The organism is Microbacterium sp. NPDC064942, from assembly GCF_049545525.1.
Classification (GTDB): domain Bacteria; phylum Actinomycetota; class Actinomycetes; order Actinomycetales; family Microbacteriaceae; genus Microbacterium; species Microbacterium gawkjiense.
Genome location: NZ_JBMWDR010000002.1, coordinates 56,413 through 169,820 on the forward strand (window position 1 = coordinate 56,413; position 113,408 = coordinate 169,820).

105 protein-coding genes, 1 tRNA gene and 1 pseudogene (2 of these 107 only partly in view) are annotated in these 113,408 nt (G+C 70.4%); 64 read left to right on the forward strand and 43 right to left on the reverse strand.

Features of this window, described 5'->3' with window-relative positions; translation table 11 throughout:
- A protein-coding gene (locus tag ACPEH2_RS04650; RefSeq protein WP_359920639.1) for an ATP-dependent Clp protease ATP-binding subunit crosses the window boundary here: on the forward strand, positions 1–2,165 show its 3' portion. Its footprint begins 361 nt before the window's first position; only the last 2,165 of its 2,526 coding nucleotides appear in the window; its start codon lies off the left edge, out of view; it ends in the stop codon at positions 2,163–2,165.
- Positions 2,166–2,217: 52 nt separating this feature from the next.
- On the opposite strand, the gene ACPEH2_RS04655 is transcribed toward ACPEH2_RS04650, so the two are convergent.
- Entirely contained in the window at positions 2,218–2,646 is a 429-nt protein-coding gene (locus ACPEH2_RS04655; RefSeq protein WP_359920636.1) for a GNAT family N-acetyltransferase, read from the reverse strand.
- A 128-nt stretch (positions 2,647–2,774) separates the two neighbouring features.
- Between ACPEH2_RS04655 and ACPEH2_RS04660 the strand changes: the two genes are divergently transcribed.
- Entirely contained in the window at positions 2,775–3,266 is a 492-nt protein-coding gene (locus ACPEH2_RS04660; RefSeq protein ID WP_359920634.1) for a GNAT family N-acetyltransferase, read from the forward strand.
- A 102-nt stretch (positions 3,267–3,368) separates the two neighbouring features.
- Here ACPEH2_RS04660 and ACPEH2_RS04665 read toward each other — a convergent pair whose 3' ends face one another.
- The 5 genes from ACPEH2_RS04665 to ACPEH2_RS04685 all read right to left on the reverse strand — a co-directional run bounded on the left by ACPEH2_RS04665 (position 3,369) and on the right by ACPEH2_RS04685 (position 8,377).
- Positions 3,369–3,911: a hypothetical protein gene (locus ACPEH2_RS04665; protein WP_359920631.1), complete on the reverse strand. Its 543-nt coding sequence runs from the start codon at positions 3,909–3,911 to the stop codon at positions 3,369–3,371.
- Positions 3,895–4,713, reverse strand: a complete 819-nt coding sequence (locus ACPEH2_RS04670; protein WP_359920629.1) for a prolipoprotein diacylglyceryl transferase — start codon at positions 4,711–4,713, stop codon at positions 3,895–3,897. Before ACPEH2_RS04670 ends, ACPEH2_RS04665 begins: the two co-directional genes overlap by 17 nt.
- A 3-nt stretch (positions 4,714–4,716) precedes the next feature.
- Positions 4,717–5,034, reverse strand: a complete 318-nt coding sequence (locus ACPEH2_RS04675) for a hypothetical protein (protein ID WP_253034510.1) — start codon at positions 5,032–5,034, stop codon at positions 4,717–4,719.
- The gene (locus ACPEH2_RS04680; protein WP_359920626.1) at positions 5,031–6,620 is read right to left on the reverse strand and encodes a radical SAM protein; all 1,590 of its coding nucleotides are present in this window, start codon (positions 6,618–6,620) and stop codon (positions 5,031–5,033) included. The genes ACPEH2_RS04675 and ACPEH2_RS04680 overlap by 4 nt, the downstream gene beginning before the upstream one ends.
- A gap of 212 nt (positions 6,621–6,832) precedes the next feature.
- The gene (locus tag ACPEH2_RS04685) at positions 6,833–8,377 is read right to left on the reverse strand and encodes an amino acid permease (RefSeq protein WP_359920623.1); all 1,545 of its coding nucleotides are present in this window, start codon (positions 8,375–8,377) and stop codon (positions 6,833–6,835) included.
- Between the two features lie 159 nt (positions 8,378–8,536).
- On the opposite strand from ACPEH2_RS04685, the gene ACPEH2_RS04690 reads away from it, so the two are divergent.
- From ACPEH2_RS04690 to ACPEH2_RS04710, 5 genes are read left to right on the forward strand one after another with little or no spacing between them, the layout of a single operon-like run.
- A complete protein-coding gene (locus ACPEH2_RS04690) occupies positions 8,537–9,892 on the forward strand; it encodes a glutamine synthetase family protein (RefSeq protein ID WP_359920621.1) in 1,356 nt (451 codons plus the stop codon).
- Complete coding sequence (locus ACPEH2_RS04695; protein WP_359920619.1) at positions 9,873–10,643, forward strand: gamma-glutamyl-gamma-aminobutyrate hydrolase family protein; 771 nt, start codon at positions 9,873–9,875, stop codon at positions 10,641–10,643. The genes ACPEH2_RS04690 and ACPEH2_RS04695 overlap by 20 nt, the downstream gene beginning before the upstream one ends.
- Positions 10,640–11,995: an aldehyde dehydrogenase family protein gene (locus tag ACPEH2_RS04700; RefSeq protein WP_359920616.1), complete on the forward strand. Its 1,356-nt coding sequence runs from the start codon at positions 10,640–10,642 to the stop codon at positions 11,993–11,995. Before ACPEH2_RS04695 ends, ACPEH2_RS04700 begins: the two co-directional genes overlap by 4 nt.
- A gap of 18 nt (positions 11,996–12,013) precedes the next feature.
- Complete coding sequence (locus ACPEH2_RS04705) at positions 12,014–12,787, forward strand: 3-oxoacyl-ACP reductase (protein WP_217529774.1); 774 nt, start codon at positions 12,014–12,016, stop codon at positions 12,785–12,787.
- Positions 12,784–13,497 (forward strand): FadR/GntR family transcriptional regulator, encoded by a 714-nt coding sequence (locus ACPEH2_RS04710; protein WP_359920614.1) that lies wholly within the window; start codon positions 12,784–12,786, stop codon positions 13,495–13,497. Before ACPEH2_RS04705 ends, ACPEH2_RS04710 begins: the two co-directional genes overlap by 4 nt.
- A 125-nt stretch (positions 13,498–13,622) precedes the next feature.
- Here ACPEH2_RS04710 and ACPEH2_RS04715 read toward each other — a convergent pair whose 3' ends face one another.
- On the reverse strand, positions 13,623–14,504 hold the full coding sequence (locus ACPEH2_RS04715) for a transglutaminase family protein (protein WP_359920612.1): 882 nt from the start codon (positions 14,502–14,504) through the stop codon (positions 13,623–13,625).
- Positions 14,501–17,011, reverse strand: a complete 2,511-nt coding sequence (locus tag ACPEH2_RS04720; protein ID WP_359920609.1) for a circularly permuted type 2 ATP-grasp protein — start codon at positions 17,009–17,011, stop codon at positions 14,501–14,503. Before ACPEH2_RS04720 ends, ACPEH2_RS04715 begins: the two co-directional genes overlap by 4 nt.
- A gap of 88 nt (positions 17,012–17,099) precedes the next feature.
- Between ACPEH2_RS04720 and ACPEH2_RS04725 the strand changes: the two genes are divergently transcribed.
- The 3 genes from ACPEH2_RS04725 to ACPEH2_RS04735 all read left to right on the forward strand — a co-directional run bounded on the left by ACPEH2_RS04725 (position 17,100) and on the right by ACPEH2_RS04735 (position 19,072).
- On the forward strand, positions 17,100–17,612 hold the full coding sequence (locus tag ACPEH2_RS04725; protein WP_311285146.1) for an amino-acid N-acetyltransferase: 513 nt from the start codon (positions 17,100–17,102) through the stop codon (positions 17,610–17,612).
- A 45-nt stretch (positions 17,613–17,657) separates the two neighbouring features.
- A complete protein-coding gene (locus ACPEH2_RS04730; protein ID WP_359920606.1) occupies positions 17,658–18,377 on the forward strand; it encodes a hypothetical protein in 720 nt (239 codons plus the stop codon).
- A gap of 293 nt (positions 18,378–18,670) precedes the next feature.
- Complete coding sequence (locus ACPEH2_RS04735; protein WP_217529765.1) at positions 18,671–19,072, forward strand: dehydrogenase; 402 nt, start codon at positions 18,671–18,673, stop codon at positions 19,070–19,072.
- A 26-nt stretch (positions 19,073–19,098) separates the two neighbouring features.
- Here the strand turns inward: ACPEH2_RS04735 and radA are convergent, their stop codons facing one another.
- From radA to ACPEH2_RS04755, 4 genes are read right to left on the reverse strand one after another with little or no spacing between them, the layout of a single operon-like run.
- Complete coding sequence (gene radA, locus ACPEH2_RS04740) at positions 19,099–20,457, reverse strand: DNA repair protein RadA (RefSeq protein ID WP_217529762.1); 1,359 nt, start codon at positions 20,455–20,457, stop codon at positions 19,099–19,101.
- A 53-nt stretch (positions 20,458–20,510) separates the two neighbouring features.
- The gene (locus ACPEH2_RS04745) at positions 20,511–21,464 is read right to left on the reverse strand and encodes an L-lactate dehydrogenase (RefSeq protein WP_359920602.1); all 954 of its coding nucleotides are present in this window, start codon (positions 21,462–21,464) and stop codon (positions 20,511–20,513) included.
- Between the two features lie 53 nt (positions 21,465–21,517).
- On the reverse strand, positions 21,518–22,897 hold the full coding sequence (locus ACPEH2_RS04750) for an MFS transporter (protein WP_359920600.1): 1,380 nt from the start codon (positions 22,895–22,897) through the stop codon (positions 21,518–21,520).
- Positions 22,898–22,947: 50 nt separating this feature from the next.
- Positions 22,948–23,319, reverse strand: a complete 372-nt coding sequence (locus ACPEH2_RS04755; protein ID WP_359920598.1) for a DUF429 domain-containing protein — start codon at positions 23,317–23,319, stop codon at positions 22,948–22,950.
- Positions 23,320–23,464: 145 nt separating this feature from the next.
- Here ACPEH2_RS04755 and ACPEH2_RS04760 point away from each other — a divergent pair.
- Positions 23,465–23,555, forward strand: a tRNA-Ser gene (locus tag ACPEH2_RS04760).
- A 46-nt stretch (positions 23,556–23,601) separates the two neighbouring features.
- On the opposite strand, the gene ACPEH2_RS04765 is transcribed toward ACPEH2_RS04760, so the two are convergent.
- The 6 genes from ACPEH2_RS04765 to ACPEH2_RS04790 are packed head-to-tail and all read right to left on the reverse strand — an operon-like array spanning position 23,602 to position 30,066.
- The gene (locus ACPEH2_RS04765; protein WP_359920596.1) at positions 23,602–24,402 is read right to left on the reverse strand and encodes an HpcH/HpaI aldolase family protein; all 801 of its coding nucleotides are present in this window, start codon (positions 24,400–24,402) and stop codon (positions 23,602–23,604) included.
- Positions 24,387–25,172 carry a 2-keto-4-pentenoate hydratase gene (locus ACPEH2_RS04770; protein WP_359920594.1) on the reverse strand — a complete coding sequence of 262 codons (786 nt, stop codon included), beginning with the start codon at positions 25,170–25,172 and terminating at the stop codon, positions 24,387–24,389. Before ACPEH2_RS04770 ends, ACPEH2_RS04765 begins: the two co-directional genes overlap by 16 nt.
- 12 nt (positions 25,173–25,184) lie before the next feature.
- The gene (gene hpaD / locus ACPEH2_RS04775) at positions 25,185–26,333 is read right to left on the reverse strand and encodes a 3,4-dihydroxyphenylacetate 2,3-dioxygenase (protein WP_359920591.1); all 1,149 of its coding nucleotides are present in this window, start codon (positions 26,331–26,333) and stop codon (positions 25,185–25,187) included.
- A gap of 28 nt (positions 26,334–26,361) precedes the next feature.
- The gene (hpaE, locus tag ACPEH2_RS04780) at positions 26,362–27,873 is read right to left on the reverse strand and encodes a 5-carboxymethyl-2-hydroxymuconate semialdehyde dehydrogenase (protein ID WP_359920589.1); all 1,512 of its coding nucleotides are present in this window, start codon (positions 27,871–27,873) and stop codon (positions 26,362–26,364) included.
- A gap of 22 nt (positions 27,874–27,895) precedes the next feature.
- Complete coding sequence (locus ACPEH2_RS04785) at positions 27,896–28,594, reverse strand: GntR family transcriptional regulator (protein ID WP_359920586.1); 699 nt, start codon at positions 28,592–28,594, stop codon at positions 27,896–27,898.
- A complete protein-coding gene (locus ACPEH2_RS04790; protein WP_359920583.1) occupies positions 28,576–30,066 on the reverse strand; it encodes a fumarylacetoacetate hydrolase family protein in 1,491 nt (496 codons plus the stop codon). Before ACPEH2_RS04790 ends, ACPEH2_RS04785 begins: the two co-directional genes overlap by 19 nt.
- Positions 30,067–30,180: 114 nt before the next feature.
- Between ACPEH2_RS04790 and ACPEH2_RS04795 the strand changes: the two are divergent.
- The 4 genes and pseudogenes from ACPEH2_RS04795 to ACPEH2_RS04810 all read left to right on the forward strand — a co-directional run bounded on the left by ACPEH2_RS04795 (position 30,181) and on the right by ACPEH2_RS04810 (position 36,522).
- Positions 30,181–31,565: pseudogene (locus ACPEH2_RS04795) on the forward strand (MFS transporter).
- 43 nt (positions 31,566–31,608) lie between these two features.
- Positions 31,609–33,483 (forward strand): FAD-dependent monooxygenase, encoded by a 1,875-nt coding sequence (locus ACPEH2_RS04800; protein ID WP_359920580.1) that lies wholly within the window; start codon positions 31,609–31,611, stop codon positions 33,481–33,483.
- 391 nt (positions 33,484–33,874) lie between these two features.
- Entirely contained in the window at positions 33,875–36,160 is a 2,286-nt protein-coding gene (treS, locus tag ACPEH2_RS04805) for a maltose alpha-D-glucosyltransferase (protein ID WP_359920577.1), read from the forward strand.
- A 62-nt stretch (positions 36,161–36,222) separates the two neighbouring features.
- The gene (locus tag ACPEH2_RS04810; RefSeq protein ID WP_359920574.1) at positions 36,223–36,522 is read left to right on the forward strand and encodes a DUF3072 domain-containing protein; all 300 of its coding nucleotides are present in this window, start codon (positions 36,223–36,225) and stop codon (positions 36,520–36,522) included.
- Between the two features lie 24 nt (positions 36,523–36,546).
- Here ACPEH2_RS04810 and ACPEH2_RS04815 read toward each other — a convergent pair whose 3' ends face one another.
- The 8 genes from ACPEH2_RS04815 to ACPEH2_RS04850 all read right to left on the reverse strand — a co-directional run bounded on the left by ACPEH2_RS04815 (position 36,547) and on the right by ACPEH2_RS04850 (position 45,413).
- Entirely contained in the window at positions 36,547–37,788 is a 1,242-nt protein-coding gene (locus tag ACPEH2_RS04815; RefSeq protein WP_359920571.1) for a maltokinase N-terminal cap-like domain-containing protein, read from the reverse strand.
- A gap of 75 nt (positions 37,789–37,863) precedes the next feature.
- Entirely contained in the window at positions 37,864–39,330 is a 1,467-nt protein-coding gene (locus tag ACPEH2_RS04820; protein WP_311285162.1) for a sensor histidine kinase, read from the reverse strand.
- A complete protein-coding gene (locus ACPEH2_RS04825; RefSeq protein WP_359920568.1) occupies positions 39,327–40,055 on the reverse strand; it encodes a response regulator transcription factor in 729 nt (242 codons plus the stop codon). Before ACPEH2_RS04825 ends, ACPEH2_RS04820 begins: the two co-directional genes overlap by 4 nt.
- A gap of 75 nt (positions 40,056–40,130) precedes the next feature.
- Positions 40,131–41,918 carry a carbohydrate-binding domain-containing protein gene (locus ACPEH2_RS04830; RefSeq protein WP_363492337.1) on the reverse strand — a complete coding sequence of 596 codons (1,788 nt, stop codon included), beginning with the start codon at positions 41,916–41,918 and terminating at the stop codon, positions 40,131–40,133.
- Positions 41,903–42,706 carry a polyphosphate polymerase domain-containing protein gene (locus tag ACPEH2_RS04835; protein ID WP_359920992.1) on the reverse strand — a complete coding sequence of 268 codons (804 nt, stop codon included), beginning with the start codon at positions 42,704–42,706 and terminating at the stop codon, positions 41,903–41,905. The genes ACPEH2_RS04830 and ACPEH2_RS04835 overlap by 16 nt, the downstream gene beginning before the upstream one ends.
- Positions 42,703–43,323 (reverse strand): DUF4956 domain-containing protein, encoded by a 621-nt coding sequence (locus ACPEH2_RS04840; protein WP_359920990.1) that lies wholly within the window; start codon positions 43,321–43,323, stop codon positions 42,703–42,705. Before ACPEH2_RS04840 ends, ACPEH2_RS04835 begins: the two co-directional genes overlap by 4 nt.
- The gene (locus ACPEH2_RS04845; RefSeq protein WP_359920987.1) at positions 43,320–44,459 is read right to left on the reverse strand and encodes a GtrA family protein; all 1,140 of its coding nucleotides are present in this window, start codon (positions 44,457–44,459) and stop codon (positions 43,320–43,322) included. Before ACPEH2_RS04845 ends, ACPEH2_RS04840 begins: the two co-directional genes overlap by 4 nt.
- A gap of 3 nt (positions 44,460–44,462) precedes the next feature.
- Positions 44,463–45,413 (reverse strand): phosphodiester glycosidase family protein, encoded by a 951-nt coding sequence (locus ACPEH2_RS04850; RefSeq protein WP_359920985.1) that lies wholly within the window; start codon positions 45,411–45,413, stop codon positions 44,463–44,465.
- A 227-nt stretch (positions 45,414–45,640) separates the two neighbouring features.
- Here ACPEH2_RS04850 and ACPEH2_RS04855 point away from each other — a divergent pair, with 227 nt between their 5' ends.
- Positions 45,641–47,023 (forward strand): cytochrome P450, encoded by a 1,383-nt coding sequence (locus tag ACPEH2_RS04855; protein ID WP_359920983.1) that lies wholly within the window; start codon positions 45,641–45,643, stop codon positions 47,021–47,023.
- An 89-nt stretch (positions 47,024–47,112) separates the two neighbouring features.
- Positions 47,113–48,177, forward strand: a complete 1,065-nt coding sequence (locus tag ACPEH2_RS04860; RefSeq protein WP_359920980.1) for a YihY/virulence factor BrkB family protein — start codon at positions 47,113–47,115, stop codon at positions 48,175–48,177.
- Between the two features lie 59 nt (positions 48,178–48,236).
- Here ACPEH2_RS04860 and ACPEH2_RS04865 read toward each other — a convergent pair whose 3' ends face one another.
- Positions 48,237–48,365: a hypothetical protein gene (locus ACPEH2_RS04865; protein WP_290440310.1), complete on the reverse strand. Its 129-nt coding sequence runs from the start codon at positions 48,363–48,365 to the stop codon at positions 48,237–48,239.
- A gap of 157 nt (positions 48,366–48,522) precedes the next feature.
- Here ACPEH2_RS04865 and ACPEH2_RS04870 point away from each other — a divergent pair, with 157 nt between their 5' ends.
- From ACPEH2_RS04870 to ACPEH2_RS04880, 3 genes are read left to right on the forward strand one after another with little or no spacing between them, the layout of a single operon-like run.
- Positions 48,523–48,858 (forward strand): hypothetical protein, encoded by a 336-nt coding sequence (locus ACPEH2_RS04870; protein WP_253034544.1) that lies wholly within the window; start codon positions 48,523–48,525, stop codon positions 48,856–48,858.
- A 47-nt stretch (positions 48,859–48,905) separates the two neighbouring features.
- Positions 48,906–49,739: an ATP-grasp fold amidoligase family protein gene (locus tag ACPEH2_RS04875; protein WP_423718325.1), complete on the forward strand. Its 834-nt coding sequence runs from the start codon at positions 48,906–48,908 to the stop codon at positions 49,737–49,739.
- Positions 49,736–50,935, forward strand: coding sequence for a glycosyltransferase family 4 protein (locus ACPEH2_RS04880; RefSeq protein ID WP_423718326.1), 1,200 nt, complete (start codon positions 49,736–49,738; stop codon positions 50,933–50,935). The genes ACPEH2_RS04875 and ACPEH2_RS04880 overlap by 4 nt, the downstream gene beginning before the upstream one ends.
- 66 nt (positions 50,936–51,001) lie before the next feature.
- Here ACPEH2_RS04880 and ACPEH2_RS04885 read toward each other — a convergent pair whose 3' ends face one another.
- Genes ACPEH2_RS04885 through ACPEH2_RS04900 form a run of 4 tightly spaced genes read right to left on the reverse strand, consistent with a single transcriptional unit; the run spans position 51,002 to position 55,006 of the window.
- On the reverse strand, positions 51,002–51,799 hold the full coding sequence (locus ACPEH2_RS04885) for a glycosyltransferase family 2 protein (protein WP_423718327.1): 798 nt from the start codon (positions 51,797–51,799) through the stop codon (positions 51,002–51,004).
- Positions 51,796–52,785: a hypothetical protein gene (locus ACPEH2_RS04890; RefSeq protein ID WP_363380664.1), complete on the reverse strand. Its 990-nt coding sequence runs from the start codon at positions 52,783–52,785 to the stop codon at positions 51,796–51,798. Before ACPEH2_RS04890 ends, ACPEH2_RS04885 begins: the two co-directional genes overlap by 4 nt.
- On the reverse strand, positions 52,782–53,888 hold the full coding sequence (locus ACPEH2_RS04895; protein ID WP_423718329.1) for a glycosyltransferase: 1,107 nt from the start codon (positions 53,886–53,888) through the stop codon (positions 52,782–52,784). The genes ACPEH2_RS04890 and ACPEH2_RS04895 overlap by 4 nt, the downstream gene beginning before the upstream one ends.
- On the reverse strand, positions 53,885–55,006 hold the full coding sequence (locus tag ACPEH2_RS04900; protein WP_423718330.1) for a hypothetical protein: 1,122 nt from the start codon (positions 55,004–55,006) through the stop codon (positions 53,885–53,887). Before ACPEH2_RS04900 ends, ACPEH2_RS04895 begins: the two co-directional genes overlap by 4 nt.
- Before the next feature lie 126 nt (positions 55,007–55,132).
- Here ACPEH2_RS04900 and ACPEH2_RS04905 point away from each other — a divergent pair, with 126 nt between their 5' ends.
- The 4 genes from ACPEH2_RS04905 (at position 55,133) to ACPEH2_RS04920 (ending at position 60,228) form a co-directional block, all read left to right on the forward strand.
- Positions 55,133–56,167, forward strand: coding sequence for a hypothetical protein (locus ACPEH2_RS04905; protein ID WP_423718331.1), 1,035 nt, complete (start codon positions 55,133–55,135; stop codon positions 56,165–56,167).
- Entirely contained in the window at positions 56,167–57,414 is a 1,248-nt protein-coding gene (locus tag ACPEH2_RS04910; protein WP_423718332.1) for a glycosyltransferase family 2 protein, read from the forward strand. Before ACPEH2_RS04905 ends, ACPEH2_RS04910 begins: the two co-directional genes overlap by 1 nt.
- A 534-nt stretch (positions 57,415–57,948) precedes the next feature.
- Positions 57,949–59,016: a Gfo/Idh/MocA family protein gene (locus tag ACPEH2_RS04915; protein WP_423718333.1), complete on the forward strand. Its 1,068-nt coding sequence runs from the start codon at positions 57,949–57,951 to the stop codon at positions 59,014–59,016.
- Between the two features lie 30 nt (positions 59,017–59,046).
- Positions 59,047–60,228: a DegT/DnrJ/EryC1/StrS family aminotransferase gene (locus ACPEH2_RS04920; protein ID WP_423718334.1), complete on the forward strand. Its 1,182-nt coding sequence runs from the start codon at positions 59,047–59,049 to the stop codon at positions 60,226–60,228.
- Positions 60,229–60,435: 207 nt separating this feature from the next.
- On the opposite strand, the gene ACPEH2_RS04925 is transcribed toward ACPEH2_RS04920, so the two are convergent.
- Positions 60,436–61,050: a WecB/TagA/CpsF family glycosyltransferase gene (locus tag ACPEH2_RS04925; protein WP_311285180.1), complete on the reverse strand. Its 615-nt coding sequence runs from the start codon at positions 61,048–61,050 to the stop codon at positions 60,436–60,438.
- A 715-nt stretch (positions 61,051–61,765) separates the two neighbouring features.
- Between ACPEH2_RS04925 and ACPEH2_RS04930 the strand changes: the two genes are divergently transcribed.
- Together ACPEH2_RS04930 and ACPEH2_RS04935 are read left to right on the forward strand one after the other, a co-directional pair.
- Complete coding sequence (locus tag ACPEH2_RS04930) at positions 61,766–62,419, forward strand: LPXTG cell wall anchor domain-containing protein (RefSeq protein WP_311285181.1); 654 nt, start codon at positions 61,766–61,768, stop codon at positions 62,417–62,419.
- Positions 62,416–64,164, forward strand: a complete 1,749-nt coding sequence (locus ACPEH2_RS04935; RefSeq protein ID WP_423718335.1) for a DUF4012 domain-containing protein — start codon at positions 62,416–62,418, stop codon at positions 64,162–64,164. The genes ACPEH2_RS04930 and ACPEH2_RS04935 overlap by 4 nt, the downstream gene beginning before the upstream one ends.
- Before the next feature lie 232 nt (positions 64,165–64,396).
- On the opposite strand, the gene ACPEH2_RS04940 is transcribed toward ACPEH2_RS04935, so the two are convergent.
- Positions 64,397–66,856 (reverse strand): helix-turn-helix transcriptional regulator, encoded by a 2,460-nt coding sequence (locus tag ACPEH2_RS04940; RefSeq protein WP_423718337.1) that lies wholly within the window; start codon positions 66,854–66,856, stop codon positions 64,397–64,399.
- A gap of 341 nt (positions 66,857–67,197) precedes the next feature.
- Between ACPEH2_RS04940 and ACPEH2_RS04945 the strand changes: the two genes are divergently transcribed.
- Complete coding sequence (locus tag ACPEH2_RS04945) at positions 67,198–67,500, forward strand: DUF1540 domain-containing protein (protein ID WP_423718338.1); 303 nt, start codon at positions 67,198–67,200, stop codon at positions 67,498–67,500.
- 22 nt (positions 67,501–67,522) lie between these two features.
- On the opposite strand, the gene ACPEH2_RS04950 is transcribed toward ACPEH2_RS04945, so the two are convergent.
- Together ACPEH2_RS04950 and ACPEH2_RS04955 are read right to left on the reverse strand one after the other, a co-directional pair.
- On the reverse strand, positions 67,523–68,332 hold the full coding sequence (locus ACPEH2_RS04950) for a hypothetical protein (protein WP_423718339.1): 810 nt from the start codon (positions 68,330–68,332) through the stop codon (positions 67,523–67,525).
- The gene (locus ACPEH2_RS04955; RefSeq protein WP_253034560.1) at positions 68,332–68,703 is read right to left on the reverse strand and encodes a hypothetical protein; all 372 of its coding nucleotides are present in this window, start codon (positions 68,701–68,703) and stop codon (positions 68,332–68,334) included. Before ACPEH2_RS04955 ends, ACPEH2_RS04950 begins: the two co-directional genes overlap by 1 nt.
- Before the next feature lie 92 nt (positions 68,704–68,795).
- On the opposite strand from ACPEH2_RS04955, the gene ACPEH2_RS04960 reads away from it, so the two are divergent.
- The 4 genes from ACPEH2_RS04960 (at position 68,796) to ACPEH2_RS04975 (ending at position 72,147) form a co-directional block, all read left to right on the forward strand.
- Positions 68,796–69,335: a YaeQ family protein gene (locus tag ACPEH2_RS04960; protein ID WP_253034561.1), complete on the forward strand. Its 540-nt coding sequence runs from the start codon at positions 68,796–68,798 to the stop codon at positions 69,333–69,335.
- 90 nt (positions 69,336–69,425) lie between these two features.
- A complete protein-coding gene (locus ACPEH2_RS04965) occupies positions 69,426–69,905 on the forward strand; it encodes a transporter substrate-binding domain-containing protein (protein ID WP_423718340.1) in 480 nt (159 codons plus the stop codon).
- Entirely contained in the window at positions 69,902–70,882 is a 981-nt protein-coding gene (locus ACPEH2_RS04970) for a cation transporter (protein WP_423718341.1), read from the forward strand. The genes ACPEH2_RS04965 and ACPEH2_RS04970 overlap by 4 nt, the downstream gene beginning before the upstream one ends.
- 158 nt (positions 70,883–71,040) lie before the next feature.
- Positions 71,041–72,147 carry a fatty acid desaturase family protein gene (locus ACPEH2_RS04975; RefSeq protein WP_366213959.1) on the forward strand — a complete coding sequence of 369 codons (1,107 nt, stop codon included), beginning with the start codon at positions 71,041–71,043 and terminating at the stop codon, positions 72,145–72,147.
- Between the two features lie 9 nt (positions 72,148–72,156).
- On the opposite strand, the gene ACPEH2_RS04980 is transcribed toward ACPEH2_RS04975, so the two are convergent.
- A complete protein-coding gene (locus ACPEH2_RS04980) occupies positions 72,157–72,732 on the reverse strand; it encodes a nitroreductase family protein (RefSeq protein WP_359920933.1) in 576 nt (191 codons plus the stop codon).
- Positions 72,733–72,876: 144 nt separating this feature from the next.
- Between ACPEH2_RS04980 and ACPEH2_RS04985 the strand changes: the two genes are divergently transcribed.
- The 7 genes from ACPEH2_RS04985 (at position 72,877) to ACPEH2_RS05015 (ending at position 79,385) form a co-directional block, all read left to right on the forward strand.
- A complete protein-coding gene (locus ACPEH2_RS04985) occupies positions 72,877–74,436 on the forward strand; it encodes a carboxyl transferase domain-containing protein (protein ID WP_423718342.1) in 1,560 nt (519 codons plus the stop codon).
- Complete coding sequence (locus tag ACPEH2_RS04990; protein WP_423718343.1) at positions 74,436–76,400, forward strand: acetyl-CoA carboxylase biotin carboxylase subunit; 1,965 nt, start codon at positions 74,436–74,438, stop codon at positions 76,398–76,400. Before ACPEH2_RS04985 ends, ACPEH2_RS04990 begins: the two co-directional genes overlap by 1 nt.
- Positions 76,397–76,888 carry a MaoC family dehydratase gene (locus ACPEH2_RS04995; protein ID WP_217529648.1) on the forward strand — a complete coding sequence of 164 codons (492 nt, stop codon included), beginning with the start codon at positions 76,397–76,399 and terminating at the stop codon, positions 76,886–76,888. The genes ACPEH2_RS04990 and ACPEH2_RS04995 overlap by 4 nt, the downstream gene beginning before the upstream one ends.
- Positions 76,885–77,676 (forward strand): HpcH/HpaI aldolase/citrate lyase family protein, encoded by a 792-nt coding sequence (locus ACPEH2_RS05000; RefSeq protein ID WP_423718344.1) that lies wholly within the window; start codon positions 76,885–76,887, stop codon positions 77,674–77,676. Before ACPEH2_RS04995 ends, ACPEH2_RS05000 begins: the two co-directional genes overlap by 4 nt.
- Positions 77,673–78,248 (forward strand): TetR/AcrR family transcriptional regulator, encoded by a 576-nt coding sequence (locus ACPEH2_RS05005; RefSeq protein ID WP_311860458.1) that lies wholly within the window; start codon positions 77,673–77,675, stop codon positions 78,246–78,248. Before ACPEH2_RS05000 ends, ACPEH2_RS05005 begins: the two co-directional genes overlap by 4 nt.
- A 130-nt stretch (positions 78,249–78,378) precedes the next feature.
- Complete coding sequence (locus ACPEH2_RS05010) at positions 78,379–79,074, forward strand: SDR family oxidoreductase (RefSeq protein ID WP_423718346.1); 696 nt, start codon at positions 78,379–78,381, stop codon at positions 79,072–79,074.
- A gap of 2 nt (positions 79,075–79,076) precedes the next feature.
- On the forward strand, positions 79,077–79,385 hold the full coding sequence (locus tag ACPEH2_RS05015; RefSeq protein WP_423718347.1) for a hypothetical protein: 309 nt from the start codon (positions 79,077–79,079) through the stop codon (positions 79,383–79,385).
- A gap of 203 nt (positions 79,386–79,588) precedes the next feature.
- On the opposite strand, the gene ACPEH2_RS05020 is transcribed toward ACPEH2_RS05015, so the two are convergent.
- Complete coding sequence (locus ACPEH2_RS05020) at positions 79,589–80,758, reverse strand: ROK family transcriptional regulator (RefSeq protein WP_359920917.1); 1,170 nt, start codon at positions 80,756–80,758, stop codon at positions 79,589–79,591.
- A gap of 93 nt (positions 80,759–80,851) precedes the next feature.
- Between ACPEH2_RS05020 and xylA the strand changes: the two genes are divergently transcribed.
- The 25 genes from xylA (at position 80,852) to ACPEH2_RS05145 (ending at position 107,191) form a co-directional block, all read left to right on the forward strand.
- A complete protein-coding gene (gene xylA, locus ACPEH2_RS05025) occupies positions 80,852–82,039 on the forward strand; it encodes a xylose isomerase (protein ID WP_217529638.1) in 1,188 nt (395 codons plus the stop codon).
- Between the two features lies 1 nt (position 82,040).
- Positions 82,041–83,441 (forward strand): xylulokinase, encoded by a 1,401-nt coding sequence (gene xylB, locus ACPEH2_RS05030; RefSeq protein WP_366213671.1) that lies wholly within the window; start codon positions 82,041–82,043, stop codon positions 83,439–83,441.
- Positions 83,438–84,139 carry a ThuA domain-containing protein gene (locus tag ACPEH2_RS05035; protein WP_423718349.1) on the forward strand — a complete coding sequence of 234 codons (702 nt, stop codon included), beginning with the start codon at positions 83,438–83,440 and terminating at the stop codon, positions 84,137–84,139. Before xylB ends, ACPEH2_RS05035 begins: the two co-directional genes overlap by 4 nt.
- Entirely contained in the window at positions 84,118–85,212 is a 1,095-nt protein-coding gene (locus ACPEH2_RS05040; protein WP_423718351.1) for a Gfo/Idh/MocA family protein, read from the forward strand. The genes ACPEH2_RS05035 and ACPEH2_RS05040 overlap by 22 nt, the downstream gene beginning before the upstream one ends.
- A gap of 225 nt (positions 85,213–85,437) precedes the next feature.
- Positions 85,438–86,421 (forward strand): ABC transporter permease, encoded by a 984-nt coding sequence (locus ACPEH2_RS05045; RefSeq protein ID WP_217529632.1) that lies wholly within the window; start codon positions 85,438–85,440, stop codon positions 86,419–86,421.
- A gap of 17 nt (positions 86,422–86,438) precedes the next feature.
- A complete protein-coding gene (locus tag ACPEH2_RS05050) occupies positions 86,439–87,371 on the forward strand; it encodes a carbohydrate ABC transporter permease (RefSeq protein ID WP_311860450.1) in 933 nt (310 codons plus the stop codon).
- A gap of 37 nt (positions 87,372–87,408) precedes the next feature.
- Complete coding sequence (locus ACPEH2_RS05055) at positions 87,409–89,160, forward strand: ABC transporter substrate-binding protein (protein WP_311860448.1); 1,752 nt, start codon at positions 87,409–87,411, stop codon at positions 89,158–89,160.
- A gap of 237 nt (positions 89,161–89,397) precedes the next feature.
- Positions 89,398–89,679: a metal-sensitive transcriptional regulator gene (locus tag ACPEH2_RS05060; protein ID WP_217529620.1), complete on the forward strand. Its 282-nt coding sequence runs from the start codon at positions 89,398–89,400 to the stop codon at positions 89,677–89,679.
- Between the two features lie 29 nt (positions 89,680–89,708).
- Positions 89,709–90,038: a heavy-metal-associated domain-containing protein gene (locus tag ACPEH2_RS05065; RefSeq protein WP_366213675.1), complete on the forward strand. Its 330-nt coding sequence runs from the start codon at positions 89,709–89,711 to the stop codon at positions 90,036–90,038.
- Entirely contained in the window at positions 90,035–92,308 is a 2,274-nt protein-coding gene (locus tag ACPEH2_RS05070; RefSeq protein ID WP_366213676.1) for a heavy metal translocating P-type ATPase, read from the forward strand. The genes ACPEH2_RS05065 and ACPEH2_RS05070 overlap by 4 nt, the downstream gene beginning before the upstream one ends.
- Positions 92,309–92,348: 40 nt before the next feature.
- On the forward strand, positions 92,349–94,538 hold the full coding sequence (locus ACPEH2_RS05075) for a heavy metal translocating P-type ATPase (RefSeq protein WP_423718458.1): 2,190 nt from the start codon (positions 92,349–92,351) through the stop codon (positions 94,536–94,538).
- Positions 94,539–94,590: 52 nt separating this feature from the next.
- Entirely contained in the window at positions 94,591–95,025 is a 435-nt protein-coding gene (locus ACPEH2_RS05080) for a DUF6153 family protein (RefSeq protein ID WP_423718354.1), read from the forward strand.
- Between the two features lie 92 nt (positions 95,026–95,117).
- Entirely contained in the window at positions 95,118–95,723 is a 606-nt protein-coding gene (locus ACPEH2_RS05085) for a DUF305 domain-containing protein (RefSeq protein WP_423718355.1), read from the forward strand.
- A 464-nt stretch (positions 95,724–96,187) separates the two neighbouring features.
- Positions 96,188–96,685: a hypothetical protein gene (locus ACPEH2_RS05090; RefSeq protein ID WP_423718356.1), complete on the forward strand. Its 498-nt coding sequence runs from the start codon at positions 96,188–96,190 to the stop codon at positions 96,683–96,685.
- Complete coding sequence (locus ACPEH2_RS05095) at positions 96,682–98,106, forward strand: M23 family metallopeptidase (RefSeq protein WP_423718357.1); 1,425 nt, start codon at positions 96,682–96,684, stop codon at positions 98,104–98,106. The genes ACPEH2_RS05090 and ACPEH2_RS05095 overlap by 4 nt, the downstream gene beginning before the upstream one ends.
- A gap of 478 nt (positions 98,107–98,584) precedes the next feature.
- A complete protein-coding gene (gene cmtR / locus ACPEH2_RS05100; protein ID WP_217529602.1) occupies positions 98,585–98,947 on the forward strand; it encodes a Cd(II)/Pb(II)-sensing metalloregulatory transcriptional regulator CmtR in 363 nt (120 codons plus the stop codon).
- Between the two features lie 77 nt (positions 98,948–99,024).
- Complete coding sequence (locus ACPEH2_RS05105) at positions 99,025–101,040, forward strand: heavy metal translocating P-type ATPase (protein WP_423718459.1); 2,016 nt, start codon at positions 99,025–99,027, stop codon at positions 101,038–101,040.
- Positions 101,041–101,050: 10 nt separating this feature from the next.
- A complete protein-coding gene (locus tag ACPEH2_RS05110; RefSeq protein WP_217529600.1) occupies positions 101,051–101,470 on the forward strand; it encodes a hypothetical protein in 420 nt (139 codons plus the stop codon).
- 206 nt (positions 101,471–101,676) lie between these two features.
- The gene (locus ACPEH2_RS05115) at positions 101,677–102,588 is read left to right on the forward strand and encodes a cation diffusion facilitator family transporter (RefSeq protein WP_217529597.1); all 912 of its coding nucleotides are present in this window, start codon (positions 101,677–101,679) and stop codon (positions 102,586–102,588) included.
- On the forward strand, positions 102,581–102,937 hold the full coding sequence (locus ACPEH2_RS05120; protein WP_359920151.1) for a hypothetical protein: 357 nt from the start codon (positions 102,581–102,583) through the stop codon (positions 102,935–102,937). The genes ACPEH2_RS05115 and ACPEH2_RS05120 overlap by 8 nt, the downstream gene beginning before the upstream one ends.
- On the forward strand, positions 102,927–103,463 hold the full coding sequence (locus tag ACPEH2_RS05125; RefSeq protein WP_359920154.1) for a signal peptidase II: 537 nt from the start codon (positions 102,927–102,929) through the stop codon (positions 103,461–103,463). The genes ACPEH2_RS05120 and ACPEH2_RS05125 overlap by 11 nt, the downstream gene beginning before the upstream one ends.
- Positions 103,460–103,795, forward strand: a complete 336-nt coding sequence (locus ACPEH2_RS05130; protein ID WP_359920157.1) for a DUF6804 family protein — start codon at positions 103,460–103,462, stop codon at positions 103,793–103,795. Before ACPEH2_RS05125 ends, ACPEH2_RS05130 begins: the two co-directional genes overlap by 4 nt.
- A 94-nt stretch (positions 103,796–103,889) precedes the next feature.
- The gene (locus ACPEH2_RS05135; protein ID WP_359920160.1) at positions 103,890–104,831 is read left to right on the forward strand and encodes a cytochrome c oxidase assembly protein; all 942 of its coding nucleotides are present in this window, start codon (positions 103,890–103,892) and stop codon (positions 104,829–104,831) included.
- A complete protein-coding gene (locus ACPEH2_RS05140) occupies positions 104,828–106,258 on the forward strand; it encodes a peptidoglycan DD-metalloendopeptidase family protein (RefSeq protein ID WP_423718358.1) in 1,431 nt (476 codons plus the stop codon). The genes ACPEH2_RS05135 and ACPEH2_RS05140 overlap by 4 nt, the downstream gene beginning before the upstream one ends.
- A gap of 288 nt (positions 106,259–106,546) precedes the next feature.
- Positions 106,547–107,191 (forward strand): DsbA family protein, encoded by a 645-nt coding sequence (locus ACPEH2_RS05145; protein ID WP_359920166.1) that lies wholly within the window; start codon positions 106,547–106,549, stop codon positions 107,189–107,191.
- Between the two features lie 709 nt (positions 107,192–107,900).
- Here the strand turns inward: ACPEH2_RS05145 and ACPEH2_RS05150 are convergent.
- From ACPEH2_RS05150 to ACPEH2_RS05175, 6 genes are all read right to left on the reverse strand, one after another.
- Entirely contained in the window at positions 107,901–108,497 is a 597-nt protein-coding gene (locus ACPEH2_RS05150; protein ID WP_423718360.1) for a hypothetical protein, read from the reverse strand.
- Entirely contained in the window at positions 108,494–109,786 is a 1,293-nt protein-coding gene (locus ACPEH2_RS05155) for a DUF7224 domain-containing protein (RefSeq protein ID WP_423718361.1), read from the reverse strand. Before ACPEH2_RS05155 ends, ACPEH2_RS05150 begins: the two co-directional genes overlap by 4 nt.
- The gene (locus ACPEH2_RS05160) at positions 109,786–110,532 is read right to left on the reverse strand and encodes an ATP-binding cassette domain-containing protein (RefSeq protein WP_423718362.1); all 747 of its coding nucleotides are present in this window, start codon (positions 110,530–110,532) and stop codon (positions 109,786–109,788) included. The genes ACPEH2_RS05155 and ACPEH2_RS05160 overlap by 1 nt, the downstream gene beginning before the upstream one ends.
- A 25-nt stretch (positions 110,533–110,557) precedes the next feature.
- On the reverse strand, positions 110,558–110,998 hold the full coding sequence (locus tag ACPEH2_RS05165; RefSeq protein WP_423718363.1) for a hypothetical protein: 441 nt from the start codon (positions 110,996–110,998) through the stop codon (positions 110,558–110,560).
- Between the two features lie 277 nt (positions 110,999–111,275).
- Positions 111,276–111,890: a YesL family protein gene (locus tag ACPEH2_RS05170; protein WP_217529584.1), complete on the reverse strand. Its 615-nt coding sequence runs from the start codon at positions 111,888–111,890 to the stop codon at positions 111,276–111,278.
- Between the two features lie 3 nt (positions 111,891–111,893).
- Positions 111,894–112,871, reverse strand: coding sequence for a LacI family DNA-binding transcriptional regulator (locus ACPEH2_RS05175; RefSeq protein WP_217529578.1), 978 nt, complete (start codon positions 112,869–112,871; stop codon positions 111,894–111,896).
- A gap of 178 nt (positions 112,872–113,049) precedes the next feature.
- Between ACPEH2_RS05175 and ACPEH2_RS05180 the strand changes: the two genes are divergently transcribed.
- On the forward strand, positions 113,050–113,408 hold the beginning of the coding sequence (locus ACPEH2_RS05180) for a beta-galactosidase (protein WP_423718364.1). It continues 1,651 nt past the right edge of the window; 359 of the gene's 2,010 nt are visible here — the first part of the coding sequence; its start codon is at positions 113,050–113,052; its stop codon lies off the right edge, out of view.

Consider the following 113,408-nt stretch of genomic DNA (forward strand, 5'->3'; position numbering starts at 1 on the left):
CTCAGGTTCTCGTAAAGCTCGGCGCCGACCTGAACAAGGTGCGCCAGCAGGTCATCCAGCTGCTCAGCGGCTACCAGGGCAAGGAGCCCGCGGGCGTCGCAACCGGCGCCGGCGAGCAGGCCCAGGCCACCGCTCAGGGCGGCTCGGCGGTCCTCGACCAGTTCGGCCGCAACCTGACCCAGGCCGCGCGCGACAACAAGCTAGACCCCGTCATCGGGCGCGAGAAGGAGATCGAGCGCGTGATGCAGATCCTGTCGCGCCGCTCCAAGAACAACCCGGTCCTCATCGGCGAGCCCGGCGTCGGCAAGACCGCCGTCGTCGAGGGCCTCGCCCAGGCGATCGTCAAGGGCGAGGTGCCCGAGACGCTCAAGGACAAGCAGGTCTACTCGCTCGACCTCGGCTCGCTCATCGCCGGCTCCCGCTACCGCGGTGACTTCGAGGAGCGCCTGAAGAAGGTCACCAAGGAGATCCGCACGCGCGGCGACATCATCGTCTTCATCGACGAGATCCACACCCTCGTGGGTGCGGGTGCCGCAGAGGGCGCGATCGACGCCGCCAGCATCCTGAAGCCGCTGCTCGCCCGCGGTGAGCTGCAGACGATCGGTGCGACGACCCTCGACGAGTACCGCAAGCACTTCGAGAAGGATGCCGCGCTGGAGCGTCGCTTCCAGCCGATCCAGGTCGCCGAGCCGAGCCTGCCCCACGCGATCAACATCCTGAAGGGTCTGCGCGACCGCTACGAGGCGCACCACAAGGTGCAGATCACCGACGGCGCCATCGTCGCCGCGGCGAACCTCTCCGACCGGTACGTCTCCGACCGCTTCCTGCCCGACAAGGCCATCGACCTGATCGACGAGGCCGGCGCCCGCCTGCGCCTGTCGATCCTGTCCAGCCCGCCGGAGCTGCGCGAGTTCGACGAGAAGATCGCGAAGGTCCGCGAGGACAAGGAAGCCGCCAGCGAGGAGCAGGACTTCGAGAAGGCCGCCGCCCTGCGCGACGAGGAGAAGTCCCTCCTGGCCGAGCGTCTGCGCCTCGAGAAGCAGTGGCGCTCGGGTGACGTCGCGTCGCACGCGATCGTCGACGAGGGTCTGATCGCCGAGGTCCTGGCTCAGGCCACCGGCATCCCGGTCTTCAAGCTCACCGAGGAGGAGACCAGCCGTCTCGTCTTCATGGAGAAGGCCCTGCACCAGCGCGTCATCGGTCAGGAGGAGGCCATCGCGGCCCTCTCCCGCACGATCCGCCGTCAGCGTGCCGGTCTGAAGGACCCGAACCGTCCGTCTGGCTCGTTCATCTTCGCCGGGCCCACGGGTGTCGGAAAGACCGAGCTCGCCAAGGCGCTCGCCGAGTTCCTCTTCGACGACGAGGGCGCGCTGATCTCCCTCGACATGTCGGAGTTCGGCGAGAAGCACACGGTCTCGCGACTGTTCGGTGCCCCTCCCGGATTCGTCGGCTTCGAAGAGGGCGGCCAGCTCACCGAGAAGGTGCGCCGCAAGCCGTTCTCCGTGGTCCTCTTCGACGAGATCGAGAAGGCCCACCCGGACATCTTCAACTCGCTGCTGCAGATCCTCGAAGAGGGTCGCCTGACCGACGGTCAGGGCCGCGTGGTCGACTTCAAGAACACCGTGATCATCATGACGACGAACCTCGGTTCGTCGGCGATCGCCGGTGGTCCGGTCGGCTTCCAGGTCGAGGGCAACTCGCAGACGACCTACGAGCGGATGAAGGGCAAGGTCGACGAGGAGCTGAAGCGCCACTTCAAGCCGGAGTTCCTCAACCGTGTCGACGACGTCATCGTCTTCCCGCAGCTCAACAAGGACGAGCTGCGCCAGATCGTGACGCTCTTCACGAAGCGCCTCAGCGAGCGTCTGCTCGACCGTGACATGACGGTGGAGCTGACCGACGACGCGAAGGACCGCCTCATCGAGATCGGTTTCGACCCGACGCTGGGTGCCCGGCCGCTGCGCCGCGCGATGCAGCGCGAGGTCGAGGACCAGCTCTCCGAGCGGATCCTGCGCGGCGAGCTCAACGCCGGCGACCACGTGAAGGTCGACACTGAGAACGGCCGCTTCGTCTTCGCGACGACCCGCCAGGAAGGCCGCGAAGCGGTCGGCGTGGGTGCCGCGGGCGAGATCACCGCGAGCCCGGACATCATCGCCGGGTCGTAAGCGACGGAACGACAGGGGTCGGATGCCGAGAGGCATCCGGCCCCTTCGTCGTTCAGTCTTGGCGCACCAGGAAGACGTCGACCTCGTCCTCGGTGTCGAGCACGAAGCCGTGCCGCTCGTACAGCCGGCGGGCGGGGCTGCCCTGCAGGACGTTGAGGCGCCAGGGGAGCGGGCGGTTCCCGGCAAGCGTCGCCTGCAAGATCTCCGTGCCGATTCCGGCGCCCTGGAGGTGTTGGGCGAGGTAGAAGTGCTCGAGCCAGGTCCCGTCCGGTGCGGGCCGGACGGCGACCGACCCGGCATCCGCTCCGTCCACGACGATGACGCGGGTGAGAGCCGGATCGAAGGCGTCGAGGAACCGCCGGCGCACGCGGGTCTCGTCGTATCGGCCGAGGCGATCCAGGTCCGGGCGCAGGACCACGGCGCGCAGCTCGGCGATCCAGGTCGCGTCGTCGGGCGTCGAAGGGCGGAGGGTCCAGCGCATCCGTCCATTCAACCGCGGGCGTGCGTCAGCGGATGCAACGGATGCCGGGCGACACCCGGCATCCGCGTCACCGTCGTCGGGGTGTCGCGTCGGATCCGTTGCAGCCGCGAGCGGGAGAAGATGGGAGGGTGCGCGCATCCGTCACCGTCCGCCCTGCAGGTCTCGACGCGCCCGACCTCGCCGCGGTCGCCTCGATGCTGGCCGATTATCATGCACAGACCGAGCGGGAGAAGGTCGAGCACGGGCTCGCCGAGCCCGGACCTCTGCCCGAGCGTTACGCGGTCGAGGTGCGCGATCCCGCGGCCTCCTTCGCCGGCGGCGAGGTGCTCGTCGCCGAGCGCGACGGAGCGGCCATCGGGATGGCAGTGATGCACCGCTCGGGGAGCGACGTCGAACTCAAGCGTCTGTGGGTCGCCCCCGCGGGGCGTCGGTCCGGTGCGGGGTCGGCCTTGCTAGCGGATGCCGCGGATCGCGCACGCGCCCTCGGTGCGATGGGGCTGCGCCTCTCGGTGTGGGACTGGCGAGCGAACGCCCTCGCGCTCTACGCGCGGCAGGGCTTCGTCGCCGCGCCCTCCTGGGAGTCGCGCGCACAGCTCGTGTGCCTGCGCCTTCCCCTCTGAGCCGCCGTCAGCGGATGCAATGGATGCCGGGCGACACCCGGCATCCGCGTGACGGTCATCGGGGTGTCGCGTCGGATCTGTTGCATCCGTGATCGGGCGGGCTCAGGTGAAGCCGCCGGGTGCCAGCAGTGCGACGCACGGGCCGAGGACGAGGATCCAGGCGGCGGCCGTGACGATCAGGATGCCGGTGCCGAAGGGTCGCGTCCGTGCGGAGAACATCAGCGCGATGCCGACGACGGCGATGATCACGAACGGGATGAGGAACCCGACCAGTCCCGTCGAGATCAGCGCGATCGCGAGCAGGCCGCCGAGGACGTAGGCGCCGCATCCGATGCCCGTGCCGATGCCGACGCCCGCACCGAAGCTCCGGGGTCGTGGTCCCGCGGCCTGCGCATAGCCCGGTGGTTCCGGCGAGATCCCTGGGTGCGGCGGGGTCGGGTACGGCGGGCCGGCCTGCGGCGGGATCGGGTAGGGCGACCCGGCCTGCGGCGGGGTCGGGTGCGGCGGACCGGCGGGAAGCTGTCCGGCGGTTCCGCCGGGCGGCGCGGCCGGCGGACCCTGCGGCGGGCCCGCGGGCGGACCCGCTGGCGGGTCGGTAGGCGGCGTCGGGTCGGCGTCGTCGGGACGATCAGGTTCGGGGGACATCGGCGGCCATCCTTCCGATCGGTGGGGTGTCGTGCAGGGTGAGTCGTCCGCGCGCGACCATCCAGGCGAGGCGGGCGAACAGCAGGGGGATCGTCACGGCGAGGAACAGCTGCGGCCTCGTGAGCCCGAGCCACGCGACCTCATTGCCGCGGACGAACTCGACGGCGAAACGGAACAGGGCGTACGCCGCGATGTACAGCGTCAGGGTCTCGCCCGGCGCGATGGGGCGGTGCCGCAGCCAGAACCAGAGCACCGCGAAGGCGGCCGCATGGAAGACGATCTCGTACACGAAGCTCGGGTGCAGCGGCACGCCCGCGGGCGCCCCGACGCGCGCGGCCGCGGCCGGGTCGAGGACGATGCCCCACCCGGCGCCGGTCGGGGTCCCGGGTTGCTCGGTGAGGAGGCATCCGATGCGTCCGATCGCCATGGCCAGCGCCACGGCGGGGGCGAAGAGGTCGCCGGACCGGTCGGCGTAGCGCGCGATCCGCTTGGCGACGTGCACACCGAGCCACGCGCCGACGAGCGCCGACAGCATCGACGCGTTGCCGTAGGCGAGCTGATCGATGAGGGACAGGTTCTTCGATGGATCGAGGTGCTGCGCCCATGTTCCGAGCCGCGAGAGCACGGCGGCGCCGACGAGCGCGCCGAGCACGAGATAGGCGATCCGCGGGTCGCTGACGCCGCGTCGGCGCTTCTCGATGAGGAAGACGACCCCCGCGGCGAGCAGCCCGAGGCCCACGAACACGGCGTGCGTGTCGATCGGCGGCAGCCAGGGTGCGAGGTCGCTCAGCAGTGGGAACACGGGTCAGCCCAGCAGCCGCATCCAGAGCATGACCCACAGCGGGATCGCCGCCAGGGCGAGCACCTCGAGCACGCACAGGTAGGCCAGGACGAGCCGGGTGTCGCCGAGCTTGCAGCGCGAGCGGAGCAGCCCTGCGCGCCGGGCGCGCATGTACCCGGCAATCGCGACACCGGCGAAGAAAGCGACCGCGAGAGGCCCCGTGACGGCAGCGATCACGGCGATCGTCGCGAAGACGCACAGCCTCAGGGGGTCGAACGGCGCGACCGGATCGGCGACGCTCTCGTCGCGCTGGTTGAGGTGCCCGAACCCCGCCGCGCTCACGAGACGCTCACCGGGATCTGCTGTCGACCGCCCATCGCGGTCGACAGGCGAGTGCGGCCCAGGGGCGCCCACGCCTGCACAGCGCAGAACGGAGCGCACTGGTGCGCATCGGTCGACTCGTTGACGGTCGCCACGTGCACGCAGCACTGCGTGAGACGTTCCTCGATCATCGTGTTGATGTCCATGAACGGCTTCACGGTGATCCGCAGCACCCGCTCGCCCATCATCTTTCGCAGACGCGCGTGCTGCCCCGGCAGCTTCGATGCGGCGAGGGTGGCGAGGGTGCCGATCCCGAGGTCGCAGTTCTGGCAGATGTCGCGCCAGATCGAGCTCATGGACGGATGCGACAGCGACGACTGCTCGCTCAGCAGGTCGAGAAGCGACCCCTTCACCACCTCGCGGATCGCCTTGTTGACGTTGCTGTCGGCGATGCGGTTGGCGATCATGTCGGGCTGCAGGTCGAGGAAGTCCTTCAACTGCTCGTGCCCGATGAGCCCGACGAGCGACTTCCAGTCGCCAGCATCGTCCTTGAGGAGGTAGCCGACCGAGCAGCAGTGCGGGTGGCTGCACGGCAGCGCCGTGAGGTCGCGCCACGTGACCTCGCCGTCCGTCTGCGGGCCGAGCCGGTTCAGCACACCCGTGTGCGTGAGACGGTCGTTCGGGTCGATGCCCGACGAGCGCCCCGAGCCGAACACCGGCTGGATCGTCACGCCGCCGACGAACGGCGTCGCCATCGCGCGGCGGATCACCGCGCCGATCTCGCCGTCGTTGACCCCGAGGGTCGCCGTCATCGTGAGGGTGGTGAACACCCCGGCATCCGACAGCCGTTCGATCGCGCGTTCCTTGAACCGGCGGATGTCGGCGCCGCGGTGGAAGGCGGATGCCGCGGCCGACTCGCCGTCGTACTGCAGGTAGACCTCGACCCGCTCACGGTGCTTCTTGAGCACCTCGACGAAAGCGTCGTCCTGCGCGATGCGGAGACCGTTCGAGTTCAGCAGGATGCGGACGATCGGCCGGGCGACGAGATGCTCGAGGAGCTGTTCGAGCCACGGATAGAGGGTCGGCTCACCGCCCGACAGCATCAGCACGTCGATGCGATTGTTCTCCTTCGCGAGCCGCGCGTCGACCGACGCGAGCACCTCGGCCAGCGGCGCAACGGCAGAGGCCGCGGGGCTCGATTCCGCGAAGCAGGTGGGGCACTTGAGGTTGCAGTGGTCGAGTAGATCCTCGAGGAGGATGCAGGTGTGCTGGGTCTGCATCTGCGGCAGACCGTCCTCGTAGGCCGAGGGCACCGGCTTGAAGTTGCCGGTCGTGTCGGGACCGTGCACCTTCGTCGGCGCGGTCCACTGCTCGAGATAGGTGAGGATCTCGGCCGACTCGTCGTAGAGCGTACGCACGAGGCCGTGGTCGGGGCATCCGCGTTCCAGCCAGACCGTGCCGTCTCGGTCGGCGAGCCACCCCGACAGCCGGCGCACCTCGCTCAGCGGACGGTCCGGGTCCTCCTCGTGGCACGTCGGGCAGAACGCGTTGACGTAGCGGTGGACCCGATAGTCGCGCAGGGGCATCCCCGCTCCGGCGTGGCTCATGCCCACACCCTAGCCCCGGGGTCGACCGGGTCCAGCGGTGGCCCGCGTACAACGGCGACCCGCGTCAGCGGATGCAACGGATGCCGGGCGACACCCGGCATCCGCGTCGCCGCCACCGGCGTGTCGCGTCGGATCTGTTGCATCCGTGAACGCGGCCGGACGTGCGAACGGACCGGGTGCGCCCTCAGCAGCACCCGGCCCGTCCGGGTCTTTCAGGAGCGGCGGTCTCCGAAGACGTCCTTCTCCATGGCGTCGTAGCCCTCGCGCTGCGGGTCGCCGTGCAGGCCGCCCGAGAGCGCGTACTCCTCCTCGGGAGAGAGGATGAGGCGCTTGCGGCCATAGACGGCGAAGCCGATGAAGATCACGACGTAGACGACGATGATCGCGACGATCGCGAGGAGGAACGTCGGGTTGAACAACAGACCGACGAACACGATCGCCGCGATGATCGCGGCCGAGTAGGCCCCGAACAATCCCCACGGGCTCTTGTACGGACGTTCGGCGTTCGGGAACTTCTTACGCAGGATGATGAACGACACCATCTGCAGGAAGTACGCGAGCACCGCGCCCCACACGGCGATGTTGAGCACGATCGCGCCGGCAGGGCTCGTGTCGCCGCCCGCGGCCTGGAGGATGACGAGCGCGATGAAGCCCAGCACGGCACCGAAGGTGAGCGCCACCCACGGCGTCTGGCGCTTGCCCGTGAGCGACAGCCACCGCGGGTAGTAGCCCGCCCGCGACAGCGAGTACATGTTGCGCCCGTAGGCGAACATGATGCCCATGAGCGAGGCGAGCAGACCGATGAGTGCGAGCAGCGACAGGATCGCGGCGGCCTGCGGCGGCAGGAACGCCTTGAAGCCGTCGAGGAGCGGCTCGACCGACGTGCCGGTCGCCTCCGCCCCCAGCACGCCGGTGTTGAGGAACAGGACGATCAGGCCGGTGCCGATGAGGGTTCCGCGAGCCCACAGTCCCGCGCGCGGGATGTCGCGGGCCGGATTGTGCGACTCCTCCGCGGCTAGGGGCAGCTCCTCGATGCCGAGGAAGAACCACATGGCGAACGGCAGCGCGAACAGGATCGCCCCGAGGCCCTCGGGCAGGAACGTCGATGCGCCGAACGCGTCGGGGTTCGGGGCCATGTCCCACAGCGACGCCCAGGAGAAGGCGCCCGAGACGAGGGCCATCACCCCGAAGACGACGATGATGCCGATCGAGATGACCGACACGATGATCGCGAACCGGAACGAGACCGCCGCGCCCGCGGCGTTCAGGCCGATGAACAGGACGTAGAGGACGACCCACCACAGCCACGCGGGCAGGCTGATCCCGGTCAGCAGCTCGAGCGCCTGATTCGCGTACGACCCCGAGAAGTAGACGACCACCGCGGTCGTCGCGACGTACTCGATGGTCTCGGCGAGGCCTGTCGCGAGCCCTCCCCACGGTCCCATCGCCGAGCGCGAGAACGAGTAGGCGCCGCCGGTGTGCGGCATCGCGGCCGCCATCTCGCCGATCGAGAAGGTCAGGCCGTAGTACATGAGCACGAGCACGGCGAAGGCGATGAGCATGCCGCCGAAGCCGGCGAAGTCGATACCGAAGTTCCAGCCCGAGAAGTCGCCCGAGATGACGGCGGCGACCGCGAGACCCCAAAGTCCCCAGACTCCCGCGGAGCGCTTCAGCGTGCGTTTCTCGAAGTAGCCGTCCTCGGCTCGGGCGTAACGGACGCCGCCCGTCGTGGTCGGAGTGGTGCTCGGATTCGTCATGAGACCTCCTGGCTGCGGTCGGCGCGCAGCGCGCCGTCGGGTCGGCGCGCTGGCTCACGCCTTGCGGAAGAGTGTGGCGTCTATTGGTACGCCGTGTCTACCTTTGGCATGTAGCGTTCTCGTTACAGACCCGACCAGCGCACGACGGAAGGATGACGGATGCCCGGAAATCTGACGGTGGACGAGCTCGCCGACGCGATCGCGAAGGACGAGATCGACACGGTGATCGTCGCCTTCCCCGACGCCCAGGGGCGCCTCGTCGGCAAGCGCGTCGCGGGCCGGTTCTGGCTCGACGAGGTCGCGGGGCACGGCGCCGAAGTGTGCGACTACCTGCTCTCGGTCGACGTCGATGTGAACACGATCGACGGCTACGCGATGTCGGGCTGGGACAAGGGCTACGGCGACCTCGTGCTGCGCCCCGACATGTCCACCCTCCGCCGCATCCCGTGGCAGGCCGCCACGGCGCTCGTCATGGCGGACCTCGAGTACGTGCGCGGCGGCGCGGTGATCCAGTCGCCCCGCGGCATCCTCAACGCGCAACGTCAGCGTCTCGCCGACCGGGGCCTCGTCGCCTACTCGGGCACGGAACTGGAGTTCATCGTCTTCGACGACTCGTTCCGGGATGCCTGGGCGAAGCGGTACGTCGGACTGCAGGCATCCACCGACTACAACGTCGACTACAACCTGCTCGCCACGACCCGCCTCGAGCCGTTGCTGCGCGACATCCGCCGCGGCATGGAGGGCGCGGGTCTCTACTGCGAGGGCGTCAAGGGCGAGTGCCACGACGGCCAGCAGGAGATCGCGTTCCGGTTCGCGGAGGTGCTCGAGACCGCCGACCAGCACACGATCTACAAGAACGGCGCGAAGGAGATCGCCGACGCGCACGGCAAGTCGCTGACCTTCATGGCGAAGTTCGACCAGCGCGAGGGCAACAGCTGCCACATCCATCTGTCGGTCCGGGGTGAGGACGGCGAGGCCGTCATGGCGGGCGACGGCGAGCACGGGTTCAGCCCGCTCATGGAGCACTGGATCGCCGGCATCCTCGCGACCCTCCGCGAGTTCACGCTGCTCTACGCACCCACGATCAACTCGTACAAGCGGTTCGCGAAAGGGTCGTTCGCGCCGACGGGCATCGCGTGGGGCGTCGACAACCGCACCTGTGCGCTGCGCGTCGTGGGAAAGGGCTCGTCCCTGCGCGTCGAGAACCGCGTGCCCGGCGGCGACGTGAACCCGTACCTCGCCATCTCGGCGATCATCGCCGGCGGCCTCCACGGCATCGAGAACGAGCTTCCGCTGCCGGCGCCGCTCACCGGCAACGCCTACGACTCCGACGTCGAGCACCTGCCGACGACGCTCCGCGAAGCGGCGGACCTCTTCGAGAAGTCCGAGATCGCGCGCGCGGCGTTCGGCGAGGACGTCGTCGCCCACTACCTGCACCAGGCGCGTGTCGAGGTCCTCGCCTACGACGCCGCCGTGACCGACTGGGAGCGCATCCGTGGCTTCGAACGTCTCTGATCCCGCGGGCGGCCGCCGCCCCGTCATCGGACTCACCACCTACCTCGAGCGGGCGGTGCAGGGCGTCTGGGACGTCCGCGCCAGTTTCCTGCCGCAGCAGTACTTCGACGCCGTGACCGCGTCGGGCGGGGTCGCGGTCCTGCTGCCGCCGCAGCCGTCCGCGAAGGCGGCGGCCGAGGTCGTGCTCGACGGCCTCGACGGGCTGATCCTCACCGGCGGGCTCGACGTGCAACCCGAGCTGTACGGTGCGGAGCGGCATCCGCTCACCGACCCTGCCCGCGCGGACCGCGACGAGTGGGAGCTCGCCCTGCTCGCGGGCGCGCGCGAGCGCGGCATGCCCGTGTTCGGCATCTGCCGCGGTCTGCAGCTGATCAACGTGGCCTACGGCGGCACGCTGCACCAGCACCTGCCCGAAGCCCTCGGCACCGACCGCTACAAGATCGGCGGCGGCGTCTTCGCCGAGAACACCGTCGACGTGGATGCCGAGACGACACTCGCCGGACTCATCGGCGCCGGCCCCTACACGGTGCACAGCTACCACCACCAGGGCGTCGACCGCCTCGGCGAGGGACTCGTCGTCACGGCGCGCACCGACGACGGGCTCGTGCAGGCGTTCGAGGCGCCCGGAGACGACTACCTCGTCGCGGTGCAGTGGCATCCCGAGGAGAACTCCGCCGACCGGCGCCTGTTCCTCGGGCTGGTCGCCGCGGCCGACGCGTACGCCGCCGCGCACCGGGGGGTCGCCGCGTGAGCGTCTTCACCGTCCTGAACCCCGCCACCGGCGCCGCCGTCCGCGACGTCGACCTCGCCTCGGTGGAGCAGACGGATGCCGCGATCGCCCGCGCCGTCCGCGCTCAGCGCGCGTGGGCCGAGCTCGCCCCCGTCGCGCGCGCCGACGCCCTGCGCCGGTTCGCCGGTGTAGTGGAGGCCCACGTCGAGGAGCTCGCGCAGCTCGAGGTGCTCGAGGCGGGGCATCCGATCTCGTCCGCGCGGTGGGAGGCATCCCACGTCGCGCAGGTCCTGAACTACTACGCCGGCGCGCCGGAACGCCTGATCGGCAGGCAGATCCCCGTCGCCGGCGGGCTCGACGTGACCTACCACGAGCCGTACGGCGTGGTCGGGATCATCGTGCCGTGGAACTTCCCGATGACGATCGCGTCGTGGGGCTTCGCGCCCGCGCTCGCCGCCGGCAACGCGGTCGTCCTCAAGCCCGCCGAGCTCACGCCGCTGACCGCGATGCGCCTCGGCGACCTGGCCGTCGAGGCGGGGCTGCCCGAGGGGGTCTTCACCGTCATCCCCGGTGCCGGGCCCGTCGTCGGCGAGCGGTTCGTGACGCATCCCGATGTCCACAAGGTCGTCTTCACCGGTTCGACGCGGGTGGGCACCCAGGTCGCTGCGGGCTGCGCGCGCGAGCTGAAGCCCGTGACGCTCGAGCTCGGCGGCAAGAGCGCGAACATCGTCTTCGCCGACGCCGACCTCGAGGCCGCCGCCGCAGCCGTCCCCGGCTCGGTGTTCGACAACGCGGGGCAGGACTGCTGCGCCCGCAGCCGGCTGCTCGTCGAGCGGTCGGTGTACGACCGGTTCCTCGAGCTCGTCGAACCCGCCGTCGCCGCCTGGCGCGTGGGCGATCCGAACGACGAGTCGACCGAGATGGGGCCGCTCATCTCCGCCGCGCAGCGCGACCGGGTCGCGTCCTATGTCGACGGTGCCGACGTCGCCTTCCGCGGGATCGCACCGGAGGGTGACGGGTTCTGGTTCGCGCCGACCGTCGTGCTCGCCGGGCGGGGCGACCGCATCGCGAAGGAAGAGGTCTTCGGACCCGTCGTCGCCGTGCTGCCCTTCGACGACGAAGCCGACGCGATCGCCCTCGCGAACGACACCGTCTACGGGCTCGCGGGCTCGATCTGGACGCGCGACCTGGGGCGCGGCATCCGAGTCTCCCGGGGCGTGCGCAGCGGCGTGCTGTCGGTCAACTCGCACTCCTCGGTCCGCTACGCGACCCCGTTCGGCGGCATGAAGGCCTCGGGCCTCGGCCGCGAACTCGGGCCGGATGCCGCCGAGCACTTCACCCAGACCAAGAACGTCTTCTACGCCACCTCCTGACCCGGAAGGACCTCCCGAATGGACCTCACCCAGCGCCTGCACGACCGCGTCGCCATCATCACCGGCGGTGCCAGCGGCATCGGCCTCGCGACCGCTCGCCGGTTCGCCGCCGAGGGCGCCCGCGTCGTCATCGCCGACCTCGACCCCGAGACCGGGCAGAAGGCCGCCGACGAGGTGGGCGGTGTCTTCCGCCAGGTCAACGTCGCCGACCAGGCCTCCGTCGACGCGCTCTTCGACGGGGTCGCCGCCGACCTCGGCTCGGTCGACATCGCCTTCAACAACGCCGGCATCTCGCCCGCCGACGACGACTCGATCGAGACGACCGAACTGCCCGCGTGGGACAAGGTGCAGGACGTCAACCTCAAGAGCGTCTACCTCTGCTCGCGCGCGGCGCTGCGGCACATGGTGCCGGCCGGCAGAGGCTCGATCATCAACACGGCGTCGTTCGTCGCGCTGCTCGGCTCGGCCACGTCGCAGATCTCGTACACCGCCTCGAAGGGCGGCGTGCTCGCGATGACCCGCGAGCTGGGGGTGCAGTTCGCGCGGCAGGGCATCCGCGTCAACGCGCTCTGCCCGGGGCCGGTGAACACGCCGCTGCTGCGCGAACTGTTCGCGAAGGACCCCGAGCGCGCGCAGCGCCGCCTCGTGCACGTGCCGATGGGCCGCTTCGCCGAGCCCGAGGAGATGGCGGCCGCCGTCGCGTTCCTCGCCTCGGACGACGCCTCGTTCATCACCGCCAACGCCTTCGTCGTCGACGGCGGCATCACCAACGCCTACGTGACGCCGCTGTGACCCGCGCCGCGTCGTCGCCGGATCTCGGCCGCACCGTCTACCGACCGGTGCGCGGCGGCAACGCGCTCGAAGACACCGTCGCCCGGCTCGTGCAGACCGTGCGGCTCGGCGTGGTCGCGCCGGGGGAGTCGCTGCCCTCCGAGCGCGACCTCGCCGACCGGTACGGCGTCAGCCGCGACACCGTGCGTCAGGCGATCGGCGAGCTCGCCGACGCCGGGTACGTCGTGCGCCGGCGCGGCCGGTACGGCGGCACGTTCGTCGCCGACCCGCTCCCCGTGCCGACCGGGCCCGTCGACACCGCTGAGCTCGACGACGTCCTGGGGCTCCGGCGTGTGCTCGAAGCGGGGGCCGCGCGGGCGGCGGCCTCGCAGGAGCTGACGGATGCCGCTCGCACCGCGCTCGCGCAGCGGCATCACGCGACCGTGGGAGCCGACGAGGGGGAGTACCGCCGGCTCGACTCGCTGCTGCACCTCGCGATCGCGGAGGCCAGCGGCATCCCGTCACTGCTCCCTCTGATCGTCGAGAACCGGGCGCGCGTGAACGCGTGGCTCGACACGTTCCCCCTGCTGCCGCGCAACATCGAGCACTCCGACGCGCAGCACGAGAGGATCGTGGCCTCGATCCTCGCCGGCAAGCCCGATGCCGCCGAGGCGGCCGTGCTCGATCACCTCGCCGGATCCGAGGCGCTGCTGCGGGGGTTCTTGGGCTGAGGTGCGCGTGCCGGGGCTCGGTTAGCGTTCACTGATGCAATGGATGCCGGCCGACACGCGGCATCCGCCGGTCCTGAGACGGCGTGTCGGGTCGGATCTGTCGCATCCGTGAACGGAAACGACCCTCAGTCGAGCGGGGCGACGTCGACCTGCACGCGCAGGGTCGAGGTCTTGGCCTCGGTGAAGATGATGCCGGTCACGGGCGAGACGTCGCCGTAGTCCCGTCCCCAGGCGACGGTGACGTAGCGGTCGTTCGCCCACTGGTTGTTCGTCGGGTCGATCGCGAGCCACTGGTCGGTGCCGGGCAGCCACACGGCGAGCCAGGCGTGCGAGGCGTCCGCGCCGAACACGCGCTCCTTGCCGGGCGGCGGCTGCGTCGCGAGGTATCCCGACACGTACCGCGCGGCCACGCCGTGACTGCGGAGGCACGCGAGCGCGACGTGCGCGAAGTCCTGGCAGACGCCCGCCCGCTTCGTCATCGCGTCGGCGACCGTGCTCGTCACGGTGGTCGCGGTCTTGTCGTAGTCGAAGTCGCGGAAGATCCGCTGCATCAGGTCCGTCGCCGCCTCGCCGATCGGACGTCCCGGTATCAGCGACTCTGCCCCGTACGCGCGCGCTGCGGAATCGTGCGCGGCGCGGGCGGACTCGAGCGCGTACTCGGTCGCCTCGACCGCACCGGGGAGGTCCGGATGCCGCAGCGGCCGCGCGAGCTCCCACGGCTGCGCGAGCGCCTCGGCGTCGTACTCGGGCACGGCGACGGTCACCTCGCTCGCCGCCTCGATCGTCAGCGCCTCGTGCGGATCGGTCACGTGGAAGTAGGTCGACGAGTTGCCGAACCAGTCCGTGCGCGGCGAGATGTCGCCGGGCACCGGGTCGACGGTGACCTCGGCCTGCGCCACGGTCTGCCAGGGCAGCTCGCGCGGACGCAGATGGAACTGGCCGATGCTGTCCTGCACGGCATCGCTGTAGGTGTACGCCGTGCGGTGCCACACGCGGTAGCGGGTCATGCGCGCGCGCCCATCAGCTCGACGAGCGACAGCTCCGTCATCGACACCGGCGGGGGCCCCGCCTCGAAGTGCAGGTCGGCGATCGCGTCCGACAGCTGCTCGAGCTGCGCGCGGATGCTCTCGAGTCCCTCGACGAGGCGCTGCCGGCGCCCGCCGACGACGGCGGTCATCTCGAGCACCTCCACCTCGGCGAGACCCGTCTCGAGCTGATCGAGCAGGCGCTCGGCGCGCGACGACCCGGTCGACGCCGGCAGGGCGGCGAGGTGCTCCCGCAGCGTCTGCAGCGAGAACGCGAGCGAGCGCGGATTGCCGCGGTCGAGCAGCAGTAGCTCGGCGACGTCGGCCGCCCGCATCGCCCCGCGGTACCGGCGGCGGTGCGTCACGACGCTCTCGGCCGACAGCAGCAGCGACTCGAGCACCTCGCGGTCGGTGCGCGGACCGCGGCTGGCCGACAGCGCCGACGACAGCAGAGTCGTCAGCTGCAGCCCGCGCTCGAGGTAGCGACCGGCCTCCATCATGTGCCAGCCGGGGTCGCGGATCATGTTCGCCGTCACGCCGTACAGCGACAGCATCGACGCGAGCATGCGTCCGGCGGACTCCGCGGTGCGGTGCGGATGCGGGGCGCTCCGCAGCGCGCGCACGGCGCGGTCGATGTTCGAGAAGACCCGCCACGTGTCGCCCGAGAGCTGATCGCGGACCCCCTCCATCGCGTCGCGCAGCCGCGCGATCGAGTGCGCCGCCGAGCCGGGGCGGGAGGCGTCGAGCAGCAGCGACCGGAACTCCGCCTCGGGGTCGGTCCAGCGCGTCCCGGCGAGGCGGTCGAGCGCGGCGAGCAGCACGCGGACGCTCTCGGCCGCCCGCGCGGCCGTGTGCGCGCCGGGCTGGTCGAGCGCCGCCTGCGTCGCGATGATGAGGCGCAGCAGATCCTCGGCGCGCTCGGCGTACCGCCCGGTCCAGAACAGGTCCGACAGTGCGCGCGGCGCAAGAGTCGGGTCGCTCCGCGTCGTCGGGAGGGATGCCACCTCCGCGATCCCCTGGTCGGGATCGGCCTCGTCCGACTTCAGGACCCACACGTCCTTCGTGCGCGGCGCCGCCTCGGGTGCGGTGCGCACCGTCGCCAGCCCGCCGACGAGCGGCCGGTAGGTCGAGCCGAAGCGGATCGCGAAACCCCGCAGGGTGACGGGTCGAGCGGATGCCGCGCCCCCGGCATCCCACACCGGAACCTGCGACAGGTGCAGCCGCTCGACGGCCGCGAAGCGGTGCGGCTCGCGGTCGATCCGGCCGCGGACGGCGGGGTCGGTCGCGGCGAGGGGCCGGCGGGGGTCGTCGATGTCGAACACCTCGAGCGCCGGGTCTGCGGCATCCAGCCGCGGCAGCGCCTCGGCGCGCGCGTCGTCGTCGCCGAGCCACCACGCCGGCACCGACGGGAGCCGCAGCTGCTCGCCGAGCAGCCGCTCGCACACTGCCGGCAGATAGGGGAGGAGTGCCGGGTTCTCGAGCACGCCGGCGCCCAGCCCGTTGACGACGCGCACCCGTCCGCGGCGCACCGCTTCGGCGAGGCCCGCGACACCGAGCCGCGACCCGGCGCGGAGTTCGAGCGGATCGCACCACTCCGCATCGACGCGTCGCAGGATGACGTCGACGCGTTCGCGCGGCGTCCGCGACGGCCACTGGGCGGGCTTCATCCAGACCGCGCCGTCCCGCACCACGAGGTCGCTGCCCTGCACGAGCGGAAAACCGAGCGCGTTCGCGAGGAACGCCTGGTCGAACGCCGTCTCGGACAGCGGGCCGGGGGAGAGGACGACGATCCGCGGCGCGCTGACGCCCTCGGGCGCAGCGGCGATGAGAGCCGCGCGCAGGGCCGCGAAGTACGGATCCATCCGGTGCAGCGCGCCCTCGTCGAGCAGGTCGGGCAGCACCTGCGAGATCACGCGCCGGTTCTCGGCCGCGTAGCCGAGCCCCGACGGAGCCTGCACGCGGTCGGCGAGCACATGCCAGTCGCCCGCCGCATCCCGCCCGAGGTCGGTCGCCGACAGCAGCAGATCCGGCGGCGGGCCGTCATCGCCGGCGCGGGCCATGGCCCGTACGAAACCGGCGTGGCCGAGGACGACCGCGGCCGGCACGATCCGCTCGCGCAGCACGACCCGCGGCCCGTACAGGTCCGCGAGCAGCGCGTTCAACAGCTCGGCCCGCTGCGCGAGTCCGACGTCCAGGCGCGCCCAGCCGGCGGCATCCATCACGAACGGCATCGGGTCGAGCTGCCACGGCTGCAGCTCGGCGCCGGCACGCGCGTACGAGACGCCGTCGTCGGCGAGGAAGCGGGCGATCTCGCCGTCGACGCGGTCGAGCTCTTCGCGGGTCAGACCGAGGGCGAGGGTGGCGAGACCCTGCCAGGCGGGGCGCAGCGTGCCGTCGGCGTCGACGACCTCGTCGAACCGCGGCGCTGCCGAGGCGAACGGCAGCGTCGGCTGCGACACGGCCGCGGCGTAATCACGGAGCACACTCACGCAGGTCCCCTTCCGGGTCCAGCGTAGGGGCACGCGGCGCGGTCGATCCGCGCGTTCCCGCCGGTGCCGGGCGAATACAGTGGAAGGTATGACGGGATCGGACGCCACCTTCACCGTGCGACCCGCGCGGACGTCGGACGTCCCCCGCATCCAGGAACTGCTCGAGCCGTGGGTGCAGCGCCGGATCCTGCTGGGCAAAGAGCGGGTCACGCTGTACGAGACCGTGCAGGAGTTCGTCGTCGCCGAGGCCGGCGACCGGCTCGTTGGATGCGGCGCCCTGCACGTCATGTGGGAGGACCTCGGCGAGATCCGCACGCTGATCGTCGCCGACGACTGGCTGCATCGGGGCGTCGGCGGTGCGGTCGTCGACCTGCTCGAAGACAACGCCCGCGCGCTGGGGCTCAGCCGGCTGTTCTGCCTCACCTTCGAGGTGCCGTTCTTCTCGCGGCGCGGCTTCGCCGAGATCGGTGAACAGGTGGTCGACCCCGACGTCTATTCGCAGCTGCTGCGCAGCCCCGACGAGGGTGTCGCCGAGTTCCTCGACCTCGCGCACGTCAAGCCCAACACCCTGGGCAACACCCGCATGCTCAAGCAGTTGTAGGCGCGCCGGGCGGGCGGGCCGGGGACCCGTGCGTACCCTGGATCCGTGACCAGCCCGACCCGCCGCCGCAAGCCGACACCCGCCGTGTACCGGCGTCGCCGGCTCGCCGTCGTGCTGCTGGCACTCCTGATCGTGGGCGGCATCGTCGCGGTGGTCGCATGGCAGCCCTGGCGGGCGTGGGCGGATGCCGCGCCGCAGCCGACGGCCGGGGCCCCGGCATCCGCTTCCCCGACCTCCACTTCTCCGGTCGCCGGCTCCCCGCCGACGCCGAGCGGTTCCGCCGCCGCGTCAGGGACGCCGACGCCGCGCGTCACCTCGTCGGCGGACGGTGACACCGGGGCGAAGCCCGACGGCGAACCCGCGGCCGCCCCGTGCACGACCGGCGACGTCACGGTCAGCGCCGTCGTCGACAAGAGTTCCTACGGGACGGGGGAGCTGCCGCAGCTGTCGATCCGCCTCGTCAACGACACCGCCCTGCCGTGCCTGATCAACGTGGGGACCGCGGCGCAGACGTTCGAGATCACGAGCGGCAGCGACACCTGGTGGCGGTCGACGGACTGCCAGACCGAGCCGAGCGACCAGGTCGTCACCTTGGATGCCGGTCAGACCGTCACGAGCGCGGCGCCGATCGTGTGGGACCGCACCCGTTCGTCCGTCGACACCTGCGACGGCGACCGGCAGAAGGCGCTGCCCGGGTGGTACAACCTCGCGGTCTCGATCGGCGGGATCGGCTCGGTCGAACCCGCCTCGTTCACGATCCGCTGACCCGCTCCGGCCCCGCGCGCGGAGGAGATTCTGAGAGGATTCTCATGATCTCGCGGGGTGGGGCCCTGTCGCCGCCTCGCGCTCGCCGCGTACCCTGGGGGCAGCTCCCGGCGGCTTTCCCCGTTGTCCCCAGCAACGGAGCCACACCGACCCCCCAGAGGTGTGGCGATCGGATCCCCCCCCCGCCGCCGGTGAGTGCTGGGCCCTCTCGACTTCTCCAGTCCCCAATGGGGAGTTCGAGGGGGCCCTTTGACGTCTCGCCGGGCCGGCCCGCGCCGCCGTAGGCTGGGGGGATGGCCGGGAAGAAGCGCGAGAAGAAGCCGCTCGAGTTCCGCAACACGCAGCTCGCCGATGCGCTCCAGACGCAGGACATGGCGGCGCTGGCGTTCGCACTGCGGCACGGACCGACGGTCGTGCCGCTCCTGCGCCCCGGTGCGCGCGACGATCCCCGCGACGCGGGGGAGGTCTGGACCTACCGCGACCCCGCCACGGGCGACGTCGCGCTGCTGCTGTTCAGTGACGCGGCGAACAAGCCGGCATCCCTGCCGCCGGGGGTCGGGCTGCAGTCCCCGGCGTGGCTGCGCGCGTTCCTCGGCACCCACGGCGAGCAGATCACGACGGTGTTCTTCGACATCGCCGGGCCGCACCCCATGCAGGCCGCTCCCGCGGACGTGATCGCCGCGCTCGAGGCCTGACCGCCGCGCTCGAGGCCTGACCGACGTCAGAAGTCGGGGCGGTCGTCCGATCGTGGGCGGTGGTGGCGCGCCCGCTGAGCCAGGGCGTCGCGCAGCGTGCCCGCGCCGGCGTCGATGACCGCCCGGTACCCGAGGCGGGTGGCCTCGGACCGGCGCTGGTCGTGCTGCGTGACGCGGCGGATCTCGCCCGACAGGCTGAGCTCGCCGATCGCCGCGAACTTCTCGGGGTTCGGGCGCTCGGTGGCGGCGCTCGCGATCGCGAGCGCGATGGCGAGATCGGCGGCGGGCTCGGTCAACCGCACCCCGCCCACGGTCGAGACGTAGACGTCCTGGTCGGACAGCTTGATGCCGGCCCGCTTCTCGAGGACGGCGAGCACCATCGCGACCCGCGCGCCGTCGACGCCGCTCACGATGCGGCGCGGGTTGGGTGCCGACGTGTGGAGCGTGAGCGCCTGCACCTCGACCGGCAGCGCGCGGCGCCCCTCGAGGGCGACGGTCACGCATGTGCCGGGTTCGCTGGGGCGGTTGCTGAGGAAGAGTGCGCTGGGATCGGGCACCTCGGCGATGCCGTCGCCCGCCATGTCGAAGCAGCCCACCTCGTCGGTGGCGCCGAAGCGGTTCTTGAGCGCGCGCACGAACCGCAGCGACGTCTGCCGGTCACCCTCGAAGTGGCAGACGACGTCGACGAGGTGCTCGAGGATGCGGGGTCCCGCGACCTGACCGTCCTTGGTCACGTGGCCGACGAGCACGACGGGCAGGTCGCGCTCCTTCGCGACGCGGATGAGGGTGGATGCCACTTCGCGCACCTGGCTCGGCTGCCCGGCGGCGCCGTCGATGAGGCCCGACGACACCGTCTGCACCGAGTCCACGATGAGCAGATCGGGCCGCACGTCGTCGACGTGCCCGAGCGTCGTGGCGAGGTCGGTTTCGCTCGCGAGGTACAGCTCGTCGTGCAGCGCCCCGGTGCGCTCGGCGCGCAGGCGCACCTGGCTGAGGGACTCCTCGGCGCTGACGTAGAGGACGCGACGGCCGGCGCGGGCGCTCTGGGCGGCGACCTCGAGGAGCAGGGTCGACTTGCCGACACCCGGCTCGCCCGAGAGCAGGATCGCGGCGCCGGGGACGATGCCGCCGCCGAGCACCCGGTCGAACTCGCCGACGCCGCTGGTGCGGCGGGGGGTCTCACGCGTGTCGATCTGCGTGATCGGTCGCGCGCTGCGCGTGGGCGTCACGGGGGTGACGGACGCCGTGATCCCGGTCTGCGTGGCGGCCTCGACGACCGTTCCCCACTGCTGGCACTCGCCGCACCGGCCGACCCACTTCGCGGTGGTCCATCCGCACTCCGTGCACCGGAAGGCGGCGGTCGGGGCGGGACGTCGTGAAGCCATGACGACAGGCTAGCCGCGGCATCCGACATCACCGTCGGCAGGCGTGACTGCGCTCAGCGCAGCGACGTCGCGACGGTCCGCAGCGCCTCCGCCGAGCGGTGGAACAGCGCCAGCTCATCGGCCGAGAACGAGGTCTCGAGGATGGGTCGGGCGCCCGCGCTGCTGACGACGGACGGCACCGAGAGCGCGACGCCGTCGACCCCCTGGAAGTCGCTCAGCACCGTCGAGACCGGCATGACCACGTGCTGGTCGCCGAGGATGGCCTCCACGATCCGCGCGCTCGACAGACCGATCGCGTAGTTGGTCGCTCCCTTGCCCTGGATGACCTTGTAGGCGGCATCGCGCACGTCGACTGCGATGGCGTCCAGCTCCTCGGTCGTGAACGCGGGCTGCCCGTCGGGCGGCTGCCAGTCGAGGATCGGGACGGTGCCGATCGTCGCCCGCGACCAGTGCGGGAACTCGGTGTCGCCGTGCTCGCCGACGATGTAGGCGTGCACGCTGGAGGTCGACACCCCCGCGCGCTGCGCGAGCTTCCACCGCAGGCGCGACGTGTCGAGGACGGTGCCCGAGGCGAAGATCCGCTCGGGCGGAAGGCCCGTGACCTCCTGACCGATGACGGTGAGCACGTCGCACGGGTTGGTGACGATGACGTAGACGGCGTTCGGCGCGACCTCGAGCAGCTGCGGCAGCATCCGTCGCAGGATGCCGGCGTTGACACCGGCGAGCTCGGTGCGGGTCTGGCCCGGGTTCTGCTTGGCGCCGGCCGTGATGACGACGACGTGGGAACCGGCGGCCACCGAGATGTCGGCCCCGCCGGAGATGTCGCTCGAGCCGGTGAACTGCGCGCCGTGGGCGAGGTCGAGCACCTCGGCCTCGACCTTCTCGGCGGCGATGTCGTAGAGGGCGACGTGGCGGGCCGACCCGCGGATCAGGGCCGCGTAGGCGACGCTCGACCCCACGGCCCCCGCGCCGACGACGGTGAGTTTCGAGTTCTCGATGAGGCTCATAGCGCCAGTGTGGCATCCGCTGCTCGAGTGTGGCTCGGATCGGGCCGTGGAAATCAGGCGGGCTGCGCCTCGGTCGCCGCAGGCCGGCGGATGCCGAGGAACGAGACCGCCGCGCCCGCGGCCATGAGGACCGCGGTGACCCACGCCGCCCGGTGGAAGCCGTCGAGGTCGAGCGATCCGCCGACGATCACGGCGAGGATCGCGATGACGACGAGGCCCGCGATGCGGGAGACGGCGTTGTTCGTCGCCGAGGCGATGCCGGAGCGCTCGCCCCCGATCGCGCCGAGGATCGTCGAGGTCAGCGGCGACACCGTGACGCCGAGGCCCAGGCCGAACACGACGAGCCCGGGGAGCACCTGCGTCCCGTAGTCGAAGTCCTCGCGGACGGCGAGCAGCATCAGCGAGCCGACCGCCATCACGAGCGGGCCGACGGTCATGAACAGGCGTGGCCCGAAACGGTTGGTCCAGCCACCGATGACCGAGCTCAACGCGATGAGCGCGACGGTCACGGGAAGGCTGGCGAGCCCGGCGAGGGTGGCGCTCAGCCCCGCGCCCTGCTGCAGGTAGACGCCGACGACGAACCCGTTGAGCGTGAGCGCGGCGTAGATGAAGAGAGTGGCCAGGTTGCCGGTCCAGAAGTTCCGCATGCGGAAGATGTCGAGCGGGAGGATCGGCGAGCGCACCGTCCGCTGCCGCAGCAGGAACGCGGCGAACATGACGATGCCGGCGACCAGCGGCATCCAGATCGCCGGATGACCCCACCCCAGGTTCGGTTGCTCGATGAGGGCGAAGACCACCCCGCCGAGTCCCAGGGTGCAGAGGGTCGCGCTCACGAGGTCGAGGTGCGCGTCGTCGCGGCGGTGGTCGATGTGGCCGAGGCGGGCGAGCAGGACGAAGGTGATCGCGATCGGGATGATCTGCACGAGGAACGCGAACCGCCACGACAGCAGGTCGACGAAGAGTCCGCCCAGAAGGGGGCCCGCGAGGTTCGCGGCAGTCGTCCACGCCGTCCACTGGCCGATCGCCCGCGCCTGCGCGGGACCGGTCAAGAGCGAGGTGATGAGTGCAAGCGAACTCGGCACGAGGAACGCCCCCGCGGCGCCCTGCAGGGCACGCGCGATGATCAGGACGATCGGGTCGGGGGCGAGCCCGACGCCGATGGAGGCGATGCCGAACCCGATGAGTCCGATGCGCAGGACGAGCACGCGGCCGAACGCATCGCTCACCGAACCGGCGAACAGGATGAGCGAGCTCAGGGTGAGGAGGTAGGCATCCACCGTCCACTGCTGCGTCGACAGGCCGCCGCCGAGCTCCTCGCCGATCGCGGGCAGGGCGACGTTCACGATCGTGCCGTCGAGGAAGGCGACCGCCGAGGCGAGGGCGGCGATCGCGACGATCAGGCCGAACCGCGGGGTCGTCGTCGATGCGCTCACAGCCTCACCGTAGACCCGCGGCGCCGACGCCGAGCCGACGCGAACGGTCGTCACCCGGGGGTCGAAGCGACGGTTCGCGTCGGGTCGAGGTCGGTGAGGGGGGTCGCGGGTAGGGCGATCCAGCCTTCGCGGCGGGCCCGCGCGGTGCGGGCGGGTGGGAGGGGGTGCGTCGCGCGGACCGCGTGTGCGCGGGCGATGAGCGCGGCGACCACGGCGTCGAACGCGTCGTCGGAGGCCTCCATCAGCGCGCGCTGCGCGGGGGAGAGGGTGAGCCACGGCGCCGCCGCGGTCAGGAGGTTCGCCGTCGCGGTGAGGCGGGCCGCGGCATCCGTCTTGTACCCGGTCACGTCGACGCGCCAGGTGACGACCGCGACGGCGGTGCGCGCGGGCTGCGCCGCGAGATCGACTCCCGAGGTGACCACACGCCGACGCTACCCGTCCGCCGGTGCGCCGAGACGTCGCAGATGGTCGCCATCGCGGGCGGGAAGCGACCATCTGCGACGCCTCGGCGAAGCGCGAGGGGGCGCTGGTTCGCGGCATCCGCTGTCGTGTCGTAAACTGGACGACGGTGACGTGTCCGAGCGGCCGAAGGTGCAACTCTCGAAAAGTTGTGTAGGGTAACCCCCTACCGTGGGTTCAAATCCCACCGTCACCGCCAGAAAAACCCCCGCGAGTCGGGGGTTTTTCCCTTTCCGGAGACGGTCTCAGTAGCCCGCGCGCTCCTCGTCGCCGGCCTGCGACCAGCGCGCCGCCAGCGCCTCGGACCCGCGGGCGAGCATGGCGACGTCGGCCCCCACGAGCACGAAGTCGGCGCCGGCGTCGACGTAGGACTGTGCGACCTCGGGGTCGAAGGCGTTGACGCCGACCGGGATGCCGGCATCCGTCACCGCGGCGAACGCGCGCAGAACGGCGGCGGTGACGTCGGGATGCGTCTGCTGACCGAGCAGACCGAGGGATGCCGCGAGGTCGCTCGGTCCCACGAAGACACCGTCGACGCCGTCCACCGCGGCGATCGCCCCGGCGGCCTCGACGCCCTCGGCCGTCTCGACCTGGACGAACAGCGATACGTGCTCGTCGGCGTCGGCGAGGTATCCCTCGATCCGGTTCCACCGGGCCGACCGCCCGAGCGCCGACCCGACGCCGCGCCGACCGTGCGGGGGATATCGCACCGCCTGGACGACCGCCTCGGCCTGCGAGGCGGACGACACCATCGGCACGAGCAGGTTCTGCGCGCCGAGGTCGAGGACCTGCTTGATCACGACCGCATCGTCGGACGGCACCCGCACGACCGGGGTCACCGGGTAGGCGGCGACGGCCTGCAACTGGGCGAGGACGGATTCGAGCCCGTTCGGGGCGTGCTCCATGTCGATGAGCACCCAGTCCAGGCCCGCGCCCGCGCAGATCTCGGCCACGAGAGGCGAACCCGAGCACACCCACATGCCGGCCAGCGGACGGTCGGACTGCGCCAGCGCGGCGCGAAAGGTCGGGGTCAGACGAAGCGACATGTGATCTCCCCCATCGGGCCGTACTCGCACCGTACCTCGTCGCCCGCCGACACCCACATCGGCCGGGTGAACGACCCGGCGAGGATGATCTCGCCCGCCTCGAGCCGGGCGCCGTGCTGCGAGAACTTGTTCGCGAGCCAGGCGACGCCGGTGGCGGGGTGGCCGAGCACGCCCGCGGCGACGCCGGTCTCCTCGATCTCGCCGTTGCGCGAGAGCACACCGGGCACCCAGCGCAGGTCGATCTCGTCGGGACGCTTGTGCACGTCGCCGAGCACCATCGCGCCGTACGCCGCGTTGTCGGAGATCGTGTCGACGATCGTGCGGCCCTCGAGCTCGATGTGCGAGTTCAGCACCTCGAGCGCCGGGACGGCGTAGTCGATCGCCGCGAGCGCGTCCTCGAGCGTGCAGTCGGGCCCCTCGAGCGGCTCGCGCAGCACGAACGCGAGTTCCACCTCGATACGCACGTTCGAGAACCGCGCCGCCTCGATCTCGTCGCCCGAGCGGTAGACGGTGTCGTCGAACATCACGCCGTAGTCGGGCTCGGTGATGCCCGTCGCCTGCTGCATCGCCTTGCTCGTGAGGCCGATCTTGCGCCCCACGAGCCGGCGCCCGGCGGCGACGTTGCGGTCGCGCCAGACGCCCTGGATCGCGTACGAGTCCTCGACGGTCGCGTCGGGGTACCGGGCCGTGATGCGGGGGATCACCCCGCGTGTGCGCTCGGCCTCGGCCAGCTCGGCGGCGATGGCGGCGATGGTCTCGGGGGGCAGCATCCGATCTCCTCCTCAGAGCTGGTTGCCGAGCTTGAACTCGCCATCGCCCGCCGCCTCGGGCGCGCGCGTGTACGAGAAGCCGTCGGCGCCGATCGTCACCGCCATCTCGGACGAGTCCGTGCGGGCGACGACGGGCTGCGGGTTGCCGTCGAGGTCGAGCACGAGCGAGGCATCCGTGTACCAGCTCGGCACGACGGGGTTGCCCCACCAGTCGCGGCGCTGGTTGTCGTGCACGTCCCACGTGACGACCGGGTTGTCGGGGTCGCCCGTGTAGTAGTCCTGCGTGTAGACCTCGACGCGGTGCCCGTCGGGGTCGCGCAGGTACAGGTAGAACGCGTTCGAGACGCCGTGACGGCCGGGGCCGCGCTCGATCGCGTCCGACCGCCGCAGCGCGCCGAGCTTGTCGCAGATCGCGAGGATGTTGTGCTTCTCGTGCGTCGCGAAGCAGACGTGGTGCATGCGGGGACCGTCGCCGCCGGTCATCGCCGTGTCGTGCACGGTGGGCTTGCGCCGCATCCACGCCGCGTACACCGTGCCCTCCTCGTCCTGGATGTCCTCCGTCACGCGGAAGCCGAGGGACTGCATGAAGTTGACGGCGCGCGGCACGTCGGGCGTCACCTGGTTGAAGTGATCCAGCCGGACGAGCTCGCCGGGGCTGTAGAGGTCGTACCGCCACGACAGCCGCTCGACGTGCTCGGTCGCGAAGAAGAACTCGTACGGGAAGCCGAGCGGGTCGACCACGCGAACCGAGTCGCCGATGCCCTTCGTGAACCCGTTCGGCTCGCGCCGCACGTCGCACCCCAGCTCGGAGTAGAACGCGACCGCCCTGTCGAGGTCCTCGGCGGAGCGCACCCGGTACGAGAACGCCGCGACGGCCGCGATCGGACCCTGCCGCAGGACGAGGTTGTGGTGGATGAACTCCTCGGTCGAGCGCAGGTAGATCGCCTCGTCGTCCTCCTCGGTGACGTGGAGCCCCAGGATGTCGACGTAGAAGACGCGGGATGCCGCGAGGTCGGTGACGACCAGTTCCATGTACGCGCAGCGCAGCACGTCGGGGGCGGGTGAGGAGGGGGTCGGGAGCGGGTTGTCGGAGCGGATGGGGGACTCCTGGCTCACCCAGAAGCCGGAGGAGGTGAGGGTCATGTCGTCGCGGTGGCTCATGTCAGCGTCCTTGCGTGAGTGAGGGAGGTCAGTTCTTGCCGAAGGTCGGGTTGTGCACCTTGCCGAGGGTGATGTGCACGGCCTGCTGGTCGGTGTAGAAGTCGATCGAGCGGTACCCGCCCTCGTGCCCGAGGCCCGAGGCCTTGACGCCGCCGAACGGGGTGCGGAGGTCGCGCACGTTGTTGGAATTCAGCCAGACCATGCCGGCCTCGACGGCCTGCGAGAAGTTGTGCGCGCGCTTCAGGTCGTTGGTCCAGATGTAGGCGGCGAGGCCGTACTTCGTGTCGTTCGCGAGTGCGAGGGCCTCGTCGTCGGTGTCGAACGGCGTGATCGCCACGACGGGGCCGAAGATCTCCTCCTGGAAGATCCGCGCCGTCGGCGGCACGTCGGCGAACACGGTCGGCGCGACGAAGTTGCCGTCGTCGAAGCCGTCGGGCCGGCCGCCGCCGGCGACGAGCCGACCCTCGGTCTTGCCGAGCTCGACGTACGACATCACCTTGGCGTAGTGCTCGGGGTGCACGAGCGCGCCGACCTCGGTGGCCGGATCGTGCGGGAATCCGACCTTCACCCGCGCGGCCTGCGCCGCGTACCGCTCGACGAACTCGTCGTACACCTCGCGCTGCACCAGGATGCGGCTGCCCGCCGTGCAGCGCTCGCCGTTGAGCGAGAACACCCCGAAGATCGTCGCGTCGATCGCGGCATCCAGGTCCGCGTCGGCGAAGACGACCGCCGGGCTCTTGCCGCCCAGCTCCATCGACAGGCCCTTGAGCCAGGGCGCGGCGTTCGCGAAGATCAGCTGCCCCGTCGAGCTCTCGCCCGTGAACGAGATGAGCGGCACGTCGGGGTGCTTCACGAGCGCGTCGCCGGCCTCTTCGCCGAGACCGTTGACGAGGTTGAAGACGCCCTGCGGCAGTCCCGCCTCTTCGAAGATGCCCGCCCAGAGGGATGCCGAGAGGGGCGTGAACTCCGCGGGCTTCAGCACCACGGTGTTGCCCGTGGCGAGGGCGGGGCCGAGCTTCCACGACTCGAGCATGAACGGCGTGTTCCAGGGGGTGATGAGCCCCGCGACGCCGATCGGCTTGCGGTTGACGTAGTTGATCTGCCGGCCCGGCACCTTGAACGTGTCGTCGGACTGGGCGACGATCAGGTCGGCGAAGAAGCGGAAGTTCTCGGCCGCTCGGCGGGCCTGCCCGAGCGCCTGCGTGATCGGCAGGCCCGAGTCGAAGGACTCCAGCTCCGCGAGGCGCTCGTCGCGCGCCTCGACGAGGTCGGCGATCCGGTGCAGCACACGCGAGCGCTCGCGCGGCAGCATCCGCGGCCACGGGCCGTCGGTGAACGCGCGACGCGCGGCGGCGACGGCGGCATCCACATCGGCCTTCTTGCCCGCCGCGGCCTGCAGGTAGACCCGGTTCGTGACGGGGTCGAGCACGTCGAAGGTGTCGCCGTCCTGCGAGTCGACGAAGGCGCCGTCGATGTAGTGCTGGATGCGGGTGGGGAGGTCCGCGGGCGTGTGCGGGGCCGCGAGGGTGGGATCCGTCATGTCGTGCGTCCTTGCTCGAGGGTCAGAAGTTGGGGAGGCCGAGCGCTTCGCCCGGGTGTTCGTGGATCATGTAGGCGTCGAGCGTCGCGGAGCGGTGTCGCCGGGCCGCCTGCTCGATCTCGCCGAGCGGCGCGCCGCGCTCGATGAGCGCAACGATCTGCTCGTGCTCGCGCACCGACTCCTGCGCGCGGCCCGGCACGAAGCTGAACGTCGAGTCGCGAAGGTGCCCGAGACGCGCCCACTCGGACTCGACGAGCTCCAGCATCCGCGGGTTCGCGCACTTGGCGTAGAGCGTCGCGTGGAACACCTGGTTGAGCCGCGTGAACGAGTGCGGGTCGAAGTCGCTCAGCGACTGGATCATCCGCTCGTTGGTCTCGCGGGCGAGCCGGAGGTCGTCGGCGGTGAGGCGGCGCGCGGCGAGGGCGGTCGCGGTGCCCTCGAGGATCGACAGTGCCTGCATGCTGAAGCGGTACTGCGTGTCGTCGACCATCGAGACGCGGGCGCCGACGTTGCGTTCGAACGTGACGAGCCCCTCGGCCTCGAGTTGGCGGATCGCCTCGCGGACGGGTACGACGCTCATGCCGAGCTCGCCCGCGATCGCGCCGAGCACGAGGCGGTAGCCCGGCGTGAACTCCTGCGAGGCGATGCGCTCCTTCACCCAGTGATAGGCGCGCTGCGACTTGCTGAGGTCCGCCGGCGCCGTCAATTCGTCGCCCGCCATGCGCGGTACCGGTCCTTCCACTCGCCCGCGAGGGGGAACAGTCCGTCGACCGCGTGGCCCTCGGCGACGCGGTCGGCGATCCAGCCGTCCTCGATCTCCTGCTCCAGCGCGGCGTCGACGACCTCGGCGGCGAGCGCCGGGGGGATCACGATGACACCGTCCGCGTCGCCGACGAGGATGTCGCCGGGCTGCACCGTCGTGCCGCCGCACGCGATCGTCACGTCGGCATCCCACGGCACGTGACGGCGACCGAGGACCGCCGGGTGCGCACCGGCGGTGTACACCGGGATGCCGACGGCCGACACGGCGTCGACGTCGCGGACGCCGCCGTCGGTGACGATGCCCGCCGCCCCGCGCGCGTGCGCGCGGATCGCGAGGATGTCGCCGAGCGTGCCCGAGCCGGACTCGCCGCGGGCCTCGATCACGATGACCTCGCCCTCGCCGACGGCGTCGAACGCGCGCTTCTGCGCGTTGTAGCCGCCGCCGTGGGAGTCGAAGAGGTCCTCGCGGTTCGGGACGAAACGCAGGGTGCGGGCGAGTCCGACGAGCTTCGCGCCCGGGTGGAGCGGGCGGACGCCGTCGATCGTGACGTTGTTCAGACCGCGCTTGCGCAGCTGCTGCGACAGCCCGGCGACGGGTGCCCGCTCGAGCTTCGCGCGGAGCTCCGGGTCGAGCCCCGGCGCGGGCAGACCCGCGGCCTCGCGCGAGCCCCACGCCTCGGCGCGCTGCAGGTCGTCGGCGGCGGGGAGGGAACCCAGGGCGGGGTCGAACGGGCGCTCGCCCTGCACCACCGTCGTGCGCAAGCGGCCGGACGAGGGGGCACCGGCGGCATCCGGGGCATCCACCTCCACCTCGACGACGTCGCCGGGGACGACCACCGACGAGCCGGCGGGGGTGCCGGTGAGGATGACGTCGCCGCGCTCGAGGGTCATGTGCTGCGAGAGGTCGGCGACGATCTGCGCGAAGGGGAAGATCAGGTCGGCGGTCGTGTCGTCCTGCGCGAGCTCGCCGTTCACCCAGGCGCGCACACGCAGCGCCCCGGGGTCGACCTGGCGGGCGTCGATGAGGTGCGGCCCGATCGGCGTGTACCCGTCGCGGCCCTTGGAGCGGACGTTCGAGCCGCGGTCGTTCGCGCGCAGGTCGTAGAGACCGAAGTCGTCGGATGCCGTGACCCACCCGACGTGCGCCCACGCCTCCGCCGCGCCCACGTGGCGCGCATCGGTGCCGATGATGAGCGCGACCTCGGCCTCGAAGGCGAGCAATTCGGTGCCGGCGGGTCGCTCGATCTCGACTCCCGACGCGGCGAGCGAGCTCGACGGCTTCAGGAAGTAGGAGGGCGTGGCGGGGCGGCGTCCGCGCTGGTCGGCGCGCGAGGCGTAGCTGAGGTGGACGGCGACGATCTTGCCCGGGCGCTGAGGAAGGGCGGCGAAACGCGGATCGACGGGGGTCGTCGGTTCGATGTCGTGGGTCATGAGCTCCCTCGCTCTTGCGGCATATCCCAAATCGTATATTATCTAACCGACCGCAGGCAACACCCCACCGGGAGCCGCGGCCCCCGACAACGTCGTCACCAGGAGTCAATGAAGATGAGCGAATCCTCGCGCACGGGGTTCACCCCCACCGGAACGATCAGCAGCCCCACCGACCGTCGCCGCGTCGTGTTCGCAACCGTCGTCGGCACCACCGTCGAGTGGTACGACTTCTTCATCTACGCCCAGGCGGCGGGGCTCGTCTTCGCGCAGCTGTTCTTCGCGCCGCTCGGCGAGAGCACGGCGACGATCCTGTCGTTCCTCACCGTCGGCATCAGCTTCCTGTTCCGCCCGCTCGGAGCGTTCCTGGCCGGACACTTCGGCGACAAGTACGGCCGCCGCGTGGTGCTGGTGGTGACGCTCATCCTGATGGGTGTCGCGACGACGCTCGTCGGCCTGCTGCCGACCTGGACCGTCATCGGCCTCGCCGCCCCGATCCTGCTGATCTTCCTGCGCATCCTGCAGGGCATCTCGGCCGGCGGCGAGTGGGGCGGCGCGGTGCTCATGGCCGTGGAGCACGCCCCCAAGCAGAAGCGCGGACTCTTCGGCGCCTCGCCGCAGATCGGTGTGCCGATCGGTCTGCTGCTGGCCTCGGGGATGATGGCGCTCATGTCGGTGCTCGCCCCGGGCGACGCGTTCCTCGAGTGGGGCTGGCGTGTGCCGTTCCTCTTCTCGATCGTGCTGATCCTCGTCGGGTACTACATCCGCCGCCGTGTCGAGGAGAGCCCCGTCTTCCTCGAGCTCGCCGAGCGCAAGGAGCGCACGCGCACCCCGATCGTGCAGCTGTTCCGCAAGCATGCGCTCCTCGTCGTCATCGCGGCGCTCGTGTTCGCCGGCAACAACGCCGCCGGATACATGACCACCGGCGGCTACATCCAGAACTACGCCACCAACCCCGAGGGGCCGCTCGCGATGGACCGCAGCGGTGTGCTCCTGGCCGTCACGGGCTCGGCCCTGTTCTGGCTCGCCTCGACCTGGACCGCCGGGTGGATCAGCGACCGCATCGGCCGGCGCTCGACCTACATCGGCGGCTGGATCCTGCAGTTGATCGGCGTGTTCACCCTCTTCCCGCTCGTTTGAACACCGGAGACCTCGGCCTCCTGTTCACGGCCCTCGCGATCCTCGCGATCGGCCTCGGCTTCACCTACGGGCAGCAGTCCGCGTACTACGCCGAGCTCTTCCCCGCCTCGATCCGGTTCTCGGGCGTCTCGATCTCGTACGCGATCGGCGCGATCCTCGGCGGCGCGTTCGCCCCCACCATCGCGACCGCGCTCGTGCAGGCGACGGGGTCGACCTGGTCGGTCGCGCTCTACCTGGCGGGGATGACGGTGCTCGGCCTGCTGGCGACGCTGCTGCTGCGTGATCGCACCGGCATCCCCCTCGGACCCGATCACGAGGAGGAGCAGGCGAAGAGCCCGATCTACGGGGTGTCCCGGGCCTGAGATCCGGATGCCGCATCCGACCGTCCTCCCGAAAGCGAGCACCATGCAGTTCCACCACCACGGCTACGTCTCCGGGGACCCTCGCGTCGAGAACGCCGCCGGCACGGGGATCGGCCGACCCGAGGAGCTTCCCGACGAGACCGACGTCCTGATCGTCGGGTCGGGACCGGCCGGGATGCTGCTGGCCGCCCAGATGTCGCAGTTCCCGGCGGCCTCGACGCGCATCATCGAGCGGCGCGGCGGGCGGCTGCCCCTCGGCCAGGCCGACGGCATCCAGCCGCGCAGCGTCGAGACGTTCCAGGCGTTCGGGTTCGCCGAGCGGATCACCGCCGAGGCCTACAACATCGGGTACATGAACTTCTGGGGCCCGGACCCGGAGGACCCGTCGCGCATCCGCCGCACCAGCCGCACGGAGGACTACGGGCTGAAGATCAGCGAGTTCCCGCACCTGATCGTCAACCAGGCGCGCGTGCTCGACTACTTCGCCGAGGCGGCGGCGCTCGGCCCCGGCCGCATCCGCCCCGACTACGGCGTCGAGTTCGTCGGACTCACCCGGGACGACGCGGACGAGTACCCGCTCGCGGTGCGGGTGCGCCACGTCGAAGGTGCGCGGGCCGGCGAGGAGCGCACGATCCGCGCGAAGTTCGTCGTCGGATGCGACGGGGCGCGCAGCGGCGTGCGCGACGCGATCGGCCGACGGCACGTCGGGCGGTTCGCGGCGCACGCGTGGGGCGTCATGGACGTGCTCGTGAACACGGACTTCCCCGACTGGCGGATCAAGTGCGCGATCACCTCCGAGGCGGGCAACATCCTGCACATCCCGCGCGAGGGCGGGTACCTCTCGCGCATGTACATCGACCTCGGCGAGGTGCCCGACACCGACAACCGCGCGGTGCGCAGCACCCCCATCGAGGAGATCATCCGCCGCGCGAACGAGATCCTGCATCCGTACTCCATCGACGTGAAGCAGGTCGCCTGGCACAGCGTGTACGAGGTCGGGCACCGCGTCACCGATCGCTTCGACGACGTCGAGGACGGCGACGGCCGCACGCCCCGCGTGTTCCTCACCGGCGACGCCTGCCACACGCACAGCGCGAAGGCGGGGCAGGGCATGAACGTGTCGATGCAGGACGGGTTCAACCTCGGCTGGAAGCTCGGGCACGTGCTCACCGGGCTGGCCCCGGCATCCCTCCTGTCGACGTACTCGGGGGAGCGCCAGCCCGTCGCGCAGCAGCTCATCGACTTCGACCGCGAGTGGTCGTCGCTCATGGCGCGCAAGCCCCACGAGATCTCGGACCCCGACGACCTCGCGAACTACTACCTCGCGACCGCCGAGTTCCCCTCGGGCTTCATGACCCGCTACGAGCCGTCGGCGATCGTCGCGGACGACCGGCACCAGGCGCTCGCCGAGGGCTACCCCGTCGGCAAGCGTTTCGCGTCGGTCCCGGTGACCCGAGTGAGCGACGGCAACGTCGTGCACCTCGGTCACCATGCCCGCGCCGACGGTCGCTGGCGGGTGTACGCCTTCGCAGACCCGGATGCCGCGGCTCTGGGCACGTGGGCGGAGTGGGCGGCATCCGCCAATTCACCGCTGTTGCGGTTCACGCCCGCCGGCGCCGACGTCGACGCGGTGTTCGACGTGAAGGCCGTGTACCCGCAGCCGTACGACGAGGTGGAGCTGCTCGCGGTGCCGGAGGTCTTCCGGCCGCGGACCGGCCCGCTCGGCCTCATGGACTGGGAGAAGGTCTACGCGGCCGGGCCCGGCGCCTGGAACTCCGTCGACATCTTCGCCGAGCGCGGCATCGACCGCCGGGGCGCCGTCGTCGTCGTGCGCCCCGACCAGTACGTCGCCGCCGTCCTGCCGCTCGACGCGCCCGCCGAGCTCGACGCCTTCCTGTCGCGCGCGTTCGCGGGCTGACGCGCGCGGACGGGCGGGTGGGCGTCGACCCGACCCGATCGGCGCCCATCCCGCGTGCGAGACCGCACTTCGCGTCGGGTCGCGGCCGCGAGGGGTCGCAGATGGTCGCGCGAGCGGCCGGGAAGCGACCATGTGCGACGCCTCGTCGCGCTCGCGCCACGCCCCGGGCTTCCGCGTCGACCCGACGCGACCTGCGCCCATTCCAGCCCCGAAGCCGCACTTCGCGTCGGGTCGCGGCGTCGAGACGTCGCAGATGGTCGGGCAGGATGCCGGGAAGCGACCAGCTGCGACGCCTCGGCGTTCGGGCGGGCCGAGCGCGGCATCCATATCGCGGGGAGAAACTCGGCACCACCCCTTCCGGGCGACGGGGCGGAGTTCGTAGCGTGGAGCCATGGCGCGTGACGACGACCGACCCGAGGACCTCTACACCGGACCCATCGACCTGTCGGCGCTCGCCGCGGAGGACGGCGATCTCGAGATGCCCGAGATCAGCTACGACGAGCAGCGGTACCCCGCGCGTCCGCGCCGGCTCCGCCCGCGCGACAACCTGCGCGGCAGCAGCGTGCGCCGCATCCGCACCGACCCGCGTACGGCGAACGGGACGAACCCGTCGTACGTCGAGTGGCTGGTGCGTCAGTCGATGCTGAAGGATGCCGACGTCCTGGCGCGCCAGCTGTCGGGGCAACCCACGATGTGGCGCAACGCCTACGCGCGCCCCGACGCGCGTCGAGCGATCGCGACGAGCGACGTGTGGTTCACCGCGTACCCGATCTCGCTCATCACGCGCCCGGGCCAGTCGTTCCTGTCGGCCCTCGGTGACGACGAGCTCTGGTCGGTGTTCGAGCGGATCGGCATCACCGCCATCCACACGGGGCCCGTCAAGCGCGCCGGCGGCATCGAGGGGTGGGGTGAGACCCCCAGCGTCGACGGCCACTTCGACCGCATCAGCACGGCGATCGATCCCGCGTTCGGGACGGAGGACGAGTTCCGCGCGCTGTGCGACGTGGCCGACTCGCACGGCGGCAGCGTCATCGACGACATCGTCCCCGGCCACACCGGCAAGGGGGCGGACTTCCGCCTCGCCGAGATGGGGTTCAAGGACTACCCGGGGATCTACCACATGGTCGCGATCCCGCCGGAGGACTGGCACCTGCTGCCCGATGTCCCCGAGGGCTACGACAGCGTCAACCTCGACCCGGCGACCGAGCACACCCTCGCCGAGCACGGCTACATCATCGGCGCCCTGCAGCGCGTCATCTTCTACACGCCCGGGGTGAAGGAGACGAACTGGAGCGCGACCGCTCCCGCGATCGGCCCCGACGGGGTCACGCGCCGCTGGGTGTACCTGCACTACTTCAAGCAGGGGCAGCCCTCGATCAACTGGCTCGACCCGACCTTCGCCGGCATGCGCCTCGTGATCGGCGACGCCCTGCACTCCCTGGGCGAGCTCGGCACGAGCGCGCTGCGCCTCGACGCGAACGGATTCCTCGGGGTGGAGAAGAGCGCCGAGGGTCTGCCCGCGTGGTCGGAGGGGCATCCGCTCTCGCACGCGGCGAACCACATCATCGCGGGCATGGTGCGAAAGGTCGGCGGCTTCACGTTCCAGGAGCTGAACCTCACGATGGAGGACATCCGCGACACGGGTGCCGTCGGCGCCGACCTGTCGTACGACTTCATCGGACGTCCGGGCTACCACCACGCCCTCGCCACCGGGCAGACCGAGTTCCTGCGGCTGGCGCTCACCTCGTCGCTCGCGCTCGGCGTCGCGCCGGTGCAGCTCGTGCACGGGCTGCAGAACCACGACGAGCTCACCTACGAGCTCGTCCACTGGGCGACCCGCCACGCCGACGAGGAGTACGGCTTCCGCGGCGAGACGATCACCGGCGGCGAGCTCGCCGAGGTGGTGCGTGCCGAGCTGACCGAGAAGCTGGTGGATGCCGGTGACTACAACCGCGTGTTCACGCAGAACGGCATCGCCTGCACGTCGACGTCGCTCATCGCGGCGACCCGCGGCATCCCGTCCCTCGACGACATCACCGACGACGACGTCCCCGCGATCCGCGACGCGCACCTCCTACTGTGCGCGTACAACGCGTGGCAGCCGGGCGTGTTCGGGCTCTCGGGCTGGGACCTCGTCGGCATGCTGACGCTGCCCGCCGACGAGGTGGCCGACCTGATCGGCGCCGGCGACACCCGGTGGATCGAGCGCGGTGCGCACGACCTGCTCGACGTCGACCCGGGCGCGACCCGTTCGACCTCGGGCATGCCGCGCGGCCGGGCGCTCTACGGTCCGCTGCCCGCGCAGCTCGAGGACCCCGACTCGTTCGCGTCGCGCCTGTCGGCGATCATCGACCTGCGCCGCGCGCACGGGGTGGCGACGGCGACCCAGGTCGACATCCCCGAGGTCGCGCACGCCGGCATGCTCGTCCTGGTCCACCGCCTCGACGAGGGGATGCCGGAGGCCGACGCTCCTATACAGGTGACGGTCCTGAACTTCTCGGCCGAGCCGATCGAGGGCACCGTGCGGTCGGAGCACCTGACGCCGCAGAGCGATGTCCGTGACGCGGCCGCGGACGAGGTCATCGGCCGCGTCGACGACCTGCAGAGCTTCTCGGTGTCGCTGTCCGCCTACGGCGCCCGGTTCCTGCTGCTCGAGCCGCAGGCCGAGGAGGACTGACGGAGCGGATGCCGGGGCGCAAGCCCCCCGGCGATGTCCGGCGCCCTGCGTAGCGTCGTCTCATGAGCGACCAGAGCACCCCTTCCGAGAACGACACCACCGACCCCGCCGAGGGTCACGCGCTTCCGCCCGAGACCGGGCAGTCGGGCGAAATGCTCGGCGGCCCGAGCGGCGACACCGCCGTCAAGGACCCCGAGGAATGGGTCAGCGGTGACGAGCCGATGACCGGCGCGCAGCGCAGCTACCTCGACACCCTGGCGCGGGAGGCGGGCGAGCAGATCCCCGCCGACCTCACGAAGGCGCAGGCCTCCGAGCACATCGACCGTCTGCAGCAGGCGACCGGGCGCGGCGCTTCGGACTGACCGTGACGGCGTCGCGCCCGCCTCTCAGGCGAGCGCGACGTCGATGCCGGCGAGCGGCACGGCCAGCCAGTCGGGCCGGTTGCGCGCCTCGTAGATCGACTCGTACACCGCCTTGTCGAGCACGAGCGCACGCAGCAGCACCGGGTCGAGGGCGATCGCTCCCGGCGCGTCGGCGTAGGCGGTGAGGAACGCCTCCCGGCATGCGGCCGCCCAGGCCGCGGCATCCGGTCCCGCGCCGACGGCGCCGGCGTAGTCGAAAGAACGCAGCATTCCGGCCACGTCGCGCGGCGAGAGATCGGGGACCGCCCGCTCGGCCATCGGTCGCAGGGGTTCGCCCTCGAAGTCGACGATCCGCCAGCCGCCGTGCGGCACGGCGAGCACCTGTCCGAGGTGCAGGTCGCCGTGGATGCGCTGCAGTCGCGGCCAGGGGCGGTCGAGCGCGGCGGCGTACACGGCGTCGATCGCCGCGAGCCGGTCGGCGACGGCGGGGACTTCGGCGGAGGCGATCGCCAGGCGTCGGCGCCAGGCGCGGCCCACCGCGGCGAGCTGGTCGGGCGAGGCATCCATCGATTCGAGGGCGTCCCTGAGCGCGCCGTGCACCCCGGCGACGGCGACCCCGAGGTCGTGGGCGGCGTCGGTGAAGTCGCGGCCCTCGCGGGCGGCGTCGAGTGCGATCGCCCACCCGTCGCGCACGCCGGGCAGGAACTCCTGCGCGAACCCGAGGGTCCCGCGTGCCGCGCCGGAGTCGCGGCCGACGTCGGGCCACTCGGCATCCGCGCTGCCGTAGAAGCGCGGCACGTACGGCGAGCCGGCCTCGCTCAGCACGCGCTGCACCGTGACGTCGGGGTTCTCGCCGTGGTGCAGCGTCCGGAAGAGTTTGAGGATGATGGCGGGTGCGCCGTCGACGTCGTAGACGATCGAGGTGTTCGACTGCTCGCCGGTGAGCACACGCGAGCCCGTCACGCGGCTCGTGTCGACACCCATGTCCGCGAGGAGGCCGACGGTGAAGGCGGGATGCCGGGTGGCATCCACCACCGCATGCCCTTCCGCGGTCCTGGTGACGACCTCCAGGTCGCCGGGGTCGCTCACCTCGGCGAGCGGCACGTTGTAGAGCGTGGGCACCGCGCCGGCGTCGTCCATGAGGAGGTACCGGGTCGCCCCCGCCACGGTCTGCGTGTCGAGCACGCGGAACTGCGGATCGTGGCTCTTGCCCGCATACCAGCGCTGCCGCGCCACCCAGGCACCGAGGTCGTCGTCGAATCCCACACGTCTAGCCTGGCCCGAGCAGCCGCCCCGGGGAAGGGGTGGACGAGGAATCGTCGAGACGTTAGGGGACGGCGGTCACGCCAGCGGCAGGCGGAGGGTGAACGCGGTGTGTCCAGGGGTACTCTCGACCCCGATCGAGCCGTCGTGGGCGGCCACGATCGCTTCGGCGATCGACAGGCCGAGCCCGGTACTCCCGGCATCCCGGTTGCGCGAAACGTCGCCCCGCGCGAACCGTTCGAACAACCTGTCGCGGATGTCGGGCGCGATCCCGGGTCCGTCGTCGGTCACCTCGAGCACCGCATCCTCGCCGTCCAGCCGGAGGGCGAGGACCACGCGGGTACCGGGTGGGGTGTGGGTGCGCGCGTTGCGCAGGAGGTTCGCCACCACCTGCCGGAGCCGATTCTCGTCGCCGGTCACCTCGATCGTGTCGTCGTCGCCGAGGTCGAGCAGCCACGTCCGCGACGGGTCGGCGGCATGGGCGTCGCTGACCGCGTCGATCGCGAGCATCGTGAGGTCCACGCTCTCGCGGCGCAGCCGCTGACCGGCGTCGAGCCGCGCGAGCAGCAGCAGGTCCTCGACGAGGTCGGCCATGCGGGTGGACTCCGAGGCGATCCGGTCGAAGGCGCGTTGCTGGGTGGGTGTCATCGGCGCGTTCTCGCCGAGGGAGAGTTGCGCGTACCCGCGGATCGACGCGAGAGGCGTACGCAGCTCGTGACTGGCATCGGCGATGAAGCGCCGGAGCTGATCCTCGCTGTGCTGGCGCGAGGTCAGCGCCGACTCGATGTGGGCCAGCAGGACGTTCAGGGAATGACCCACCCGACCGACCTCGGTCGCGGGATCGGTGTCGCGGTCGGGCACGCGCTCGGGGATCTCGACCTCGCCGATGGCGAGCGGGCGCGCCGCGACGCGGTCGGCCACCGCGGCGACACGGTCGAGAGGGCGCAGCGTCCGGCGCACGACGAGCGACAGCCCGATGAGCACGAGCAGCAGTGCCGTGCCGGCCACGGCGACCTGGATGACGGTGAGGGCGGATGTGGTCGCGGTCACCTCGTCGAGCGAGATGCCGGCGACCACCCGCATCCCGTTCTCCTCCTGAGCCGCGAGGCGGAACTCGCCGAGGCTCCCGCCGAGGTCGACCGTCTCGGGTGTGCGCGAGGGGAGCTCCGCGCGCGTGATCGCCTCGAGCTGACTCTCGGCGAGCGTCGTCTCCTGGCCGTCGTCGCCCGTGTAGCTCGACGACACCACCGAACCGTCCGAGGCGAACACGGCGTGCAGCGACCCGATGCGCGGTGCGGGACCTTCGCGGTCACCGGAGGCGCCGCCGGACGGGAACGAGCCCCCCGGCATCCCCCCGCCGACGCGGACGATCTGCAGGGTTTCCAGCACCTGCCCGTCGAGCCGGTCGTAGACGAAGGTCCGGAGAGCGAGCGAGGTCGCCAGGCCCGTGACGAGCAGGGCGATCGCGACGAGCGCACCGGTGCCGACGACGAGGGTGCGCCGCAGCGTCCAGCGTCTCCGTCCGCTCCGACCCGTTGCCCTCATGAGGCGGACTTGATCGTGTACCCGACGCCGCGCACCGTGTGGATCAGGGGTTCGCCGAGGGTGTCGATCTTCTTCCGGAGGTAGGAGATGTAGATCTCGACGACGCTCGACGTGCCGCCGAAGTCGTAGCTCCACACCTGGTCGAGGATCTGCGCACGGGAGAGGACCCGCCGCGGGTTCTGCATGAGGTAGCGGAGCAGCTCGAACTCCTTCGCCGTCAGCTTGATCGGGATGCCGCCGCGCTCCACCTCGTACGTCTCCTCGTCGAGCGTCAGGTCTCCGACCCGGAGACGGGTCTCGGCCGCGGCGGCCGCGGCCACGTGACGACGCGCCATCGCGCGCAGTCGGACGACGACCTCCTCGAGGTTGAAGGGCTTCGTGAGGTAATCGTCGCCGCCGGCGCTGATGCCGGCGATGCGATCCTCGACCGCATCCTTCGCCGTCAGGAAGAGGACGGGAACATCGTTGCCGGCGGAGCGCAGGCGGCGCAGCACCTCCATGCCATCGATGCCCGGCATCATGATGTCGAGCACGAGGATGTCGGGGCCGAATTCGCGCACCAGGGTGAGGGCCTCCTGGCCGTTCGCGGCGGTGCGGGCGTCCCACCCCTCGTTCTGCAGCGCCATGCGGAGCAGATCGCTGAGGTTCGCCTCGTCGTCGACGACCAGCACGCGGATCGGGGAGCCGTCGATGCGGGTCATCGGGGTCGGGCGGGTGGCGTTCATGGCATCAGCTTTCCGTGTTCGCGGGGGGAATGCGACCGTGCGAAGGCCCGGAAAGGCCGCCGCACGGTCGCGGGATCAGGAGCGCGCGCCGGCGCCGGGGGCACCGTCGGGCGCGGTGCCCCCTCCGGGGCCGCCGCCCCTTCCGCCCCCCATCCCGCCGGTGACGGCCTCACCGGCCGTCACCGCGACCGACGTGCCGCCCGCGGACACCGTGTAGATGCCGTCGGCGTCGATGTCGGCCGAGGAGAACACCACGGTCTGGAACTCCTTCTCCGCCGTGGTGGAGAAGACGACCGTGCCGTCGGCATCCGTGATCCGGATCTCGTCGCCGGCAGAGCCGCTGACCGTCGCGGCGATCCACGCCTGCGCGCTACCGCTGTCGGGCGACTCGGCCATGCCCGAGCTGCCCACGGCGAGGAGCGTGCCGCCGGAGACATCGAAGCCCCCGTTGCTGTCGAGCGCACCGTTGCCCGCCGAGGTCGGACCCCAGACGACGATGTCGCCGCCGGTCACGGTCACGGAGCCGTTCGAGTCGATCCCGTCCCCGCCGGCATCCACCGTCAGGGTGCCTCCCGAGATCGTGATGGTCTCACCGGTGTCGGCCATGCCGCCGCCCATGCCGCCCTGGGCGGAGTCTCCGGAGGCGGTCTCCGAGCCGGCGTCGCCGCTGCCGTTCAGCCCGTCGTCGGAGGAGGTGACCGCGACGTCACCACCGCTGATGGTGATGTCGGTCGCCTCGAGTCCCTCGTTCGACCGTCCGACGGTCACCGTGCCGCCACCGATCTCCAGCGCCGCCTCGGCGTGCGCACCGTCGTCTCCCGCGCTGATCGTGACCGCTCCGCCGAGGATCCCGATCGAGCCGTCCGAATGCAGACCGTCGTCCGTGGCGGACACGTCGACCGAGCCGTCGCCGATCGCGACGACGACCCCCGCGCTGATGCCCTTCGAGCCGGCGTCCGCCGCGCCCTCGGCGCTGATCGACACCGTCCCGCCCGTGATCACGGCATCGGTGGTTGCGGCGATGCCGTCGTCGCCACTGGTGGCGGTGATGTCACCGCCGGAGATCCAGACGTACCCACGGGTGGCGTCTTCGTCCTCGTCGCTCCCCAGCGCATCGCCGCCGGCAGTGACGTCGAGCGTTCCGCCCGAGATGACGAGGGCGTCCTTGCCGCGGAGGGCGTCGTCGGCGGCATCCACCGTGATCGTCCCGCCGATGATCGCGAGGTCGTCCGTGCTGGCGATGCCGTCGTTGCCGTTCCCCGAGATGACGAGCGAACCGGTTCCACCGATGGTCAGGTCGGCATCGGCGTAGATCGCCGCGTTCGCTGCGGCGCTGTCGTCGTAGCTCGCGGCGTCCGAGACCGAGTTCTCGCTGCCGTCGGCGAGCGAGATGGCGACGTCGTCGGCCGTCGTGACCGAGATGGCGGCGCCGTCGTCGTTCGTGATGTCGACGCCGTCGAGGATGAGGACGACCTGCGCGTCGTCGGGTGCGGCGACGACGACAGATCCGGCGAGGTCGCCGCTGAGCCGATAGACGCCGGCGGCCGAGATGGTGACCGTGCCGCCGTCGACGCTCACGCCGTCGCCGGACGCCGTCGCGGTCGATCCCTCGAGAGTGACGTCGATCGCGTCGCCCGCCGACCACTCGTCGTCGTCCACGACCGTCGCGTCCTCGTTGGCGGCGAGGACGGCCGTCGGGTCGAGGTCGGAGTCGATGTCGGCGACCGCGACGGTGGCGGAGTCGTCCGTCGTGGATGTGGTCCCGCTCGTGCCGGTCGAGGCGACGCCGGTGACGGCGCACCCCGCGAGGACGAGCCCCGCGAGGGCGACGGGGACGGCAGGAAGGATCAGGCGGCGGCGCATGGCAGCTCCTCGGTGTGGATGGTGGTGGATGCGGGGGAGAAGGGGCCGCGCAGGAGGCGTCCCCAGCGGTTGCGGGGGAGTTCGGGGCTCATCGCGGCGAGTCCGGTCGCGTATTTGCTGACCGAGACGGGACGGTGCCCGGCACGCCACAACAGTCGGTCGAGGGCGGGTGCCGACGACGGCGACTTCGTCTCGACGATCGCCAGATCGGGGAGGGAGAAGCCGGTGCCGTCCGGGCGGTCCCAGCGCAGGTCGGTGTCGATGGTCGCCCGCGACGACTGGTCGGGGGCGAGGAGCGTCGCCCGTGCGTACCGGGTGACGAGCGTGGCATCCAGCTCGTCGACGCGACCGCTGTCGACGCCGATCGTGGCGAAGGCGGCGGCGACCTCTTCTTGGGCTTCGGGGGTGAGGACGGCGCGCTGGGCGACGTCGTACTCCGACCGTTCCTTGACCGTCGTCCCACGAGCGCCGCGCGTCTTGATCTCGAGGTAGGCGGCGTGGGTGTCGACGTAGGTGCGGGTACGGAGCTTGAACCGACGCCGGCGGGGCTGCGCGGCCATGTGGAAGCTCAGCAGGTCGGGGGTGTCGAAGTAGACGGACTCGTAGGCGAATCGGCGGGCGCCGCCGATGTCGAGGACGCGGGTGCGCTCGTCGACCCGCGAGAGCAGGCCGCCCAGTGCGGACTTGGGCACGACGTACTTGCGGTCGACGCGGGCCAGGAGTGCCGCCTCGGCCACCATGTCCTCGAGGCTCACCCCGTCGAAGCGGGCGAGGGCGTCGGGGCTCATCGGACCGCTCCGGCTGCGAGGCGGCCGTCCACCTGCGACCCCGCCGAGTCGGGCGCGGGACGATCGTTGTCCGCGATGCGGTAGCGCACGTCGACGGTGGTCGTGTCGTTCACGAGGTCGAGCTCCTGCACGGTCAGCGAGGTGACCTCTCCGCCGAGCCGCTGCCCGACGAGGGCGCGGAGCGCGGTCTCGTCGGCCTCGGCACGGTCGAGGCGCACCACTTGGTGGCGGCTGCGGGAAAGCAGACGCGGGTGGTCGGCCGCCCACATCACGACGAGGATCAGCGCGATGAGTCCGGTGACGGGCAGGATGTCGGTGGTCGGGAGGCCGGCCATGAGGCCTGTGGCCAGTGCGGCGAAGTAGTAGGCCACCTCGCGCTGCGAGATCTCCGACGACCGGAGCCGGATGATCGAGAGCACACCGAACAGCCCGAGGCCGAGTCCGAGCGCGACCTCGGCGGTGCCGAGGACGGTCGCGACGGCCATCACCCCGACGTTGACCCCGAGGAAGGCGACGACCAGGTCGCGGCGGCGGTGGCGTCGGTAGTAGAGCCCCAGGCTGAGGATGAGGGCGGCGGCGAGGTCGATCGCGATGAGCGAGATCGAGACGATGGTCATGGGTTCCTCCGTGGGGATGTGGTGACGATCTCCATTCGAGTGGCGGCACCTTCACCGTTCCTAAGAGGCGCATTGACCGCCGATTCGAGGCGGGAAACGCGCGGCTTCCGGCCGAACACCACGCTCCGCTGGATGAGGTAGCCGAGCGCGAACAGCGCCGCCTCGGTGACGAGCTTGGCGGCGAGCAGCGGCATCCCGGCCGCGGTGAGCATCGTCATCCAGGCGACGTTCGAGGCCAGCAGTGCGCCGGCGAGGAGCGCGTACCGTGTCGCCTGGCGGCGCAGCGCACCGGTACCGTCGCGACGGAAGACGACGTGCCGATTGACGACGAAGTTCACGGTCGCGCTGACGACCCGGGCGACGACGATGGACGGGATCAAGGCTCCCGTCACCGCGGTCAGGACGAGGAGCAGCAGGGTGTCGACGGCGAACGCGAACAGCGACGAGGCCGCGAACAGCAGCAGCGGCACCCCTACGCGCAGGGTGTCGACCAGGGGGCGGAAGTGGCTCGACGCGTTCCCCGCCACGTAGACGGTCTCGATCGGGACCTCGCACGTCTCCCACCCGTCGCGGTGACAGCGCAGGAGCACGTTCTGCTCGTACTCGAAGCGGTCGCCGCGCTGCGCGAGCAGCCAGGGCAGCATGACGGGCGGGATGCCGCGCAGCCCGGTCTGGGTGTCGGAGAGGGTCCATCCCGCCGCGAGACGGAACGTCGCCCGCGCCGCCGCGTTGCCGAGCCTGCTGCGCATCGGATTGCCGCGTCGGCCGGTGTCGCGGCATCCGAGCACCATCACCGGCGCGCCGGAGTCGACCGCGGCGACGGTGGCGGCGCCGACGTTCAGGATGTCGGCGACCGTGTGCTGGCCGTCGGCATCGGCCGTGACCACGGAATGTCCGGGGAAGGCGCTCATCGCGTGCCGGAACCCTGTGCGTAGCGCTGCGCCCTTCCCTTGGTTCCGCACGTGTCCGAGGACCGTCGCCCCGAGTGCCGCGACGTCGTCGAAGACGGCGGCATGGCGGGGTCCGCTGCCGTCGTCGACGACGACGATCGGGATGCCGGGAGCGGAGATCGTGAGCGCGCCGACCAGGTCGGTCAGGGCGACGTCGGGTTCGTAGGCCGGGATGAGGATGATCACGGCTCACTCCGCGATGTAGAGGATGTCGCTCGTGCCGCGCTCGCCACCGTTCGAGGGCTGGTTCACGACCTCGCCGTCGAAGAACATCGTCGACGACCCGCCGCCGTCGAGGTTGTACGCGGTCTCGGCGCCGAGGTCGATCATGATCTGGGCGAGCTCGGTGAGGGTCGCTCCGCGGCTGTAGCCCTCGCTGCGGCCGTCGACGACGACGAAGACGAGATGGTTGTCGTCGATCACGCCGACGGCGGTGCGGGGCTGCTCACCCTGGATCGAATGGTTGCCGACGTTGGTGTCGACCTCGACGTCCTCGATCCCGGCCACGACAGCGCCGTCCTCGACGAGTGCGGGGCCGAAGCTGAGGGTGTTCCAGACCCCGTCGGCGAGCAGCTGGTCGGCGCTCGCGGCCGTCTCGTCGTAGACCTGCACCGTTCCGTCGGTGTAGAAGGCCAATCCGGTGCGGGCGGGGGAGTCCCGGTAGACGACGCCGTTGCGGATCACGATGCCGGTGTCGCGGAATCCGTAGTAGTCGCCGTTGATCGCGAACACGGCGCCGTTGTCCTCGGCGATCCCGCTCGTGGTCTCGGTGATGTTCTCGCCGAACTGATCCTTCGCGAACGCGGAGCGCAACCGGGTCGCATCCGAGAGGACCACATCGGCGACGTAGTACGTGAGGGTGTCGTCGCCTGACCCGGTGACGACCTGCGACACGGTGACGGTGGTCTCGCCGTCCGAATAGGTGTCGCCCTCGACGACACCCGCCGGATTCGTCGCCGACGTCGTCGGCTCGATGGCCGAATTCTCGGCCTCGTACGCCGAGACGTCGGCGATCTCGACGTGCTCGATGAGGAACCGGTCTGCGGCCCACGCCGTGGCCCCTCCGACGGCGAGGGCGACGGTGAGGCCGCCGGCGATGAGGGCGGTCCGAAGGTGGCGCGGTTTCGTGGTGTGAGGCATGCCTCCAGGAGTACGGACGCGAGGTCGGGCGGATGTTGACCGATCCTGAGAACGGGATTAACGACGCCCTCCCGAGAGGGCACGGTCAGGCGGTCGCCTCCCCCGAGGATTTCGGCGTCTGGTACGACGACGGCCCTCGCAGCGACTGCGAGGGACGCGGGGTATCACATGGGTCCCGCGGGCGCACGCCCCTGGCCGGCACCGCTCCGCGCTGCGAGCGTCGGAGCATGTCGACCACTCCTGAGTCCACGACCGCCGTCCCGCAGATCCGCGCCGGGCAGGCAGCGGATCCCACGCTCGGGGTCGTGTCGCGGCCCGCGTGGCGCGACGACTCCGCCTCGCTCCTGACCCGCGGCTACCGCTTCGGCGATCGCATCTGGCAGCGCGTGCCGCGCGGCGCGCGCTCGGCGCCCATGCGACTGCTGTTCTGCGACGCCTTACTGGTGCGCGGAGCGGAGGGGGTCGCAGCGTTCTACGACGACGCCCGGGTCTCACGGCACGGCGCCATGCCGCCGTTCATCCAGGAGACCCTCTTCGGGCACGACTCGGTGCACAGCCTCGACGGCGACGAGCACCGGCACCGTAAGGCGACGTTCGTCTCGGCGCTCTACGAGGACGAGCAGGTCGCCCGGCTGCGACCGCATCTCGAGCGGGAGTGGCGGCACGAGGCGGACGATTGGATCGCCGGCGGAACGCGGTCGGCGTACGACGCCGCCGTCGGAGCCCTAGGCCGCGCGATCATGCGGTGGGCGGGGCTCCCCGGCACCGGCGAGGCGAAGACGCGATGGGCGCGCCGGCAGGCGCAGATCGTCGACGGATTCGGTGTGCCGTACTCCCCGGAGTACCTGCTCGCCGCTCTGAACCGGCGGTGGTCCGACCGCCACGCCGAGCGTCTCATCCGCGCCGTGCGCGCAGGCCGCCTCGACGCTCACCCGGCAACCGCGCTGGCCGCCTGGGCAGGGCACCGCGACAGCGCCGGTGAGCTGCTGCCCGCTCGCCTCGCGGGGGTGGAACTGCAGAACAGCTTCCGCCCGATGATCGCCGTCGCCCGGTTCACCGCCTTCGCCGCCAAGCGGCTGCAGGAGCACCCGGAATGGCGCGAGCGCATCGCCGCGGAGGTCGCCGAACGGGGGTCGCTCGTCGACGGCCCGCTCGCGACCGCGTTCGCACAGGAGATCCGCCGCACGTCGCCCTTCGTCCCGATGCTGCCGGCCTTCGCGACGCAGGACATCGAGGTCGACGGTCGCACGGTCCGCGCCGGCGGGCGCATCGTGCTCGACATCCTCGGCACCGACACCGACGAGGGGTCGTGGGAGCGCGCCGACGTCTTCGATCCCGAGCGGTTCGTCGGCGTCGACGACTACGAGGCGATCACCGCGTTCGTGCCGCACGGGGGCGCGGACGTCGCGACAGGGCATCGCTGCCCGGGCGAGAAGCTCGCGATCGCGGGGCTCGCGGCATCCATCAGCGCTCTGAGCGACCCCCGCCTGACAATCCTGCCCGCGGGACTCGAGGTGAACGAGCGACGGATGCCGACGAAACCCCGCTCGGGCGGCCGCGTCCGGCCCGCGGGGTCGACGGGCGGCGCGCGCTGCCCGTTCCACCGCTGAGGCGCGATGCCACGAAACGGGGCCGCGTGCAACCCCCTCTGAACCGGACAGTGTCGACCGCAGGGTGACCTTCGACCGGGAGGACCACCATGGCCGAGCAGAACACCACGCAGACGACACGCACCGACGCGCCCGGCCCCGAGGCGTCGCGCAAGCCCGACTCCGTCGGCGACGTGAAGAAGCGGTCGTGGAAGTACGTCCTGGGCAAGACGATCCGCGAGTTCAGCGCGGACCAGTGCACGGATGCCGCGGCGGGCCTCACCTACTACGGGGTGCTCGCGCTCTTCCCGGCCCTCATCGCGATCTTCTCGCTGCTCGGCGTCGTGGGACAGGGGCAGGCGGCCGCCGACGCGGTGCTCGGCATCGTGCGCGATGTCGCGCCCTCCGACACGGCGAGCGCGCTGGAGGGCCCGATCCAGCAGATCGCGTCGTCGCCCGGTGCGGGACTCGCGCTCGTGCTCGGCATCGTCGTGGCGCTGTGGTCGGCTTCGGGGTACGTCGGGGCCTTCTCCCGGGCGATGAACCGGATCTACGAGATCCAGGAGGGGCGCCCGTTCTGGAAGCTGCGCCCGATGCAGCTGCTCGTGACGCTCGTCGCGGTGGTCTCGCTCGCCCTCGTCGCGCTCGGCCTCGTCCTCTCGGGCGACGTCGCCCGAGCGATCGGGGAGACGTTGGGCCTCGGCGACGGCGTGCTGCTCGCGTGGAACATCGCGAAGTGGCCCGTCATGCTCTTCGTCGTCGTGTTCCTCGTCGCGGTCCTGTACTACGCGACCCCCAACGCGAAGCAGCCGAAGTTCCGCTGGATCAGCATCGGCGCGCTCATCGCGATCGTCGTGATGATCATCGCCACCGCCGGGTTCGCCTTCTACGTCGCGAACTTCTCGAACTACGACCGGACCTACGGCTCACTCGCCGGCGTCATCGTGTTCCTGCTCTGGTTGTGGATCGCGAACAACGTGCTGCTGTTCGGCGCGGAGTTCGACGCCGAGCTCGAACGGGGCCGTCAGCTGCAGGGCGGCATCGCCGCCGAGGAGGACATCCAGCTGCCGGCCCGCGACACGCGGAAGTCCGACAAGCAGGCCGCGAAGGAGCAGAAGGACATCGAAGAAGGCCGACGCATCCGCCTCGCCCATGGCGAGGACGAGAACCGATGACGGATGTCGACACTCCCACCCGTCTGAAACGGGGGATCACCGGACCGCTGAGGCCGGCGTCAACGGCCGGTGGGCGGCAGCTTCGCCACGCCGTGCCGATTCGGCTCGTCCGGTTCGGCGGCCGTCGCGGGCGACGCAGCGGAACCACCGTGGGGGGAGTCCGTTCCCATGTCGTCGGACTCGCTCACGCCCACACGCTCCGCCGCGAAGGACGGCCGCGGCCGGGGGTTGCGAGCGGCCGGCGACTGTGATGGACGAATCACCTCGCAGCGCCGCAGTGTAAGAGACGGATGCCGGAGGCGCGACCCCCCTCGAACCTCGACCGATGGCGGGCACCATCGAGCAATGCTCGAGCTGCACTACTCCGACGGATACGTCGTCACGACGGGCGCGATCGCCGACGCGGTGCTGCGTTACGCCAAGACCCTCGCCGAGCAGAAGGCCTCCGACCTCATCACGGTGCCCATCGCGACTCCGGAGGGCCCGGCTGTCTCGTCGATGCTCATCGGTCCCGCGAGCCAGCTCTATACGACGCCGCACTCCGGTGCCGCTGCGGACCTCGACGACGAAGCCGCCGTCATGGACCTCCTCAGTCGCAACGACCGTCTCGTGCACCCGCCCGAGACGGTCGGCGAGTACCCGTACGAAGAAGACGACCCCTGGTACGAGGAGTCGTTCTGAGACGCGCACGCCTGCGGGAGCGCAGCCGCCTCGTCCGCGGCTGGCGATTGTGGCGGACGCGGCATCCGGTCACCTTCCGCGACAAGGTCCGCTACAAGATGCTCCGCGACCATCGGCCCCTCGTCGTCACCTTCGCCGACAAGGCGGCGGTGCGCGACTACGTCGCCGATCGTGTCGGCGCGCAGTACCTGCCCGATGCCGCCGTGTTCGATTCGCCGACCGAGCTGCTGACGGCGGAGCTGCCCGACGCGTTCGTCCTGAAACCGACGCACGGGAGTGGGGCGGCGATCATCGTCTCGCCGTCGGCGCCGGTGGACGCGCGCCTGCCCGAGGACGGCAGTTGGGTCTACCGCCACGTCCGGCCCGAGCACGCCCCGCGGGAGCATCTCGTGCGCCTCGCGACGGACTGGCTCTCGCAGCTCTACGGGCAGGGTCCGAACCGGGAGTGGGTCTACGGCCGGGTGCCGCGGCGGATCATCGTCGAGGAGATGCTCGGCGGCCCGACGGACCGCATCCCCGACGACCTCAAGCTCTTCGTGTTCCACGGTCGGGTGCAGTACGTGCAAGTGGATGCGGGGCGCTTCGCCGGTCGCACGCAGGACTTCTTCGACCGCGACTGGACCCATCTGCCGCTGAGCGGCGGTCCGCCGTGGGCCGATCCGACACCGCCGCGGCCGGCGGGCCTCGACGAGATGATCCGCGTCGCCGAGGCGCTCGGTGCGGACACCGACTTCGTGCGCGTCGACCTGTACGACGTCGACGGCCGCATCGTCTTCGGCGAACTGACGAGCTTCCCCGCCGGCGGCGACAGCCCGTTCCACCCGGAGTCCTTCAACACGGAGTTCGGTCGACACTGGACGGTGCCGAGGCGATACCGGTGATCGAGCGCTGGCTCGTCGCCACGACCGAATACGCCGGCGTGACGTCGTACACCGGCGGGATCGGCAGGCACTACGCCGCCCTGCTGCCCGCCCTCGCCGCGCAGGGCGCCGAGATCGACTTCGTGGTGTTCACGGACGGTCCCGAAGAAGCAGCGGGTGCCCCCGGCATCCGTCGCCTGGTCGTCCACCGGACCGGGGGGATGCCGCGGCTCGCGGCGCTCCTGCATCGCCCCCGTGCGCTGCGGCGCGCGTACCTTGCGGACATCTACGACCGCGTCTTCGTGCCGGAGTGGATGGGGCTCGGTGCGCTGATGCCGCGCGACGCCCCGCTCGTGACGAACCTCGCAACAGGCGTGGACCTCGCGCACGAGATTTCGGGCCTGCGGCTCGCCGACCTCCCGGCATCGAGTCGCCCGGCTGTCGTGCTGCAGAGCCGCCTCGAGGCGCGGCAGGTGCGCCGCTCGGCCGGGATCGTCGCTATCTCGCACGCGATGGCCGACCGGGCGGAGCGCATCTGGGGACGGATGCCGCGGGTCGAGGTCGTCCGCAACTGCATCGACGTCGCGGCGGTGCGGCACGCGGCGGCGACGCGCAGGCCGCCGGCGGGCTGGCCGGGTCCGGACGGCCCGATCGTCCTCTTCCTCGGGCGAGCCGAGCGGCGGAAAGGCGTGGTCGACGGCGTCGACGCCTTCGCGCGCGTCGGGCGGAGGCATCCCACCGCCCGCCTCGTGCTGGCCGGTGCCGGGGGAGACGACCGCTTCGAACCGTCGCGGGCGACCCTCCTCGACCGGGTGCCGTCCGCGGCGCGCGACCGGGTGACGTTCCTCGGGCATGTGTCGGGCGACGAGCTGTACGGCGCGATCGCGGCCGCCGACGTGGTGATGTGTCCGTCTCGGTGGGAGGGCTTCGGAAACGTGGCCGTCGAGGTGATGGCCGCCGGGGCGCCGCTGGTCGTCACCTCCGGCAGCGGATTCGACGACTTCTGCACCGATGGCGCCGACTGCCTCATGGTGCCGCCCGCCGACCCGGAGGCCCTCGCGGCCGCGCTCGCCACCGTTCTCGACGACCCGGGCGCCGCCCGCCGACGGGCGACGCGCGCCGCCGCAGGAGTCGACCGCTTCGCCCCCGCGCCGGTGGCGGCCGACCTCCGGGCGGCCGTCGATCGGATGCTGTCGCGCGCGGCCATCCCGGCGTAGGGTCGCGCTGTGCGCCCCCTCCGGTACTCCATCAACGTCACCCTCGACGGCTGCGGTCGAGGGCTTCTAGGGCACGCGGCGCCAGCCCGCGGCATCCCGCGTCACCGCGCCGCCCCGCTCGAACGCGTCGAGCCAGCCGGTCATGGGCCACTCGCCCCAGCGCGCGGCGAACAGCGCCCCGTTGCGGAGGATGTCGTCGAGGTGCTGCCAGGGCGGCGAGGTCGTCGGGTGGTACTGGTGGTACGCGTGGGCGCCACCCGTCCACACGAGGGGCACCTCGCGCTCGCGCATCCGGAACGCGAAGTCGGTGTCCTCGCCACCGTACCCCTCGTACGCCTCGTCGAAGCCCCCGATCCGTCGCCACGTCGCGGGGGAGAGCGCGAACGACAGCGACCAGAACAGCGGGTACTCGCCGGCTGTCGCGGTCCGTTCCGCCTCGTCCGGCGGCATCGGCCGCGCCGGGTGGGGGGAGGTGAGCGCGGCGAGCTCCGCCGGGTCGGATGCCGACACCCCCTCGGCGAGGTACGTCACCGGCCCGCACAGCACGGCGTCCGGGTGGCGGACGGCGGCCTCCCGGTAGCGACGCACGAGATCCGGGCCGGGCACGCAGTCCGCGTCGAGGAAGACGAGCAGGTCGGCGCCGTCGGCGGCGGCCGCGCCCGCGTTCCGGGCGGCGGCGAGGCGCAGTCCGTCCGCGCCGGGCGGGACCCGGAGCACGGTCTCGGCGTCCAGGACGGGCGGCTCCTCGTCCCCGATCCACACCGCGACACGTCGCACGTCGGGTGCCCCGGCGAGGGCCCGCAACTGCACCCGCAGGTGCGCGAGCCGGGGGCTCGAGCACAGGCTCACGACGGCGACGCTCATCGCCGACCGCGCATCGTGTCGGTGATCGCGGCGGCGGCGCGCTGCGGCGCCCCCGCGACCTCCCAGCGCTCCCACTCCGGCCGCGCGGTCGCCGCCCGCTCGATCAGGTCGGGCCACTGCGCCGCGGTCGGCCACGAGTCCTCGACCTGCGCGAGGTTCGCCCGCCGGAGCGCGCGCCCCGTCTCGCGCTGCTCGTCGAACGGCCTGTCCTGCGGGATCACGATCGCCGACGCCCGGGCCGCCGCCAGATCGGCGACCGCGTTCTGGCCGGCCCACGACACGACGACGCCCGCGGTCGCCAGCACCGGCCACGGATCGTCGGCCCACGCGCCGCCCCCGAGCGCCCGCCACGGCCGGCCGGTGGCCTTCTCGGCATCCCGGATCGCGGCCGGTCCGACGGTCCCCCCGCTCGCGAGCAGCACCACCTCGTCCGAGCGTGGCCCGTTCGCGACGCGCGCGGTGAAACGGCTGATCCCGCCCGTGTGCACGACCTTGTCGCCGAGCGCCTCGAGGTGCGGGGGCGAGAGGATGCCGCGGGCCCACGGTGCGATCACGGTGTCGGCGGCGGCGAATCCCAGCAGGTGCGGCCGGTCGATGCGATGACCCGGCTGCGTGACGACGACGGTCCGCAGCCCCAGCAGGCGCGCGAGCAGGGTCACCTCGACCGAGGTGTCGACGACCATCCCGTCCCAGTGCCGTTCCGCCGCCGCGGCGGCGATGACCGAGAGCCGGGTGCGGTGCCCGACGTGCCCGATCGGGGCCCAGTGCAGCATCCCGTCCACCGTCGGGTCGATCGGCGCGCCGCCGTCGTCGTCGCGGTCGAGCACGGTCCAGGTCCAGCCGGACGGCAGCCCCGCGGGCGCCGCGAGGCTGCTGACGGCGTCGACCTCGGCATCCAGGTGCGGTGCGATCGCGAGCAGCCGGGTCAGGTGCCCGCGGCCGTGGTGGTGCACGTACCAGCCGAGCCGGGGCGTCCGCCCGGTCACGCGGCGGTCTCCGTCGCGAGCATCCGGGCGAACGTCGCCTCGAGGGCGTCGATGCGCGCGTCGAGCGAGAACCGGCGCTCCGCCGTCTCGCGCACGACGGCACGGAACGCGGCATCCTTCCCGCTCGGCAGCACGGCCGCGGCCCGCTCGGTCATCGCGAGGACGTCGCCGGGCGCCACGAGCTGCATCCCCATCGTCGCGGCCGCGATCTCGGGAACGCCGCCGACCGCGAACCCCACCACCGGTGTGCCGCACATGAGCGCCTCGGGTCCGACCAGCCCGAACGGCTCGGCCCAGGCGGGGGTCGCGAGTGCGAGACCGCTCCGCCCGACGAGCTCCGCGAGCGGCCCGGGCGAGAGCTCGCCGGCGTACTCGACCGCGCCGTGGACGCCCGGCAGGAGCACCTCGCGCGCGTACGACTCGTCGCCGATCCGGCCGGCGATCACGAGGCGGCGACCGAGCCGGCGCGCGACCTCGACGGCGACGTGGGGAGCCTTCTCCGGGACGATCCGGCCGAACCACACGAGATCGTCGCCCCCGGGACCGAGCGGCCACGCGGCCGGGTCGACGCCGTTCGGCAACAGCTGCGAGGGCACGCCCGCGGCATCCCACTGCCCTTTCGTGTGCGAACTCACCGCGAGGAACCGTGACCCCGCCCCTCCCGCGGCGACGTGGGCGGCCACGGCGGCGGCCTCGACCGGCGTGTGCAGGGTCGTCACCATCGGCACGCCGAGGGTGTTCGCGCGGCGCAGCGGCAGGGGATCGAGGCAGTGGTTCGAGACCACGTCGTACCGCTCGGGATGGCGGGCGATCTCCCTGAGCGCACGGTCGAGCGCCGGGGCGCTCTCGCGGTGGTAGCTCTCGGGCCACGTCTTGTCGGTCGGTGCGGCATCGCCCGGCCACACCACCGGCGGCAGCCGGAACGCCGCCTCGTCGGGCAGGAAGTCCGACCCCTCGGGGGCGATGAAGGTCACCTCGTGCCCGCGGCGGCGGAGCGCGTCGACCTCGGCCCAGACGGCGGACTCCAGACCGCCCGCGTGCGGGCGCCGGATCGGGAAGCGCAGCGGCGCGATCACGACGATGCGGAGCGGACGGGCGCTCACGCGGTGCGGCTCTCGAGCAGGTGCCGGTAGAGCTCCGCGTGACGCTCGGCGATCGCGGCATCCGTCACGGCGCGCAGCGTCCGGCGCTCGTCGACGAGGGCGTCGCGCGCGGCGCTCGCCGGACGCGCCGACGGGGCGACCCACAGGCCGGCGAGGGCCTGCGCGAGCTCCGCGGCGTCGCCGGGCGCGAACGAGGCGACCGTGTCGTCGGCGTGCTGCTCGGCGAAGAACCCGATCCGCGGGGCGGCGACCGGGACGCCCAGGTCCCAGCACAGCTCGAGCCATCCCGAGTGCGTGCCGTGCCGGTAGGGCAGCACGCACGCGTCGAGGCTCGCGAGGGCCGCGAACAGCTCGTCGTCGGCGAGACGCTCGTGCTCGACGAGGTCGAGGACAGCGGATGCCGCGCACAGCGCGCGCACCTCGGCTGCGGCATCCGCGTCCCGCACCCGATGGTGCAGACGCACCTCGCCGCGGACGTCGTGGCCCGCGTCGCGCAGGGCGGTGAGCGCGGTCTCCACCGCCCGGACCGTGCGCGGTCCGTCGACGCTCGGCCGGAGGTCCTTCAGATGCACGCCGACGACGCGGCCCGCACCGCGCGCCGGTTCGATCGCGGCGGATCGCGGCAGGACCGACGGATGCGGGATGACGGTCGCGTGCCGGCCCCAGCGCTCGCGCACCGCGCGGGCGGCGCCGACCGTGAGGGTCGTGACCGCGTCGGCGCCCGTCACGAGCTCGTCGAGCTGGGCGAGGTAGCCGGAGTCGTCGGTCAGCTGCGGGTGCTCGAGGTCGTGCAGCGTGTAGACGACGGGCCAGCCGACGGCGCGGGCGGCCTCGAGGCACGCGGTCAGGTGTCCGGGCGGGAACGACTCGGTGCCGAAGTGGATGTGGAGGAGCGATGCGGCATCGGCGTGCGCACGGATCCAGGTCGGGTCGAGGGCGGCGGGCGGCCACCACACCGCGGGGTCCGCTCCGGGGGCGACGGGGTCGGGGAGCACGCTCACACGCGGATCCGCCGTCGTCTGCCGGACGTACGGGTGGCCGGCGGGGACCGAGACGATCGTGATCGCTCCGGTCCTCTCCGCACCCGCGGGGGCGACGATCGGCGTGCTCGTGTCCACTGTTCTCCCTCTGACGGCGTCGCGCCGACCGAGAAGTGGGTGCGCGGGAACGCCCCGACCGTAGGCGCATCAGGCGTCGGATCGAGGGGGCTTGACCTCGCTCCCCCGGGCGGATAACCATGCCGGGTGATCTCCGCGCCTCCCCTCCTGCTCGTCCTCGGTCCGGAGGGGCACGGTGTCACGCGGTACGGCGACGATGTCGCCCGCGCCGTCGGGGCCCTCCGTCCCGGCGCGCGGACGGTGCGCGTCGCGGACGTCGCCGCCGGCGACCGGGCGCTCGCCGGGCTCGACGCGGGTGCGCGCGTGCACCTCCACGCCACCGACCGCCTCTTCGGCAGGACACCCGAGGACGCGGCCGACGTCGTCGAACGCTGGGCCGAGCGGATGCGGCTGACCCTCACGCTCCACGACGTGCCGCAGCCCTCCGACGGCACGATGTTCGAGCGCCGCCGCGCCGCCTACGCGCGGATGGTCGCCGCGTCCGCCCGGGTCGCCGTCAACAGTCGTCACGAGCAACTGCTCATGGACGAGTTCCTGCCCGGCGCCGCCCGTGCCGAGGCGATCGCGCTCGGGGCGCGCACCGGCATCCCGCCGTCGCACCCCGGCGAGGCGACGCGCGACCTGCGCGTCCTCATCGCCGGCTTCGTCTACCCCGGAAAGGGCCACCGTCCCGCCGTGGTCGCGGCGGCCCGGGCCGCCGACGAGCTCCGCCGCCGGGGCGAGGAGGTCGGCGACGTCGCGGTGCGCGCGATCGGCGCGCCGTCGCGCGGCCACGAGGAGGACGTCGTCCGGTTGCGGGCGGATGCCGCCGAGCTCGGCGTCGCGTTCGAGGTCACCGGATTCCTCGGCGACGACGCCTTCGCCGCAGAGCTGCTCGCCACCGGCATCCCCCTCGCGGCGCACGAGCACGTGTCGGCCTCGCGGTCGATGCTGGACTGGGTCGAGGCGGGCCGCCGCCCGCTGGTCGTCGATTCGCGCTACGCCGCGGAGATGGATGCGCTCCGCCCCGGCACGCTCGCCCGCTACGCCCCCGACGAGCTCGCCGCCCGCCTCGTGGACGCCTGGCTCGATCCGACGTCGACGCGGCTGGCTCCCGGTGCCTCGCTCGCGCCGACGCTCGACGACGTCGCCGCGTCGTACCTCGCCTGGTGGGCGGCCTGATGCCGGAGGGCATCGCCCTGCCGGGCAACCGCTGGGACCTGCTGGACGGACGGGAGGCGACACCCACCGTCTCGGTCGTCGTCGCGCACTACGAGCAGCCCGGGCAGCTGGCGCGGTGCCTCGCAGCCCTCGCCGGCCAGGACCACCCCCGCGACCGCCTCGAGGTGATCGTCGCGGACGACGGCTCGGCCACGCCGCCGCGGGTGCCGGCGGGCGTCCGGCTCGTCCGGCAGGCCGACGAGGGATTCCGCCTCGCCGCGGTGCGGAACCTCGGCGCGGCGCACGCGACGGGGGAGGTGCTCGTCTTCCTCGACGCCGACACGGTCCCCGAGCCCGGCTTCATCCGTGAACTGACGCGGATGCCCGGGCTCGCCCCGGACGTCGTCGCGGTCGGGCGACGGCGCCACGCCGACCTCGCGGACGCTCCCGCCGTCGCCGACGTGCGCGGGGTCGTCGCGGGGCGGGAGCTCCCCGAGCCCGCATGGCTCGCCGACGCCTACCGGTGGTCGCGCGATCTGCTCGACGCCGACGACCGCAGCTACCGGCATACGATCGGCGCCGTGCTCGCGTGCTCGCGGACGATGTTCGCGGCCGCCGGCGGTTTCGACGAGTCATTCCGGGCCTACGGCGGGGAGGACTGGGAGTGGACATACCGCGCGTGGCTGCGCGGAGCGGTGCTCGCGCACGTGCCGTCCGCGGTGGCGTGGCACGACGGTCCGGATGCGGGTGCGCGCGAGGGGACGGGCCAGGCGGACCGGAACGCCGAGGCGATGCTGCTGTCGGAGCTGATCCCGGTGCCGGGCTCGCGACCCCGCGGGCTGCCGACTATGCGGGTCGACATCGCCGTGACCGCGCCGGAGGGCGCCTCGGAAGCCGCCGCGTTCGTGAGCGTCGACTCCGTCGTGGCGGCGGTGCCCGGATCCGCCGCCGTCGACGCCGCGGACCTGGCGGCAGGGCGCGGCGTGCTCGATCGGGTGCGGCTGCACCTCGAGATCGTGCGACCGGTCCGCGCGGCCGCGGGCCTTCACGCGGTCGTGGAGCGGGTCGTCCAGGAGGGCCTCGGCGTCGCGAGCCTCACCGGTGAGGACGGCGCGGTGCTCCTCCGCATCCGTTCCCTCCGGGCCGCGGCGCGCGAGGCGCGCTGGGAGCGGCACGACCTGTTCCCCCGCACGACGGAGACCGCGGACGCAGTGCGCGCGCTGGTCGGCGAGCCCGATGTCGCCGCGTACCTCGGCGGGTGGGGCTGAACACCCACGGGATTCACAGAGCGGGTCGCCTTGTGCCCGCCGCCCCCGTCTGGTTTCATAGCCGCGGGGACACCGGTCGTGCCCGCCTGGGGAGGCGAGCACAACGGCGACGAGTGGGATCGTCGACGGCGCCGGTCTACCGTCCGCACCTCTTGCTCGGGGTGTGGGCGTTGCGGGGGAGAGCATGGGGACTGCGGGGACACTCTGCGTACACCGGACGGGTCCGACGCGCATCGACGCGCGTGCGACCACCGCGCGACCGCGCCGCGCCACGGCCGTCCGGACGCCGTACGCCGCCCCGGTCCTGCGAGCGCCGCGCGTCGCCATCCGACTGACGGAGCGCTCCGAAACACTTCCGCAGCTCTGCGCTCGCTCGGCGACCGCAGTGCGGGCACATGACATCGCGGACGGCCCTCGAAGGGTCGCCGCGAGACGACACCGGTGCGGCGGCGATCGCCCCCACCGGTGGACGGCAGCAGCCGTCGGGGGGCGCTCGTGGGGAGCGTGATCCGTGGGGGGAATCCGGGGGACGAAGTGAAGAGACGACTGAATGTCGCCGTGGTCGGCGCGGGATATTGGGGGCCGACCCTGGCGCGCACGCTGCGTGCCAGCCGTGAGTGGAGTCTCGCCGCCATCTGCGACCTCGACATCGACCGCGCGCGCCGCGCCGCGGACGCCGTGGGGGGTGCCCGGGTCGTCCCCGAGCTCGATTCCGTGCTGGCCGACCCTCAGATCGACGCCATCGCCATCGCGACGCCCGCATCGACCCATCACGAGATCGCGATGGCAGCGCTCGAGGCCGGCAAGCACGTACTGGTCGAGAAGCCGCTCGCCGACACCCAGCAGCGCGGCGAGGAGATGGTCGGGCGGGCATCCGAACGCGGCCTCGTGCTGATGGCCGACCACACGTCCTGCTATACGCCCGCGGTGATGAAGATGCGTGAGCTGATCGCGAGCGGCGAGCTCGGCGACATCCTGTTCATCGACAGCGTGCGCATCAACTTCGGTCTCGTGCAGCCCGACGTGGACGTCTTCCGCGACCTCGCTCCGCACGACCTGTCGATCATGGACTTCGTGCTGCCGGGTGGCCTGCGGGCGACCTCGGTGTCGGCGCACGGATCCGATCCGCTGAACACCGGCAAGTCGTGCATCGGCCACCTCGCGATGCCGCTCGCGGGCGGGGCGATGGCGCACGTGCACGTCAACTGGCTGAGCCCGACCCGTACGCGCCGCATGGTGATCGGGGGCACCCGCCACACCCTGGTGTGGGACGACCTGAACACGCAGCAGCGGCTCACCATGTACGACCGCGGCGCGGACGTCGCATCGATCTCGCGCGCGACCGCGAAGGAGCGACGGGAGGTCAGCATCCCGTACCGGGCGGGCGCGACCCGCGCGCCGGCGCTCGAGGAGCGGGAGGCGCTCACGCTCGTCGTGAGCGAGTTCGCCGCCGCGATCCGTGAGAAGCGCGCCTCGCGCACGAGTGGCGCGTCCGGGCTCCGGGTGCTGTCGATCCTCGACGCCGCCGCGGGCAGCCTGGCGGCCTTCGGCGCGCCGCATCCTATCCCGCACGCCCGCTCCTCTGCCGTGGTGGCGGCATGAGCCGGTCGCGCCGCCACGGGCGGGCCCACCATGGCTGAGTGGGAGATCGGCGTCGAGGCCCCCTGGCTGGGCCAGGCCGAGCTGAACGCGGTCGCCGAGGTCATCGCGAGCGGCTGGGTGGGGCAGGGCCCGCGGGTGGCGCGCTTCGAGCAGGACTTCGCCGGTCTCGCCGACGCGAACTACGCCGTTGCGACCGCCAACGGCACCGACGCCCTGCATCTCGCCCTGCTCGTCGCAGGGGTGCGGCCCGGCGAGGACGTCGTCGTCCCGTCGTTGGCATTCATCGCCACCGCGAACGCCGTGCGCTCGGTGGGGGCGACACCGGTGTTCGCCGACGTCGATCCGGTCACCGGGACCGCGACCGCTGCCACGGTCGAGCGTGCCCTCACCCCGACGACGACCGCGGTCATCGTCGCGGACCACGGGGGCTCTCCCGTCGACCTGCAGCGCATCCGCGACGTCACGGACCCGCTCGGGATCGTCGTCATCGAGGACACCGCCGGCGGTGTGGGCTCGACCTGTCGCGGCCGCCCCGTCGGTGCCGCGGCCGAGATCGCCACCTGGTCGTTCGACGGCCGCGCGATCCTGACGACGGGTGACGGCGGCATGCTCACCACGACGCACGCTGCCTGGGCGGCGCGGGCGCGGCGGCTGCGCGAGCACGGCATGATCACCCCGTCCGCCGATCCGCGTCCCGGCTCGGTGCCGCCCGCGGAGGAGTACCGGGAGGTGGGTGGGGACTCGCGCCTGACCGACCTGCAGGCCGCCGTGGGGATCGTCCAGCTCGGTCGCCTGCCCGAGATCGTGCGCCGCCGTCGGCAGATCGCCGACCGGTACCGCGACGGCCTCCGGGGCGTGCGGGGGCTACGTCTCGCGGCGGACCCCGCGTGGGGAACGGGCAACGTCGGATCGTTCTGGGTCGAGGTCGAGGACGCGTATCCGGTCGACCGCGACGGACTGCTCGCCGCGCTCGCCGCCGCCGGCATCGCCGTGCGACGGGGCGGCTCGGCGATCCACCGCTACGCGCCGTACCGTGCGCTGACACCTCCCGACGGGCTTCCCGGGTCGGAGCGGTTCGCCGATCGCACGCTCGCCCTGCCCGTCTCGCGCACGCTCACGGCCGCGCAACAGGATCAGATCGTGGCGATCCTGCACGACCCGGGCGCACCCGCGCTCGCGAACGCGCAGACGGTGACGCGCTCGGGTCGCTGAGCGAGGCGTTGCGCGCTGCGGTCGCTGAGCTGGGGCATCCCGCTCAGCGCCGGGCGCCGCGGTGCGTCGCGGGCTGACGGTCCGTGGCGCGCCCAGGCGGCAGAGCGGTCGTGGAAGAGCCGGCGCTCGGGCCGCGCCGGCTGATCCACCAGGCGGGCACGGACGGACGGGGGGGAGGTCCGGCCGTGCCCGCGTGCGGGTGACGGTTCACGCGTCATGAGGAGCCGAGGATCGGCGGACGGCCTGGGAGGCCGGGGGTCCCTCGACGAGGTACCGCTTCGCCCATCGCTTCGGCTCGAGCGCGAGCCGCCACATCTTGTCGAGTCGTCCGCGCGCGCCGTCGGCAAGGATGCGCGGGACTCGATCGGTCAGAAGATCGCCGAGTGCGTCCACAGCGATCAGGGCGCGTGCGCCCGTCAGTTGGCCGTAGGTGCCGATCCAGTCCGTCTGCCGGTGCGTCTGCAGGCAGACGACCACGAGGTCGGCCTCGGCGTGCCGGATCTGTTCGGCGATGTCGAGGGAGGTCTCCCGCGATCGGATCGCGGTGTGCACCGGCGTCCAGTGGCCGATGAGGGCCACGCCGGGTCGGTCGGCGACCATGCGCCGGTGAAGCTCCTCGCGCTGGGCGGGTGAGCCGCCGACGACGGCGACGCGCCAGTGTGCCGCGTCGGCATGCTCCAGGAGGGCGCCGGGCGTCAGACCGCCGGGCGTCGAGCGCTCGCGCAGGCCCTCAGCAGGGTACGGGGCGACGGGCGATGCCGGCGACGGGGTGCGGCGCTCAGCGACAGCTGCGGAGTGCGGCGCGGGCGCAACAAGGCGCATGTGCATCAGCGGACCGCCCTCGCGGTCGGGGTGATGCCGCCGGAGACCGTGGTGCGGCCACGGCTCCGGCGGCGATCACGCGGGCCCCGGAGTGCCTCGCGCACCGATGGTCTCGTCGGATCGACGAGCGCGTCACGCAGACGCGCACCCCTGTTCCGTTCTGTCCCCATGAACGTTCCATCCCCCGAAAAACATCGACGCAAGTGTGGCTCGCGTCCCCCGATGTGCGGATCCGATCCGCGATTCCCCGTGTGCGGCGCCGCCCCCCAGCGACACCGCTCGATGCACCGACCCCTCGGCGCACCCTCTTTCTCTTCCCCCAGAAAACCCCGCCCACCGCCCCATACGGTGTGCGGAGTAAGGGCTCTTCGCACGAGTTCGATGCGCGAACGAAGACGTACGAAGAGCCCAGGCAGATATGGGTACGGCCCCCAAGCTCGCCCCCACTCCATCTGCTGCCGCCATGTGCCGTGTCGACTCCCCAAAGCCTCTGCGGCGGCGATATCGGAGACGCTACAGGTGACGACGGTGTCCACCAATAGGGGGACGAACCTAATCTCCTGTCCCCCAGATGGGGGACAAGTAGGGAGGAGGATTAGGGGGTTGCGGGGCAGAACACGGGAGGTCCGCCGGCGGCACCGGCGGTAACGTGGCGGCTGAAGAACGAGCGAGCGCCCATCCGAGGCGCCGCCTCGTCGCCTTTGGGGAGGCAGACATGTGGGGGGAACTTTGGCGTGCCGCGATCGTGGGCGCCGTCATCGTCGGTGCCGGCTCGGCACCGGCATTCGCGGCCGACGGGTCGTACGTCCCGAACACTCCCGACGAGTCGGGACTGAACGGGTCGGTCGTGCAGTCGCTGTGCGTCCACCAGGCACCGGCGATCGACTACTCGATCGTCCGTGTGGATGCATCGGCGGCTGCACGTACCGCGTCGGCGCCGTCCGCCGAGCTCGTCATCTTCGGGGACGGTCACCAGCTCTCGGTGCCGCTCACGGTGGACGACGCCGGTGAAGGGCACGGCACCGTGCTCTGGCCGGGCGTCGAGGTCGACGGCGACGGCACCGTCGAGGCCCTTCCCGGCTGGGTGCGCTCCGGCGATCAGTGGACCCCGCGCGACGACGCAGCCGCGTGGACCACGGGGGCCGTGACCGCCCAGCTGCGCGTCGGCGACGAGAGCATCGCCGTGCCGCTGGCCTACCCGGGCTACTCCGACACGTGCGCCACGCCGACGGGGGTCGCCTCGAGCGGCACTCCCGGAACCCTGGCATTCACGGGCGGGCAGTGGCCCATCGCGGCCGCCGTCGGTGGCGCCGCCGCCGTCGCCGGAGGGCTCTTCCTGATCGCTCGCCGCCGCCGGGTCGAGTCGTGACGAGGCGCCGTCGACTCCTCTGGGTCGCCGGCGCTCTCCTCCTCCTCGGCGCCGTGGTCGCCGTCGTCCATGTCGGGCGATCCGCCTGGGACCTGCAGCAGGCCCTGACCGCTGCGACGGAGGATGCCGCCGTCGCCACGACGGCCGTCGCCGAGGGCGACATCGACGGAGCTGAACGCGCGGCATCCCGACTCGTCGCCGAGATCGCGCCGGCGATCCCCGACGATCCGGTCTGGTCCGCCGCCGAAGCGATCCCGGGGGTGGGGGCGAATCTCTCGGCGGCGCGTCGCGCGGCGACCGCGATCGTCCGAATGGGCGAGGAGGTCGCGCCGACGATGTTCGAGACGGCGCGGCGGCTGACGGATGCCGACGCCCCCGCCGCGGTCCACGCCCTGCGCGAGGCCGCCCCGGCGCTGAGTCGGGCGGCCGCCACGCAGGACGACATCGCGCGCGATCTGGCGGGCATCGACCGTACCGCCCTGATCCCCCGGCTCGCCGACGGCGTCGAGCGCGTGACCGATGCCGTCGACGATCTCCGGACGGCGATGGACGGAGCCGCGCAGGCTGCCGAGCTGGTCCCGGCGATGCTCGGGGCCGACGGCGACCGTCGCATCCTCATCGTCCTCCAGAACACCGCCGAACTGCGTATCGGCGGCGGCATCACCGGGACGTTCCTCGAACTCCGGGCGAGGGACGGCATGCTCTCGCTCGAAGCCCAGCGCGACTCGTCGGACTTCTCGCCGTCCGACAAGCCGCTCGCCGCCGTGCCTGCCGCCGAGGTCCGAGCGCTCGGGGACGGCATCGGTCGGTACGTGCAGAACACGTCGATGACCGCGGACTTCCGTGTCACGGCGAACCTCGCCGCCGCGTGGTGGCAGAGATCGGGCGGGTCGGCCCCGGATGTCGTGGTGTCGATGGACCCCGTCGTCCTCGCAGCGATCCTGAAGGCGGTCGGCCCCGTCGAGACGCGATCGGGTGCGCTCGATCAGTCGAACGCGATCGACCGGCTGCTCGTCGAGCCGTACCGCACCCTCGATCAGGACGCGCAGAGCCGGTACTTCGCGGATGCCGCGGGGGCCGTCTTCGCGGCGGTGACCGAGCGCGCACGCCCGCTGACGCTGGTCACCGCGCTCGCCGGCGTCGTCGAGGAGGGGCGCATCTCGATCTGGAGCCGCGACGCGGAGCAGCAGGCGGTTCTCGCCGGCACGGCGTTCGCCGGTCCGCTCGCCCGCCTCGACGCGGCCGGTCCGGATGCGTTCGCCGTGTACTTCAACGATGCCACCGGAGGCAAGCTCACGCCCTACCTGACCGTCGGGCTGGAGACCCGCTCGGGTGTCTGTCGCGCCGACGGCCTGCGGGAGGTCGAGGTGGTGGTCGACCTGGGGAACACCCTGGCGGCGGCGGATGTGTCGTCGCTGCCCCTCAGTGTCACCGGCGGCGGGGCCTACGGCGTGAAGGCGGGAAACATCGCGCCCACGGTGACGGTCGTGACGCCGCGCGGCTGGTTCGCCGGCGGCGTGACGCTCGACGGCGCGCCCGTCGCATCCGTCGATGCGCAGGACGACGGTCGTCTCTCGGTCACCCATCGCGTCGAGCTGTCGCCGGGAGGATCCGACGTGCTGACCTTCCGATTCGTGGCCGGTCCCGACGTGAAGACGGACGGTGCGGAGCCACGGCTTCTGCACACGCCGCTCCTCGCTCCCGTCGACGTCCGCTCGGGTGGGATCGGTTGTCCGGCCGCCTGATCCTCGTCGTTCACCTCAAGATCCGGCGTCATGCCTGTTCCGGCGGTGCGCTTTCCTTTAGCATGTGAGAGCCATCCCCCATCGGTTGCCGAACCGTTCCCCAAGCGGTCTCGACGCGTACTGTCCCCAAACTTGCGCGTCTCCGGCGACCTGGATGGTTTCGCGGACCCTCTCCCGCCGCAGTCCCCACTGAACTGGCCGGAGGGGGTCCGCCCTTCTCGAGCGGTCCTCGTCAGCGGCTGCCGCCCGCGTCGGTCGCGCCGTCGTCGGTGCCGACGATCGCCTGCAGCTTCGCGATGAGGTCGGTGCGCGAGGTCGCGCCCAGCCGGCGGCGGATGCGCGCGATGTGGTGCTCGGCCGTCCGAGGTGAGATGAAGATCGCCTCGCCGATCTCGGCATACGTCATGCCGCTGAGCACCAGGCCGGCGACCTCGCGCTCCCGGGCGCTCAACAGCCCGCTGTCGCCGAGGGCCACGTCGTTGCCCGAGACCCCCGGTCCGGCGTTCGGGTGCAGAGCGCGGGCGAAGGTGGCGAGGCGCGTGCCGGCGCGGCGATCGCGGGAACGCTCGGAGAGCGAGATCGCCAACCGTGCGCCCTCCCAGGCGAGCCCCACCTCGGCCAGGCGCGAGGCGATCTGCTCGATGCGATCGATGTCGCCGTCGTCGACGCGGCTGCGCGACCACTCGCCGACCGCCACCGACAGGGTGGCGGCGAGACGGGAGCCGCGTGCCGCGGCTGACAGCGCGCGCGCCGCGTGCGCCTGTCCATGCGCATCCCGTGCGAGCAGCGCCCGATGGTAGGTCGACCAGTGAAACGGCGTCGACCACATCGACGGGTCGCCGAGACCGCGCAGGATGTCCGTCAGCGCCTCGATCGCGGGCAGGACACGCTCCGAGTCGTCGAACAGCGGGGCGGTCTCGATGAACTCGCGCAGCGGGTGCAGCAGGTAGAGGTCTGGTTCGACATGGCGGACGTCGTCCCGCACCCGCTCCCACAGCGCACGCAGTTCGTCGAGCGACCCGTAGCGCCGCACGTGCGCGAGCATGACCGAGTCGCGGACCAGCACTTCGCGGCTGCTCAACGGCAGGGCCGAGGCGTCGACGTCGGCGAGTCGCGCCGCGGATTCCTCCGGATGCTGCCGGTGCACCGCGACCCACGCGGCCCACAGAAGCAATCGCGAGCGGGCCCAGGGGCCGCCGTGCTCCTCCATCAGCGCATCGGCGAGGAGGTTGCCGGCCGTATCGAGCTCGCCGATGTTGATCGCGCCGATCGCCGCGATGACGGCGGGCAGCTCGGGCACAGGCCCGTGCTCGTTCGAATCGCCGTACGTCGCGCTGGCCCGGATGAGCTCGTTGAAGGCGGTGCCCGTCGCGGCGGCGAGGGATGCCGCGAGCCCCCGCAGCAGCTTCACGTAGGCGACGTGGAGGGTGGTCGGGATGCCGCTCACTCCGCTGTCGACGATGCCGAGCGTGTCGTGCATCGGGCCCGCGTCGCCGGTGCCGAAGGCCGAGAGCGCACCCTGCGCACGCAGGACGAAGTCCGTGGTCGGTTGGGCGTGGTAGGTCGCGGCGCTGGCGCGGAGCAGGCCGCGGGCGCTCCACGCCGAGCCGAGGATGCGCAGGGCCTCGTCGCCCTCGTCCCCGGTGGCCTCCCGGACGATGGCGTCGACGAGGGATGCGGCCTCGTCGACATCCCCGCGATGCCAGGCCATCCGAGCCTTGCGGATCGCGATGAGCGGCGCGTCGTCGCCGGCCGCGAGCGCGGCGTCGTAGAGCTCCGTGGCGCGCAGCGGATCATAGCCGGCCGTCTCGTCGGCCTGGCTGCGGAGGGCGAGAGCCAATCGCGGGTCCAGATGACCACCGAGAGAGGTGGCGATCTCTGGGTCGAGGGGCGAGAGCGGCGCGGTGTCGAGCAGGTCGATGAGCTCGGCGACGGGGGTCATCCGGGCGACGGTCGTCCGGACGATCGGCACGGGGCGCCCGCCGCGCAGCAACAGTCCCTCGGCGTGGCCGCGGGCGAGCGACTCCGTGGCCGCCCCGTCGATGGCGGGGGGTAGGTCGTCGCCTGCGAGGCTGGCCAGACGCACGATGCGCGCTGTCTCGGGGTCGAGGGTGTCCAGCCGCAGGGCGATGACTTCGCCGACGGCGCGGGCGACCCGTTCGTGGGAGTGGTCGTGGCAGAAGCCGTCGCCGTGCGCGGAGAGGGCCTCCTTCACGAGCCAGGTGACGGATGCCGCCATCTGCACGATCGCGCCGACGCAGCCGGTGTCGATCGAGCGTCCGGCTGCGGACAGCGCGCGGAGGACGTCCTCGGTGTCCACCTGACCGAGGGCGAGGGCGGGGTGCGACTGCTCGATCCGTCGGATCAGCGCCGTCAGGGTCGGCGGCCACGGCGACGGCCGACAGGCGAGGATGAGCCCGGTACGCGGGTCGTCGAGCGAGGCGGTCAGCGCGTGCAGCTCGTCGTCGGCGAGGAGATGGCCGTCGTCGATGATCCGCGTGGGGGGGAGGGTGGGGAGGCGATCGGCGATCTGCGCGAGCAGCGGCGACTTGTCGGACCCCGCAGGACCGATGACGACGAGGCGCAGCGGTCGGTCCGGCTCCGAGAGGGCCCTCTCGACGTGGCTGAGCGCGAGCTGAGGCCACAGCGGGAGGGCGGGCGGAAGGTCGGCGGACAACGCAGCGAGAGCCATGCGTACCCTTCTCCCTCCGTCGGGACGAGCACGCCGCTTTCTCGCGCCGACCACCTCGCGCCGATGTTCCCCGTCGCCCGCGTCGGGTTTCGCGTCCGATCCGGGCTTTCCGCGCGCTGCGGAATGCAGGGAATCTACCATTTCCGCGCTCCTCGGCGGTGCCGGATGTGGAAGTCGACAGCCTTTGGCACGCCTCGGCGGACCTTGAGTCACGACCCCGAGAGGCGAGGCTCACCTAACTTCGAAAGGGCGACTGATCGGGCAGATTTCTCGCGACTAAGGCTGTCCAACCTCCGGGGGTCGCGGAATACCCTCGAACCACCACGACCCTGGAGGCTTCCATGAGCATGACCCTCGACGACCTGCCCCGCGTGTCCGAGTGCAACGCCCTCGGCTGCTCCTACAACGACCACTCGCACTGCCACGCCGCGGCGGTGACGATCGGCGGCGCCCCCGGTGATGCCGAGTGCGCGACCTTCATCCCGCTCGGCACGAAGGGTGGACTCGACAAGGTCGTCAGCCACGTCGGCGCCTGTCAGCGCTCGGAGTGCGTCTTCAACTCGTCGCTCGAGTGCACGGCATCTGCTGTCCGCGTCGGACCCGCAGCCGAGTCCGCCGACTGCCTCACCTACCAGGCGGCCTGACGACGTCGGACGGCCGAGGCGGTCAGTTCGTCGCCTCGGCGGTCGGCGCGTCCGCGGAGAACACCTCGATGACACCGTCGCCGGCCACGAACTGCAGGCGCGTCCCCTCGGCGAACCTCTCCCGCAGCGCCGACGGCGCCTCGGGCCCGACGACGAAGGTGGCGGTGACGGAGAACGGCTCGACGCTGCATCCGCCGTATCCGCCCCACACGCTGCCCTCTTCGCCCGAGGGCTCCCACGCCTGTGGTGGGAGCAACTGCATGCACCGGGTCACACCCGTACCGGTCGGCATGGATCCGACGACGGGGGTGATCTCGCCGATCGGCTCGAACACGACGCCGTCGGCGGTGCCGCCGAGGTATCCGTCCGGCCATCCGCGGTCCTGATCCTCCGTCAGGGTCGCGACGTGCCGGATGTCGGTCCCGGGCGCGACGGATGCCGCCGTCCACACCGGACGGCTCGTCACGGCCGCCGTCACTCCGACCGCCAGGGTCGCCGCCATCGCGAGCGACCCGACCCAGGCGAGACCCCTCAGGCGTCGACGCCCACGTTCGTCGGCTGCGCGCTCTGCCTTGCGCGGGGGCGCCGCGAAGGCGCGTGCGGCGTCCGCGGGGGAGACCGGCGGCAGCGGGGGAACCTCGGGGTGCGGCGTCGAAGCACGAACGGATGCGGGCACTTGGTCGACGACGGGCGGGTGATCCCGCTCCCGCCGCGCACGGCCTTCGAGCTCTTCCAGCCGCCGGCGCGCGGCGTCGTCGCCGGCCAGGCCGTCGCCCGGGCCGTAGGCCCGTGCCTGCAGCGCGCGGAGCTCGGACTGCAGGCTCTCGTCCATCAGAGACCGAGCGCTTCGGGATCGACCGAGCCGGCTTCGACCTCGACCTCTGTGAGCGACTTCGTCTGCAGGAACGTGCAGAGGGTCGACACCATGGCGAGCTCGGCGGACAGCTCGAGGGTGCGCCCGGCATCCATCTTCAGGTCGGTTTCGCGCGCCTCGAACGTGATGCCCCAGTGGATGGACCCCAGCGGCTCGGGCTGGAGATAGGTCAGGGTCATCGAGTCGAGCAGGTTGAGGGCGATGAGGCCCGTGTCGCGGCCGTCGGCGCCGTCCTGGGGAATGACCTTCACGCGCTCGCTGATCGAGTAACCCAGCGCGGCGAACTCCTCGAGCCACTGCTCGAGCATCTCCTGGCTGTGGAACGGCATGCGCGTGGCTCCTCGCTCTGGATCGCCGGTCGGGATGCGACCATTATGTCCCGTGACCGCGTCACGGGGCATCCCGGGCCTAGGCTCGACGGATGGCCATCGGATCCACGATGCACACCTTCACCGTGCAACTCGCCGACGTCGACCGCGGCGTCTACGAGGAACTCTCGCTCCGCCTCGCGCGGCACCCGTCCGAGACGGCGGCGAACGTCCTGCTGCGCGTGCTCGCGTACTCCCTCGAATACGAGGAGGGGATCGCGTTCAGCGAGGGCATCGCCGCGACGGATGAACCGGCCGTCCTCGTCCGCGACGCGACGGGACGCCTGACGGCGTGGATCGAGGTGGGGGCTCCGGATGCCGCGCGACTCCACACCGGCAGCAAGGCGGCCGGCCGCGTGGCCGTGTACACGCACCGCGAGCCGAACCGCCTGGCCCAGGCGTGGGCGGGCAAGACCATCCACCGCGGCGCCGACATCCCGCTCTACAGCTTCGAGAAGGACTTCGTCGAGGATGCGGCATCCGCTCTCGAGCGACGCAACGCCGTCACGGTGTCCGTGACCGAGCGTCAGCTCTACCTCGACGTCAACGGGCGCTCGTCGTCGTCGCCGATCGCCGAGCAGCCGGTCGGCTGACCTTCCGCCGCGGTTCCGTCGACCGCGCGGCTGTCAACCCCGGTGAGGGCGGTTCGGGCGCCTCTCTAGGGTGACGCCGAGGAGGTTCGGATGTCACGTCGAGCGCAGGCGGCCGTCGCCGCATCCTTCATCGTCGCCCTGGGGCTCGTGGGCTGCGGGGTCCGACCCGCCGACACCGACGGCACGCTGGATCGCGTGACGGAGAGCGGCGTGCTGCGGGCGGGGGTGACCGAGAACCCGCCGTGGACCTCGACCGGCGACGGCCGGGCGTCCGGAAGCGAGGTCGCGCTCCTCGAGCGGTTCGCGGCGCGGCACGACGCCGCCGTCGAGTGGCGCGCGGGCACCGAGGAGGTCCTCGTCGACGCGCTCCACGCCGGGAGCCTCGATGTCGTCGTGGGCGGACTCACCGACGCGACGCCGTGGAAGGATGACGCGGCGGTCACGGATGTGTATCGCGAGACGACGAGTCCCTCGGGCGAGGTCGAGAAGCACGTCATGCTGACGCGAGCGGGCGAGAACGGATTCCTGATGGAGCTCGAGGTGTTCCTGCGCGAGGAGGCCCGCGGATGAGGCGCGACGCGCTCCGGGACGGCCTGGACGACGACGGTCGACGCGCACTGCGCGGCGCCGTGCGCATGGAGTGGGCGACGATCGCCTTCCTCGCCGTCGCGATCCCCGTCGTCGGCGTCGTGACCGGCAGTTCGCAGGCGATGCGCGCTGCGTGGGTCGAGGACATGCTCTCGCTCGCGCCGCCCCTCGCCTTCCTCGTCGCCGTGCGGGTCATGGCGCGCGCCGCGAACCCGCGCTACCCCTACGGCTACTTCCGCTCGGTCGGGGTCGCCCACCTCGTGGCCGGAGTGGCGTTGTTCGCCATGGGATCGTTCCTCCTGGTCGACTCCGCGCTGACCCTCGTCCGCGGCGAGCGCCCGCCCATCGGCTCGGTCGACGTGTTCGGCCAGTCTGTGTGGCTCGGCTGGTTCATGATGGCCGTCATGGCGGCGACGATCCCGCTCCCCATCTGGTTCGGGCGGGTCAAGATGCGGCTCGCGCGGCAGCTGCACAACAAGGTGCTCTATGCCGACGCCGACATGAACAAGGCGGACTGGATGACGGCGGTCGGCTCGATCGTCGGGGTCGGTGGCATCGGTCTCGGGATCTGGTGGGCGGATGCGGCGGCGGCGATCTTCATCTCGGGCAGCATCCTCTGGGACGGCGTGAAGAACACGAAGGGCGCGATCACCGACCTCATGGACACACGGGCGACCACCTTCGACGACGCGAAGCCGCATCCCGACATCGACCGGATCCATGACCACCTGTCGTCGCTGCGCTGGATCGACGAGATGCGCACCCGCACCCGCGATCAGGGTCAGTTCTTCCACGTCGAGGCCTTCGTCCGGCCGCGGAAGGGGCGGATGCCGCGGCTCGCGGAGATCGAGCAGGCGCAGGCCGAGTGCCGTGGACTGGACTGGAAGATGCACGACGTCGTCATCGTACCGGTGCGCACCTTCCCCGAGACCGCGTCCGCGCGCTCGGGGGAGAGCTGAGCGGCTGGACCTGGGCGCCCCCTGGCAGTCGCGTGGGTATCGCCGATGCATGCCGCAACCGCGATGCCCTTCCCCGTAGCGTGGCCCTCAAGTGATCGGCATCCGTCAGTTGCTTCCTCTCCGCCGCAGCGGACACCCGATTCCGAGCAGGTGCCCCCATCGCTTCATCCGTCGCCGAGTCACGTCTCGGTCCCGTCCGTCAGACCTATTCCGGAACAGCGCAGTTCCCTCCGATGGCGAAGGCGTTCACCGACGTCTCGCGCATCGTCCGCGAGACGGGGCTGCTGCGCCGCACGCCGATCTTCTACCTCATGGTCGGCGCCGCGCTGGCTCTCGCCTTCGGCGGAGCCGTCACCGGTTTCATCCTTCTCGGCGACAGCTGGTTCCAGCTGCTCATCGCGGGGGCGCTCGGCATCATCTTCACGCAGGTCGCGTTCCTCGCCCACGAGGCCGCGCACCGTCAGATCCTGAGCTCCGGCCCCGGCAACGACCGTCTCGCCCGCATCCTCGCCGCGGGCGTCGTCGGCATCAGCTACGCCTGGTGGACCGGCAAGCACACGCGTCACCACGCCAACCCGAACCGTGTCGGCAAGGACCCCGACATCGAGATCGACACGATCTCGTTCATCGAGACGGATGCCGCATCGGCCCGCGGCCTGCGCCGCGCGATCACGAAGCGTCAGGGGTGGCTCTTCTTCCCGCTGCTCACGCTCGAGGGGCTGAACCTCCACTACCTCGGACTGAAGTACCTGTTCACCGAGAAGGACGTCAAGGGGCGCTGGCTCGAGATCGGCATGATCGCCCTCCGCCTGGCCGTCGTGATCGTCCCGGTGTTCCTGCTGCTGCCGCTCGGCATGGCGTTCGCCTTCCTCGGCGTCCAGCTCGCCGTGTTCGGCGTCTACATGGGGGCGTCCTTCGCCCCGAACCACAAGGGGATGCCGGTGATCGCCCCCGACGCCAAGCTCGACTTCTTCAGCAAGCAGGTGCGCACGTCGCGCAACATCCGCGGCGGCTGGTGGGCGACGTGGCTCATGGGCGGTCTGAACTACCAGGTCGAGCACCACCTCTTCCCGAACATGCCCCGCCCCGCTCTGTCGAAGGCGCGCGAGATCGTTCGCGAGCACTGCGCGACGCTGGGTGTGCCCTACACCGAGACGAGCCTCGGCCGGTCGTACGCGATCGTCATCGATTACCTCAACCGGGTGGGTCTGGCCGCGCGCGACCCGTTCGACTGCCCCGCAGCCGCGACGATGCGTCGCGGCTGACGCCGCACGTCAGCGCGGCAGAGCGCCGAGGAACGGCTCGGGATCGAGCGGTTTCCTCGGCGCTGCGTCGATCCGGGCGCGCAGGTCGGGGTCGATGCTGCCGACGTAGAGCCACCCCATGAGCAGTTCGTCGTCCGCGAGTCCGTGCAGCGCGCGGACCTCGGGGGAGTTCACGAGCAGCCCCGTCCGCCACATGACGCCCCACCCCGCGCGCCAGAGCGCGAGCTCGAGCAGGTGCGCTGCGCCTGCGGCGGTCGCCTGCTGCTCCCAGACGGGGACGGCGGGGTGCGGCTTCGGGCTCGCGACGACGGCGATGAGGAGGTCGGCGCGGAAGGGCTTGCCGTTGCGGTCACCCGGTTCGCGTTCCACTCCGGCGGCGGCGTCGAGCGCCTCGCCCAGGCGTGCGCGGTCGTCGCCGCGGAGGGTGATGAGACGCCAGGGTCGCAGCGCCTTGTGGTCGGCGACGGGGGTGACGGCGGCGAGCAGGTCGCGCAGGTCGTCGTCGGTGGGCGCGCCCGGCCCGACCTTCGCGAGCGACCGCCGCATCGCCATCGCCTGCAGCACGGGGTCGTCGAATGTCGTCATCCGTCCATCCTGGCCGCTCCCGGTGCGGGTGTCGCTGCGAGCGATCCTCGAGGCCTGACCCTACCGAAGCGGCGATCGCGGTGTTATCGTTCCTTCGGTTAGCGAACGTTAACTGAAGCATTCTCTTCGGAGGTGCCGTCGACGATGACAGCCCCCACGTATCCCGACCTGATCGCCGAGCTCGAGCGTCGCCGCGCGGACGCCGCGCGCGGTGGCCCCGAGCGGGCCCGGGAGCGCCACACGGCGCGCGGCAAACTCCTCGCCCGCGACCGCGTCGACACGCTGCTCGATCCGGGCAGCCCGTTCCTCGAGGTCGGGGCGCTCGCGGGGCTCGACCTGTACGACGACGAGTGTCCCGCCGGTGGTGTCGTCGCGGGGGTGGGGCTTGTCCACGGTCGCCACGTCATGGTCGTCGCGAACGACGCGACGGTGAAGGGCGGCACCTACTACCCGATCACCGTCAAGAAGCACCTGCGCGCGCAGGAGATCGCGGCCGAGAACCGGCTGCCGTGCATCTATCTCGTCGACTCGGGCGGCGCGTTCCTGCCGATGCAGGACGAGGTCTTCCCCGACCGCGACCACTTCGGGCGCATCTTCTACAACCAGGCCCGGATGTCGCGCAACGGCATCCCTCAGATCGCCGCCGTGCTCGGCTCGTCGACCGCCGGCGGCGCGTACGTGCCCGCGATGAGCGACGAGACCGTCATCGTGCGCAACCAGGGGACGATCTTCCTCGGCGGACCGCCGCTCGTGAAGGCGGCGACCGGCGAGGTGGTCTCGGCCGAGGACCTCGGCGGCGGCGACCTGCACACGAAGGTCTCGGGCGTCACCGACCACCTCGCCGAGAATGACGAGCACGCGCTGCAGATCGTCCGCGACATCGTCGCGACCCTCCCCGCCCCGGCACCCCTGCGCGAGCAGCCCGAGCCGGTCACCCCACCCGCGGCCGATCCGGCCACGCTCGCGGACGTCGTCCCCGTCGAACTCACGACGCCCTACGACGCCCGCGAGATCGTCGACCGGATCGTCGACGGCGGCTCGTGGCACGAGTTCAAACGCGAGTACGGCGAGACGCTCGTGACCGGGTTCGCGCGCCTGCACGGGCACCGGGTGGGCGTGCTCGCGAACAACGGTGTCCTGTTCGGGGAGTCGGCGCTGAAGGGCGCGCATTTCATCGAGCTGTGCGACCAGCGCGGCATCCCGCTCGTCTTCCTGCAGAACATCACGGGCTTCATGGTCGGCCGCGAGTACGAGTCGGCCGGCATCGCCAAGCACGGCGCGAAGATGGTCAACGCCGTCGCCTGCGCGTCGGTGCCCAAACTCACTGTCGTCGTCGGCGGATCGTTCGGCGCCGGGACCTACTCGATGTGCGGGCGGGCCTATTCACCGCGGTTCCTGTGGCTGTGGCCCGGGGCGCGGGTGTCGGTCATGGGCGGTCCGCAGGCGGCATCCGTCCTCTCCACCGTCCGCCGCGAGCAGATCGAAGCGCGCGGTGAGGAGTGGTCGGCGGACGACGAGGCGGCGTTCCAGGCGCCGATCCGTGCGCAGTACGAGGTGCAGGGCAGCCCGTACTACTCGACGGCGCGCCTCTGGGACGACGGCATCCTCGCCCCCGCCGAGACGCGCGACGCCCTCGGCCTCGCCCTGAACGTCTGCCTGCGGGCCCCCTTCGACGCGCCGGGCTACGGCGTCTTCCGGATGTGATGCGCATGTTCTCCACCGTCCTGGTCGCGAACCGCGGCGAGATCGCCTGCCGCGTCATCCGCACACTGCGGGAGCTCGGCATCCGCTCGGTCGCCGTCTACAGCGACGCGGATGCCGGGGCCCGCCACGTCGCGCTCGCCGACGAGGCCGTGCGGCTCGGGCCCGCGCCCGCCGCGCAGAGCTACCTCGACATCGACGCGGTGATCGCCGCGGCCCGAGCGACGGGGGCCGAGGCGATCCACCCCGGTTACGGGTTCCTATCCGAGAACACCGCCTTCGCGGCGGCGTGCGAGCGGGCCGGGATCGTGTTCATCGGGCCGAGCGCCGACGCGATCCGCACGATGGGCGACAAGATCGCCGCGAAGCACGCCGTCGAAGCGCGCGGCGTACCCACGGTGCCCGGCGTCGCGCGAGCCGGTATGGCCGACGACGAACTCATCGCCGCGGCGCCCGAGGTCGGCTATCCGCTGCTCATCAAGCCGTCCGCGGGCGGCGGGGGCAAGGGGATGCACGTCGTGACGGATGCCGCGGCCCTCCCGGCCGCGCTCGCCGCCGCCCGGCGCGAAGCGGGCGCGAGCTTCGGCGACGACACCCTGTTCCTCGAACGCTACGTCGACACCCCGCGGCACATCGAGGTGCAGGTGCTCGCCGATGCGCACGGCAACGTCGTGCACCTGGGCGAGCGGGAGTGCTCGCTGCAGCGTCGGCACCAGAAAGTCATCGAAGAGGCGCCGTCGCCGCTGCTCGACGAGGCGACCCGCGCGCGCATCGGGCAGGCCGCGTGCGAGACCGCGCGGAGCGTCGACTACCGAGGTGCGGGGACGGTCGAGTTCATCGTGGCGGCGGACCGCCCCGACGAGTTCTTCTTCATGGAGATGAACACCCGCCTGCAGGTCGAGCACCCCGTCACCGAGGAGGTCACCGGCATCGACCTCGTCGCGGCGCAGCTGCGGATCGCCGCGGGGGAGCCGCTCGGGTTCGGGCAGGACGACGTCGTGCTCACGGGGCACAGCATCGAGGCGCGGGTGTACGCGGAGGATCCCGCGGCGGGCTTCCTGCCGACCGGCGGGCGCGTCGTGCGGGTCATGCACCCGGTGGGCCCCGGCATCCGGGTCGACAGCGCCCTCGCCGACGGGCTCGACGTGTCGGTCGACTACGACCCCATGCTCGCGAAGGTCATCGCCACGGGCCGGACCCGCGACGACGCGCGACGCCGGCTCGTCGCCGCCCTCGGCGACACCGCGGTGCTCGGGTTCGAGACGAACCTCTCGTTCCTGCGCGCGCTGCTCGAGCTGCCGGCGGTGGCGGCGGGCGAGCTCGACACGGGGCTCATCGCCCGCGAGCTCGACGGGCTCGTCGCGACGGGCGATCCGGACGACGTGTTCGTCGAGGCGGCGCTGCTGCTCGACGCCGCCGTCCCCCGCGGGGACGATCCGTGGCACCGGGCGGACGGGTGGCGTCTGGGTCCACCCGCGCCGCGGCGGTACCGGCTGGCGGCCGGCGGCGAGGAGCGCGCGGTCGAGCTCGTCGGCGACCGGGTGATCGTCGACGGGACGGAGGTCGCGGCGTCCGTCCGGGACCTCGGCGACCGGTTCGCGGTGCGGGTCGGCGATCGCAGCGCCACGGTCGTCGCGGCCGTCCAGGGCGACGCCCTGTGGCTCTCGCGCGGCGGACGCGCGCGCGAGGTGCGCCGGGTGAGCCTCGACCACCGCCGCGACGCGGATGCGTCGGCCGTGCCCGAGCTCGTCTCGCCCATGCCGGGCGTCGTCGTGATGACGTCGGTCGCCGACGGCGCGGTGGTGTCGGCCGGTGACGCCGTGGTCGTCGTCGAGGCGATGAAGATGGAGCATGTCGTCCGGGCCGAGGTCGCCGGTACGGTGGCGCTGCGGGTCGCGACGGGCGACAGCGTGGGCCGCGGGCAGACGCTCGCCGTCGTGATCCCGACGCAGGAGGAGGACGCATGAGTGAGGACGTGCCCCGGCGCATCGTGCAGCGCGGGCTGTACTTCGACGAGCTGGAGGAGGGCGCCGTCTACGTGCACAGCCCCGGCCGCACCGTGACCGAGGCCGACAACGTGCTGTTCACCACGCTGACGATGAACACGCAGTCGTTGCACCTGGATGCCGCGTGGGCCGAGCAGACCGAGTTCGGCGAGCGGCTGGTCAACAGCATGTTCACCCTGTCGACGCTCGTCGGCCTGTCGGTCGCGCAGCTCACGCAGGGGACGATCGTCGCGAACCTCGGCTTCTCGGAGGTCACCTTCCCCGCCCCCGTGCGGCACGGCGACACGCTCTACGCTGAGACCGTCGTCGCGTCGAAGCGCGCGTCGACGTCGCGCCCCGGGCAGGGGATCGTCGAGTTCGTGCACACGATGCGCAACCAGCACGACCAGGTCGTCGCGACCGCACGTCGGTCGACGCTCATGCGGATGTCGCCGGAGGCCGCGGCATGAGCCTCGGCCCCGCGCTCCTGTTCTGCCCCGCCGACCGTCCCGAGCGGTACGCGAAGGCGCTCGCCGCCGCCGACACCGTGATCCTCGACCTCGAGGACGCCGTCGCGCCGGAGGGCAAAGCGGGCGCGCGGACGGCGCTCGCGGCGGCGGACGTCGACGCCGATCGCGTGATCGTGCGGGTGAACCCGGCATCCACTCCCGAACTCGCGCACGATCTCGCGGCTCTGCAGGGCACGCCGTTCCGTCGGCTGATGCTCGCGAAGGCCGAGGAGACGGCCGAGGCCGACGCGCTCGAGGGGTACCGGGTCATCGCGCTCTGCGAGACGCCGCGCGGCGTCGAGAACGCGGGCGCGCTGGCGCGGCATCCGCTCGTCGACGCACTCATGTGGGGCGCCGAGGACCTGGTCGCCGGCATCGGGGGACGCTCGAGCCGATTCGACGATGGTCGCTACCGCGACGTCGCTCGGTACGCGCGCTCGCGGGTGCTGATCGCCGCCGCGGCGGCGGGGATCGACGCGATCGACGCCGTGCACCTCGACATCGCCGACACCGCCGGGCTCGAGGACGAGGCGCGGGATGCCGCGGCCTCGGGGTTCGCGGCGACCGCCTGCATCCATCCCTCCCAGGTCGAGGTCATCCGCCGTGCCTACGCGGCGACCCCCGACGAGGTCGAGTGGGCCGAGGCGGTGCTCGACGAGGCGACGCGGCAGCCCGGGGTGTTCCGGTTCCGCGGACGGATGATCGACGAGCCCGTGCTGAGACAGGCGCGGCGGACCCTGTCGCGATGACGACCTGGCGGGCGACGCAGAAGGCGAACCGGCGGGCCGAGCTGATGGCGTCGGCCGCGCGGCTGTTCGCCGAGCGCGGCTTCGCCGCCGTCTCGACCGCCGACCTCGGCGACGCCGTCGGCATGAGCGGTCCGGCGCTGTATCGGCACTTCGCGAGCAAGGAGGCGCTGCTCTGCGACCTGCTGCTCGACGCGAGCGAGCGGCTCCTCGAGGGTGGGCGCGCGCTGACGGCCTCGGGCGGGGACCCGCGGCAGGTGTTCGAGGCGCTCATCGCGTTCCACCTCGAGTTCGCCACGAGCGACGCGGACGTCATCCGGGTGCAGGACCGGGAGCTCGCCAACCTGCCGGCGGACGTCAACCAGCAGGTGCGGCGGCTGCAGCGCGAGTACGTGCGGGAGTGGGACAGGCCGTTCGCGGCGCTCCGCCCCGACCTCGCCGACGCCGAGCGCGAGACGCGGCTGCTCGCCGCCTTCGGCCTGCTGAACTCGACCCCGCACTCGGCCGCGCCGAGCGCAGACCGGGCGGGCGGCATCCTGGCCGGCATGGCCCGGCGCGCGCTGCTGGGCGACTGAGGCGGCGCGCCGGTTCGTCGGTTCGCCGTGTCGGTTCGCGAGGAGATGACGGTTGTCGAGGAGGTTTTCGGCCCGATCGGTCCTCGGGAAGCCGCATCTCCTCGGGAACGTCCGATGACAGGATGAGGGGATGCCGCACACCATCGTCCTCACCGGTGCCGGATCGGGCATCGGGCAGCTCCTCGCCGAGCGCCTGACCGAGCGGGGCGACCGCCTCGTCCTCGTGGCGCGCGACGCCGACCGGGCGGAAGATCTCGCGGCCGAGCACCCCGGGGCCGCGATGATCGTCGCCGACCTCGCGCAGCCCGCATCGCTCGCCGCGGCCGTTGCGGCATCCGATCTTCCCGATGGGATCGACGCGGTCGTGCACGCGGCGGGGATCGTCGACCTCGGGCACGTCGAGGACCTCACGGTCGACTCGTGGCAGGACCAGCTCGCGGTCAACCTCGTCTCGCCCGCCGAACTCACGCGCCTGCTGCTGCCGCGCGTGCGCGCCGCGCGGGGACAGGTGGTGTTCGTGAACTCCGGTGCCGGCCTCACCGCCCACCCGCAGTGGGCCGCGTACGCCGCGTCGAAGCACGGGCTCAAGGCGCTCGCCGATGCGCTGCGCGGCGAAGAAGCCGCCCACGGCGTCCGCGTCACGACGGTCTACCCGGGTCGCACCGCGACGCCGATGCAGGCCCAGGTCCACGCGCAGGAGGGGAAGGACTACGACGCGGATGCCTGGATCCAGCCGGCATCCGTCGTCACCGCCGTGCTCACCGCCCTCGACCTGCCGCGCGACGCCGCCATCACCGACCTGTCGGTCAGACCCGGCCCCCGCTGACGATGCTCCGGACGGCGACCGTCGAGGATGCCGCGGCGCGCGACCGCGAGCCGATGTGGCGGCGGCTCGTCACCGAGGACGAGAGACCGACGGGGTTCCTGCACGTGCGGCTGGGGGAGACCGTCGAGCTGCTGAGCCTGTACGTCCTGCCCGACCTTTTCGATCGGGGGATCGGGTCGGCCCTCCACGAGCGGTTCGACGAGATACGCGGCGATCGTCCGGCGGAACGCGCGCGCGGTTGGCGGGCGACGGACCGCACGCGCGACGGCGTCGCCGGCATCCCGTTCGTCACCTGGCGTCTCGGCGACTGACGCCGTCGGCAGCGGATCCCGGGCCGTTCTCCGGATGGATCGCCTCGAGGGAGGCATTGCGGGGCACGTTCCTCGCATCCCTCCGGAGAACGGTTCGCCGTTGGTGTGCCGAGCGCAGGTTCAGTGCTGCATACGGGGGTGTCGACGCGCCCCGGGGGCATCTCACCCTGCATCCGGCACACGCGGCGAGGGCCGCGCGCCGCTCAGACGGGCTGCGGGTTCGCCAGCACGCGTTCGAAGACGGCTTCGGCGGCGCCGATGAGCAGGCGGTGATCCGCCAGGCCGGCGGGCAGGATCCGCAGGTCCTCGCCGCAGGCGGGCATCGCCTGCGCGCGCACGGCCTGCTCGAGGGCTGCGACATCGAGCCCCGCGAGCACCGCGAGGAAGCCGCCGAGCACGACGGCGGAGGGGTTCAGCACGTTCACGGCGTTCGCGAGTGCGGTGGCCAGGATGCGGCGCTGCCGCTCGACCTCTCCCGCGACCGACGGGGTGTCGATCTGCGCCGCGAGCGCGTCGCCGAGCTCGCGGTCGTCGCCGCGGCCCAGTCCCACGACCGACAGCAGTCGAGCGCGGCTGACCTCGTCCTCCAGGACGCCGTCGCGGGCCCGCCGGTCGGCGAGGGTGGCGATGCCGGGGCGGTTCTGCCCGAACTCCCCGGCGTAGCCGCCGGCGCCCACCACCGGCATCCCGTTCACGATGATGCCGCCGCCGATGCCGCTCGCACCGCCGTTGAGGTAGACCGCGTTGTCGATGCCGCTCGCGGCGCCGAAGAGGTGCTCGGCGACGGTGCCGAGGGTGGCGTCGTTGCCGACGACGACGGGGATGCCGGTGGCCGCCGCGACGACGTCGCGCAGGGGCACGTCGACCCAGCCGAGGTGCGGCGCGTCGCGGACGAGGCCGTCCTCGACCCGGACGAGCCCGGGCACGGCGAGTCCGACGCCGAGGATGCGGGCGTCCGCCAGCTCGGCTCGGCGCCAGGTCGCGATCTGCGCGGCGACGAGGTCGGCGGTCGCCTCGGGGGTGAGGAGGTGCTCCTGCGGCAGGTCGACGATGGCGCGGATGCCGCGGTCGAGCCCGACGGCGGCGATCTCGAGCGCGTCGACCTCGGGGTTGACGGCGATGGCGACGACGGCGGGGTCGACGCAGACGACGGGGGAGGGGCGGCCGACGCGGTGCGAGGGGTCGGGTGCGCGCTCGACGACGAGGCCGAACGAGACGAGGGTCGCGACGAGGTCGGCGACGGTCGACCGGTTCAGTCCGGTCGACTCGGTGAGCGCGGCGCGGGACTGCGGGCCCTCGCGGTGGACGATCCCCAGGATGCTGCCGAGGTTGGCGCGCCGGACGGATTCGACGGTTCGCCCTTGCTCGGTCACGGACCCACCATAGCCATCACGTGGGGTTTGTGGCGGCGGCGCGCCTGGTATACGTTGCTGCTAACAACAATTAATGGTTCGCGAAGGAGCGACATGGTCACCCCCACCCCCGCAGACAAGTTCAGCTTCGGCCTGTGGACCGTCGGCTACAACGGCACCGACCCCTTCGGCGGACCGACGCGACCCCCGCTCGACACCGTCCACGCCGTCGAGAAGCTCGCCGAGCTCGGCGCCTACGGCCTCACCTTCCACGACGACGACCTGTTCGCCTTCGGGTCGAGCGACGCCGAGCGCCAGCGCGAGATCGACCGCCTCAAGGGCGCCCTCGATGCGACCGGGATGATCGTCCCGATGGTCACGACCAACCTCTTCAGCGCGCCCGTGTTCAAGGACGGCGGCTTCACCGCCAACGACCGCGACGTCCGCCGCTTCGCCCTCCGCAAGGTGTTCCGCCAGCTCGACCTCGGGGCCGAGCTCGGCGCCAAGACCTTCGTCATGTGGGGCGGCCGCGAGGGCGCCGAGTACGACTCCGCGAAGGACATCCGCCAGGCGCTCGAGCGGTACCGCGAGGCCGTCAACCTGCTCGGCGACTACGTCACCGACAAGGGTTACGACATCCGCTTCGCGATCGAGCCGAAGCCGAACGAGCCGCGCGGCGACATCCTGCTGCCGACGCTGGGTCACGCGATCGCCTTCATCGACTCGCTCGAGCGGCCCGAGCTCGTCGGCCTCAACCCCGAGGTCGGTCACGAGCAGATGGCGGGCCTGAACTTCGCCGCCGGCATCGCCCAGGCGCTCTACCACGGCAAGCTCTTCCACATCGACCTCAACGGGCAGCGCGGCATCAAGTACGACCAGGACCTCGTGTTCGGCCACGGCGACCTGCACAACGCGTTCGCGCTCGTCGACCTGCTCGAGAACGGCGGCCCCGGCGGCGTGCCCGCCTACGAGGGCCCGCGCCACTTCGACTACAAGCCGAGCCGCACCGAGGACGAGACCGGCGTGTGGGAGTCGGCCGCGGCCAACATGCGCACCTACCTCCTCCTCAAGGAGCGGGCGCAGGCGTTCCGCGCCGACCCCGAGGTGCAGGAGGCCCTCGCGGCGGCCAAGGTCGATGAGCTCGCGACGCCGACCCTGAACCCGGGCGAGACGTACGAGGACTTCCTCGCGGACCGCTCCGCGTACGAGGACTTCGACCCGAGCGTCTACCTCGGCGGCAAGGGCGGCGGCTTCGTGCGGCTGCAGCAGCTGGCGACCGAGCACCTGCTGGGCGCACGCTGACGTGACGCTCGTCATGGGCGTCGACTCGTCGACGCAGTCCTGCAAGGTCGTCATCGTCGACGCCGCGACCGGGGCGGTCGTCCGCTCCGGTCGCGCGTCGCACCCCGAGGGCACGTCGGTCGATCCCGAGGCGTGGTGGACCGCGCTGCAGAGCGCGATCGCGGATGCCGGAGGCATCGACGACGTCGAGGCGTGGTCGATCGGGGGCCAGCAGCACGGCATGGTCGCGCTCGACGCGGCGGGCACGGTGGTGCGCGACGCGCTGCTGTGGAACGACACGCGCTCGGGGCAGGCGGCATCCGATCTCACGGCCGAGTTCGGCGCCGAGACGCTCGCGCAGCGCACGGGTCTGGTGCCGGTCGCCTCGTTCACGATCACGAAGCTCCGCTGGCTGCGCGACGCCGAGCCCGAGAATGCGGCGCGGGTGGCCGCGGTCGCCCTGCCGCACGACTGGCTGACGTGGCGCCTGCGCGGGTTCGGTCCCGGGAATCCGCAGCTCGACGAGCTCGTCACCGATCGCTCGGATGCCTCGGGCACCGGTTACTGGGACCCCGCGTCGGACGGCTACGACCGCGACCTGCTCGCGGCGGCGCTCGGTCACGACGCGGTGCTGCCCCGCGTGCTCGGCCCGCTCGAGTGGGTGACGGATGCCGCCGGCCGCCGCGTCGGGCCGGGTGCGGGCGACAACGCCGGCGCCGCCCTCGGCGTCGGTGCGACGGCGGGCGACGTCGTCGTGTCGATCGGTACGTCGGGCACGGTCTTCGCCGTCAGCGACACCCGGACGATCGACCCGACCGGGACGGCCGCGGGCTTCGCCGATGCGACGGGGCGGTTCCTGCCGCTCGTCGCGACGCTCAACGCGGCCCGGGTTCTCGACGCGATCGCTCGCCTGCTCGGCGTCGACCACGACGGTCTCACCGAGCTGGCGGCCGCCGCCGAGCCCGGAGCGGGCGGTGTCGTGCTCGTGCCCTGGTTCGAGGGGGAGCGCACGCCCAACCTGCCTACGGCGCGCGCGTCGCTCGACGGTCTGTCGCTCGAGAACACGACGCGGGAGAACCTCGCCCGCGCCGCCGTCGAGGGCATGCTCGCAGGCCTCGCGACGGGGCTCGAGGCGATCCGGAGCCTCGGTGTCGCCACCGAGCGGGTGCTGCTCGTGGGCGGCGCGGCGCGCAACCCCGGGGTCGCCGCCGTCGCGGCGCAGGTGTTCGACGTGCCCGTGGCCGTGCCGTCGCCGGGGGAGTACGTCGCCCAGGGCGCGGCCCGCCAGGCGGCCGCCGTGCTCGCCGGGTCGTGGCCGGAGTGGCCCGTCGAGATGGACCGGGATGCGGCATCCGACCCCCGTCCCGAAGTGCGGGAGCGCTACGACCGCGTCGCCGCGCGACGAGCTGCAGAGCTGCGGTGACGGGCCGGCGCGCGCTCATCGTCCGCGGCGGCTGGGACGGGCACCATCCCGTCGCGGCGACGGACATGTTCCGCCCGTTCCTCGCCGAGAACGGTTTCGAGGTACGCGTCGAGGAGTCCAACGAGGTCTACGCCGACGCCGCCGTGATGGCCGAGACCGCTCTCGTCGTCCAGGCGGTCACGATGTCGTCGATCTCGGATGCCGCGGTGAAAGGACTCCGCGCCGCCGTCGAGTCCGGCACCGGTCTCGCCGGCTGGCACGGCGGGATCGCCGACTCGTACCGCGGCAGCTCGGACTACCTGCAGCTCGTCGGCGGCCAGTTCGCGACCCACCCGGGCCGGCATCCCGACGAACGGCCGGGCGACGAGCGCGACAACTACCTCGACCACACCATCGAGATCACCGACCTCGGCCGACGTCACGAGATCACCGCCGGCGTCGACGACTTCGTGTTGCACTCCGAGCAGTACTGGGTGCTGCACGACGACCTCATCGACGTCCTCGCCACGACGACGCATCCGACGCAGGACTACCACCCGTGGCATCGCCCGATCGTGAGCCCGGCGGTCTGGACCCGCCTCTGGGGCGCCGGTCGCGTCTTCGTCGCCACCCCGGGCCATACCCCCGAGGTGCTGGCCGATCCGCACGTGCGGACCATCGTCGAAAGGGGACTGCTGTGGGCGGCCCGCACTCCGTAGGGATCGTCGGTCTCGGCCTCATCTCCCGTCAATACCTCGACCTGTTCGCGGCGAGCTCGTCGGCGCGGGTCGCGGCGGTGGCGGATCTCGACAGCGAGCGCGCGGCCCAGGTGGCGGCTGCCGTCCCCGGTGCCCGGGCGCTCAGCGTCGATGAGCTCATGGCCGATCCCGAGGTCGAGACGGTGCTGAACCTGACGGTGCCCGCCGCACACGCCGACATCGCCCACGCGGCGATCGCGGCCGGCAAGTCCGTGCACGGCGAGAAGCCGTTGGCCCTGCATGTCGCCGATGGACGGGCGATCCTGGATGCCGCGTCCGCCGCCGGCGTGCGGGTCACCTCGGCCCCCGACACGGTGCTCGGCACCGGCATCCAGACGGCGCGTCGGCTCGTCGACGACGGTGTCATCGGTCGGCCCATGGCGGCCAGTGCGACGTGGGTATCGCCGGGTCACGAGCTGTGGCACCCCGCGCCCGGGTTCTACTACGCGCCCGGGGGAGGACCCCTCTTCGACATGGGACCGTACTACCTCACGAGCCTCGTGCACCTGCTCGGACCGATCGTGGCCGTCACGGGTGCCGCGCGGCGCGCACGCGCGGAACGCACCATCGCGACGGGTCCTCGGGCCGGTGAGCGGATCGAGGTCGAGGTCGACACGCACGTGAGCGGGCTCCTCGAGCATGCCGGCGGCGCGGTGTCGACGATCGTGACGAGCTTCGACGCGGTCGCGACGACATCCCCGCCGATCGAGGTGCACGGCGACCGGGGATCGCTCGTCGTGCCCGACCCGAACATGTTCGACGGCGAGGTCCGGCTGAACGAGCTGGGCGGCGACGGGTGGCGTGCAGTCCCCGCCTCGGCCGGCTACGAGGGCTCCGGCCGCGGCATCGGGCTCATCGACGCCGTCGCGGCGGGCGGGCCCGGCCGCGCGAGCGGAGCGCTGGCACTCCACGTGCTCGACGCGATGGAGAGCCTGCTGCGGTCGTCGGCCGAGGGACGTCGAGTGACCCTCGACACGGCCGTCGAGAGGCCGCCGCTCGTGCCGTTGACACCCGCCGCACAGTGGTCGCGATAGCCGCGCCAACCTGCACTTTCCGCGTGAACTGAACGCCGCCCCGCCGACCGGACGGGGCGGCGTTTTCGCGTGACCGAAACGTGATGTTTGACGCTGCCCCGATCGGGCGTTATCTTCGTATCGAAGCGGTTCGACGGGTCTTCGACGGCGAACGAGGGAAGCGCTTCGATCACGAAGGAGTGAGATGTTCCGCCACATGTCCGAGCGTGCGATTCGGCGCGACCGATGACGCAACAGGCGATCGTCACCGAGGCTGCGGCCGCGACGATCGAGGAGAAGGCACCGCACCGGCCCGAGCAGCGGGTCTCGAAGAACCGGCGATCGTTCCGGATGTTCCTGTGCATCGTCCCGTTTCTCGTCCTCGTCTTCCTGTTCTCCTACTTCCCCCTCTACGGGTGGATCTACTCGCTGTACGACTACCGACCGGCCCTCGGGCTCGCGGGCAGCGACTTCGTCGGCCTGCAGTGGTTCCAGCTGCTCGTGGGATCCCCGACCCAGGTCGCCCAGGTCGGGCAGGTCGTCATCAACACGCTGGCGATCAGCTTCCTCGGGATCGCGACGTCGATCCTGCCGCTGGCCTTCGCGATCTTCCTCAACGAGATCAAGGCGCCGTGGTTCCGCAACTCGGTGCAGACGCTGACGACGCTCCCCAACTTCATCTCGTGGGTGCTCGTCTACATGATCGCCTTCTCGCTCTTCTCGAGCTCGGGCCTCGTGAACGGCATCCTCTCGGACGCGGGCCTCATCACGACGCCGGTGAAGTTCCTCGACACCGACCAGAACGTGTGGATCACGATGACGCTCTGGTCGATCTGGAAGGGGCTCGGCTGGGGCGCGATCATCTACCTCGCCGCGATCGCCGGCATCGACCAGTCGCTGTACGAGTCGGCCGAGATCGACGGCGCGGGGCGCTTCCAGAAGATGTGGTACATCACCGTCCCGCAGCTCATGCCGACCTACCTCGTGCTCCTGCTGCTGTCGATCGCGAACCTGCTCAACAACGGGATGGAGCAGTACTTCGTGTTCCAGAACGCCTTCAACAAGGACTACATCCAGGTGCTCGACCTGTACGTCTACAACATCGGCATGACGGGCAACAACCTGTCGATGGCGACGGCGATCGGCATGTTGAAGAGCCTCATCTCCGTCATCCTCCTGTTCACCGTCAACGGGATCGCCAAGCGCGTGCGCGGCGAATCCATCGTCTGAGTCAGGAGCGCACCGTCATGGTCACCACGACTCCCACCCGCCGCGAGATCCGACGGGGCACCGACATGTCGGGCCGCTTCGTCTTCGCGATCGTCAACTACGGCGTCTTCCTCGCGCTCGCCTTCGTCTGCGCATACCCGTTCTACTACCTGATCATCAACTCGATCAGCTCGAACGACCTCGCCGCTCTCGGACAGATCCGGTGGCTGCCCAGCGGCATCCACTTCTCCAACTACGAGCAGGTGTTCCAGCTCGGCGGGCTCACGCAGGCCGCGATCGTCTCGGTCGGTCGAACCGTCATCGGCACCGTCGCGGCGGTGCTCGCCTCGGCGTTCCTCGGCTTCATGTTCACGCAGACCCGCATGTGGGGCCGCAAGTTCTGGTACCGCTTCGTCATCATCACGATGTACTTCAGCGCCGGCCTCATCCCGGTGTTCATCATCGTCCGCAACCTCGGACTGACGAACAACTTCTGGGTCTACGTCCTGCCGTTCGTCGTGCAGCCGTTCTTCATCATCCTCGTGAAGACCTACGTCGAGGCGATGCCGAGCGAACTGCAGGAGGCGGCCGAGATGGACGGGGCGAACATCCTGCAGATCTTCTTCCGGATCTACCTGCCCAACATGACGCCGATCCTCGCGACCGTGGCGATCTTCTCGGCGGTGGCGCAGTGGAACAGCTTCCAGGACACCCTCATCTACATCACTGACCAGAGCCTCTACACCCTGCAGTACCTGCTCTACATGTTCATCAACCAGGCGAACAGCCTGGCCCTGGCCATGCAGAACGGCGGCAACCTCACCTCGATCGTCGACGCGGCCACGAGCCAGACCCCGACGTCGATCCGGATGACGATCTCGGTGATCGTCATCCTGCCGATCATCTTCGTCTACCCGCTGTTCCAGCGCTTCTTCGTCAAGGGCATCATGCTCGGCGCGGTCAAGGGCTGAATCGACCGATCCCGGTCGCACCACCGAGAGGAAAGCAATGAAGCTATCACGCAAGGCCATCGGCGCCGTCGCCGCTCTGGCGACGGTCGGGCTGCTGAGCGCCTGCACCGGCCCCGCCGCGAATCAGGAACGCGAGGCCATCTCCGAGTTCCCCGACAAATGGGACAAGCCGATCACGATCGACGTATTTGACGGGCTCGCCAACTACATGGGCATGCAGGAGGGCTGGTTCGGCAAGCTCGTCGAGGACAAGTTCAACATGAAGCTCAACATCATCGCCCCGAACGTCGCGGGCGGCGGTGACACGCTCTTCAACACCCGCGTGACGGCGGGTGACCTCGGCGACCTGATCATCACCGACAAGGGCCAGCGCCTCGAGGAGCTCGCCGAGGGCGGTCTGCTGCTGGACTCCGAGAGCTTCTACCCGGCGATGAAGAACGTCGGCCGCTTCGACGCCGCCGTCGACCGCATCAACGAGGACCTGGGTGCCACGTACGCCTTCCCCTCGCAGGTGTCCTCGCTCAAGCCGACCGAGCCCTCCGAGGGGCTCGACCCGACCTTCGGCCCCTACCTGCGCTGGGACCTCTACAAAGAGGTCGGCTACCCCGAGATCGGCACGCTCGAGGACCTCCTGCCGGTGCTCAAGAAGATGCAGGATGCCGAGCCCACCGCCCCGAACGGACAGAAGACCTACGCGGTCTCGCTGTTCAAGGACTGGGACGGCAACATGCTGAACAACGCCAAGCAGCCCACCACGTACTACGGCTTCGACGAGGTCGGCTTCGCCCTCGCGAAGGGCGACGGCTCGGAGTACCAGGGCATCCTCGACGACGACGGCCAGTACGTCCGTGCGCTGCGCTTCTTCTATGAGGCGAACCAGCTCGGCATCCTCGACCCCGACTCGACGACCCAGAACTACGACACCCTGTGGACGAAGTATCAGAACGGGCAGGTCCTGTACTCGTTCTGGCCCTGGCTCGGTCAGGCGGCCTACAACACGGACGCCAACGTCAACGAGGGCCGCGGCTTCATGATGGCGCCGATGGACGACATGAACATCTTCTCGTACGGGGCTGAGGCGTACGGCGGCAAGCAGGTGTTCGCGATCGGCTCGAAGGCCGAGGACCCCGAGCGCATCGCCGCGTTCATCGACTGGCTGTTCTCGCCCGAGGGTGCGCTGGCCAACAACAGCCAGACGCAGGGCGCCGCGGGACCGCAGGGCCTCACGTGGGAGATCAACGCCGACGGTGAGCCCGAGCTCAACGAGCTGGGTCACAAGGTGTTCTTCGAAGGTGATGCCGAGGTCCCGGCCGAGTGGGGCGGCGGCAGCTACATCGACGGCGCGTCGCAGCTGAACATCAGCGCGGTCCTGCCGATCGACACCGACCCGAACACCGGCTTCCCGTACAGCTACAAGCTGTGGCCGACGTATCAGGCCGAGACGAGCAACCCGGTCACGGACGACTGGTCGGCCAAGATGGGCGCGACGACGACGATGGACTACCTGCGCGAGAACGACCAGCTGTTGGTCGGGCCCGGCGCGAGCTACACCCCGGAGGCCGACTCGTCCGAGATCGAGACGCTGCGCAACCAGGCCAAGGCGGCGATCGTGCAGACCTCGTGGCAGATGGTGTTCGCCGAGAACGACGCGCAGTTCGACTCGCTGTTCGCCTCGCTGCAGGAGACGGCCACGGGCCTCGGTTACGACAAGGTCCTCGAGGTCGACATGAGCCGGGCTGAAGAGCAGGATGCCGCGCGCAAGGCCGTCGCGGCGGAGTTCGGCGGCTGAGCTCAGCCACCGCAGTGACGAAGGGCCCCGTCGGATGATCCGGCGGGGCTTTTCGTCTGGCGAATCTAGACCTCTCCCGAGGGCACGATCTCATTGAGCGCCGATACTCGGCCTTATGTCACGACAGATCTGAGTCGGATACTCGAACGAGGCTGTTGCTCAGTGCCTTTCAGGCATGGCCACGGGAATTTTGTGACCGAGTTGCCCCATATACGGTAGGGGGGTACTGTATACGTGATGAACGGGTACACGACACACAAGGACGATCTGCTGAAGCGGCTGCGCCGCGCGGAGGGTCAGGTTCGTGGAATCGCGCGGATGGTCGAGGAGGACAAGTACTGCATCGACGTCCTCACGCAGGTCTCCGCGGCCACGAAGGCCCTTGAGTCGGTCGCTCTGTCGCTGTTGGCCGACCACCTGTCGCATTGCGTTGCTGAGGCCAGCGCCGAGGGTGGCGCGGTTGCGGAAGAAAAAGTCCGCGAAGCCAACGAGGCGATCGCCCGTCTGGTCCGTTCCTAACCCACCAACCCACCTCTGAGGAGACGATGATGAACACCGAGAACCGCAACGATCTGGGCTTGAAAGACACCGGGGCTGGCTGTGCCTGCTGCGCGACCGCATCGGTTCCCGAGAGCGCGGATGCGGTGACGGCCGCGGTGACGTCTGACGTGCTGGTGACGGGGATGACCTGCTCACACTGCGTGTCGAGCGTCACGGAGGAGTTGTCCGCGATCGACGGGGTGGAGGGTGTGTCGGTGGACCTGAATGCGGGCGGCACGTCGCGGGTGACGATCCGCAGCTCGACGCCGATCCCTGCCGCTGCTGTGGAGGCGGCGGTGGAGGAGGCTGGCTACGCCGTGGCCGGCAGCACGTCATGAGCGCAGTCGATGTCGAACTCGACATCACCGGGATGACCTGCGCGTCATGTGCGACCCGGATCGAGCGAAAGCTCAACAAGCTGCCGGGTGTGGAAGCGACCGTCAACTACGCCACCGAGAAGGCTCGCGTGCGCGGTGCGGACGTCGACTCGGCCACACTGATCGCCGCAGTCGAATCCGCCGGCTACCAAGCTGCGATTCCGGCGCCGCCGGTTGCCGAGACCTCGGATGAACCGGGTGCGCCAGTGGACCGTGATCTGGTGTCGCTGCGGCACCGGCTGCTTATCAGCACTGCTCTGTCGGTGCCCGTTGCGGTGCTGTCGATGATTCCGGTGCTGCAGTTCGAATACTGGCAGTGGCTCGCGCTCACCCTCACCGCCCCGGTGGCGGTGTGGGGCGCGTGGCCGTTCCACCGTGCTGCGGCGGTCAACGCCCGTCACGGTGCCGCCACGATGGATACGCTCATTAGCGTCGGGGTGATCGCCGCGTTCGGTTGGTCGTTGTATGCCCTGTTTTTCGGTGGCGCCGGCATGGCGGGCATGACGATGACGTTCACGCTCATCGGCACCCCGCAGGCGGGCGGGCATGAGATCTACCTCGAGGTCGCCGCGTTGGTGACGGTGTTCATCTTGGCCGGCCGGTACGCCGAGGCTCGCGCCCGCAAGTCATCGTCCGAAGCGCTGCGCGCTTTGCTCGAGCTGGGAGCGAAAGACGCCGTCAAGCTCGTTGACGGTGTGGAACAGCGAGTCCCGGTCAGCCAGCTGATTGTGGGGGATGTCGTTCTGGTCCGGCCTGGGGAGAAGATCCCCTCCGATGGGCTCGTCGTCGACGGGTCCTCGGCGATCGATGCGAGCATGCTCACGGGCGAATCCGCCCCGGTTGAGGTCGGTGTGGGTTCCCGTGTGGTGGGTGCGACGGTCAACGTCGGTGGCCGGCTCACGGTGGAGATCACCCGCGTGGGCGCAGACACCGAACTGTCGCGGATGCGGCGGTTGATGGAGGAGGCGCAGACCGGCAAAGCCCGGGTGCAGCGCCTCGCCGACCGGGTGTCCGGGATCTTTGTCCCCATCGTGATCGTGCTGGCTATCGCCGCGTTCGCGGGCTGGCTGCTGGGCGGCGGGTCCGTGGAGTTGGCGTTCACCGCCGCGGTCGCGACGCTCATCATCGCGTGCCCGTGCGCGCTCGGCCTGGCCACACCGACCGCATTGTTAGTAGGCACCGGTCGGGGCTCTCAGATGGGGATCCTGATTCGGGGACCGCAGGTGCTGGAGCAGACCCGCAAGGTCGACACGATCGTGCTGGATAAGACCGGCACCGTCACCACCGGCACCATGGCCGTGACCGCCGTGCACCCCGCTCCCGGGATCACTCGGGAGGAGCTGCTGGCCGCGGCTGCGGCGGTGGAGTCCGGGTCGGAGCATCCTGTCGCCCGCGCGATCGTCGCTGAAAGCGTCACTGTCACGCCGGCGGAGACGTTCGACTCTCACGCCGGGTTTGGGGTGCAGGGCATCGTCGCAGGCTCTCTCGTCGTCGCCGGCCGTCCGTCCTGGCTGCAGGAGCAGTGGGGCATCCGCCCCGCCACGCAACTACAACACGACGCAGACGCGCTGCAAACCGCGGGAGCAACCGTCGTCGCCATCGGCCGTGACGGGACACACCTGGGGATCGTCGCGGTCGCCGACACAGTCAAACCCACCAGCGCGGAGGCGATCGCCCGGTTCCGGGCGTTGGGTATGACACCGGTGCTGCTCACCGGCGACAACGATGGTGCTGCTCGGGAGATTGCTCGACAGGTCGGCATCGAACAGGTGCACGCCGGCGTCACCCCCGCTGGGAAGCTCGACGTGGTCCGCCAGCTACAAAGCGACGGGCGTGTGGTGGCGATGGTTGGTGACGGTGTCAACGACGCCGCCGCTCTCGCTGCCGCCGACCTCGGCCTCGCGATGGGTGGCGGCACGGATGCCGCGATCGCTGCGAGCGACATCACTGTTGTCTCCGGTGACCTGTTGGTGGTCGCTGACGCGATCAGGCTGGCACGCCGCACCCTGGGCACCATCAAAGGCAACCTGTTCTGGGCGTTCGCGTACAACGTCGCCGCGATCCCGGTCGCGATGGCCGGGTTGCTTAACCCGCTAGTCGCCGCGGCCGCGATGGCATTGTCTTCGGTGTTCGTTGTCACCAACAGTCTGCGCCTGCGCGGGTTCCGCACCCTCCCGGCAAGCTCGAGGCCCGCTACCTCCGAACCGGCCCGCGTTTCCGTTCGGGCCTGACCTGCATCTGTCCGATGCGAACAGTGGAAGGACGCTCAACATGAGCCAGCACGACCACCACGCACATCACCACCCCACGGCGAGCGGCGAGGGCGGGGATGACACCGCGCAGGGACTGCGCGAAACCGCTGTTGAGCCTGACGCGGTCGATGACGCGCACGCCCACCACGCATCAACGCACGACAGCACCCACGCGGGACACGGCGGCGCGGACGCGGGGATGCGGCACGGTGGCCATGGTGGTCACGCCGGGCACGGCGCAGACCATGTCGCACGGTTCCGTCGATTGTTCTGGATCAACCTGATCCTCGCTGTTCCGGTGGTGGCCTTCTCGGGCATGTTCTCGATGTTGCTCGGCTACCCGCTGCCCGACACAGCCTGGGTGGGGTGGATCTCCCCGGTTCTCGGCACCGTCATGTACGTGTGGGGTGGTTCCCCGTTCCTGACCGGCGCGGTCAGCGAACTGCGTGCCCGTAAACCCGGCATGATGCTGCTGATCGGGCTGGCGATCACCGTCGCGTTCATCGCGTCGTGGGGGGCGAGTCTCGGGCTGCTGGATCACGAACTGGACTTCTGGTGGGAGCTGGCGCTGCTGATCGTCATCATGCTCCTCGGGCACTGGATCGAAATGCGGTCGCTCGCACAGACCACCTCCGCACTGGACTCCCTCGCCGCACTCCTTCCCGACGAGGCGGAAAAGGTCGACGGGGACACCACCGTCACCGTCGCGCCCGCGGACCTGCAGGTCGGCGACGTTGTCGTGGTTCGCCCTGGCGGACGGGTTCCGGCTGACGGTCGGGTGGTGCAGGGCTCGGCGAGCATGGACGAGTCGATGATCACCGGCGAATCCAAGCCTGTACGCCGCGGCGACGGGGACGCGGTCGTGGCCGGAACCGTCGCCACTGACTCCGGCATCCGTGTTGAGATCAGCGCCGTCGGAGAGGACACTGCTCTCGCCGGCATCCAACGCCTGGTCACCGAGGCCCAGAACTCCTCCTCGAAAGCACAACGCCTCGCCGACCGTGCCGCCGGATGGCTGTTCTGGTTCGCGCTGATCGCAGCGGCAATCACCGCCGTTGTGTGGACCATCGTCGGGTTGCCTGATGATGCGGTGATCCGCACCATCACGGTGCTGGTCATCGCCTGCCCGCACGCTCTGGGCTTGGCAATCCCACTGGTGGTGTCCATCGCCACCGAGCGCGCCGCCCGCGGCGGGGTGCTGATCAAGGATCGTCTGGCGCTGGAGAGCATGCGCACCGTCGACACCGTGTTGTTCGACAAGACTGGCACCCTCACCAAGGGCACCCCCGCCGTCACCGCAGTCGAACCTGCTGGCGGCATCGACCCTGACACGCTGCTCGCCCTGGCCGCCGCGGCCGAGACGGACTCGGAGCACCCACTGGCCCGCGCCATCGTGAACGCCGCGAAAGCCCAGCAGCTCAGCGTGCCCGCGGCAGCGGATTTCACTTCGTCCCCAGCGGTGGGAGTCAGCGCACGGGTCGACGAGACGCAGGTGAAGGTCGGTGGCCCGTACCTGCTCGAGCAAGAAGGCGGCAGCGAGCTGCCCATCGCGGATCAGTGGCGAGAGGAAGGTGCGATCATTCTCCACGTCCTCATCGACGGGCAGGTGGCCGGGGCGCTCCGGTTGGCTGATGAGATCCGGCCGGAGTCCCGCGCGGCCGTGGCCGCGCTGCACGAGCGGAACGTGCAGGTCGTCATGATCACCGGTGACGCGGAAGCGGTCGCAGCCTCGGTCGCGACCGAGCTCGGCATCGACCGGTACTTCGCGGGCGTCCGACCCGAAGACAAAGCCTCGAAGGTGAAGGGGCTGCAGGGCGAGGGCCGCAAGGTCGCGATGGTCGGTGACGGCGTCAACGACGCGCCCGCTCTCGCGCAAGCGGACGTTGGTATCGCGATCGGTGCCGGCACGGATGTCGCAATTGCCTCCGCCGGAGTGATCCTCGCCAGCGACGACCCCCGCTCTGTGCTGTCGGTGATCGAACTGTCTCGCGCGAGCTACCGGAAGATGAAGCAGAACCTATGGTGGGCGGCCGGCTACAACCTCCTCTCCGTCCCCCTCGCGGCCGGCATCCTCGCCCCGGTCGGGTTCGTGTTACCCATGTCGGTCGGGGCGATCCTGATGTCCTTGTCAACGATCGTGGTGGCCCTCAACGCGCAGCTGCTGCGCCGGCTGGATCTGTCGCCTGACGCGGTCGCCGGACGCGGCTGATCCCTACATTCACGTCGTACCCTAGGACCGCGGGAGGTGGAACGTGTCGCTGATGAACATCGCTGACAGCGTGGACCGTTCGCGTGCGCGCGCCCGCACCCGCACACTGCTCACCCTCCTCGCCGTCACGACCGCCGTGATCGTCGGTCTGTTGGCGATGCACTCGCTCGGCTCTGGACAGGGCCACGACGCCGCACCCATGTCCCATGCTGCCTCGATGGGCGAGACCCACGCGGCAACGGCCAGCACCAGCGAGGGCGCCACAGCGGCGACGGGGTGCATGGACTGTGGCGGAGGGAATGCGGACATGCTGGTCATGGCCTGCATACTGGCGATCCTCGCTCTGGTGATGCTGCTCGCTCCCCGCAGCGCAGCGCTGCTGCGCGTCGTCCGTGACCGGGCACCGACCGTCGCCCTCTTGGCACCGGGTCGTCGCCCTACTCTCGCGACCCCGTCATTATCTGTCCTCTGCGTTAGCCGTACGTGAACGGCGGGGGAGTAGGTACCCGGTACCTGCTTCGCCTCCGCCTTTTCGCCAGCTCGCCGCTGGCTTCACGTATCGATGCTTGGAGACCCCAGATGAAAATTCGTACAGCGGCCACGGTCGCGCTCACCCTCGCCACAGCTCTCACCCTCGCCGGTTGCGCGGGCGGTGGCAACTCGACGTCTATGCCCGGGATGGATCACGGCGGAAGCTCCTCGTCAGCTCCCGCCGAGGCTGCGAATTTCAACGACGCGGACGTGATGTTCGCGCAGATGATGATCCCGCACCACACGCAGGCTGTGGAGATGTCGGACATGCTCCTCGGGAAGGACGGTGTCGATGAGCGTGTCACCGCGTTGGCCGAAGAGATCAAAGCCGCCCAGCAACCCGAAATCGATCAGCTTGAACAGTGGCTGGATCAGTGGGGCGCGGACTCGTCCATGGACGGCATGGGCGACATGGACCACGGTGGCGGGATGATGACCGAGGACGACATGCAGGCGCTTGAAGGTGCCAGCGGAGACGACGCGTCCCGGCTGTTCCTGGAACAGATGACTGTCCACCATGAGGGCGCGATAGACATGGCGCAGGACGAGATCGACAACGGTCAAAACCCCGACGCGATCCAGATGGCGCAGAACATCGTCGACACCCAGACGGCGGAGATCGCGGAGATGGAGAACATCCTCGCGGCACTCTGACCCATAAGGTGTGGGGCGCGGTCGCGCCCCACACCGCGGTCAGTGGCCTGCAGGTCCGACATGGAACACCGCTTCTTCCTCGGCGCACCCATGCGCCCACGCACCCCCGCTCATTCGCCACCCGCCGCGCACTTCCCGCGCTCGGCGTCTTCGCCGCCGCAGTCCTAGTAGTCACCGGCTGCGCATCGAACCCAGGGCAATCCTCTGGGGCGGAGACACCTCTCACACATGTGCACGGGATCGTCGCCGACCCCGCCGGTGAGGGATTCCTTATCGGCACACACGCGGGCATCTACCCCACCACCGCAGACGGCGACACCGGTGCCCGGATCGGTCCAGGGTTTGATGCGATGGGGCTTACCGCCGCCGGGGACGCTCTTCTCGCCTCCGGGCACCCTGGCCCCGACACCCCCGCGGAACTTGGCACCCCTCACCTGGGCATCATCCGAAGCATGGATCGGGCCATGACCTGGTCTCCCGTGGTCTTCTCAGGCGAGAAGGACTTCCACGTGCTCGCCGGCACCACCTGGAACGTGGTCTATGGCATCGCCACCGACAACCCCGAACTGCTCACCAGCACCGACGGGGGAGTCACCTGGCAACCCACCGGATCAACGATCCCCGCCCGCAACGTTGTCGTCGACGCCGCCGAACGGCTCATCGCGTCCACCCCAGACGGGCTGCAAGTGAGCACCGACGCGGGAGCCACCTTCACCGGTTGGACGGACGCTCCCACCATCGCGCTGCTGAACACCTCACCCGACCACCAGCGCATCGTTGGTGTCGACACAGCCGGCACCGTCTGGGTCACTGGCGCCGGCGAGTCGGAATGGGTCGAAGCCGGCGCTACCAGCCTGAGCGTGCAGGCAGTCGCGATCACCAACGCGGGAGAGGTATTGACCGTCGACCAGACGGGGATATCTCCTCCCGTCCCACCGGCGTCGACAGGCTCCGAGCAATGAACAGCCCCGACCAGACCCCACCCGCCCGCATCGATGACGTCGATTGCGGCTGCGGCCCGACCCCGGCTGAGGCACGCCGGCTGGGGTCCAGTGTCAGCCGGCGCAGCCTGGTGGGTGCTGCTGCACTGGGAATAGTTCTCAGCGCGACGGGTCTGGGACTAGCGGCACCCGCGTTCGCGGCGAAATACCCCACGTGGGACGACGTCGAGAAAGCGCGCCGCAACCAAGCCAGCAAGAATGCGGAGATCGGCCGCATCGAAACACTGATCCGCTCTCTCACGAACGACGTCGACACCAAACAGGCCGAAGCCGACCGCCTCGGGCAGGAGTACGTGCTCGCTCAAGAGGCATATGAAGACGCAGTCGAACGCGCCGACGCTGTGCAGGCTGAGGCCGATGCCGAAACTGCGCGCGCAGCAGAAGCAGCGGCGAAGCTGGGGGCACTGGCCGCGGAGCAGTACCGCACCGGGCGAAGCGACCTGACCTTGGAACTGTTCTTCTCCGACACCGCAGCCGACGCGGACGAGCTTCTGGGCCGCTTGGGGGCGATCGACAAGATCGCTGACGCCAACCGAGCCCGATACGCGGACGCTGCCGGTGCCCGCGACAACGCCCGGAACCTGAGCAATCAGGCCGTCGTCGCTCGCGATGAGCGCGATCGCCGCAAGGGCGAAGCGGAACAGAAGATGCGAACCGCGCAAGCAGCCGCGCAAGCGGCGCTCGACGCGCAAACCGAGCACCGGCTCACCCTGGAAGCCCAACTCGACGCACTCCGCGATACGACAGCATCGACACTCGCCGGCTACCAGGCAGGTGTTGAAGCCGAACGCAAACGCCGAGAAGAAGCCCGTCGTAAAGCACGGGAAGCAGCCGCGCGGCAGGCCAGAGAGGAAGAACAACGACGTCGCGAGGAGGAACGGCGGCGACGAGTAACAGGCGGTAAACCCAGCGGGGCCTCCGGCGCGAGCGGCAACACGGGCGGAAGCGGTGGCCAGGTCCAATCGTCGGGATGGGTGCGACCAGCTCACGGCTGGATCAGCTCAGGATTCGGGACCCGAGGGACGATCTGCCGCAACGGGTACTGCACGAATCGCGGGCACCGCGGGACAGACTTTGCGAGCAGTTGCGGATCCCCCATTTACGCCGCCGCGGCCGGCACCGTCATCTTCGCCGGCTACAGCGGCGCTTGGGGCAACTACATCAAGGTGCAGCACCGCGACGGCACCATCACCGGGTACGCCCACATCATCGACGGTGGCTACAACGTCCGTTACGGCCAAGCCGTCCGCGCAGGCCAAGTCATCGCCTTCATCGGTAGCACCGGCGCCTCAACCGGATGCCACCTCCATTTCGAGGTCTACCTCAGCGGCGTCCGCGTCGACCCCGTCCCGTTCCTCCGTGCCCGCGGGATCGCCGTATGACCCCCCGTATTCAACAGCTGATTCGGATGCGCCCCCTCGACGGGCGACTCACCGTCGCGGAGCGAGCGTCTTACGTCGAATCGTTCCTCGCCTGCGCGGCGACGAAGAAGAACGCTGACGACATCGCGTGCGCACGCATCGCCGTCCTCCTCGGCCGGGAAATCAGTTTGGACAGCAAGATCATGCGTGTGGCGCTGGAGGACGCTCAGCGGTCCTGTCGACGATGTCAGCATGCATGCACCAGATTGCTCGCCCTCTTCTAGTCGGTTCGCGCGAAGATTCGAGAAAGAGCGGATCAGTCCATGCGCATCCGTCCCGGGGCATGCCGCTGGTGCGCGCGCATCGAGCTCCCTCACACGAACGACAAGGCTCCTTCGACCCCTTCTCAACTACACCGACAATCGCTCTTATGTCGGCCCGGCACCCCACCACCTGCTCAGGTTCGTAAACAGGTCATCATCCGGTGTATAGTCACCGCATGCTGACTCGTGCCTCGCGGGTGGACGTAATGAACCGACTCGGCCGCGCAATGGCGGACCCAACTCGTTCCCGCATCTTGTTGTCCCTCTTGGAAGGTCCCGGTTATCCGGCTGAGCTGGCCCGCGAATTGGGTCTGTCTCGGACGAACGTGTCGAATCATCTTGCGTGTCTGCGTGGGTGCGGGCTGGTGGTTGCGTCTCCTGAGGGGAGGCGGACGCGGTACGAGGTCGCCGACCCGCATCTGGCATTCGGGCTGCGACAGCTACTGAAAGCCGTCGTTGCGGTGGATGAAGGTGTCGCGTGTGTGGACGACGGATGTGAGTGCTGCTCCACCAGTACGACGCTGGAGGTAGGACGGTGAGCGAGGAGTGCTGCGGGCAGGCGGAGCGGCCGAAGCAGATCCGCCGGATTACGCTGGCAAACCCGCAGAGGGAGAGCGTGGACGACTTGTGCTGCGCTCCAGCGCAAGCAGCCCTAAGGCCTGAACCTCACGCCGACGCAGACGCGTGCTGCGGCGCCGATGAGCGGGCCGTCGGGGGGGAGGAGCCTGGGGGCCGTCCGGTGTGGTGGCGGGATGCCGGGTTGCTTCCTTCGGTCGTGGCGGGTGTGCTCTTGCTTGCGGGGTACGTCTCAGAGTGGTCAGGGGCAGAACTTCCGGCAGTGGTGCTGCTGTGGGCATCGCTTCTTGTGGGGGCATCAACGTTCGTTCCTGGCGCGGCGCGTCGGCTGATGCACGGTCGTCTGGGCGTGGGGCTGCTGATGACGATCGCTGCTGTTGGCGCTGTCGCCCTTGGACATGTCGGCGAAGCTGCGACGCTGGCGTTCTTGTTCTCTTTGGCCGAGGCGCTCGAGGACCGGGCGATGGATCGGGCGAAGGAGGGACTGCGGGCCCTGTTGTCTTTGATCCCCGACACCGTGCGGGTATCGCGCTTGTCCGGCGTCGAGACCATCTCAGCCTCAGACGTGCGCCAACTCGATGTGCTCATCGTCCGCGCGGGTGAACGTGTTGGGACCGATGGTGTGGTCATCGAGGGCAGATCGAGCCTGGACACGTCCGCGGTCACCGGGGAGTCGATTCCGGTAGAAGTTGGTCCAGGCGCCGTTGTCACGGCTGGGTCGATCAATGGGGCAGCCACTCTCCGGATCGAGGCCACTGCGGACGGTCATGACAACTCGCTCACTCAAATCGTTGGCTTAGTGGAGCAGGCTCATACCCGGAAGGGAGAGCGGGCTCGCCTCGCCGATCGGATTGCTCGGCCTCTTGTCCCCGCGGTTCTGCTCGCCGCGACGTTGGTGGCCTTGTTCGGGCTGCTCATTGGTGACCCGTGGACATGGGTAGAGCGGGCATTGGTCGTCCTCGTCGCAGCGTCACCGTGCGCGCTCGCGATTGCAGTCCCGGTAACGATAATCAGCGCGATCGGATCGGCATCGAAGTTCGGTGTCGTGATCAAGTCCGGGGAGGCGTTCGAGCAGCTCGGCACAATCCGTACCATCGCCTTCGATAAGACAGGCACCCTCACCCGGAACGAACCCACCGTTGTCGACGTGCACCCTGCACCCGGGTACTCGCGCGAGGACGTCCTGGCCTGGGCGGCCGCGGTCGAGAGCTCTAGCACCCACCCCCTCGCCGCGGCCATCTCGTCCGCGTCATCGGCCGCCGCGCCGGCTACCGACGTCGTCGAGTACGCCGGGCTAGGGATCACCGGCCTCGTCGGTGGGCGGCGTGTTCGCGTTGGCAACGTCCGGTGGCTCAACCTCGGCGACTGGGTGCTCTCTGCCGATGACATGGCCGCGCAGGGCATGACGGTCGTTGTTGTAGAAACCGACGGCGTTGTTGCAGGTCTCATCGGGGTTCGCGACGAGCTGCGCCCCGAGTCGGCAGAAACTATTCGACTTCTCCATGAGCAAGGCATTTCCACGGTCATGCTCACGGGGGACAACGCCCGTACCGCTGCTGCTCTCGCCCGCGACGCCGGAATTACCGACATTCGGGCAGAGCAACTCCCAGCCGATAAGGCTGCCGCGATCAGCGAACTGATCGCCTCCCGGCCGACCGCGATGGTAGGCGATGGCATTAACGATGCACCGGGCCTTGCAACTGCCACAGTGGGCATCGCGATGGGAGTGAAGGGATCGGCGGCGGCCGTGGAATCCGCCGACATCGCCTTCTCCGGCCACGACCTCCGCCTGATTCCCGGCGCTCTGGCCCATGCCCGGCGCGGCCATCGCATCATGACCACCAACATTGGCCTCGCACTCGCGGTCATCATCGTGCTGTTCCCGCTCGCCCTATCCGGCCTGCTCGGGCTGGCCGGCGTCGTCCTAGTGCACGAGATCGCGGAGGTCGTCATCATCCTGAACGGTGTCCGCGCCGCCCGCAGGGCAAGTCCCCGCCTGGCGAGTGCACCGACACCGCCTCGGGTGACAGCTGATGATATTTCCCGGTTGGTATAGTTTTCCCGCCATGGTTGAGATGCCGCTGACGCACGCGACATCAGTTACCAGCACCGCCCGACCGATAACGAAACTCATTTCGATCGGAATTGCGGCCCTTCTGCTGGTGGCCGGCATTCTGACGGTGTCCCATATGGATGATGTCGCGGTCGCGCCGGTGACCGTGGCGAGCAGTGCCGCTTTGCCCTCTTCGGAAGCGACCGCATCTTCCACAACCACGTCCGACGACATCGTCGCCGCGGCGGTGGGGGTTTGCGTTTTCGGCGTGGTTTGCTCCCTGATCGCGTTCGCGTGGCTGCGTCGAGCTTTCGTACTGCTTGGACGGCGTCGACTCATTGCTGTGACCAGACGTGTACGGGGGGCGCTCAGGCCACGCCGCACACGCGTTCCAAGGCCGACGACCGTCCTCCTCTGCATCGCCCGGGTTTGAGCCCAGTCTCCATCACCTGATCGGCCGGCGCTCAGCCTCCATAACCCGATCAGCCGGTACCTGCCTAGTCGCCACAGCTTCTGATGCTGCCCGCGAAGTCACCGCAGCTTGCCGTGTGCAACCACTCACCGTGCTCGCTGACGCCGCCGAGGGCGGTGAGTGACGCACGGCCACCAATCATTCATCCCCGTGAGAGGAACGAACGCATGGGATCAGCTCACAGCCACGGAACGGGCGAGGGAACCCCGAGAAAGCGCCTGCTGATCGCTTTCGCAATCACGACCTCGGTCTTTGTGGTTGAGGTCGTGGGCTCAGTGATTACTGGCAGCTTGGCCCTGCTCATCGACGCAGCACACATGCTCACCGATGTGATCGGGTTGGGCCTCGCGGTCACCGCCGCCCACCTGATGAATCGTGCTCCGACTGACCGCCACACGTGGGGGCTCCGTCGCGCCGAGGTACTGGGCGCTCTGACTCAGGCAGCCTTGCTGTTGGGGGTTGGGTTGTTCGCTCTCGTCGAGGGGATTCGGCGCCTGTTTGAACCTCCTGAGATCTCCTCCGGCGCGCTCCTCTTCTTCGGCGTCGTCGGCCTGGTCGCGAATATCGCTTCATTGCTCGTGCTGCTGAGTGGCCGCAAGCAGAACCTCAACATGCGCGCCGCGTTCTTGGAGGTTCTCAATGACGCGTTGGGGTCAGTCGGCGTGATCGCCAGCGCGATCGCGATCACGGCATTCGGGTGGTATCAGGCTGACGCGGTCGCAGGAATTCTGATCGCGTTGCTCATCATTCCTCGCACGTTGCTCTTGCTCCGCACTGCGGGGAGCGTGCTGCTTGAGTCCACCCCGCCGGGCCTGGACCTCCAGGACGTGCGTCGGCACCTGCTCGAGCTACCCCATGTCATCGCCGTCCACGACCTTCATGCGTCGCAGGTGTCGACAGACTTGCCGACCCTGACCGCGCATGTGGTGGTGGATGACGGGCTCAACGGGGAGGAATCCGCGCAGTTGCTGCGGTCACTGCAGGTGTGTGTAAGTGACCACTTCCCGATCAGCATCGAGCACTCCACCTTCCAGATCGAACCCCAATCCCACTTCGGGGAGCACCGCGCCCATGCGTAATGCACACTGCCAGTGGTTCACCGCCACGATGCTCGCCATGATCGTCGCCGGATCGGCGATCCTCGCACCAGCTGCCGTAGCCGACTCCCGCGAGCTCACCACAGTCCCCTCGGGCCCCACCTCGACGAGCACCCCGGAGCCAACACCCAGCCCGTCACTCCCGTCCGCGCCCGCTGAAGATGTACACAACGAACCCAGTTCAACCAGCCAAGCCCTGCCGGTGGTGGGACTTGTCGGTGGGATCGCACTCATCGGCGGCTGTTTGATCGTCGTGGTCATGATGGGCCGGGAACGGCGCCGCCGCGATCTCGCCGAGCTGCAAACTGGGGAGGGATCCGATGAGCGCTAACCGGCTGCGCCGCGTCGCTCTCGCAGTCATCACCGCCGGGCTCACCGTCCTCATTGACCAAGGCACCAAAGCCAACGCATTGAGCGGGTTGAGCCCTAGCGAGCGCATCCCCCTGATTGGGGATCTCCTCGGTTTGCAGCTGGCTTTCAACGCAGGAGCGTTTCTCTCCTGGGGTTCGAACATGACCTGGGTGCTCACCACGCTCGGCGTGGTCGCGACCGCGCTTCTCGGTATTGCCGCGTGGCGCTCGCGAACGCCGGGGTGGGCCGTCGGAATGGGGCTCGTCCTCGGCGGTGCGATCGGGAACCTCATTGACAGGCTCTTCTTCTACCCCGCGTTCGGTCGCGGCTACGTCATCGACTTCTTGGCGTATGGGAACCTCTTCATCGGAAATCTTGCTGATGTCGCACTCGGTGTCGGTGGAGGCGTTTTGCTTCTCACCCTTTGGCGGCAACGTCGGCACCGCCGGGCGACGGCAAAACACGACGACTCCCACGCACGGGTGCCGGATGAGCGTGCGCTATGACCAAGAAGCAGCGCACCCCCTCCACCTACCAGCGCAACGCTCTGGCGCCGGCACTCATCGCAGCGGCGGTGTTGTTCCTGGCCCCCACCCTGCTCGAGAGCGACTGGTTTACGGTCGTGCGGTTCGTGGTCGCCATCCTCGCGGCGATCGCCGCGTGGTTCGCTTTCCAGGCCCGACAGTGGTGGTGGATCCCAGTGCTCGCGACGATCGTCGTGCTCTGGAATCCCATCTTCCCGTTCCCCTTCTCAGGGCCCGTGTGGTCGGCGGCGCAACCGGTCGCCGCGGTTGCGTTCCTCATTGCCGGTTCACTCATCAAGGTGCGTCGACCGTGAGATCACGCGAACACCCCAGCGGCACGGCACCGCCGCAGCACGCCCCACCGAGGAGGACAACGAAGCAGTGGCTGCCGGGGTGGGGGGCCATGCGGTGAGCGCTTGGATCCCCGACGCGCCGCCTTCGTTCCTCGCGTTTCTCACTCCCTATCCGCAGCCGTTTCCGGTGCTTCCGGTCGTCGCGATCGTGCTTGCGGCCGCGTACGTGGCAGGAGTGGTCCGATTGCGGCAGCAGCGGAGACGCTGGTCGGTGGCGCGCGCGGGGTCGTTCCTGCTGGGATGTGTGATCCTGTTTGTCGTCACCGGTCTGGGTGTCGAGAACTACAGCTACGCACTGTTCTCCGTTTCGATGTTCCAGCAGCTGACCTTGATGTTCACCATCCCGCCGCTGCTGATCCTGGGGTCTCCCGGAACGTTGCTTCTGCGCTCGACACCACACCACGGCCTGGGCCTCATCCTCCTTCGACTGGCGCATGCGGGCCTGCGCAGCAGAGCCGCTCGATGGGCGCTGAGCCCCGCCGTCGCGGTGCCCCTACACCTGTTGGCGTTCTACGGGTTGTACCTCGCCAAACTTGCCGACCCGATCCTCACCGTGCCCGGCGGACATCAGCTCCTCGATGTCGCATTTTTGACGGTCGGGGTCCTGTTCACGGTACCGATTCTTTCCAACGATCCGCTGCCCTCGCGGATGTCCTACCCGGGCAGGGCTCTCGATCTGTTTGCCGAGGCGGCGCTCCACGCGTTCTTCGGGGTGTTTCTCATGATGAGCACCACCCTCCTGGTCGACCGCTTCGCCGCTCCGCCCGCCGCGTGGGGCATTGAACCTCTCGATGATCAGTGGCTGGCAGGTGCACTTGCATGGTCCTACGGCGAAGGTCCCACGCTTCTCATGCTGATCTACGTCGTGCATCGGTGGTTCCGCGACGACACACGACGCGCCGTCGAAGCCGACCGGCACGCTGACGCGTACGGGCACGCCGACCTCGACGCGTACAACGAATACCTCACCGCCCTCGCCCGAAAGGACGCCCAATGAGACGCCGCAACCCGGAGGGACCCCTGCATGTGCCTGACGTTGACTGCGGGTGCGCCCCCACAGCCGACGAGCTGCGATCGCTCCGCACTATTTCCCGCCGTGGCGTCGTCGGCTTGGCCGCGATAGGAGTCGTGGTCGGATCGGTGGGGCTGGGCGTAGCGGTACCGGCGTTCGCGGCGAAGTATCCCACGTGGGACGACGTGGAGAAAGCGCGTGCCAATCAGGCCGCAAAGAGCACTGAGATTGCCCGTATCGAAGGCCTCATCCGCGGCCTCGAACGCGACGTCGACGCGAAACAAGCCGAGGCGGAACGGCTCGGGCAGGAGTATCTGCTCGCTCTTGAAGCGTTCGAGGATGCCGTCGACCGGGCGCAGACCCTCCAGGACCAGGCCGACGCCGAGACTGCTCGTGCTCGTGAAGCAGCGGCGAAGCTCGGCGACCTCGCCGCGTTGCAGTACCGCAACGGGAAAAGTGATCCTACCCTCGAACTGTTCTTCTCGGGATCCGGGGCGGATGCCGACGATCTACTGGCCCGTCTCGGCGCCGTCGACAAGCTCATCGACGCGAATCGTGACGTGTACGCGGACGCCGTTGGCGCACGTAACAGCGCCCAGAGCCTCACCGACCAGGCCAAGGTCGCGCGCGATGAGCGAGACCGTCTGAAGCTGCAAGCTGAGGAGCGCATGGACGCGGCGCGACAGGCCGCGCAGGCCGCGCAGGCAGCACTCCTCGCGCAGAATGAGCACCGCCTCACCCTCGAAGCGCAGCTCTCGGCGCTGCAAGACACCACCGCCGAAACCACTGCCGGATATCGGGCAGGTGTGGAGGCCGAGCGCAAGCGCCGTGAAGAAGCACAGCGGAAAGCCAGAGAGCAAGCCGCCCAGCGGGCACGCGAGGAAGAACGCCGCCGGCTCGAGGAAGAAGAGCGCCGCCGCCAACAAGCCGCAGCAGGCGGAGGCAACCAGGGAAGACCCAGTGGCGGTAGCTCAGCCGGTGGGCGTCCCGCTCCCTCCGGGTGGGTGCGGCCGGCGCACGGAGGAGTGACATCTCCCTTCGGGTCGCGCGGCACAATCTGCAGTAACGGGTACTGCACATCCAGCGGCCACCGCGGACTCGACTTCTCCGCAGGCTGCGGCGCACCGCTATACGCCGCAGCAGCAGGAACGGTCATCTTTGCCGGATGGAGCGGGTCTTGGGGCAACTACGTCAAGATTCAACACCGCGACGGCAGCATCACCGCCTACGCGCATATCCTCAACGGTGGATACAACGTCAGCTACGGGCAGACGGTGCGCGCCGGGCAGGTCATCGCCTATGCCGGCACCACCGGAGCCTCCACTGGATGCCACCTCCACTTCGAGGTATACATCGGCGGGGTGCGGGTCGACCCAGCAGCCTTCCTCCGAGCACGCGGAGTCGAACTCTGACAATGCAACCCTCGACATCGACAGTCTTACGGAGGCTCCGACGCTCAGCGTCAATTCCCCTCCTCATCAACTACCTCGCCAAACCGGCGACGGTAGGCGGGGCGCACTCCCTCGTCGCTCCGCGGCAGCTGCGTGATGGTGCCACGACGCTGCCAGTTTGGGCAGACCCACACCCCCGATGGGTCTGCCCAAACCCCTACCCGACGCCCGAATGTCAGGCGCAAATACACGCATACGCCGCCAGAAAGATCAGGAGTTCCCTTGAAACCTGCAGCAAGAGCCACCATCGTGACGATCGCCGTGGTCGTCGTCCTCGTCGCACTCGTCGCCGCGATCGCGTTCATCAACCGCCCGGAAGCGCCCACACCCCCGGAGGCCACCGACGGGGCACTCCCCGGAGCTCGTGCCAATTCCCATGTCCTCGATGACGCCGGGCCAGACGCGCCAACCCTGGTCGAGTTCCTCGACTTCGAATGCGAGGCGTGCGGAGCGTTCTACCCGGTCATAGAACAGCTTCGTGAGGAGTACGCCGGGGACATCAACTTCGTGGTCCGGTACTTCCCTCTTCCAGGGCACTTCAACTCGATGAACGCCGCTCTCGCGGCAGAAGCGGCTGCTCAACAAGACGAGTTCGAAGCCATGCACAGCCGCCTCTTCGAAACCCAAGCTGAATGGGGGGAACTCCGCGAATCACGCGCCGCCCTGTTCCGCAGCTACGCCGAAGACCTCGGCCTCGACATGGATGCTTATGACGCAGCGGTCGCGGACCCGGCAACGCAGGAGCGGGTAGAAGAGGATTTCAACGATGGGCAGTACCTCAACGTCACCGGCACACCCACCTTTCTCCTCAACGGCGAGAAGCTAGAACTTGAGCAACTCTCCGACCTCACCGACGCGCTCGACCAAGCAACAGGTCGCGCACCGCAGCAATGACGGATTTCTGACGATGCCTCTATGACGCCAGTACGAGGGTTCCTCAAACTGCGTGCACTCGACGGTCGACTGACCGTCGAGGAACGGGCGTTTTTCGTCGAGAGTTACCTACAGTGCGAGAAGATTGCCTGCAATCTGATCGTCGATGCATGCGCAGAGGTTGCCGTCATCCTGAGCCGTCATACCGGCGCAGACCGAGCCGCCCTAAGGGGAGCTCTGCGACAAAGTCTCGCCGAATGCGAAGGCTGCAGGCTAATCAGCCTGGAGTTGCTCAACCGCCTTTAGACAGCGCGCCACTCGGCCCATCGTCGATGGGTCCCAGAACGGTTCCCTCACCGTAGACGATGGTGCCGTCGTCGAGATACGAGGACAACACAACGGGAGCCTGCACGTCGAGCCCGGCGCGCTGGTGCGAGTCGCCCCTGGCGGCAAACTTGCCGGGTCGATCAACGTCGGGGGCACAATCGAGAACGCCGGAACACGTGGAGGCTCCGTAATGCAGTACGGCCGCGGCAGCATCCGCGACCTACCAGGCTCAAGCGTCAAAGAACCCGACAGCACTAGTTACGGCGCTCAGGTCTACCGGTGGTGAGCGACACGACATCCGCTCTTTCCCCCTTCTCATTTGCGCCGATAATCAGCCTTATGTCGACGCGGAAGTCGGAGCTCCTCGCGAGAGTCGCGTGTAACTCCGCGACCCGTACCTTGTTCACCCGGTAGGTGACGATGCTCGTGATGGTGTCGTTCCAAAGACAACAGCCGCTGCGATGGCCGCGGCTGCCGCGACCCAGAGGTCGATCGCGCCGCCCTCCAGGGCGGGCCATGCCCAGGGTTGGATGACACCGCGGATCCGGCCGAAGATGGTGGACAGCACAACGTAGGCAACCGGAACGAGCGGCGCATGTCGCAGGCCGACCCACGCCTGCGCCAGGAGTAGGAGGGCTGCATAACCTAGTGCGTTCCTGGCACCGGACAGGTCATACGCACGCTCGAGCAGGTGCAGCGCTACCCAGTGTCCGGCGGCGTAGAGCCCAACGGCGCCGATGGTTGTCGCTGCGAGGAGGGCTCTATGAGGCCGAGTGGCAACCCCTGACGTAGGCGTAACGCTGTCAGCGGTGAGGTACCCGCACAGGACGACGCCGATCAGCGGGGTAACAACTGTGTAGGGCATCTGCCCGAACGCCGTGTTCGAATCGATGATCGGAATAACGAACGTCTGGCCCATCAGGAGCGCAGATGCCACGCCGAGCACGACCATCGCCGGTGCGAGCCACTGGGCTCGCAGGGTTCGAAGAAGCCAGATCATGGGGCCGGGACGGGAGGCAAGGGCAGGTCGCAGTCGCCAAGAGCTCTAACGGTGTCGTTGATCCAGGCCGCACGGCTTCCCCCCTCCTCATCGAGCAGCGCCGCCGCGGCCGCGGCCGCTTCGGGCTCACGCGCATCCAGCGAGTCGGCATCCCCTGTGGCGAGCACGAACATCGCCGCTACGGCGACATCGCTGGCGAAAAGTGCCGGTGTCGGATCGATATCGTCACGTGGGCATATGTCGCCCTCTTGACGCTGAGGGGTGATCGAGGTCATCAGAGAGTTGACGGTCGTTGCGGCGTCGAAGTCGCGTCGGTAGACCAACGAGACCGTCGATTCGGATTCCGTCAGGAGAGACGCTGTCACGCGATGGGGGACCGCGACCCCCTCCACATCAAGCCGGTCCAGGGCGGTGGCAATCACGACGGGTGCGTTCTGGGTCGCTGGGTTCCACAGTTGCTCGGGGTAGAGGCACACCTCTGAGACGCCTTCTTCAGTGCACACGAGGTCCTCTCCCGTGCGCGGGGGCGAGGGGTATGGGCCGAGGTCGCGGGCGAGCAACAGTGAAGCGGGGGCGACGATGGCGATGAGGGAGACGGCCATCGCAGCGCGCAAGGACACCGAGCGCCTGGTCTCCGTCTTCGTGAGCAGTATCGCGAATGCGGCGATTCCTGCCGCGGAGAAGAGAACTACGGTCGCGGGCGCCTGCCATGGGAGTTCTGCGTAAACGGCGCAGCAACCTGACAGCGCGAGACCGGAAAGGTATCGCAGCGGCGTAAAACTGACCGACCAGGTGAAGCCAAGCCACACGTAGGAGATGAGTACAGCGGCCGGGATACCGAGGAAGGTTGGGAGAACCGACCCCAGCCAGTACCCAAGAGTCGCGTGGAAAAAGATCATGACCATCCACGCGAAGATGATCTCGACAGGGACGCGGCCTGGCGAGCCCCATGAGCCGGTCGCCGCAATGACCACCCCGATCACCTGGAGCAGCGAGCCGAGGGCAATACTCGGCCAGAGCGCGGCCCACGCAACCGCGAGAGGCGGTCGTGAGGGGGCGAGCCTCGTGATCTGTCCGCGTCGGAGACGGTTTGCACTGAGCGCGGCGCCGAGCGCGGCGAAGGTGCACGAGAAGACGGTGAAGGCGGTGGCGGAGCTGATCACCCCCACCCAGTAGCCGCTCGTGTCAGCCCGAACGCCTTGTGAAAGTCCGAACAGGACCGTGAGGACGATTCCGGGAATGAGGAGGAGCAGGGCGGGGTGGGAGGAGAGGGGGAAGGCGGTCCGCATCATTCCGCCGTGCCGACTCGCTGCTCGTAGGCGATCTGCATGCGCTCGGAGCCACTCAGACCCGCGGGAGAATCACCGATGAAGGCGTCAGGTGTGCCGTCGAACTTCACCGTTCCCGCTGCCAAGACCACGACCTTCGAGAACGTGCCGATCGCCTCGTCAGTGTCATGCGAGGACACTACGATCGTTCGGCTCTCGGCCAGGTCAGCGGTGATGGTCCGGAACTGACGTCGTTGCGCTGGGTCGAGGTTGGCGGTCGGTTCGTCTAGGAGAAGCACCTGGGCGTCGTGAACCAGCGCGCCAGCGATGCCGAGACGCCGCGTCTGCCCTCCAGACAACGTCTTGGCGGCCTCGTTCGCTTTCGGCTCTAGTCCAACGAGGGCGAGTGATCGCAGCGACGACGACCACGCAGCTGCTTTCGTCATCCCCTTAAACCATCCCGCCAGCGCAACATGTTCGCGGACTGTCACACCCGGGTAGGTCTTCATGGATTGCGGCAGCCACGCGACGGCCTCTCTATAGCGCCGGCGATCTTTCGAACGGGGGCCTGGTCCCCCCACGCCGTCGATAGCGATTGACCCGTCCGTCGGCGGACGAAGTGAGGCGAGAATCTCGAGCATCGTTGATTTGCCGGCCCCGTTTGGGCCGAGCAAGAGTGACGAGCCCAGGGGAAACTCAACGCTGACATCGTGCAACGCGATGCGCCTGCCGTACCGATGGTGGATGTTGGATGCGATCAACGGCATGAAGGGACCCTACCCGGGCCGAAACTCAGTACGTCGCCTTGGCGGTGCCGTTCAGGTAGTGAAGGCTCCAGTTGCCGTTGATGGCCCCGAACTCCCAGTAGAAGGAGCTGTCCCTCAGGGTGTAGTTCTTGCTGCTCTTGTACCAGGTTGACGACCCGCAAACTCCGTTGATGGTCCGATAGTCGCCGACAGTGGCATCCGGGAGAGCGCCCCATTGATCAACCAGCTTCACCTCGATGCTGGTCACCTTCCCCCCGTTCGTCTTGGTGCAGTTCGACCACTTGATGACTGTGTTCGCACTGTCCTTCTGATTGTCGACCCAGCTGTACGAGTTGAACCCCGGGTTCGCATCCGTAAAGTCGCGAGTTCTGGACCCCTCCGCGTATGCCGGCGACACGGCCAAAGCCCCCACGACCGCAACGGCAGCTCCCCACCCCAGAAGCTTCGCAGCACGCTTGATTGACATACTTCCCCCTATTTCGATCTGGTGGAGCAAACCGCCCCGGGCTGAACATAGCGCAACTCGCCGCACCTCGGCATGCGGATGGGGGCCCGCTGTCTGCGTACTCGTCTTCGGTTGCGAGAACCGGAATCAGCCTGTTGCGGTTCGCCCTGAATCGCGCAGCAAATGGGGATCAAATCTGCAACGATGACGTGCCAGCGAAGAGGACCTTCTGGCGAGGCCGATAATCTGCGTTATGTCATCTTGGGGCGCTGTCGATGCGCCGACATCGCATGACGTCTCAGGCGGCGGTGCCGGAGCGGCGCCGGTGGATGCTGCGGAACAGGAACGCGCAGCCGTAGGCGCCGACGGAGAAACCGATCGTCGCGACGAGGAAGATCGTCGGCGGGAAGACGATCACGAGGCACAGCACGGTGACCGGGATGACGAGCAGCACGAGGGTGCGCAGGGGCTCCGCCGCGGGCAGCAGGAGCGCGTTCTTGAGCGTCTGACGGAACGGCGCCCGGTACGAGGCGACGAGCGCCATCGCGTGCAGGAACGCGGCGACCGCGTAGGCCGCGGCCGCGAAACCGAGTACCGCGAGACCCGTGAACAGCGGCTCGGGCGAGGACAGCCAGAACACGCCGCTGAAGGCCAGCGCGACGGCGGCCGACAGCAGGATGAGGGTGAGCCCGGTCGCGGCGAGGAAGTTCCGGCCGAAGGCGGGGAGGAAGTCGCGCACCGGCCTTCCGCTCTCCTCGTCCGAGTAGCGTCGGGTCACCTCGAACAGCGCGCTGGTGGCCGCGCCGATCGTCACGATCGGGACGCAGCACACGAGGAACAGGATGTTGAGGGCGACGAACTCGAGGAAACTCGTCAGGCCCTGGACCGCGCGGTTCTCCGGATCGATCCGCATCCGTCAGCCGGTCGCATCGGCGAAACGCGGGGCGATCAGTTCCGCCCCCGGTCCGCGGGTGCCGCCGATGGCGTCGAGCAACGCCCGGGCGCCCCGCGCGCCGAGGGTCTCGGCCGGCAGGTCGATGACGTCCGAGACGCCCGGCACGTGCAGGGCGAGTTCGGCGGGGCTCAGCGCGAGGATCTCGACAGGGCCCGTGTCCCCCGCTCCCATGAGGCGGGCGGCGATGAAGGGGAGGGCCGCCTCGTTGTGGACGAACAGCGCCGTCGTGTCGGGGGACTCCGCGAGCACGGCGTCGACGACCTCGGTCGCACCCGGCCCCGACGGGCAGGGCAGGGCGCGCGCGGTGAGGCCGGCCGCCTCGCTCGCGGCGAGGAACCCGCGCATGAGGCGGTCGGAGTACGACGTGTGCCGGGCCTGCACCTGCGGCGGGGCGCCGAGCAGGGCGACGGACTGATGGCCGCGCTCGGCGAGCCGCTGAGCGGCCAGTCGGCCGGCGGCCTCGAAGTCGAAGTCGACGCAGACGAGGTCGTCGGCAGCATCCGGCAGTCCGATGAGCACGGCCGGGATGCTGAGCTCGGCCAGCGCACCGACGCGCGGGTCGCTCGTCTCGACGTCGAGGATGAGGACGCCGTCGACCATGCCCGCCCGCGCGGCGCGTTCCACCCCCGCGGCGTCGTCGCTGGTCAGCAGGAGGATGTCGTGGTGATGCGCGCGTGCCTCTTTGAGGGCGCCGGCGACGATCTGCATGACGACGTGCACGTCGACGCCCGCGCGGATCGGCGCCTGCAGACCGAGGACGCTCGTGGAGCGCGAGGCGAGCGATCGGGCGCTGGCCTGCGGGCTGTAGGAGAGGTCGGCCATCGCCCGCTCGACGCGCTCGCGCGTCTCCTGCGAGATCGTCCGTTTGCCGCTCATCACGTAGGACACCGTCGAGATCGAGACCCCCGCGGCCTGCGCCACGTCCGCGATCGTGGTCATGAACACTCCTTCTCCGCGGGGTCTGCTCCGACACCCGGGTGGATCGAGCGTATCTGCTCGTCATGAGCCGGGAACGCCGCCCGCCGGACCGATGGACACGGTCCTGATCGCTAGTATAGGTTGGAATCGTTGAAGCGCTTCGACACCGTCGTCCATATCGCTGAAAGGCCCCTCGGTCATGACCCCTGTTGCCGCCGCGGCCTTCGCCGAACTGACGGCCGAGCGCGGCATCCTCTTCGGTGGCGACTACAACCCCGAGCAGTGGCCGCGCGAGGTCTGGCGCGAGGACGTCGAGCTCATGCAGCAGGCGGGGGTGAACCTCGTCACGGTGGGCGTGTTCAGCTGGGCCGAGATCGAGCCGACCCCCAGCTCCCGGCAGTTCGGCTGGCTTGACGAGGTGCTCGACCTGCTCGACGCCGGCGGCATCGCCGTGGACCTCGCAACCCCCACGGCCTCGCCGCCGCCGTGGCTGGGCGTGCGGCATCCCGAGACCCTTCCGGTCGACCGCGACGGTGTGCGACTCGTGGCCGGGTCCCG

Coding starts and splice junctions, on each gene's coding strand:
- ACPEH2_RS04655 (WP_359920636.1), bottom strand. CDS start 2,646: ATGCGCTGGACCCTCCGCCCTTCGACGCCCGACGACGCGACCTGGATC.
- ACPEH2_RS04665 (WP_359920631.1), bottom strand. CDS start 3,911: ATGTCCCCCGAACCTGATCGTCCCGACGACGCCGACCCGACGCCGCCT.
- ACPEH2_RS04680 (WP_359920626.1), bottom strand. CDS start 6,620: ATGAGCCACGCCGGAGCGGGGATGCCCCTGCGCGACTATCGGGTCCAC.
- ACPEH2_RS04685 (WP_359920623.1), bottom strand. CDS start 8,377: ATGACGAATCCGAGCACCACTCCGACCACGACGGGCGGCGTCCGTTAC.
- ACPEH2_RS04690 (WP_359920621.1), top strand. CDS start 8,537: ATGCCCGGAAATCTGACGGTGGACGAGCTCGCCGACGCGATCGCGAAG.
- ACPEH2_RS04705 (WP_217529774.1), top strand. CDS start 12,014: ATGGACCTCACCCAGCGCCTGCACGACCGCGTCGCCATCATCACCGGC.
- ACPEH2_RS04715 (WP_359920612.1), bottom strand. CDS start 14,504: ATGACCCGCTACCGCGTGTGGCACCGCACGGCGTACACCTACAGCGAT.
- ACPEH2_RS04725 (WP_311285146.1), top strand. CDS start 17,100: ATGACGGGATCGGACGCCACCTTCACCGTGCGACCCGCGCGGACGTCG.
- ACPEH2_RS04735 (WP_217529765.1), top strand. CDS start 18,671: ATGGCCGGGAAGAAGCGCGAGAAGAAGCCGCTCGAGTTCCGCAACACG.
- radA (WP_217529762.1), bottom strand. CDS start 20,457: ATGGCTTCACGACGTCCCGCCCCGACCGCCGCCTTCCGGTGCACGGAG.
- ACPEH2_RS04745 (WP_359920602.1), bottom strand. CDS start 21,464: ATGAGCCTCATCGAGAACTCGAAACTCACCGTCGTCGGCGCGGGGGCC.
- ACPEH2_RS04765 (WP_359920596.1), bottom strand. CDS start 24,402: ATGTCGCTTCGTCTGACCCCGACCTTTCGCGCCGCGCTGGCGCAGTCC.
- ACPEH2_RS04770 (WP_359920594.1), bottom strand. CDS start 25,172: ATGCTGCCCCCCGAGACCATCGCCGCCATCGCCGCCGAGCTGGCCGAG.
- hpaD (WP_359920591.1), bottom strand. CDS start 26,333: ATGAGCCACCGCGACGACATGACCCTCACCTCCTCCGGCTTCTGGGTG.
- hpaE (WP_359920589.1), bottom strand. CDS start 27,873: ATGACGGATCCCACCCTCGCGGCCCCGCACACGCCCGCGGACCTCCCC.
- ACPEH2_RS04785 (WP_359920586.1), bottom strand. CDS start 28,594: ATGGCGGGCGACGAATTGACGGCGCCGGCGGACCTCAGCAAGTCGCAG.
- ACPEH2_RS04790 (WP_359920583.1), bottom strand. CDS start 30,066: ATGACCCACGACATCGAACCGACGACCCCCGTCGATCCGCGTTTCGCC.
- ACPEH2_RS04800 (WP_359920580.1), top strand. CDS start 31,609: ATGCAGTTCCACCACCACGGCTACGTCTCCGGGGACCCTCGCGTCGAG.
- treS (WP_359920577.1), top strand. CDS start 33,875: ATGGCGCGTGACGACGACCGACCCGAGGACCTCTACACCGGACCCATC.
- ACPEH2_RS04810 (WP_359920574.1), top strand. CDS start 36,223: ATGAGCGACCAGAGCACCCCTTCCGAGAACGACACCACCGACCCCGCC.
- ACPEH2_RS04820 (WP_311285162.1), bottom strand. CDS start 39,330: ATGAGGGCAACGGGTCGGAGCGGACGGAGACGCTGGACGCTGCGGCGC.
- ACPEH2_RS04825 (WP_359920568.1), bottom strand. CDS start 40,055: ATGAACGCCACCCGCCCGACCCCGATGACCCGCATCGACGGCTCCCCG.
- ACPEH2_RS04830 (WP_363492337.1), bottom strand. CDS start 41,918: ATGCGCCGCCGCCTGATCCTTCCTGCCGTCCCCGTCGCCCTCGCGGGG.
- ACPEH2_RS04835 (WP_359920992.1), bottom strand. CDS start 42,706: ATGAGCCCCGACGCCCTCGCCCGCTTCGACGGGGTGAGCCTCGAGGAC.
- ACPEH2_RS04840 (WP_359920990.1), bottom strand. CDS start 43,323: ATGACCATCGTCTCGATCTCGCTCATCGCGATCGACCTCGCCGCCGCC.
- ACPEH2_RS04850 (WP_359920985.1), bottom strand. CDS start 45,413: ATGCCTCACACCACGAAACCGCGCCACCTTCGGACCGCCCTCATCGCC.
- ACPEH2_RS04855 (WP_359920983.1), top strand. CDS start 45,641: ATGTCGACCACTCCTGAGTCCACGACCGCCGTCCCGCAGATCCGCGCC.
- ACPEH2_RS04860 (WP_359920980.1), top strand. CDS start 47,113: ATGGCCGAGCAGAACACCACGCAGACGACACGCACCGACGCGCCCGGC.
- ACPEH2_RS04870 (WP_253034544.1), top strand. CDS start 48,523: ATGCTCGAGCTGCACTACTCCGACGGATACGTCGTCACGACGGGCGCG.
- ACPEH2_RS04885 (WP_423718327.1), bottom strand. CDS start 51,799: ATGAGCGTCGCCGTCGTGAGCCTGTGCTCGAGCCCCCGGCTCGCGCAC.
- ACPEH2_RS04910 (WP_423718332.1), top strand. CDS start 56,167: ATGCCGGAGGGCATCGCCCTGCCGGGCAACCGCTGGGACCTGCTGGAC.
- ACPEH2_RS04920 (WP_423718334.1), top strand. CDS start 59,047: ATGGCTGAGTGGGAGATCGGCGTCGAGGCCCCCTGGCTGGGCCAGGCC.
- ACPEH2_RS04925 (WP_311285180.1), bottom strand. CDS start 61,050: ATGCGCCTTGTTGCGCCCGCGCCGCACTCCGCAGCTGTCGCTGAGCGC.
- ACPEH2_RS04930 (WP_311285181.1), top strand. CDS start 61,766: ATGTGGGGGGAACTTTGGCGTGCCGCGATCGTGGGCGCCGTCATCGTC.
- ACPEH2_RS04940 (WP_423718337.1), bottom strand. CDS start 66,856: ATGGCTCTCGCTGCGTTGTCCGCCGACCTTCCGCCCGCCCTCCCGCTG.
- ACPEH2_RS04945 (WP_423718338.1), top strand. CDS start 67,198: ATGAGCATGACCCTCGACGACCTGCCCCGCGTGTCCGAGTGCAACGCC.
- ACPEH2_RS04950 (WP_423718339.1), bottom strand. CDS start 68,332: ATGGACGAGAGCCTGCAGTCCGAGCTCCGCGCGCTGCAGGCACGGGCC.
- ACPEH2_RS04955 (WP_253034560.1), bottom strand. CDS start 68,703: ATGCCGTTCCACAGCCAGGAGATGCTCGAGCAGTGGCTCGAGGAGTTC.
- ACPEH2_RS04960 (WP_253034561.1), top strand. CDS start 68,796: ATGGCCATCGGATCCACGATGCACACCTTCACCGTGCAACTCGCCGAC.
- ACPEH2_RS04965 (WP_423718340.1), top strand. CDS start 69,426: ATGTCACGTCGAGCGCAGGCGGCCGTCGCCGCATCCTTCATCGTCGCC.
- ACPEH2_RS04970 (WP_423718341.1), top strand. CDS start 69,902: ATGAGGCGCGACGCGCTCCGGGACGGCCTGGACGACGACGGTCGACGC.
- ACPEH2_RS04980 (WP_359920933.1), bottom strand. CDS start 72,732: ATGACGACATTCGACGACCCCGTGCTGCAGGCGATGGCGATGCGGCGG.
- ACPEH2_RS04985 (WP_423718342.1), top strand. CDS start 72,877: ATGACAGCCCCCACGTATCCCGACCTGATCGCCGAGCTCGAGCGTCGC.
- ACPEH2_RS04990 (WP_423718343.1), top strand. CDS start 74,436: ATGCGCATGTTCTCCACCGTCCTGGTCGCGAACCGCGGCGAGATCGCC.
- ACPEH2_RS04995 (WP_217529648.1), top strand. CDS start 76,397: ATGAGTGAGGACGTGCCCCGGCGCATCGTGCAGCGCGGGCTGTACTTC.
- ACPEH2_RS05000 (WP_423718344.1), top strand. CDS start 76,885: ATGAGCCTCGGCCCCGCGCTCCTGTTCTGCCCCGCCGACCGTCCCGAG.
- ACPEH2_RS05005 (WP_311860458.1), top strand. CDS start 77,673: ATGACGACCTGGCGGGCGACGCAGAAGGCGAACCGGCGGGCCGAGCTG.
- ACPEH2_RS05010 (WP_423718346.1), top strand. CDS start 78,379: ATGCCGCACACCATCGTCCTCACCGGTGCCGGATCGGGCATCGGGCAG.
- ACPEH2_RS05015 (WP_423718347.1), top strand. CDS start 79,077: ATGCTCCGGACGGCGACCGTCGAGGATGCCGCGGCGCGCGACCGCGAG.
- xylA (WP_217529638.1), top strand. CDS start 80,852: ATGGTCACCCCCACCCCCGCAGACAAGTTCAGCTTCGGCCTGTGGACC.
- ACPEH2_RS05045 (WP_217529632.1), top strand. CDS start 85,438: ATGACGCAACAGGCGATCGTCACCGAGGCTGCGGCCGCGACGATCGAG.
- ACPEH2_RS05050 (WP_311860450.1), top strand. CDS start 86,439: ATGGTCACCACGACTCCCACCCGCCGCGAGATCCGACGGGGCACCGAC.
- ACPEH2_RS05055 (WP_311860448.1), top strand. CDS start 87,409: ATGAAGCTATCACGCAAGGCCATCGGCGCCGTCGCCGCTCTGGCGACG.
- ACPEH2_RS05060 (WP_217529620.1), top strand. CDS start 89,398: ATGAACGGGTACACGACACACAAGGACGATCTGCTGAAGCGGCTGCGC.
- ACPEH2_RS05065 (WP_366213675.1), top strand. CDS start 89,709: ATGAACACCGAGAACCGCAACGATCTGGGCTTGAAAGACACCGGGGCT.
- ACPEH2_RS05070 (WP_366213676.1), top strand. CDS start 90,035: ATGAGCGCAGTCGATGTCGAACTCGACATCACCGGGATGACCTGCGCG.
- ACPEH2_RS05075 (WP_423718458.1), top strand. CDS start 92,349: ATGAGCCAGCACGACCACCACGCACATCACCACCCCACGGCGAGCGGC.
- ACPEH2_RS05080 (WP_423718354.1), top strand. CDS start 94,591: ATGAACATCGCTGACAGCGTGGACCGTTCGCGTGCGCGCGCCCGCACC.
- ACPEH2_RS05085 (WP_423718355.1), top strand. CDS start 95,118: ATGAAAATTCGTACAGCGGCCACGGTCGCGCTCACCCTCGCCACAGCT.
- ACPEH2_RS05090 (WP_423718356.1), top strand. CDS start 96,188: ATGACCTGGTCTCCCGTGGTCTTCTCAGGCGAGAAGGACTTCCACGTG.
- ACPEH2_RS05095 (WP_423718357.1), top strand. CDS start 96,682: ATGAACAGCCCCGACCAGACCCCACCCGCCCGCATCGATGACGTCGAT.
- cmtR (WP_217529602.1), top strand. CDS start 98,585: ATGCTGACTCGTGCCTCGCGGGTGGACGTAATGAACCGACTCGGCCGC.
- ACPEH2_RS05110 (WP_217529600.1), top strand. CDS start 101,051: ATGGTTGAGATGCCGCTGACGCACGCGACATCAGTTACCAGCACCGCC.
- ACPEH2_RS05115 (WP_217529597.1), top strand. CDS start 101,677: ATGGGATCAGCTCACAGCCACGGAACGGGCGAGGGAACCCCGAGAAAG.
- ACPEH2_RS05120 (WP_359920151.1), top strand. CDS start 102,581: ATGCGTAATGCACACTGCCAGTGGTTCACCGCCACGATGCTCGCCATG.
- ACPEH2_RS05125 (WP_359920154.1), top strand. CDS start 102,927: ATGAGCGCTAACCGGCTGCGCCGCGTCGCTCTCGCAGTCATCACCGCC.
- ACPEH2_RS05130 (WP_359920157.1), top strand. CDS start 103,460: ATGACCAAGAAGCAGCGCACCCCCTCCACCTACCAGCGCAACGCTCTG.
- ACPEH2_RS05140 (WP_423718358.1), top strand. CDS start 104,828: ATGAGACGCCGCAACCCGGAGGGACCCCTGCATGTGCCTGACGTTGAC.
- ACPEH2_RS05150 (WP_423718360.1), bottom strand. CDS start 108,497: ATGATCTGGCTTCTTCGAACCCTGCGAGCCCAGTGGCTCGCACCGGCG.
- ACPEH2_RS05155 (WP_423718361.1), bottom strand. CDS start 109,786: ATGCGGACCGCCTTCCCCCTCTCCTCCCACCCCGCCCTGCTCCTCCTC.
- ACPEH2_RS05160 (WP_423718362.1), bottom strand. CDS start 110,532: ATGCCGTTGATCGCATCCAACATCCACCATCGGTACGGCAGGCGCATC.
- ACPEH2_RS05165 (WP_423718363.1), bottom strand. CDS start 110,998: ATGTCAATCAAGCGTGCTGCGAAGCTTCTGGGGTGGGGAGCTGCCGTT.
- ACPEH2_RS05170 (WP_217529584.1), bottom strand. CDS start 111,890: ATGCGGATCGATCCGGAGAACCGCGCGGTCCAGGGCCTGACGAGTTTC.
- ACPEH2_RS05175 (WP_217529578.1), bottom strand. CDS start 112,871: ATGACCACGATCGCGGACGTGGCGCAGGCCGCGGGGGTCTCGATCTCG.